The organism is Zobellella endophytica, from assembly GCF_003012775.1.
Classification (GTDB): Bacteria; Pseudomonadota; Gammaproteobacteria; order Enterobacterales; family Aeromonadaceae; genus Oceanimonas; species Oceanimonas endophytica.
This window is the reverse complement of record NZ_PXYG01000002.1, coordinates 55,528-170,169: the sequence shown is the minus strand read 5'-3', so window position 1 is coordinate 170,169 and position 114,642 is coordinate 55,528. Positions and strand designations below refer to the sequence as shown.

101 protein-coding genes, 3 tRNA genes, 1 other RNA gene and 1 pseudogene (1 of these 106 only partly in view) are annotated in these 114,642 nt (G+C 62.3%); 65 read left to right on the top strand and 41 right to left on the bottom strand.

Annotated elements, in window-relative coordinates; all coding sequences use genetic code 11:
* Positions 1-354: 354 nt before the first annotated feature.
* The 3 genes from dapD to treR all read right to left on the bottom strand — a co-directional run bounded on the left by dapD (position 355) and on the right by treR (position 5,208).
* A complete protein-coding gene (dapD, locus tag C7H85_RS05940; protein WP_106728801.1) occupies positions 355-1,386 on the bottom strand; it encodes a 2,3,4,5-tetrahydropyridine-2,6-dicarboxylate N-succinyltransferase in 1,032 nt (343 codons plus the stop codon).
* A 160-nt stretch (positions 1,387-1,546) separates the two neighbouring features.
* A complete protein-coding gene (gene glnD / locus C7H85_RS05935) occupies positions 1,547-4,177 on the bottom strand; it encodes a bifunctional uridylyltransferase/uridylyl-removing protein GlnD (protein ID WP_106728800.1) in 2,631 nt (876 codons plus the stop codon).
* Positions 4,178-4,248: 71 nt separating this feature from the next.
* A complete protein-coding gene (gene treR / locus C7H85_RS05930) occupies positions 4,249-5,208 on the bottom strand; it encodes a trehalose operon repressor TreR (protein WP_106729378.1) in 960 nt (319 codons plus the stop codon).
* 138 nt (positions 5,209-5,346) lie between these two features.
* Between treR and treB the strand changes: the two genes are divergently transcribed.
* Together treB and treC are read left to right on the top strand one after the other, a co-directional pair.
* Positions 5,347-6,762 (top strand): PTS trehalose transporter subunit IIBC, encoded by a 1,416-nt coding sequence (gene treB / locus C7H85_RS05925; RefSeq protein WP_106728799.1) that lies wholly within the window; start codon positions 5,347-5,349, stop codon positions 6,760-6,762.
* Between the two features lie 68 nt (positions 6,763-6,830).
* Positions 6,831-8,501, top strand: coding sequence for an alpha,alpha-phosphotrehalase (treC, locus tag C7H85_RS05920; RefSeq protein WP_106728798.1), 1,671 nt, complete (start codon positions 6,831-6,833; stop codon positions 8,499-8,501).
* Positions 8,502-8,503: 2 nt separating this feature from the next.
* Here the strand turns inward: treC and C7H85_RS05915 are convergent, their stop codons facing one another.
* From C7H85_RS05915 to cspD, 3 genes are all read right to left on the bottom strand, one after another.
* Positions 8,504-8,824, bottom strand: a complete 321-nt coding sequence (locus tag C7H85_RS05915) for a heavy metal-binding domain-containing protein (RefSeq protein WP_106728797.1) — start codon at positions 8,822-8,824, stop codon at positions 8,504-8,506.
* A gap of 8 nt (positions 8,825-8,832) precedes the next feature.
* On the bottom strand, positions 8,833-9,252 hold the full coding sequence (gene mscL / locus C7H85_RS05910) for a large-conductance mechanosensitive channel protein MscL (RefSeq protein WP_106728796.1): 420 nt from the start codon (positions 9,250-9,252) through the stop codon (positions 8,833-8,835).
* 174 nt (positions 9,253-9,426) lie between these two features.
* Entirely contained in the window at positions 9,427-9,642 is a 216-nt protein-coding gene (gene cspD / locus C7H85_RS05905) for a cold shock domain-containing protein CspD (protein WP_106728795.1), read from the bottom strand.
* A 383-nt stretch (positions 9,643-10,025) separates the two neighbouring features.
* On the opposite strand from cspD, the gene clpS reads away from it, so the two are divergent.
* Both clpS and clpA read left to right on the top strand, forming a co-directional pair.
* Positions 10,026-10,343 carry an ATP-dependent Clp protease adapter ClpS gene (gene clpS / locus C7H85_RS05900; RefSeq protein WP_106728794.1) on the top strand — a complete coding sequence of 106 codons (318 nt, stop codon included), beginning with the start codon at positions 10,026-10,028 and terminating at the stop codon, positions 10,341-10,343.
* Between the two features lie 49 nt (positions 10,344-10,392).
* The gene (clpA, locus tag C7H85_RS05895) at positions 10,393-12,648 is read left to right on the top strand and encodes an ATP-dependent Clp protease ATP-binding subunit ClpA (protein WP_106728793.1); all 2,256 of its coding nucleotides are present in this window, start codon (positions 10,393-10,395) and stop codon (positions 12,646-12,648) included.
* A 159-nt stretch (positions 12,649-12,807) separates the two neighbouring features.
* Here clpA and infA read toward each other — a convergent pair whose 3' ends face one another.
* From infA to C7H85_RS05875, 4 genes are all read right to left on the bottom strand, one after another.
* The gene (gene infA / locus C7H85_RS05890) at positions 12,808-13,026 is read right to left on the bottom strand and encodes a translation initiation factor IF-1 (RefSeq protein WP_037439960.1); all 219 of its coding nucleotides are present in this window, start codon (positions 13,024-13,026) and stop codon (positions 12,808-12,810) included.
* A gap of 76 nt (positions 13,027-13,102) precedes the next feature.
* Entirely contained in the window at positions 13,103-13,810 is a 708-nt protein-coding gene (locus C7H85_RS05885) for an arginyltransferase (protein WP_168388248.1), read from the bottom strand.
* Positions 13,804-14,505 carry a leucyl/phenylalanyl-tRNA--protein transferase gene (gene aat, locus C7H85_RS05880; RefSeq protein WP_106728791.1) on the bottom strand — a complete coding sequence of 234 codons (702 nt, stop codon included), beginning with the start codon at positions 14,503-14,505 and terminating at the stop codon, positions 13,804-13,806. The genes C7H85_RS05885 and aat overlap by 7 nt, the downstream gene beginning before the upstream one ends.
* Positions 14,506-14,526: 21 nt before the next feature.
* Complete coding sequence (locus C7H85_RS05875; protein ID WP_106728790.1) at positions 14,527-14,700, bottom strand: CopG family transcriptional regulator; 174 nt, start codon at positions 14,698-14,700, stop codon at positions 14,527-14,529.
* A 106-nt stretch (positions 14,701-14,806) separates the two neighbouring features.
* Here C7H85_RS05875 and dauA point away from each other — a divergent pair, with 106 nt between their 5' ends.
* Positions 14,807-16,591, top strand: coding sequence for a C4-dicarboxylic acid transporter DauA (gene dauA / locus C7H85_RS05870; RefSeq protein ID WP_106728789.1), 1,785 nt, complete (start codon positions 14,807-14,809; stop codon positions 16,589-16,591).
* 2 nt (positions 16,592-16,593) lie between these two features.
* On the opposite strand, the gene trxB is transcribed toward dauA, so the two are convergent.
* A complete protein-coding gene (gene trxB / locus C7H85_RS05865) occupies positions 16,594-17,550 on the bottom strand; it encodes a thioredoxin-disulfide reductase (RefSeq protein ID WP_106728788.1) in 957 nt (318 codons plus the stop codon).
* Positions 17,551-18,243: 693 nt separating this feature from the next.
* On the opposite strand from trxB, the gene lrp reads away from it, so the two are divergent.
* The 5 genes from lrp (at position 18,244) to serS (ending at position 24,909) form a co-directional block, all read left to right on the top strand.
* Positions 18,244-18,747, top strand: coding sequence for a leucine-responsive transcriptional regulator Lrp (lrp, locus tag C7H85_RS05860; RefSeq protein ID WP_094040810.1), 504 nt, complete (start codon positions 18,244-18,246; stop codon positions 18,745-18,747).
* Positions 18,748-18,917: 170 nt separating this feature from the next.
* Positions 18,918-21,500, top strand: coding sequence for a DNA translocase FtsK (locus C7H85_RS05855; protein ID WP_106728787.1), 2,583 nt, complete (start codon positions 18,918-18,920; stop codon positions 21,498-21,500).
* 3 nt (positions 21,501-21,503) lie between these two features.
* Entirely contained in the window at positions 21,504-22,112 is a 609-nt protein-coding gene (gene lolA, locus C7H85_RS05850; RefSeq protein WP_106728786.1) for an outer membrane lipoprotein periplasmic chaperone LolA, read from the top strand.
* 73 nt (positions 22,113-22,185) lie between these two features.
* Positions 22,186-23,511 (top strand): replication-associated recombination protein A, encoded by a 1,326-nt coding sequence (locus C7H85_RS05845; protein ID WP_106728785.1) that lies wholly within the window; start codon positions 22,186-22,188, stop codon positions 23,509-23,511.
* Between the two features lie 99 nt (positions 23,512-23,610).
* On the top strand, positions 23,611-24,909 hold the full coding sequence (gene serS, locus C7H85_RS05840) for a serine--tRNA ligase (RefSeq protein WP_106728784.1): 1,299 nt from the start codon (positions 23,611-23,613) through the stop codon (positions 24,907-24,909).
* A gap of 57 nt (positions 24,910-24,966) precedes the next feature.
* On the opposite strand, the gene C7H85_RS05835 is transcribed toward serS, so the two are convergent.
* Positions 24,967-25,194 carry a DUF2798 domain-containing protein gene (locus C7H85_RS05835; RefSeq protein WP_106728783.1) on the bottom strand — a complete coding sequence of 76 codons (228 nt, stop codon included), beginning with the start codon at positions 25,192-25,194 and terminating at the stop codon, positions 24,967-24,969.
* A 308-nt stretch (positions 25,195-25,502) separates the two neighbouring features.
* On the opposite strand from C7H85_RS05835, the gene C7H85_RS05830 reads away from it, so the two are divergent.
* Both C7H85_RS05830 and purF read left to right on the top strand, forming a co-directional pair.
* Positions 25,503-25,988, top strand: coding sequence for a CvpA family protein (locus C7H85_RS05830; protein WP_106729377.1), 486 nt, complete (start codon positions 25,503-25,505; stop codon positions 25,986-25,988).
* Between the two features lie 20 nt (positions 25,989-26,008).
* Complete coding sequence (purF, locus tag C7H85_RS05825) at positions 26,009-27,529, top strand: amidophosphoribosyltransferase (protein ID WP_106728782.1); 1,521 nt, start codon at positions 26,009-26,011, stop codon at positions 27,527-27,529.
* 67 nt (positions 27,530-27,596) lie between these two features.
* Here the strand turns inward: purF and C7H85_RS05820 are convergent, their stop codons facing one another.
* The 6 genes from C7H85_RS05820 to C7H85_RS05795 form a co-directional block, all read right to left on the bottom strand.
* Entirely contained in the window at positions 27,597-28,196 is a 600-nt protein-coding gene (locus tag C7H85_RS05820) for a Yip1 family protein (RefSeq protein WP_106728781.1), read from the bottom strand.
* Positions 28,197-28,423: 227 nt separating this feature from the next.
* The gene (locus tag C7H85_RS05815; protein WP_158260068.1) at positions 28,424-28,888 is read right to left on the bottom strand and encodes an MOSC domain-containing protein; all 465 of its coding nucleotides are present in this window, start codon (positions 28,886-28,888) and stop codon (positions 28,424-28,426) included.
* Entirely contained in the window at positions 28,881-29,528 is a 648-nt protein-coding gene (locus tag C7H85_RS05810) for a hypothetical protein (protein ID WP_106728779.1), read from the bottom strand. Before C7H85_RS05810 ends, C7H85_RS05815 begins: the two co-directional genes overlap by 8 nt.
* A gap of 61 nt (positions 29,529-29,589) precedes the next feature.
* Positions 29,590-30,369 carry an alpha/beta fold hydrolase gene (locus tag C7H85_RS05805; RefSeq protein WP_106728778.1) on the bottom strand — a complete coding sequence of 260 codons (780 nt, stop codon included), beginning with the start codon at positions 30,367-30,369 and terminating at the stop codon, positions 29,590-29,592.
* An 80-nt stretch (positions 30,370-30,449) separates the two neighbouring features.
* Entirely contained in the window at positions 30,450-31,112 is a 663-nt protein-coding gene (locus tag C7H85_RS20230; protein ID WP_106728777.1) for a zf-HC2 domain-containing protein, read from the bottom strand.
* A complete protein-coding gene (locus C7H85_RS05795; RefSeq protein ID WP_106728776.1) occupies positions 31,099-31,662 on the bottom strand; it encodes an RNA polymerase sigma factor in 564 nt (187 codons plus the stop codon). The genes C7H85_RS20230 and C7H85_RS05795 overlap by 14 nt, the downstream gene beginning before the upstream one ends.
* Before the next feature lie 249 nt (positions 31,663-31,911).
* Here C7H85_RS05795 and C7H85_RS05790 point away from each other — a divergent pair, with 249 nt between their 5' ends.
* Positions 31,912-33,342: a Hint domain-containing protein gene (locus C7H85_RS05790; protein WP_106728775.1), complete on the top strand. Its 1,431-nt coding sequence runs from the start codon at positions 31,912-31,914 to the stop codon at positions 33,340-33,342.
* Between the two features lie 17 nt (positions 33,343-33,359).
* The gene (locus tag C7H85_RS05785; RefSeq protein WP_158260067.1) at positions 33,360-33,728 is read left to right on the top strand and encodes an RT0821/Lpp0805 family surface protein; all 369 of its coding nucleotides are present in this window, start codon (positions 33,360-33,362) and stop codon (positions 33,726-33,728) included.
* Positions 33,729-33,774: 46 nt separating this feature from the next.
* Here the strand turns inward: C7H85_RS05785 and C7H85_RS05780 are convergent, their stop codons facing one another.
* The gene (locus C7H85_RS05780) at positions 33,775-34,809 is read right to left on the bottom strand and encodes a DUF2817 domain-containing protein (protein WP_106728773.1); all 1,035 of its coding nucleotides are present in this window, start codon (positions 34,807-34,809) and stop codon (positions 33,775-33,777) included.
* A 335-nt stretch (positions 34,810-35,144) separates the two neighbouring features.
* On the opposite strand from C7H85_RS05780, the gene C7H85_RS05775 reads away from it, so the two are divergent.
* Positions 35,145-37,787, top strand: a complete 2,643-nt coding sequence (locus tag C7H85_RS05775) for an EAL domain-containing protein (protein WP_106728772.1) — start codon at positions 35,145-35,147, stop codon at positions 37,785-37,787.
* Between the two features lie 24 nt (positions 37,788-37,811).
* Here C7H85_RS05775 and C7H85_RS05770 read toward each other — a convergent pair whose 3' ends face one another.
* From C7H85_RS05770 to smpB, 3 genes are all read right to left on the bottom strand, one after another.
* A complete protein-coding gene (locus C7H85_RS05770; protein ID WP_106728771.1) occupies positions 37,812-39,236 on the bottom strand; it encodes a multiheme c-type cytochrome in 1,425 nt (474 codons plus the stop codon).
* Positions 39,237-39,523: 287 nt separating this feature from the next.
* Positions 39,524-39,884, bottom strand: a transfer-messenger RNA (tmRNA) gene (ssrA, locus tag C7H85_RS05765).
* Positions 39,885-39,934: 50 nt separating this feature from the next.
* Complete coding sequence (smpB, locus tag C7H85_RS05760) at positions 39,935-40,420, bottom strand: SsrA-binding protein SmpB (protein ID WP_106728770.1); 486 nt, start codon at positions 40,418-40,420, stop codon at positions 39,935-39,937.
* A gap of 137 nt (positions 40,421-40,557) precedes the next feature.
* On the opposite strand from smpB, the gene C7H85_RS05755 reads away from it, so the two are divergent.
* Positions 40,558-41,007, top strand: a complete 450-nt coding sequence (locus C7H85_RS05755; protein ID WP_106728769.1) for an SRPBCC family protein — start codon at positions 40,558-40,560, stop codon at positions 41,005-41,007.
* Positions 40,988-41,329 (top strand): RnfH family protein, encoded by a 342-nt coding sequence (locus C7H85_RS05750; RefSeq protein WP_245879585.1) that lies wholly within the window; start codon positions 40,988-40,990, stop codon positions 41,327-41,329. The genes C7H85_RS05755 and C7H85_RS05750 overlap by 20 nt, the downstream gene beginning before the upstream one ends.
* A gap of 56 nt (positions 41,330-41,385) precedes the next feature.
* On the opposite strand, the gene C7H85_RS05745 is transcribed toward C7H85_RS05750, so the two are convergent.
* Positions 41,386-41,724: an outer membrane protein assembly factor BamE gene (locus C7H85_RS05745; protein ID WP_106728767.1), complete on the bottom strand. Its 339-nt coding sequence runs from the start codon at positions 41,722-41,724 to the stop codon at positions 41,386-41,388.
* A 168-nt stretch (positions 41,725-41,892) separates the two neighbouring features.
* Here C7H85_RS05745 and udp point away from each other — a divergent pair, with 168 nt between their 5' ends.
* The gene (gene udp / locus C7H85_RS05740) at positions 41,893-42,651 is read left to right on the top strand and encodes a uridine phosphorylase (protein WP_106728766.1); all 759 of its coding nucleotides are present in this window, start codon (positions 41,893-41,895) and stop codon (positions 42,649-42,651) included.
* A gap of 66 nt (positions 42,652-42,717) precedes the next feature.
* Here udp and recN read toward each other — a convergent pair whose 3' ends face one another.
* Both recN and nadK read right to left on the bottom strand, forming a co-directional pair.
* Positions 42,718-44,391 carry a DNA repair protein RecN gene (gene recN, locus C7H85_RS05735; RefSeq protein WP_106728765.1) on the bottom strand — a complete coding sequence of 558 codons (1,674 nt, stop codon included), beginning with the start codon at positions 44,389-44,391 and terminating at the stop codon, positions 42,718-42,720.
* Positions 44,392-44,481: 90 nt separating this feature from the next.
* On the bottom strand, positions 44,482-45,366 hold the full coding sequence (nadK, locus tag C7H85_RS05730) for an NAD(+) kinase (RefSeq protein ID WP_106728764.1): 885 nt from the start codon (positions 45,364-45,366) through the stop codon (positions 44,482-44,484).
* A 188-nt stretch (positions 45,367-45,554) separates the two neighbouring features.
* Here nadK and grpE point away from each other — a divergent pair, with 188 nt between their 5' ends.
* From grpE to greA, 4 genes are all read left to right on the top strand, one after another.
* Positions 45,555-46,160: a nucleotide exchange factor GrpE gene (gene grpE, locus C7H85_RS05725; RefSeq protein WP_106728763.1), complete on the top strand. Its 606-nt coding sequence runs from the start codon at positions 45,555-45,557 to the stop codon at positions 46,158-46,160.
* Positions 46,161-46,286: 126 nt separating this feature from the next.
* Positions 46,287-48,209 carry a molecular chaperone DnaK gene (dnaK, locus tag C7H85_RS05720; protein WP_106728762.1) on the top strand — a complete coding sequence of 641 codons (1,923 nt, stop codon included), beginning with the start codon at positions 46,287-46,289 and terminating at the stop codon, positions 48,207-48,209.
* Positions 48,210-48,300: 91 nt separating this feature from the next.
* A complete protein-coding gene (dnaJ, locus tag C7H85_RS05715) occupies positions 48,301-49,437 on the top strand; it encodes a molecular chaperone DnaJ (RefSeq protein WP_106728761.1) in 1,137 nt (378 codons plus the stop codon).
* A gap of 135 nt (positions 49,438-49,572) precedes the next feature.
* Positions 49,573-50,049, top strand: a complete 477-nt coding sequence (gene greA / locus C7H85_RS05710) for a transcription elongation factor GreA (protein WP_106728760.1) — start codon at positions 49,573-49,575, stop codon at positions 50,047-50,049.
* Between the two features lie 48 nt (positions 50,050-50,097).
* Here the strand turns inward: greA and C7H85_RS05705 are convergent, their stop codons facing one another.
* Both C7H85_RS05705 and yhbY read right to left on the bottom strand, forming a co-directional pair.
* A complete protein-coding gene (locus C7H85_RS05705) occupies positions 50,098-50,658 on the bottom strand; it encodes a PilZ domain-containing protein (protein ID WP_158260066.1) in 561 nt (186 codons plus the stop codon).
* Between the two features lie 167 nt (positions 50,659-50,825).
* Positions 50,826-51,122, bottom strand: coding sequence for a ribosome assembly RNA-binding protein YhbY (yhbY, locus tag C7H85_RS05700; protein WP_106728758.1), 297 nt, complete (start codon positions 51,120-51,122; stop codon positions 50,826-50,828).
* 85 nt (positions 51,123-51,207) lie between these two features.
* On the opposite strand from yhbY, the gene rlmE reads away from it, so the two are divergent.
* The 15 genes from rlmE to pnp all read left to right on the top strand — a co-directional run bounded on the left by rlmE (position 51,208) and on the right by pnp (position 66,803).
* Positions 51,208-51,837 carry a 23S rRNA (uridine(2552)-2'-O)-methyltransferase RlmE gene (rlmE, locus tag C7H85_RS05695; protein ID WP_106728757.1) on the top strand — a complete coding sequence of 210 codons (630 nt, stop codon included), beginning with the start codon at positions 51,208-51,210 and terminating at the stop codon, positions 51,835-51,837.
* Between the two features lie 44 nt (positions 51,838-51,881).
* The gene (gene ftsH / locus C7H85_RS05690) at positions 51,882-53,831 is read left to right on the top strand and encodes an ATP-dependent zinc metalloprotease FtsH (protein WP_106728756.1); all 1,950 of its coding nucleotides are present in this window, start codon (positions 51,882-51,884) and stop codon (positions 53,829-53,831) included.
* 69 nt (positions 53,832-53,900) lie between these two features.
* On the top strand, positions 53,901-54,734 hold the full coding sequence (gene folP, locus C7H85_RS05685; protein WP_106728755.1) for a dihydropteroate synthase: 834 nt from the start codon (positions 53,901-53,903) through the stop codon (positions 54,732-54,734).
* Positions 54,735-54,739: 5 nt separating this feature from the next.
* The gene (glmM, locus tag C7H85_RS05680; protein WP_106728754.1) at positions 54,740-56,062 is read left to right on the top strand and encodes a phosphoglucosamine mutase; all 1,323 of its coding nucleotides are present in this window, start codon (positions 54,740-54,742) and stop codon (positions 56,060-56,062) included.
* Positions 56,063-56,265: 203 nt separating this feature from the next.
* A complete protein-coding gene (gene secG / locus C7H85_RS05675; protein ID WP_106728753.1) occupies positions 56,266-56,601 on the top strand; it encodes a preprotein translocase subunit SecG in 336 nt (111 codons plus the stop codon).
* A gap of 10 nt (positions 56,602-56,611) precedes the next feature.
* Positions 56,612-56,698: transfer RNA gene (locus C7H85_RS05670), tRNA-Leu, on the top strand.
* A gap of 58 nt (positions 56,699-56,756) precedes the next feature.
* Positions 56,757-56,833, top strand: a tRNA-Met gene (locus C7H85_RS05665).
* Between the two features lie 177 nt (positions 56,834-57,010).
* A complete protein-coding gene (rimP, locus tag C7H85_RS05660) occupies positions 57,011-57,469 on the top strand; it encodes a ribosome maturation factor RimP (protein ID WP_106728752.1) in 459 nt (152 codons plus the stop codon).
* Between the two features lie 14 nt (positions 57,470-57,483).
* Positions 57,484-58,986: a transcription termination factor NusA gene (gene nusA / locus C7H85_RS05655; protein WP_106728751.1), complete on the top strand. Its 1,503-nt coding sequence runs from the start codon at positions 57,484-57,486 to the stop codon at positions 58,984-58,986.
* 19 nt (positions 58,987-59,005) lie between these two features.
* Complete coding sequence (gene infB, locus C7H85_RS05650; protein WP_106728750.1) at positions 59,006-61,723, top strand: translation initiation factor IF-2; 2,718 nt, start codon at positions 59,006-59,008, stop codon at positions 61,721-61,723.
* Positions 61,724-61,803: 80 nt separating this feature from the next.
* The gene (rbfA, locus tag C7H85_RS05645; protein WP_106728749.1) at positions 61,804-62,211 is read left to right on the top strand and encodes a 30S ribosome-binding factor RbfA; all 408 of its coding nucleotides are present in this window, start codon (positions 61,804-61,806) and stop codon (positions 62,209-62,211) included.
* A 1-nt stretch (position 62,212) separates the two neighbouring features.
* A complete protein-coding gene (truB, locus tag C7H85_RS05640; RefSeq protein WP_106728748.1) occupies positions 62,213-63,148 on the top strand; it encodes a tRNA pseudouridine(55) synthase TruB in 936 nt (311 codons plus the stop codon).
* A gap of 116 nt (positions 63,149-63,264) precedes the next feature.
* Complete coding sequence (gene rpsO / locus C7H85_RS05635; RefSeq protein ID WP_106728747.1) at positions 63,265-63,534, top strand: 30S ribosomal protein S15; 270 nt, start codon at positions 63,265-63,267, stop codon at positions 63,532-63,534.
* A 203-nt stretch (positions 63,535-63,737) separates the two neighbouring features.
* Entirely contained in the window at positions 63,738-64,514 is a 777-nt protein-coding gene (locus C7H85_RS05630; RefSeq protein WP_106728746.1) for a dioxygenase family protein, read from the top strand.
* 138 nt (positions 64,515-64,652) lie between these two features.
* On the top strand, positions 64,653-66,803 hold the full coding sequence (gene pnp / locus C7H85_RS05625; protein WP_106728745.1) for a polyribonucleotide nucleotidyltransferase: 2,151 nt from the start codon (positions 64,653-64,655) through the stop codon (positions 66,801-66,803).
* Between the two features lie 85 nt (positions 66,804-66,888).
* Here the strand turns inward: pnp and C7H85_RS05620 are convergent, their stop codons facing one another.
* Complete coding sequence (locus tag C7H85_RS05620) at positions 66,889-67,860, bottom strand: zinc transporter ZntB (protein WP_106728744.1); 972 nt, start codon at positions 67,858-67,860, stop codon at positions 66,889-66,891.
* A 124-nt stretch (positions 67,861-67,984) separates the two neighbouring features.
* Between C7H85_RS05620 and pdxH the strand changes: the two genes are divergently transcribed.
* Together pdxH and C7H85_RS05610 are read left to right on the top strand one after the other, a co-directional pair.
* Entirely contained in the window at positions 67,985-68,620 is a 636-nt protein-coding gene (pdxH, locus tag C7H85_RS05615) for a pyridoxamine 5'-phosphate oxidase (protein ID WP_106728743.1), read from the top strand.
* A gap of 14 nt (positions 68,621-68,634) precedes the next feature.
* The gene (locus tag C7H85_RS05610) at positions 68,635-69,123 is read left to right on the top strand and encodes a GNAT family N-acetyltransferase (RefSeq protein WP_168388247.1); all 489 of its coding nucleotides are present in this window, start codon (positions 68,635-68,637) and stop codon (positions 69,121-69,123) included.
* A 56-nt stretch (positions 69,124-69,179) separates the two neighbouring features.
* Here C7H85_RS05610 and C7H85_RS05605 read toward each other — a convergent pair whose 3' ends face one another.
* The 6 genes and pseudogenes from C7H85_RS05605 to C7H85_RS05580 form a co-directional block, all read right to left on the bottom strand.
* Positions 69,180-70,322 (bottom strand): ribosomal protein uL16 3-hydroxylase, encoded by a 1,143-nt coding sequence (locus C7H85_RS05605; protein WP_106728741.1) that lies wholly within the window; start codon positions 70,320-70,322, stop codon positions 69,180-69,182.
* Positions 70,323-70,586: 264 nt separating this feature from the next.
* Positions 70,587-71,957, bottom strand: coding sequence for an adenylosuccinate lyase (gene purB / locus C7H85_RS05600; RefSeq protein WP_106728740.1), 1,371 nt, complete (start codon positions 71,955-71,957; stop codon positions 70,587-70,589).
* Positions 71,958-72,002: 45 nt separating this feature from the next.
* Positions 72,003-72,626 (bottom strand): high frequency lysogenization protein HflD, encoded by a 624-nt coding sequence (gene hflD, locus C7H85_RS05595; RefSeq protein WP_106728739.1) that lies wholly within the window; start codon positions 72,624-72,626, stop codon positions 72,003-72,005.
* Positions 72,623-73,729 carry a tRNA 2-thiouridine(34) synthase MnmA gene (gene mnmA, locus C7H85_RS05590; protein WP_106728738.1) on the bottom strand — a complete coding sequence of 369 codons (1,107 nt, stop codon included), beginning with the start codon at positions 73,727-73,729 and terminating at the stop codon, positions 72,623-72,625. Before mnmA ends, hflD begins: the two co-directional genes overlap by 4 nt.
* Before the next feature lie 39 nt (positions 73,730-73,768).
* Positions 73,769-74,242: an NUDIX hydrolase gene (locus C7H85_RS05585; RefSeq protein ID WP_106728737.1), complete on the bottom strand. Its 474-nt coding sequence runs from the start codon at positions 74,240-74,242 to the stop codon at positions 73,769-73,771.
* Positions 74,242-74,832: pseudogene (locus C7H85_RS05580) on the bottom strand (pseudouridine synthase); the annotation flags it as partial. The gene C7H85_RS05585 and the pseudogene C7H85_RS05580, both read right to left, overlap by 1 nt.
* Positions 74,833-75,122: 290 nt before the next feature.
* Between C7H85_RS05580 and icd the strand changes: the two are divergent.
* Positions 75,123-76,376: an NADP-dependent isocitrate dehydrogenase gene (gene icd / locus C7H85_RS05575; RefSeq protein ID WP_106728735.1), complete on the top strand. Its 1,254-nt coding sequence runs from the start codon at positions 75,123-75,125 to the stop codon at positions 76,374-76,376.
* A 211-nt stretch (positions 76,377-76,587) separates the two neighbouring features.
* Here the strand turns inward: icd and map are convergent, their stop codons facing one another.
* A complete protein-coding gene (gene map / locus C7H85_RS05570) occupies positions 76,588-77,436 on the bottom strand; it encodes a type I methionyl aminopeptidase (protein WP_281257601.1) in 849 nt (282 codons plus the stop codon).
* Positions 77,437-77,706: 270 nt separating this feature from the next.
* On the opposite strand from map, the gene rpsB reads away from it, so the two are divergent.
* The 19 genes from rpsB to tilS all read left to right on the top strand — a co-directional run bounded on the left by rpsB (position 77,707) and on the right by tilS (position 101,034).
* Positions 77,707-78,432, top strand: coding sequence for a 30S ribosomal protein S2 (rpsB, locus tag C7H85_RS05565; protein ID WP_106728733.1), 726 nt, complete (start codon positions 77,707-77,709; stop codon positions 78,430-78,432).
* A 108-nt stretch (positions 78,433-78,540) separates the two neighbouring features.
* Positions 78,541-79,419 (top strand): translation elongation factor Ts, encoded by an 879-nt coding sequence (tsf, locus tag C7H85_RS05560; RefSeq protein ID WP_106728732.1) that lies wholly within the window; start codon positions 78,541-78,543, stop codon positions 79,417-79,419.
* A gap of 70 nt (positions 79,420-79,489) precedes the next feature.
* Positions 79,490-80,218 carry a UMP kinase gene (pyrH, locus tag C7H85_RS05555; protein WP_106728731.1) on the top strand — a complete coding sequence of 243 codons (729 nt, stop codon included), beginning with the start codon at positions 79,490-79,492 and terminating at the stop codon, positions 80,216-80,218.
* Positions 80,219-80,263: 45 nt separating this feature from the next.
* The gene (gene frr, locus C7H85_RS05550) at positions 80,264-80,821 is read left to right on the top strand and encodes a ribosome recycling factor (protein WP_106728730.1); all 558 of its coding nucleotides are present in this window, start codon (positions 80,264-80,266) and stop codon (positions 80,819-80,821) included.
* A gap of 74 nt (positions 80,822-80,895) precedes the next feature.
* A complete protein-coding gene (uppS, locus tag C7H85_RS05545) occupies positions 80,896-81,663 on the top strand; it encodes a polyprenyl diphosphate synthase (protein ID WP_106728729.1) in 768 nt (255 codons plus the stop codon).
* A 16-nt stretch (positions 81,664-81,679) separates the two neighbouring features.
* Positions 81,680-82,528 (top strand): phosphatidate cytidylyltransferase, encoded by an 849-nt coding sequence (locus C7H85_RS05540; protein WP_106728728.1) that lies wholly within the window; start codon positions 81,680-81,682, stop codon positions 82,526-82,528.
* A gap of 8 nt (positions 82,529-82,536) precedes the next feature.
* The gene (gene ispC / locus C7H85_RS05535; protein ID WP_106728727.1) at positions 82,537-83,730 is read left to right on the top strand and encodes a 1-deoxy-D-xylulose-5-phosphate reductoisomerase; all 1,194 of its coding nucleotides are present in this window, start codon (positions 82,537-82,539) and stop codon (positions 83,728-83,730) included.
* Entirely contained in the window at positions 83,727-85,079 is a 1,353-nt protein-coding gene (gene rseP, locus C7H85_RS05530) for a sigma E protease regulator RseP (RefSeq protein ID WP_106728726.1), read from the top strand. Before ispC ends, rseP begins: the two co-directional genes overlap by 4 nt.
* Positions 85,080-85,110: 31 nt before the next feature.
* Entirely contained in the window at positions 85,111-87,525 is a 2,415-nt protein-coding gene (gene bamA, locus C7H85_RS05525; RefSeq protein WP_106728725.1) for an outer membrane protein assembly factor BamA, read from the top strand.
* A 123-nt stretch (positions 87,526-87,648) separates the two neighbouring features.
* A complete protein-coding gene (locus tag C7H85_RS05520) occupies positions 87,649-88,152 on the top strand; it encodes an OmpH/Skp family outer membrane protein (RefSeq protein ID WP_106728724.1) in 504 nt (167 codons plus the stop codon).
* 11 nt (positions 88,153-88,163) lie between these two features.
* Positions 88,164-89,186 (top strand): UDP-3-O-(3-hydroxymyristoyl)glucosamine N-acyltransferase, encoded by a 1,023-nt coding sequence (gene lpxD, locus C7H85_RS05515; protein ID WP_106728723.1) that lies wholly within the window; start codon positions 88,164-88,166, stop codon positions 89,184-89,186.
* 20 nt (positions 89,187-89,206) lie between these two features.
* Positions 89,207-89,674 (top strand): 3-hydroxyacyl-ACP dehydratase FabZ, encoded by a 468-nt coding sequence (gene fabZ / locus C7H85_RS05510; protein ID WP_106728722.1) that lies wholly within the window; start codon positions 89,207-89,209, stop codon positions 89,672-89,674.
* 20 nt (positions 89,675-89,694) lie between these two features.
* The gene (gene lpxA / locus C7H85_RS05505; RefSeq protein ID WP_106728721.1) at positions 89,695-90,468 is read left to right on the top strand and encodes an acyl-ACP--UDP-N-acetylglucosamine O-acyltransferase; all 774 of its coding nucleotides are present in this window, start codon (positions 89,695-89,697) and stop codon (positions 90,466-90,468) included.
* Positions 90,461-91,606, top strand: a complete 1,146-nt coding sequence (gene lpxB, locus C7H85_RS05500; protein WP_106728720.1) for a lipid-A-disaccharide synthase — start codon at positions 90,461-90,463, stop codon at positions 91,604-91,606. The genes lpxA and lpxB overlap by 8 nt, the downstream gene beginning before the upstream one ends.
* Positions 91,603-92,199, top strand: a complete 597-nt coding sequence (gene rnhB, locus C7H85_RS05495) for a ribonuclease HII (RefSeq protein ID WP_106728719.1) — start codon at positions 91,603-91,605, stop codon at positions 92,197-92,199. The genes lpxB and rnhB overlap by 4 nt, the downstream gene beginning before the upstream one ends.
* Positions 92,196-95,672 carry a DNA polymerase III subunit alpha gene (gene dnaE, locus C7H85_RS05490; protein ID WP_106728718.1) on the top strand — a complete coding sequence of 1,159 codons (3,477 nt, stop codon included), beginning with the start codon at positions 92,196-92,198 and terminating at the stop codon, positions 95,670-95,672. Before rnhB ends, dnaE begins: the two co-directional genes overlap by 4 nt.
* A 9-nt stretch (positions 95,673-95,681) precedes the next feature.
* The gene (gene accA / locus C7H85_RS05485; RefSeq protein WP_106728717.1) at positions 95,682-96,638 is read left to right on the top strand and encodes an acetyl-CoA carboxylase carboxyl transferase subunit alpha; all 957 of its coding nucleotides are present in this window, start codon (positions 95,682-95,684) and stop codon (positions 96,636-96,638) included.
* Between the two features lie 200 nt (positions 96,639-96,838).
* Entirely contained in the window at positions 96,839-99,730 is a 2,892-nt protein-coding gene (locus tag C7H85_RS05480) for a ligand-binding sensor domain-containing diguanylate cyclase (RefSeq protein WP_106728716.1), read from the top strand.
* Positions 99,727-101,034 carry a tRNA lysidine(34) synthetase TilS gene (gene tilS, locus C7H85_RS05475; protein WP_245879584.1) on the top strand — a complete coding sequence of 436 codons (1,308 nt, stop codon included), beginning with the start codon at positions 99,727-99,729 and terminating at the stop codon, positions 101,032-101,034. Before C7H85_RS05480 ends, tilS begins: the two co-directional genes overlap by 4 nt.
* A gap of 1 nt (position 101,035) precedes the next feature.
* Here the strand turns inward: tilS and C7H85_RS05470 are convergent, their stop codons facing one another.
* The 4 genes from C7H85_RS05470 to rcsF form a co-directional block, all read right to left on the bottom strand.
* The gene (locus C7H85_RS05470) at positions 101,036-102,187 is read right to left on the bottom strand and encodes a patatin-like phospholipase family protein (RefSeq protein ID WP_106728714.1); all 1,152 of its coding nucleotides are present in this window, start codon (positions 102,185-102,187) and stop codon (positions 101,036-101,038) included.
* A 220-nt stretch (positions 102,188-102,407) separates the two neighbouring features.
* Complete coding sequence (locus C7H85_RS05465; protein ID WP_106728713.1) at positions 102,408-104,126, bottom strand: proline--tRNA ligase; 1,719 nt, start codon at positions 104,124-104,126, stop codon at positions 102,408-102,410.
* A gap of 61 nt (positions 104,127-104,187) precedes the next feature.
* Positions 104,188-104,910, bottom strand: coding sequence for a tRNA (N6-threonylcarbamoyladenosine(37)-N6)-methyltransferase TrmO (gene tsaA, locus C7H85_RS05460; RefSeq protein ID WP_106728712.1), 723 nt, complete (start codon positions 104,908-104,910; stop codon positions 104,188-104,190).
* Positions 104,910-105,278 carry an Rcs stress response system protein RcsF gene (rcsF, locus tag C7H85_RS05455; protein ID WP_106728711.1) on the bottom strand — a complete coding sequence of 123 codons (369 nt, stop codon included), beginning with the start codon at positions 105,276-105,278 and terminating at the stop codon, positions 104,910-104,912. The genes tsaA and rcsF overlap by 1 nt, the downstream gene beginning before the upstream one ends.
* 199 nt (positions 105,279-105,477) lie before the next feature.
* Here rcsF and C7H85_RS05450 point away from each other — a divergent pair.
* The 4 genes from C7H85_RS05450 (at position 105,478) to C7H85_RS05435 (ending at position 110,346) form a co-directional block, all read left to right on the top strand.
* Positions 105,478-105,551, top strand: a tRNA-Gly gene (locus tag C7H85_RS05450).
* Between the two features lie 174 nt (positions 105,552-105,725).
* Positions 105,726-107,096, top strand: a complete 1,371-nt coding sequence (locus C7H85_RS05445) for an MBL fold metallo-hydrolase (RefSeq protein ID WP_106728710.1) — start codon at positions 105,726-105,728, stop codon at positions 107,094-107,096.
* Positions 107,093-109,504: a bifunctional diguanylate cyclase/phosphodiesterase gene (locus tag C7H85_RS05440; protein ID WP_146140427.1), complete on the top strand. Its 2,412-nt coding sequence runs from the start codon at positions 107,093-107,095 to the stop codon at positions 109,502-109,504. The genes C7H85_RS05445 and C7H85_RS05440 overlap by 4 nt, the downstream gene beginning before the upstream one ends.
* Positions 109,492-110,346, top strand: coding sequence for a substrate-binding periplasmic protein (locus C7H85_RS05435; protein WP_106728708.1), 855 nt, complete (start codon positions 109,492-109,494; stop codon positions 110,344-110,346). The genes C7H85_RS05440 and C7H85_RS05435 overlap by 13 nt, the downstream gene beginning before the upstream one ends.
* Positions 110,347-110,540: 194 nt before the next feature.
* Here the strand turns inward: C7H85_RS05435 and arcA are convergent, their stop codons facing one another.
* Positions 110,541-111,257, bottom strand: coding sequence for a two-component system response regulator ArcA (gene arcA, locus C7H85_RS05430; RefSeq protein WP_106728707.1), 717 nt, complete (start codon positions 111,255-111,257; stop codon positions 110,541-110,543).
* Positions 111,258-111,710: 453 nt separating this feature from the next.
* Here arcA and C7H85_RS05425 point away from each other — a divergent pair, with 453 nt between their 5' ends.
* Positions 111,711-112,202 (top strand): putative 4-hydroxy-4-methyl-2-oxoglutarate aldolase, encoded by a 492-nt coding sequence (locus C7H85_RS05425; protein ID WP_106728706.1) that lies wholly within the window; start codon positions 111,711-111,713, stop codon positions 112,200-112,202.
* A 22-nt stretch (positions 112,203-112,224) separates the two neighbouring features.
* Here C7H85_RS05425 and aceK read toward each other — a convergent pair whose 3' ends face one another.
* The gene (gene aceK, locus C7H85_RS05420; protein WP_106728705.1) at positions 112,225-113,988 is read right to left on the bottom strand and encodes a bifunctional isocitrate dehydrogenase kinase/phosphatase; all 1,764 of its coding nucleotides are present in this window, start codon (positions 113,986-113,988) and stop codon (positions 112,225-112,227) included.
* 178 nt (positions 113,989-114,166) lie between these two features.
* Between aceK and C7H85_RS05415 the strand changes: the two genes are divergently transcribed.
* Positions 114,167-114,642 carry the 5' portion of a tRNA/rRNA methyltransferase gene (locus C7H85_RS05415; RefSeq protein WP_106728704.1) on the top strand. 217 nt of this gene lie beyond the right edge of the window, so the window shows 476 of its 693 coding nt (coding positions 1-476); it begins with the start codon at positions 114,167-114,169; its stop codon lies beyond the right edge, outside the window.

The following is a 114,642-nucleotide window of genomic DNA, read 5'->3' as shown; positions in this document are numbered from 1 at the left end:
ACACGCAACACCCATGCCAAAACAGGCGGACAAAGGGAACGGCTCCACCGACCGTCACATGCCATGGGGCGTGAAGCGCCTTGCACCGCCGCCAGCATCGCGAAGCTATGATACGGCGGTTTCCGCGAAATCCGGTATGTGCGAGCGTACATGGGGCGAGCTTGTCTCGCCGTGACGAGTCGTTTCAGCCTGACCGAACATCCGGTGAATGTTCGCAGCAGGCTGAAAAGGCGAGTGTCAGCTTTTGAAGCGGGTCGGCGAAGTCGGCCTTTTGGCCGACTCCTGCCCGTGAAACAGACGGTGTCGTCATCAAACCGAGGGGGCGGCAGGGCCGCCCCCGGGCTAGCGGCTTAATTAGTTGTGCTTGTGCAGCTCGGCGTTCAGTTCGATCGCGGACTTGTTGGTTTTCACCTCGATGCGGCCGTTCTGGGAATTACGACGGAATAGCAGGTCGTTTTTGCCGGCCAGCCCGGCGGCTTTAATGGTCTGTACGTCGTGGTTCTGATCATCCAGCACGGTGACTTTCGAGCCGGCAGTGATGTAGAGACCAGACTCGATGGTGCAACGATCGCCCAGGGGGATGCCCAGGCCGGCGTTGGCGCCCAGCAGGCAGCCTTCACCCACGGAGATAACGATGTTGCCGCCACCGGACAGGGTACCCATGGTAGAGCAGCCGCCGCCCAGATCCGAGCCGTTGCCCACCACCACGCCCGCGGAGATGCGGCCTTCAACCATGCTCACGCCCAGGGTGCCAGCGTTGAAGTTGATGAAACCTTCATGCATGACGGTAGTGCCTTCGCCCACGTGCGCCCCGAGACGGATACGGGAGGCATCACCGATGCGCACACCGGCCGGGACCACGTAATCGGTCATTTTCGGGAACTTGTCGACCGAGTTGACGCTGATGGTGCGGCCCTGGGCACGGGCGGCCAGTTGGCGGCTGGCCAGTTCATCTACCGCGATGGCGCCCTCGGAGGTCCAGGCCACGTTGGGCAGCAGGCCGAACATGCCGGACAGATCCAGACCGTGCGGTTTCACCAGGCGGTGGGAAAGCAGCGCCAGCTTCAGGTAAACCTCGGCGGTGTTGGCAGGGGCGGCGTCGGTTTCCAGTATGGTCACCACCAGTGGCTGGCGGGTGCCGGCCAGCACCTCTACGATCTCGGCCTGGGCCTGAGCCTTCACCGACAGGAAGGCCGCTCCCAGGTCTTTCAGCTGTGCCGCGCCGATTTCGATGGCCGCGTTGCCGCCCTGGTAACCTACTGTTGCCGCCACTGCCTTGATCAGCGCGTCATCGGCGTTCAGCAGCGGCAGGTTGTAGTAAACCTCCAGCCATTCACCCTTGGCGGACTTGGTGCCCACACCCAGACCGAAAGCAAAGTTTGCCATCCTGTTCACTCCGTTAATTTGTTTGAATTCCCGATCGGCTGACGCTCAGCGACCAGCCGGGTGTAAATCTGTTGCAGGCCGAGCCTTGCGGTTTGCCGAACGGTTCGGCGCAGTGCTCAGCCGGCCCGTTGCTGAATATTCAAAACTGGGGCATCTTTTATCATATTTTGCCGTCCTGGTTGAGCTCGCCGACCAACTTTTCTCGCAATTGCACCTGCTCTTGCTCATTTAATGGCCGATCCTCGCTGTTGGTGAGGCTGAAGAAATCCTCCACCCGCTCGCCGATGGTGGTGATCTTGGCCGCGTGCAGATTGAGCCCCTGCTGACTGAACACGGCACCGATACGGGCCAGCAGGCCGGGGGTGTCGAGCGCCACCAGCTCCATCAGGGTGCGTTTGGTCAGTCGCTGGGGCTGCAGAAAGTTGACCTGGGTGCGCACGTCGAACTCCCGGTGCCGGCGCGATGGCGGCCGCAGGCGAATGGCCGGCGGCGTGGTACTGACCAGCACCGCGCTCAGGCTGTCGCACAGATCGGCGAGCCGGTCGCCGCTCACCGGCTGGCCGTCCGGTTCGAGCACGATGAAGGTATCCAGGGCGTAGCCATCCTTGGAGGTCATGATCTGGGCGTCGTGGATGTTGAGGTTCTTCTGATCCAGCGCCGCCGCTACCCGGCCGAACAGGTTGGGCGAGTCCGGGCTGTAGATGAACAGCTCGCTGCCGCCCCGGCCTGGCTGCTGGCTGATCTGCACCAGCGGGCGGTTGTCGTCGTCGTGGGCCAGGATATGGCGGCTGTGCCAGGCGATTTGCTCCGGGGTGTGGCGCAGGAAATAATCGGCGGTAAAGCGCGCCCACAGCGGCTTGACCCGCTCATAAGGGGTATCCAGGTGGGCCAGCAGCTGGCGCGCCTGGCGCTGGTTTTCACGGATGCGTAGGCGCAGGTCCGGCGGGTTTTCCAGGCCCCGGCGCAGCGCCTTCTGGGTGGCGAAGTAGAGCTCGCGCAGCAGGCTGCCCTTCCAGTCGTTCCACAGGTGATCGTTGGTGGCGCAGATGTCGGCCACCGTCAGGCAGTAGAGGTAGTCCAGGCGCAACTCGTCCCGCACAAGGGTGGCGAATTCGCTGATCACGTCCGGGTCGTAGATGTCCCGGCGCTGGGCGGTGACCGACATCAGCAGGTGCTGGCGCACCAGCCAGGACACCAGGCGGGCGTCCGACTTGTCGAGATCGTGCTGCAGGCAGAAGGCGAGGGCGTCCTCGGCGCCGAGCTCCGAATGGTCGCCGCCCCGGCCCTTGGCGATGTCGTGGAACAGGGCGGCCAGGTACAACAGCTCCGGCTTGCGCAGCCGGCCGGTGATTTCATGGCACAGGGGGTGGCTGCGCCTGCCGCCCGGCTCGCGGAACAGATAGATGTTTTTCAGCAGCCGGTGGGTGTGCTCGTCCACCGGATAGGCGTGGAACATGTCGAACTGCATCTGGCCCACTATCTTGCTCCACTGGGGGAAGTAGGCGGCGAGGATGCCGTAGCGGTGCATCAGGGTCAGCGCCAGCTCGCTGCCCCGGGGATGGCGCATCAGCATCATGAACAGCCGGCGACAGTCGGCCCGTTCGCACAGGAAGCCGGGCAGCCGGCGGCGGGCGTCGCGCAGCTGGCGCAGGGTGGTGGAATAGATGCCGGTGATCTGCGGGTTGGCCGCGATCTGGTAGAACAGCCGCAGGATGGCGGCGGGCTCTTCCTTGAACAGGCGGGGGCTGACCACGTCGATCAGCCGGCCGCGCAGGCGGAACTCGGGGGTGAGCATGCGCACGTCCATGGCGATATGGCCGAGGATGGCCTCGTCGAACAGCTGCAGCAGCATCTCGTTGAGCTCGGCGACCCGCCGTACCGTCTGGTAGAAACGTTTCATCATCTGCTCGATGGGCTCGTTGCCCTCGCCGGCAAAGCCGAGGGCGGTGGCCACGGCCCGCTGGCGATCGAACAGCAGCCGGTTGTCGGAGCGGTGAATGGCCATGTGCAGGGCGAAGCGCAGCTTCCACAGGAAGTTCTGGCAGTCGAGCAGTTCCCGGTATTCGGCCCGGCTGAGAAAGCCGTGGCTGACCATTTCGTTCAGGGTGGCGGCGCCGAAGTGGCGGCGGGCCACCCAGCTGATGGTCTGGATGTCGCGCAGGCCCCCGGGGCTGCTCTTGATGTCCGGCTCCAGCTTGTAGCTGGTGTCCTGGTACTGGCGGTGGCGGGCTTCCTGCTCCTCCCGCTTGGCCTCGAAGAAGGCCTGGCTGGGCCAGAAATGATCCGGCGCCGTGGCCCGGGTGAGGGCGGCGAAGGTGTCGTAGCAGCCGGTGATGAGCCGGGCCTCGATCAGGTTGGTGGCGACGGTGATGTCCTTTTCGCCTTCCTGCACGCATTCGGCCACCGAGCGGACGCTGTGGCCCACCTCCAGGCGCAGATCCCACAACAGGGTGATAAAGCTGCCGATGCGCTCGCCCAGCTCTTCCTCGGCCGGATCGTCGCTCAGGATCAGCAGGTCGATATCCGAATAGGGGTGCAGTTCGCCGCGGCCGTAACCCCCCACCGCCACCAGCGCTAGCCCGGCGTCCTGATCCAGGCCGTGCCGCTGCCACAGGCCGGTGAGCAGTTGATCCATGTGCTGGGAGCGGGTGACCACCAGCTCCATGATGTCGTCGCCGGCATTGAAGCGCTGCTCCAGCCAGTCCTGCAGGCGGGCGAGAATTTCCTTGCATTTGCTCAGGGTAAGCTGGTCGGGGCTAAGCAGGGCCGGGGCGAGCAGGCTGGCATCCATAGGGTGATGAGCTCCTTGTCTTCAGGGGGGGGGGATTAAGTTAACAAAGTCGGCTACTTGGGGGAAGGACATCAGTCCGCCGAGACCAGGCGGCAGGGCATGGCCAGCTCGGCGATGCCCTGCCGTTGTTCAATCTGGGCCAGCAACTGGCGGGCGGCAGCGATGCCTGCTTGCTGGTAGCCGAGATCGACACTGGCTACGTTCGGAAATAAAAAGCGTAGCAACTCGTTATTGCCGATCCCGGTAAGAGTCAACGTTTTTCCGCTCTGCTGCAGATGCTTGGCGGCACCCAGGGCCAGGGTGTCGCTGGCACACACCAGCGCATCGGTATCCACTTGTTCCGTCAGCAGAAGATGAGCCGCTTCCATCCCAGCCTGGTGCGACAAGCCGCCCAACCTGTAGTGGGGAGAAATCCCCCGTTCCCGGCAAAAGGCGAGATAGGCTTCCAGGCGCTGCTGGCCAGTGGTGCTGTCCCGCAGCTCCACGCCGACATAGGCCGGTCGGTGCACCCCTTGCCGCCACAGGTGCTCCAGCATCAGCGCGATGGCGCCCTTGTCGTCGTAGCAGACCGACGAAAAGCCCGGGTAGCGGCGGGCCATGACCACCAGCTTGTCTTGCCAGTCGGCCTGCCCATCCAACTCCAGGCCGGTAAAGGCAAACAGGATGGCGCCGTCGGCCTGGCGCAGGCGCAGCCAGTTAAGGTGCTCCGCCACCTTGTTGCTGCTGAAACCGGATTCCATCAGCAGCACTTCATAGCCGCCCTGCTCCAGTAGCTGCAGTATGCCGCGCACCGCCTGGTGCTCCGAAGCAGAATCCAGGCGCGAGACGATGACCCCGACTACCTGCTGGCGCTGGGTGCGCATGGCGCGGGCCGAGGGGGAGGGGGCATAGCCGGCCTCGACGATGATCTGCTCGATCTTGTGGCGCGTTTCCGGCTTGACTTTGGGATCCTGGTTCAGCACCCGGGAGACGGTGGTGGTGCCCACCCCAGCCAGCCGGGCAATATCGGAAATCGTCAGGCGTTTCTTCATCATGGTAGTCAACTTGCTCGAGGTAGCGGGATTGTGCCCTAAGTGTGAGCGCTTGCACAAAATGGTATCGATACCATTTTGTTTTTGTGGAATATGGCTACACTGCGCGGTATCGATTCCATTGTTAAGGAAAACCCCATGAGCCAGAGCAAAAGCCAGGAAATGGCAACCTTGATTGAACATATCGGCGGCAAGGGCAACATAGCAGCGGTCAGCCACTGCCTGACCCGGCTGCGATTCGTGCTGAACAACCCGGGGCAGGCCGATCTGAAGAAAATAGAGGCCCTGTCGGCGGTCAAGGGCTGCTTCACTAATGCCGGCCAGTTCCAGGTGGTGATCGGCACCAGTGTGGACAGCTATTATCAGGCGCTGAACGTCCTGCTCGGCCAGGAGGGGCAGGGCAAGGAGCAGGCCAAGCAGGCGGCCCGGCAGAACATGAGTGTCTGGGAGCGGGCCATCTCCCACCTGGCGGAGATTTTCGTGCCGCTGCTGCCGGCCATCATCACCGGCGGCCTGATCCTGGGCTTTCGCAACCTGATCGGCGACATCGCCCTGTTCGACGGCCAGACCCTGATTCATGTCAGCCCCTTCTGGGCCGAGGTGCACTCCTTCCTCTGGCTGATCGGCGAGGCGATCTTCTTCTTCCTGCCGGTGGGGGTGTGCTGGTCCACGGTGCAGAAGATGGGGGGCACGCCCATCCTCGGCATCGTGCTGGGGGTGACCCTGGTCTCGCCCCAGTTGATGAATGCCTACCTGATCGGCCAACAACTGCCGGAGGTCTGGGATCTGGGGTTCTTCGTGATCGAGAAGGTCGGCTATCAGGCCCAGGTGATCCCCGCCATGCTGGCCGGGGTGGTGCTGGCGATGATCGAGCTCCGGCTGAAGAAATGGGTGCCGGACTACCTCTACCTGGTGATAGTGCCCTTTGTCTCCCTGCTGGTGGCGGTCACCCTGGCCCACACCCTGATCGGCCCCTTCGGCCGCCTGCTGGGGGACGGCGTGGCCTTGGTCGCCAGGGCGGCGATGACCGGCAACTTCGCTCCCATCGGGGCGGCCCTGTTCGGCTTCTTCTACGCGCCCCTGGTGATCACCGGCATCCACCACACCACCAATGCGGTGGATCTGCAACTGATGCAGAGCATGGGCGGTACCCCCATCTGGCCGCTGATCGCCTTGTCCAATATCGCCCAGGCCTCCGCCGTGGTGGGCATCATCTGGGTCAGCAAGAAGGCCAACGAACGGGAGATATCGGTGCCGGCGGCCATTTCCGCCTATCTGGGGGTGACGGAGCCGGCCATGTACGGCATCAACCTCAGGTACAAGTTTCCCATGCTCTGCGCCATGGCCGGCTCCGCCCTGGCGGCCCTGCTGTGCGGCCTGTCCGGGGTGCTGGCCAACGGCATCGGGGTGGGTGGCCTGCCGGGCATCCTCTCCATCCAGCCTCGCTACTGGCTGATTTACCTGTTGGCCATGGCCATCGCCGTGGTGGTGCCCATGCTGCTGACGGTGCTGCTGTACCAGCGCCGGCAACGGGCCGGGGCGGCCCTGGGCTGAGGCTATCGCAGGCCCGGCGCGGCTTGTGCCCGGGCCCTTTCTACCAAGATTGAACGAAGAGCACGCATATGAACAAAGAGCAGTACGGACAATGGTGGCATTGGGGGGTCATCTACCAGATCTACCCCAAATCCTTCTACGATTCAGGGGCCAGCGGCACCGGTGATTTGCGCGGAGTGATCGAAAAACTCGACTACCTTGCCGGCCTGGGGGTCGACGCCCTCTGGCTGACGCCGGTGTACGCCTCCCCCCAGATAGACAACGGCTACGACATCGCCGACTACTACCGGATCGATCCGGCCTACGGCACCATGGCCGATTTCGAGCAACTGCTGGCCGAGGCCCATCGGCACGGTATCCGCGTGATCATGGATCTGGTGGTCAACCACACCTCCACCGCCCATCCCTGGTTCCAGGCCGCCATCCGGGATCCGGCCGGCCCTTACCGGGACTTCTACATCTGGCGCGACGGTCGCGACGGCGGTCCCCCCAACAACTGGCAGTCCAAGTTCGGCGGCAGCGCCTGGCAACGGGATGCCGTCTCGGGCCAATATTACCTGCACCTGTTCGCGGTGGAGCAGGCGGATCTGAACTGGGAAAACCCCGGGGTGCGGGAGGAGGTGAACAACATCGTCCGGTTCTGGGCCGGGAAGGGCGTCGATGGGCTGCGCCTGGACGTGATCAACCTGATCTCCAAGGACCAGGCCTTTCCCGATGATGAGCAGGGCGACGGGCGGCGCTTCTATACCGATGGTCCCCGAATCCACGAATTCCTGCACGAACTCAATCGGACGGTGTTCACCCCCTGCAATATGATGACGGTGGGAGAGATGTCCTCCACCAGCCTGGCCCACTGCCAGCGCTACTCGAGCCCGGACAGCGAAGAGTTATCTATGGTGTTCAACTTCCACCACCTCAAGGTGGATTACCCGGGAGGCAACAAGTGGCGGCTGGCGCCGCCGGATTTCGTCGAACTCAAGCGGCTGTTCGGCGAGTGGCAGCGGGGCCTGCACAGGCGCGGCTGGAATGCCTTGTTCTGGTGCAACCACGATCAGCCGCGCATCCTTTCCCGCTTCGGCGACGAGGGCGAGTACCGGGAGCGCTCCGCCAAGATGCTGGCGGCGGTGCTTCACCTGATGCAGGGCACGCCCTATATCTACCAGGGGGAGGAGATCGGCATGCCCAACCCGGGCTATGACCGTATCGGGCAGTATGCCGACGTGGAAAGCCGTAACATGCACCGGATCCTGCTCGAACAGGGACTGGGGGAGGAAGAGGTGATGGCGATATTGGCGGTCCGCTCCCGGGACAATGCCCGCAGCCCCATGCAGTGGGACGATGGTGAACAAGCCGGTTTTACCCGCGGCACGCCCTGGCTGGCACCGGGGGCGAGCAAGGACAGGGTGAACGTGGCGGCGGCGCTGGCGGATCCGGCGTCGGTGTTTTACCACTACCGGCGGCTGATCCTGCTGCGCAAGCGGCACCCGGTGATAGTGCGGGGCGACTACCGAGACCTGCTGCCCGCGCATTCCCGCATCTGGTGCTATCTGCGCGATGACGGGGAGCAACGGATACTGGTGGTGGCCAACCTGGGACGGGAGCCGCAGGCGTTCGAGCCACCGGCGTTGGCGCCCTGGCGCCGGGCCGAGTTGCTGGTCGACAACATCGGCTCGGCCCCGGCCGCCCCCTGCGCCCTGCGGCTGGCGCCCTACCAGTGCCAGGCTTGGTTGCTGGAGTAGCGTTATTCGACGATAACGGCGGTGCCGCTGGCGGAGACCATCAGCATGCCGTTGTTCTGGCCCATGACTTCATAATCCAGGTCGATGCCGACCACCGCGTTGGCACCCAGTGTCAGGGCTTTCTGCTCCAGTTCCTGCAAGGCGATGTCCCGGGCCCGCTGCAGCTCCCGTTCATAGGTCCCCGAGCGGCCGCCGACCAGGTCGCGGATGCCGGCGAACATGTCCTTGAACAGGTTGGCGCCGAGAATGGCCTCGCCGGCGACTACGCCGCAGTACTTGCGGATGCGCCGGCCTTCGATAGAGGGGGTGGTGGTCAGATCCATGGAGGCTCCTAGAGATTGCTTTTTTGTTTGAGTAAGTCACGGATTTCGCTCAGCAGCTGCTCTTCCTTGCTGGGGGCCGGCGGTGCCGCCGGCTCTTCGGCCTTGGCTTCCTCCTTGCGTTTGAGCCGGTTGATCACCTTGATCATCATGAAGATGGCGAAGGCGACGATGGTGAAGTCGAGTATGGTCTGGATGAACTTGCCGTAGGACAGGGTGACCGCCGGTATTTCTCCTGCCGCCTCCTGCAATACGATCGCCAGGTCGGAAAAGTCGACGCCGCCGATCAACACCCCGATGGGGGGCATGACGACATCGTTAACCAGGGAACTGACGATTTTGCCGAAAGCGGCACCGATGATGATGCCGACCGCCATGTCGACCACATTGCCTTTTACCGCGAACTCTTTGAATTCTTTTATGATGCTCATGATGATCCACTGCCCTGAAAGGAGAAAAGGAGTGGTTTGAATTTTAGTCGGTGTTGACGGAATAGGAGAGGTCAAAATTGAGTCTGGTGGTGGTTTTTCACCGGCGGCCCGGGCGGGCACAGGAAAGGCGCCTCAGCGCCTTGGGTTAAGAGATACTGTGTATCCCGTGCTTTATTATACTTGTTGGCCGTGAGGCACTATGCTGGTCGCATGGTTGCCCTTGGGTCCTTCCTGTATTTCGTATCGGACGACCTGGCCCGCTTTCAGGGTTCTGTATCCTTCCATCTGAATGGTGGAAAAGTGTGCGAACACGTCTTCGCCGCCTTCTTCCGGACAGATAAACCCAAATCCCTTTGCGTTGTTAAACCACTTCACCGTACCGGTTGCCATACTTCTGCATCCTTTTTGCTCAAACATCCTAAACAACATTGAGTAATCGGCAGCTGCCAATTATAACTACAGGCGATTTCCCGCCGGATGCGGCAACCATGACCAAGCACCAGATGGTGACCAGTGTCGATGGTTACCAATCGACCACTCTAGTCTAACTTTGGGGGTAGTCAAGCATTTGTTTATCATCGGAAACATCGCCGATCAAGGCTATTGACAGCGGCGGCTTAAGCGGTAGTGTGAAGGAAAGGCTAGATGACCGTTCCTGCGCCAGCAACGAGGTTAACCGGTACGGAAGCGGCAGCGGCCGGGGCATGATATCGGGCCACCGGGCGGAGTCGTCTTCTGTAGCACGATTCGGAACAGTGATTTAGAGTAACTATATGAGCAGGAGAATACAGCAGGCCGTCGGTGACCGGGTAAAAGAGGTGGAAGAAACTGCGCTGCAGCCCCCTCCTATGTACAAGGTCATCTTGAATAACGACGATTATACCCCCATGGACTTTGTGGTGGAGGTGCTGCAGAAGTTCTTTGCAATGGATGTGGACAAGGCCACGCAGGTGATGTTGGCGGTACATTATCAGGGGAAAGGCATCTGCGGTCTGTTTACCGCCGAGATCGCAGAGACCAAGGTAGCGCAAGTGAACAAGTTTGCCCGTACGCACGAACATCCGCTGTTGTGTACCATGGAGCAGGCATGAGTAAGTACCCGCCGCAACGGGACACCGCAGTTTTTTAGGGGAGGTGCCTATGTTGAACAAAGACCTTGAAAGCACGCTGAACGAAGCTTTCAACGAAGCCCGTCGCGCTCGCCACGAGTTTATGACGGTGGAGCACCTGCTACTCGCCCTGTTGGACAACCCGGCCGCCAAGGAGGCCCTGGCGGCCTGTGGTGCCGATGTCGAGCAGCTGCGCCGTGAAACCCACTCCTTTATCGAACAGACCACGCCGCTGATCCCGGTGGGCGACGATGAAATCGAAACCCAGCCGACCCTCGGCTTCCAGCGGGTACTGCAACGGGCCGTGTTCCACGTGCAGTCTTCCGGCAATGCCGAAGTGACCGGTGCCAATGTGCTGGTCGCCATCTTCAGCGAACAGGAATCCCAGGCCGCCTACCTGCTGAAAAAGGCCCAGGTGAGCCGGCTGGACGTGGTCAACTTCCTGTCTCACGGTATCCGTAAGGACGGTCAGCCGGACGAGGCACCCTCCTCCCATCAGGAAGAGAATCCCGAAGAGGCGGCCAACAACCAGACCGAAGGCTTCGTTATCAACCTCAACCAGTGGGTGAAGGAAGGACGCATCGATCCGCTGATCGGCCGGGATCAGGAACTCAACCGTACCATCCAGGTATTGTGCCGCCGGCGCAAGAACAACCCGTTGCTGGTGGGCGAGGCCGGGGTGGGCAAGACCGCCATCGCCGAAGGACTGGCCTACCGCATCGTGCATCATGATGTGCCGGAGATCATCGCCGGCAGTACTATCTATTCCCTCGACATGGGCTCCCTGCTGGCGGGCACCAAGTACCGGGGGGATTTCGAGAAGCGTTTCAAAGCGCTGCTCAAGCAGTTCGAAAAGCAGAAGGGGGCCATCCTGTTCATCGATGAAATCCATACCATCATCGGGGCGGGGGCCGCCTCGGGCGGCCAGCTGGACGCGGCCAACCTGCTGAAACCCTTGCTGTCCAGCGGTCAGATCCGCTGCGTGGGCTCCACCACCTACCAGGAATACAGCCAAATCTTCGAAAAGGATCGGGCCCTGGCGCGGCGCTTCCAGAAAATCGATATCCTGGAGCCGTCGGTGGACGACACCACCAAGATCCTGCTGGGGCTGAAGAGCCGCTACGAGTCGCACCACGACGTGCGCTATACCAGCAAGGCCATCCGGGCGGCGGCCGAACTGTCTGCCAAGTACATCAACGACCGTCATCTGCCCGACAAGGCGATCGACGTTATCGACGAGGCCGGCGCCCAAATCCGCATGATGCCGCCGTCGAAGCGCAAGAAAACCATCGGTGTGGGCGATATCGAGGCCATCGTGGCCAAGATTGCCCGCATCCCGGAAAAGTCGGTGTCCAGCTCCGACAAGGAAGCGCTGAAGAACCTCGAGCCCAACCTCAAGATGGTGGTATTCGGCCAGGACAAGGCGATAGAAGTGCTTACCGACGCCATTCGCCTGAGCCGCTCCGGCCTCGGCAATGAAAGGCGCCCCATCGGCTCCTTCCTGTTTGCCGGCCCGACCGGGGTGGGCAAGACCGAGGTCACCCAACAACTGGCACGCATCCTCGGCATCGAGCTCATTCGTTTCGACATGTCCGAGTACATGGAGTCCCATACCGTATCCCGGTTGATCGGGGCGCCTCCCGGTTATGTGGGCTTCGATCAGGGTGGCCTGCTCACCGATGCGGTGATCAAGCATCCTCATGCGGTGGTGCTGCTCGACGAGATTGAAAAAGCGCACCAGGACGTGTTCAACCTGCTGCTGCAGGTGATGGACAACGGTACCCTCACCGACAACAACGGCCGCAAGGCGGATTTCCGCAATGTGATACTGGTGATGACCACCAACGCCGGGGTACAGGAAACGGTACGCAAGTCCATCGGCTTCCAGCAACAGGATCACAGCCACGACGCCATGACCGAAATCAACCGCACCTTCGCGCCCGAGTTCCGCAACCGGCTCGACCATATCATCTGGTTCAATCACCTGGACATGGACATTATCCACCGGGTGGTCGACAAGTTTATCGTCGAGCTGCAGGCCCAGCTGGATGCCAAGGGGGTGTCGATGGAGGTCAGCGAGCAGGCCCGCCACTGGCTGGCCGAGAAAGGCTACGACAGGTCGATGGGGGCCCGGCCGATGGGGCGGGTGATCCAGGAGCAGCTGAAAAAACCGCTGGCCAACGAGTTGCTGTTCGGCGAACTGGTCGGTGGCGGCACGGTGAAAGTCACCCTCGAGGACGACAAGCTGCATTTCGACTATCAGTCGGAAGCGTCGCTGGCGCACTGAGGTGGCGGATCGGCACCGACATGCCCGGAGCCACAGGCTCCGGGCATTTTTTATCCAAGAGGTGAATGCCTGACGGAGTGAGGGGCGAAGCGAGTCGCCCAAAGACACAGCTGGCGGATACGGCAGCCGTCTTGCAAAGTCGGAACAGGGGCGAGCGGATTAACGGGCGCGGAAGACGATGCGTCCCTTTGACAGGTCGTAGGGAGTCAGCTGGACAGTGACCTTGTCGCCGGTCAGGATACGGATGTAGTTTTTGCGCATCTTGCCGGAGATGTGAGCGGTGACCACATGGCCATTTTCCAGCTCAACGCGAAACATGGTGTTGGGCAAGGTTTCCAGGATGGTCCCCTGCATTTCAATACTGTCTTCTTTAGCCATTGAGTCCTCTTGTTAACGCAGGCAATAAAAACGGCATGGATCATGCCGGATTTCGCTCTGGGTGTAAAGTTTCCGCTCAGTCTTTCATCGCCAGCCACTGGCCGGCCACCAGTCGCTGGTGAGGGCGGAAGTGCTGTTTATAGCTCATTTTCTTGCAATCATCCACCTGATAGCCCAGGTACAGCCATTCCTTGTTCAGCTCGGCCGCCAGCCGCAGTTGGCTCAGGATGGCGAAGGTACCGAGGGAGCGGTGTTCCAGGTCGGGGTCGTAAAAGGTATACATGGCGCTGAGCGCGTTGCCAAGCAGGTCGGTGACCGCTATCGCTACCAGCCGCTGCTCCAGCCAGAACTCCACGAACACCGGTGGCAGCCAGTGGCACAGCAGGAAACCGTCGTACTGCTGGCGGCTGGCCGGGTACATGGCCCCGTCCCGGTGCCGCTCGTTGATATAGAGCTGATACAGCCGGAAGTACTCGGGCTTGTCCTGCTCGTTCACCCGCACCCGGATATCCCGGTTGAGCCGGGTGATCCGCTTCTGGCCGCGGCTGGGGGCAAAACGGGCGACGTCAATCCGCAGCGATTCGCAGGCGTGGCAGGACTGGCAGTGCGGACGGTAGATATCCGATCCGCTGCGGCGAAAACCCGCACTGAGCAGGCGTTCGTACCCCAGCGGACACAACAGCTCCTTGTCGAGCAGCACCAGCAGCTGCTCCTGCCGTCCGGGCAGGTAGCTGCACTGATGCCTGGGGGTCAGGCCTACCTTGAGATTCACTTCCCTCATAATACCAGTTCACCCGGTTGCCAGCATGGATCCGCCACAGGCTGTTGCTGCAGCTCTTTGAGTTTATGTAAGAAACGGGCCCGGGGCCAGGTGGTGACCCCCAGACTGGTCAAATGCGGGTTCGGCAGCTGGCAGTCGATCAGGGCGCCGTCGTGCCGGGAGAAATGCCGGCACAGCCCGAGCATCGCCAGTTTCGAGCCGTTGTTGACGGTGTTAAACATCGATTCCCCGCAAAACAGGCGGCCCAGGCTGATGCCATAAAGGCCGGCCACCAGCCGCTGCTGTTGCCAGACCTCGATCGAATGGGCCTGTCCCTGCCGGTGCAGCCGGCAGTAGGCCTGCTCGATTTCGGCGGTGATCCAGGTGCCCTGATGGTGTTCGCGCAGTGCCCGGCATTGATGTATCACCCGTTCGAAGGCGGTGTTGATGGTGAGGTGGTAGTGTTGCCGACGCGCCAGCTTGGCCAGGCTGCGGCTGACATGAAGCCGGTCCGGCTCCAATACCGCCCGGGGGTCGGGCGACCACCATAACAGCGGCTGACTGCGGTCGAACCAGGGGAAGATGCCCATGCGGTAGGCCAGCAGCAGCCGGGCCGGGCGCAGGTCGCCGCCGATGGCGAGCAGGCCGTTGGGATCCTCCAGCGCCAGCGCCGGATCGGGAAACCACAGGCTGTCGTCCAGCTGCATCAGTATGGTCATGTCGGCTCCCGTGCCGGTGTGTTATTCCTGCCCGGCATCCTGCCAGTCCTTGCCGGTTTTTTCCTCGATATACTCGCGGATGAATTGCCGGACCTTCTGGGAAGGAGTCACGTCTTCCCGGGCGCACAGCTGTTCGAACAGGGCCTTTTTCCTGGGATCGATGAGCAAGGTCAGGCGTGCCGTCCTCTGTTCCATGGTACCTCCGGCTTTTCAACATGTTAATCATATTAACATTGTGTGATTCATTGATGAGAATATAATCATCATACCATTCCCGTGCAAGCCGCCGCTGGAGAACGCCATGCCTCATCGTGCCCATCTGTTTTCACTGCGTATAGGTCACGCGCTGCGTGAAAGTTGCGGGCAGGAGGCTTACGGCGGGCGTCGGCTGCTGAAGGATGTGCTGGCCGGTATCACCGTCGGCATCATCGCGATTCCGCTGGCCATGGCGCTGGCCATCGCCAGCGGAGTGGCGCCCCAGTACGGACTCTATACCGCCATTATCGCCGGCTTTGTGATCGCGCTGACCGGCGGCTCCCGGCTCAGTATTTCCGGCCCCACCGCCGCCTTCGTGGTGATCCTCTACCCCATCTCCCAGAAGTATGGGCTAGGTGGCCTGCTGCTGGCGACCGCCATGTCCGGAGTCTTGCTGATCGGCATGGCGCTGGTGCGGCTCGGCCGCCTGATCGAATATATCCCCGAGCCGGTGACCTTGGGGTTTACCGGCGGTATCGCGGTGGTGATCGCGACCCTGCAAATAAAGGACTTCTTCGGACTCGGCCTGGACGCCCTGCCCGAACACTACCTGGGCAAGCTGGCGGTGCTGGCGGATAGCCTGCCCGCCCTGCACTGGCCCAGCCTGGCGGTGGCCCTGCTGACCCTCGCCATCATGCTGCTCTGGCCCCGGCTGAAAACCGGCATACCGGCCCACCTGCCGGCGGTGATCCTGGCCAGTTTGGCCGCCGGCTGGCTGAACCAGCAGGGCTGGGCCATCGACACCATCAGCAGCCGCTTCAGCTACCTGCTGCCCGACGGCAGCCATGGCCAGGGCATACCACCGGTGTTGCCGGACTTTATCTGGCCCTGGCTGCAGCCGGGACCGGACGGCGTGCCGCTGACGTTCAGCTGGTCGTTGCTGCGCGACCTGTTGCCGGCCGCCTTTGCCATCGCCATGCTGGGAGCGATCGAATCCTTGCTGTGTGCCGTGGTGCTCGATGGCATGACCGGCAAGCGGCACAGCGCCAACAGCGAACTGCTGGGGCAGGGGATCGGCAACCTGATCACGCCTTTTTTCGGGGGCATTACCGCCACCGCCGCCATTGCCCGCTCGGCCGCCAACGTCCGGGCCGGGGCCGAGTCTCCGGTGGCGGCCATGGTGCATGCGCTGGTGGTGCTGGCAGGACTGGTGTTGCTGGCGTCCTGGCTGGCCTGGCTGCCGATGCCGGCGATGGCGGCGCTGCTGGTGGTGGTGGCCTGGAACATGAGCGAGGCCCACAAGGCGGTGCATCTGGTGAAAACGGCCCCGCTCGGCGATATCCTGGTGTTCCTGACCTGTTTCTCCCTGACCATACTGTTCGACATGGTGCTGGCGATCACGGCCGGCATTCTGGTGGCGGCGGTGCTGTTCATGAAGGAGATCGCCGACATGACCCGGGTCAGCGATATTTCCCGGCATAAGCGGCTGGTGGAGGGCGGCCTGCCCGAAGGATGGTCGGTGTTCAAGATCAACGGTCCGCTGTTCTTCGCCGCCGCGGATCGGGTGTTCGGAGAGCTGGCCGGGCTGTGTACAGGGCGCAGGGGAGTCGTGCTCTATATGGACGGGGTGTCCATCCTGGATGCGGGCGGGCTGGCCGCGCTCAACAAGTTTATCGATCGGTGTCGCCAGCAAGGGAGCAGGGTACTGGTGGCGGATCTGCAATACCAGCCGCTCAAGACCCTGGCCAGGGCCAGGCTGCGGCCGATTCCCGGCCTGCTGGCCTTTTATCCGACCCTGAAGGAGGCGCTGGAGTCACTGGAGGCGCTGGAAGAGGAGGAAGCCGCGGCGGCATCGCCGCGGCCGGAGCGAGTCAGGGAAGTGCTGCCCTGACCTTACTGGTTCAGGGCGTCGAGGTAACGTTCGGCGTCGAGGGCGGCCATGCAGCCGGTGCCGGCCGAGGTGATGGCTTGGCGGTAGACGTGATCCATCACGTCGCCGGCGGCGAACACGCCGGGGATACTGGTCTGGGTGGCGTTGCCATGCAGACCGGACTGCACCTTGAGGTAGCCGTTCTCCATCGCCAGCTGGCCTTCGAAAATCTGGGTGTTGGGCTGGTGGCCGATGGCGATGAAGACGCCGGCGACGTCCAGCTGTTCGGTGGCATCGGACCGGGTGTCTTTCAGGCGGATGCCGGTGACGCCCATGTCGTCGCCCAGCACTTCGTCCAGGGTACGGTTGGTATGCAGCACTATGTTGCCGTTGTTGACCTTGTCCATCAGCCGGTCGATCAGGATCTTCTCGGAGCGGAACTGTTCCCGGCGATGCACCAGATGCACTTCCGAGGCGATGTTGGCCAGGTACAGGGCTTCTTCCACCGCGGTATTACCGCCGCCCACCACCGCCACTTTCTGCTTGCGGTAGAAAAATCCGTCACAGGTGGCGCAGGCGGACACGCCCCGGCCCTGGAAGGCGTCTTCGGAAGGCAGGCCCAGATACTTGGCGGAGGCACCGGTGGCGATGATCAGCGCGTCACAGGTGTATTCACCGCTGTCGCCCTTGAGCCGGAACGGGCGCTGGGTGAGCTCGACTTCGTTGATATGATCGAACAGGATCTCGGTCTCGAAGCGCTCGGCATGCTCTTTCATGCGTTCCATCAAGGCCGGACCGGTCAACCCTTCCGCATCGCCCGGCCAGTTTTCCACGTCGGTGGTGGTGGTCAGCTGGCCACCCTGCTGGATGCCGGTAACCAGCACCGGGTTCAGGTTTGCCCGGGCCGCATAAACGGCGGCGGTATAGCCGGCGGGGCCTGAACCCAGAATAAGCAACTTGGCGTGTTTGGCTTGGCTCATGTGTTTCTCCAACCTTGTAGAATAGGCGTATAGACTGGCCCGATTGTAGGGGATAGCCCCAGTGGAATAAAGCGCAAGAAAACGATTGTGGCAATCGACCGGGAGCCTGAAACGCCGGGCCCGGGCCGGGGCGCTGCTGTCCGGTGGATGACGGCGGGGCACACCGGCACGGTGACGGGCGGATCACGATCGGGTTATAACGAATAGTTATGCAATATAACCACTTTGTCGCCGCATGCCGCCAGCAGCGCCGGCATGCCGGATAAAAAACCGTGAAGTCGCCGGTATCCGGCTGTCGGCAGGAGAAGCGGTCGGTGCTGCCGGTGCCTGATGGTGGCTTTGGCTGTTATGCGGAAAAGTTCTTCAAGTAAGTATTTTAGAAGGGATAATCCCCATCTGCCGGTAAAAAAATTCATTTTTGACGTATTTAAGACGCCAGCGGCAAACAAATGTGCTACCCGTTTACACATCGCCGTGTTAAGCTGTGATGTGCCTGATTCATATATATAATCGTTTTTTGTGGTTTTTTATTTATTTTTAGCAGCCCGATAGGCCACGGGATCCTGCCGAACAGCAGCACTGCGACCGGGCGAAAAGTCCCGGATCCGCCGAAAGGCGTGTTGCGCTAAAGCATGGTTTTGTGCCATATAAGTTTAATGTTCATAGTGGAATGTATCGAAAATGAGTCAAAGGATGGATGAAGTGTTGGATGCGAACAATCGTCCGGTCAAAGAGCTTGATCGGATTGACCGCAACATACTCAATGAACTTCAGCAAGATGGTCGAATCTCCAATGTCGAGTTGTCCAAGCGGGTGGGCCTGAGCCCGACGCCCTGTCTCGAACGGGTGCGCCGCCTGGAGCGCCAGGGGTATATCGAAGGTTATACCGCCATTCTCAACCCCCAATTCCTGGATGCGTCTCTGCTGGTGTTTGTGGAAATCACCCTTAACCGCGGCACACCGGACGTGTTCGACGAATTCAACGACGCGGTGCAGAAGCTGGAAGAGATCCAGGAATGCCACCTGGTCTCCGGTGATTTCGATTACCTGTTGAAAACCCGGGTGGCGGACATGTCCGCCTACCGCAAGCTGCTCGGAGAGACCCTGTTGCGGCTGCCCGGCGTGAATGACACCCGCACCTATGTGGTGATGGAGGAAGTCAAGCAGAGCAACCGGTTGGTGATAAATACCCGATAAGCTGTGCTAACGCGCCCGGCTCTGGTATTTTTATGCCGGGTGGGGATGTCACATCGAACCATTACCAACGAGCGGCCCCGGCCGCTCGTTTGTCGTTTCCCTTCCAGCGACCTTCCCTGTCGCAGAATTTCGATAGCATGACACAACAATAACAAGCGAGGAGCGGGCGTTTGGCGGAGAAAAAGCTGTTTACTCCCATGTCTGGTTTACAGCGTCTGTTTGAGGCCGGATTGATCATCATTATTTTGCTGGCGATTTTCATGATGTTGTCGCTGGCGTCTTATCATCCCTCGGATCCGGGATGGTCGCAGACGGCGTGGGGCGGTGACATTCGCAATGCGGCGGGGCCGGCCGGTGCCTGGCTGGCCGATATCATGCTGTTTGTGTTCGGCTTTTCTGCCTATCTGGTGCCTCCCTTCATGATTTTTGTCGGCTGGGTGTCCCTGTGGCGCCCGAAGCGACTGACCGAGATCTGCTACCTGACCCTGAGCCTAAGGATCATCGGCTTCCTGATGCTGTTGCTCAGCATGCTGGCGCTGGCCAGCATGAACCTGGGCAATATCTACTATTTCTCTTCCGGCGGCTTGATCGGCGACATGCTGGCCGGCGCCATGAATCCGGTGTTCGGCTCCCTGGGCACCACCCTGATGCTGCTGTGCGGCTTCGCCACCGGTGTCACTTTTTTCACCGGCTGGTCCTGGTTGCTGATCGTGGAACGCCTCGGTGCGGCGGTGATGGAGGCCCCCGACTGGTTGGGCAAGGCTCCGGTCAGGCTGGGCGACTGGCTGGAACAACGCCGGGGGCGGCACCCGGTCGAATGGCAGAGCGAGCCGGCCATGGTGAGCCGGCAAGCGCCCCCGGAGCCGGCCAGTCCGGCCGAGCCGTCGGGCTCGAGCTGGCGCCGGCTGAAGGAGCGTATCGGCAGCCGGGCGCCGGTGAAGGAAGAAGAGGAATCCTGGCACGACGAGCAGGACGATCCGCTGCTGGCCCCGGCGCCGGCCCGGGCAGAACAAGGTCCGGCGCCGGCGAAGAAAAAACCGCCGGTGCGCAAGGAGCCGGTCTTCGGTGGACGCGACGCCGACACCGAGGAAGACTCCATCGCGACCATCGCCGAGGCCAACGGCTGGACCCTGGACGACGACGAGGAGGAGCTTGAGCTGCCCTGGCTGAGTGAAGACGACGCGGCACCGGCGACCGAGCCGGTGCGCTCCGCCGCGCCCGCCCCGGTGGCGCCGCCGGCACGGCGCAAGGCGGATCTGACGCCCTTGCCGCCGATCGAGCTGCTGGACAAGCCCAAACCGAAACAGCATGCGGTGAGCGAAAACGAACTGGAGCGCATCGCCCGGCTGGTAGAAGCCAAGCTGGCCGACTACAACGTGCAGGCCAATGTGGTGGGGGTCTATCCGGGGCCGGTGATCACCCGCTTCGAGCTGGATCTGGCGCCCGGGGTCAAGGTCAGCAAGATCACCAACCTGGCCCGGGATCTGGCCCGCTCCCTGTCCGCCATCAGCGTGCGGGTGGTGGAGGTGATCCCCGGCAAGCCCTATGTGGGGCTGGAGCTGCCCAACACCCGGCGGGAAACCGTCTATCTGCGCGAGGTGCTGGACAGCGATCCCTTCCGCCGCAGCGAACACCCGCTCACCCTGGTGCTGGGCCAGGACATCGCCGGCGAGCCGGTGGTGGTCAACCTGGCCAAGATGCCCCACGTGCTGGTGGCGGGCACCACCGGCTCGGGCAAGTCGGTGGGGGTCAACGTCATGATCCTCTCGATGCTGTACAAGGCCACGCCGGAAGAGGTGCGCTTTATCATGATCGATCCCAAGATGCTGGAGCTGTCGGTGTACGAGGGCATTCCCCACCTGCTGACCGAAGTGGTCACCGACATGAAGGAAGCGGCCAACGCCCTGCGCTGGTGCGTGGGCGAGATGGAGCGCCGCTACAAGCTGATGTCGGCGATGGGCGTGCGCAATCTCAAGGGCTTCAACACCAAGGTGCAGGAGGCCATCGACGCCGGCGAGCCACTGCGCGATCCCCTGTGGCAGCCGACCCAGTCGATGGACACCTATCCGCCGGCGCTGGAGAAGCTGCCCCACATCGTGGTGGTGATCGACGAGTTCGCTGACATGATGATGATCGTCGGCAAGAAGGTGGAGGAGCTGATCGCCCGTATCGCCCAGAAGGCGCGGGCGGCGGGCATCCACCTGATACTGGCGACCCAGCGGCCCTCGGTGGACGTGATCACCGGGCTTATCAAGGCCAACATCCCCACCCGGATGTCGTTCCAGGTGTCGAGCAAGATAGACTCGCGCACCATCCTCGATCAGCAGGGCGCCGAGTCGCTGCTGGGCATGGGCGACATGCTCTACCTGCCGGCCGGCGACAGCAACCCGACCCGGGTACACGGCGCCTTCGTCGACGACCATGAGGTGCACCGGGTGGTGGCCGCCTGGAAGGAGCGGGGCGAGCCGGATTACATCGAGGATATCCTGAGCGGCGAGGTGGGCAGCGACGGCCTGCTGCCCGGGGAGGCGCCGGAAGGCGGCGACGAAGAGCTGGATCCCCTGTTCGACGAAGCGGTGGCTTTTGTCGTAGAGAGCCGTCGCGGCTCTACCTCCAGCGTACAGCGCAAGTTCAAAATAGGCTACAACAGGGCCGCCCGCATCATCGAGCAGATGGAACACCAAGGCATCGTCAGTCCGGCGGGCGGCAACGGTCAACGAGAAGTGCTGGCGCCACCGCCGGCCAGGGAGTAATGAATGAGAAAATTGGCAACCCTAGGGGTCTTGCTGTGGTCGGTCAGTGCCGTGGCGCTGGCGGATGCCCGTGCCGAGTTGCAGCAGAAGCTGGCGGCGTTCGAACGCTTCTCTGCCGACTTCAACCAGCAGGTGTTCGATGAGCAGGGCGAGCCGATGCAGCGCGCCGACGGCACCATGCAACTGGCCCGGCCGGACCGTTTCCGCTGGCACACGGTCTCGCCCGACGAGAGCCTGATCGTCTCCAACGGCACCGATGTGTGGATGTACGATCCCTTCGTGGAGCAGGTCAGCATAGTACCGCTGGAAGAAGCGGTGCTGAATACCCCCTTCCTGTTGATCTCCGGCAGTGACGGTCAGCGCTGGCAGCAGTACGGGGTGGCAAAAAACGGCGCCGACTACGTGGTAACGAGCAAGAACCCGGCCGAGCTTATCAAGGAGTTCAGCCTGCGTTTCGATAGCGCCAGCCGCATCGAGCGCTTCACCGTGATCGAGTCCGGCGGCCAGCGCAGCGAGTTTACCCTGAGCAATATCAATACCGCGCCGGCCACCGGGGCCGACAGCTTCCAGTTCACCCCGCCCGCCGGGGTGATGATCGACGATCAGCGTTAAGAAAAGTCAGCAGAGGTAGTGATAAGCGGTAAGCTGTCGGCTTATCGCTTTGTTTTACGGGGGATATGGTGAAATGACGACCCTGAGCCTGGATTTCGAGCAGGACGACTTCCGTCCGCTGGCGGCGCGGATGCGTCCCGCCCGGCTGGAGCAGTACCTGGGCCAGTCACATATTCTGGGGCCGGGCAAGCCGTTGCGCCGGGCGCTGGAGGCGGGGCACTGCCATTCGATGATCCTCTGGGGCCCGCCGGGCACCGGCAAGACCACCCTGGCCGAGCTGGTGGCCAGCTACTGTGACGCCCAGGTGGAACGGGTGTCGGCGGTCACTTCCGGAGTCAAGGAGATCCGCGCCGCCATCGAACGGGCACGGGAGCACAAGCTGGCCGGGCGGCGTACCATCCTCTTTGTGGACGAGGTGCATCGTTTCAACAAGTCCCAGCAGGACGCCTTCCTGCCGCACATAGAGGATGGCACCGTCACCTTTATCGGCGCCACCACCGAAAATCCTTCCTTCGAGCTCAACAACGCCCTGCTGTCCCGGGCCCGGGTCTATCTGCTCAAGCGGCTGGAGACAGTGGACGTGGAGGCGATGATCGAACAGGCGCTGGCCGACGAGCGGGGCCTGGGCGGTCAGTCCATCGAACTGGCGAACGGGGTGCGGCGGGCCCTGGCCGAGCTGGTGGACGGCGATGGCCGCAAGGCACTCAATTATCTCGAGCTGCTGGCGGACATGGCCGAGGAGCGGAACGAAGTACGCCGGATAGACAAGGCGCTGCTGGCAGAGGTGACCGGTGAGCGGCTGGCCCGCTTCGATAACCAGGGGGATCTCTATTACGACTTGATCTCGGCGGTGCACAAGTCGATCCGCGGCTCCAACCCGGATGCCAGCCTGTACTGGTACGCGCGCATGATCAGCGCCGGTTGCGATCCGCTCTATATCGCCCGTCGGCTGCTGGCCATCGCCTCGGAAGACGTGGGCCTGGCCGACCCAAAAGCCATGGACGTGGCCCTGGCCGCCTGGGATTGCTTTACCCGGGTCGGGCCGGCAGAAGGGGAGCGGGCCATCGCCCAGGCCATCGTTTATCTCGCCTGCGCGCCCAAGAGCAACGCCCTCTATACCGCCTGGAAGGCGGCGCTGCAGGATGCAAAAGAGCAGCCGGACTTCGAGGTGCCCATCCACCTGCGCAACGCCCCCACCAAACTGATGAAGGAGCTGGGTCACGGCGCCGAGTACCGCTATGCCCATAACGAGCCCGGGGCCTATGCCGCCGGCGAGACCTACCTGCCCGATGCATTGCGGGAGCGGCGCTACTACCAGCCCAATGAACGGGGTTTCGAGCAGAAGATCAAGGCCAAGCTCGACTACCTGAAAACCCTGGACGAGCAGGCCGGCGGCTAGCGCCGGCCTTGGCCCGCCGGCCGGTATGCTGATAAACTGCTGCCGATGAACTGACTTCCGACCCTGCGTGCAAACGCATTACAAGAATTAAGGTAACTCATGCTGGATCCCAAATACCTGCGCAGCGATATCGCCGACACGGCCGCGCGGCTGGCAAGCCGTGGTTTCACCCTGGATACCGAGTTGTTTAACCGGCTCGAGGAGAAGCGGAAGTCCCTGCAGTCCCGTACCCAGGAGCTGCAGGCCGAGCGCAATGCCCGCTCCAAGGCCATCGGCGCCGCGGCGCGCAGCGGCGAGGACATCGCTCCGCTGAAGGCGGCGGTGTCGCAAATCAACGAAGAACTGGATGGGTGCAAGGTCGAGCTGGATGCCCTGCTGACCGACATCGAAGCCTTCTGCGCCGCCATCCCCAACCTGCCTCACGAGTCGGTGCCGGTCGGCCGGGACGAGCACGACAACCAGTTGGCGCGCAGTTGGGGCCAGCCCACCGAGCTCGACTTTGAGCCCAGGGATCACGTGGCCCTGGGCGAGGCCCTGGCCGGGCTCGACTTCAAGGGCGCGGTGAAGATTTCCGGCTCCCGCTTCGTGATCATGCAGGGCCAGATCGCCCGGCTGCACCGGGCCCTGGCCCAGTTCATGCTGGATCTGCATACCACCGAGCACGGCTACACCGAGTGCTATGTGCCCTATCTGGTGAACAGTGACAGCCTTTACGGTACCGGCCAGTTGCCCAAGTTTTCTGCCGATCTATTCCATACCGCCATCGAGGGCGAGGGGGAGGAAGAAGGCAAGGTGCGCCGTTTCTCGCTGATCCCCACCTCCGAAGTGCCCTTGACCAACATCGGCCGGGACGAGATCTTCGAGCCGGCCCAACTGCCGCTCAAGTTCACCGCACATACCCCCTGCTTTCGCTCCGAGGCCGGTTCCTATGGCCGGGATACCCGGGGCCTCATCCGCATGCACCAGTTCGACAAGGTGGAAATGGTGCAACTGGTGCACCCGGAAAAATCCTGGGAGGCGCTGGAAGAGATGGTGGGGCACGCCGAGAAGGTGTTACAGAGCCTGTGCCTGCCCTACCGGGTGATGGCCCTGTGCACCGGCGACATGGGCTTCGGCGCCGCCAAGACCTACGATCTGGAAGTCTGGCTGCCAGCCCAGAACACCTACCGGGAGATCTCCTCCGTGTCCAACTGCGGCGATTTCCAGGCCCGCCGCATGCAGGCCCGGGTGCGCGGTGCCGATGGTAAGCCTCAGTTGCTGCACACCCTGAACGGCTCCGGCCTGGCGGTGGGCCGCACCCTGGTGGCGGTGCTGGAAAACTACCAGCAGGCCGACGGCCGCATCACGGTGCCCGAGGTGCTGCAGCCCTACATGGGCGGACTCAAGTTTATCGGCTGAATCCGTCGCTGAGCCAGTAAAGTCGGCCGGGGCCTGATGCCCCGGCTTTTTGTGCGTTCAGTGGCGGAGCAGGTGCCCCGCCAGCTGTTGCAAGCGGGGCGCGCCCACCAGGATCAGCAGGAAGGCGATGGGCCAGGCAATGCAGAAGGCATGGCCCCAGCGGGCCAGAAAGTCGCCGTCGATACCGGTATTGACCCAGGTGATGACCCCGGTCATCACGCTCACCATATAGACTGACATCAAGACCGGAAACACCAGCCTGGCGTAGCGGCGGGGGAAAATCATGATTTATCCTCGAGTGCATTGTTATTGCCGGGCGCCCAGTTTAGCCTCCGGCGCGGCGCGCAGCCAGATCACAACGCAAACGTTTCTACCTGTGGATGTTCGTGTTCGGCCTGCCGGTTGGGCCGGGAGCGGCGAACTGCTATAACGACTTGTAACCCATCGGGAACGGGGGCGGGCAACGGCTCCGTTTCCCGGTTTATCGGAGGGGATAGTTTGATGTTGAATGAAATTTATCCGCTTTTTCTTCGCCTTTTACCGGTCTCCTTTGGTAGAATGCGCGGCAATTAAGAGGTCCCCGGCAATAAATGATGGTTTGGATAGACTACGCAATTCTCGGTATTATCGGCCTGTCGGCGCTCATCAGCCTGGTGAGGGGCTTCGTGAAGGAAGCTATGTCGCTGGCCACCTGGGTTGCCGCCTTCTTTATCGCCAGCCGCTTTTATGCCGATCTGGCTGTTCACCTCGATATTTCCGACCTTTTGTTCCGCAATGGCGCCGCCATTGCCATTCTCTTTGTATTAGCCCTGATCCTGGGGGCCCTGATCAATTATATCGTCGGTGAGCTGGTCACCAAAACCGGCCTGTCCGGCACCGACCGGGTACTCGGCGTCTGTTTTGGCGCCGTACGCGGCGTGTTCATCGTCGCCGCCATGCTGCTGTTCATCGATACCATGACCGCCTTCCCACAGAGTCTGTGGTGGCGGGAGTCCCGGCTTATTCCGGAATTCGGCGTCGTGATCCAGTGGTTTTTCAGCCTGGTGCAGAATTCATCCAGCTTTTTACCCAAGCCATAGCGAGTTGAGGAAATTAGGACATGTGTGGGATTGTCGGTATTCAAGGTTCGACCCCGGTAAACCAGGCGCTGTATGACGCCCTGACGGTACTTCAGCACCGAGGGCAGGATGCGGCCGGCATTGTTACCATTTCGGGCAACACCTTCCGTCAGCGCAAAGCCAACGGCCTGGTGCGGGACGTATTTGAAGAACGCCACATGGAGCGGCTGATCGGCAACGTGGGCATCGGTCATGTGCGTTATCCCACCGCCGGCAGCAGCAGCGTGGCCCAGGCCCAGCCGTTCTACGTGAACTCTCCCTTCGGTATCGCCCTGGCCCACAACGGCAACCTGACCAACGCCAAGGAGCTGAAAGAAGAGCAGTTCCGGGTGGCCCGCCGTCATATCAACACCACTTCCGATTCCGAAGTGCTGATCAACGTGCTGGCCCATGAACTGGACCAGCAGACCCAGAAACTGCACCTGGAACCGGCCCATGTATTCGCCGCCGTCAGCCGGGTGCACGAAAAGGTGCGCGGTGCCTATGCCACGGTGGCGGTGATCATCGGCCATGGCATGCTGGCGTTCCGGGATCCCGACGGCATCCGCCCGCTGGTGCTGGGCAAGCGCGAGTCCGAAGACGGCGGTATCGAATACATGGTGGCCTCCGAAAGCGTGGCGCTGGACGCGGTCGGCTTTACCCTGGTACGTGATATCGCACCGGGCGAAGCGGTGTACGTTACCGAGCAGGGCGAGCTGTTCACCCAGCAGTGTGCCGCCGAGCCGCAGCATCACTCCTGTATCTTCGAGTATGTCTACTTCGCCCGCCCGGATTCCTTTATCGACAAGGTGTCCGTCTACGGTGCCCGAGTGCGCATGGGCCAGAAGCTGGGGGCCAAGATTGCGCGGGAGTGGGAAGAGCTGGACATCGACGTGGTGATCCCCATCCCCGAGACCTCCTGCGATATCGCTCTGGAGATCGCCCAGAATCTTAACCTGCCCTATCGCCAGGGGTTCGTGAAGAACCGTTATATCGGCCGTACCTTCATCATGCCTGGCCAGCAGCAGCGCAAGCAGTCGGTGCGTCGCAAGCTGAATGCGATTCCCTCGGAATTTGCCGGCAAGAATGTGCTGCTGGTGGACGATTCCATCGTGCGGGGTACCACCTCCGAGCAGATCATCCAGATGGCCCGGGAAGCCGGCGCCAAGAAGGTGTATTTCGCCTCCGCCGCCCCGGAAATCCGTTTCCCCAACGTCTATGGTATCGACATGCCATCCGCCAACGAACTGATCGCCTACGGGCGGGAAGTGGATGAAATCTGCCAGCTGATCGGGGCCGACGGCTTGATTTTCCAGGATCTGGAGGATCTGGAGGACGCGGTGCGCCACTTCAACCCGGAGCTGCGCCGCTTCGAGACCTCGGTGTTCACCGGCGAATACATCACCCAGGACGTCAACCAGGAATATCTGGACGACCTCAACGCTCAGCGCAACGATGGTGCCAAGCAGAAGGACAGCATCGACAACAGCCACCTCGAGATCTACAACGAAGGGCAGTCGTAAGGGACAAACGTATCAAAAAGGGGTCTGACGACCCCTTTTTTGTGCCTGCAGCCGAGGCCCCGCTACCCTACTGGGTGTAGACGGGGCCCAGCCCCCAACTCCAGACGATGACCGAGCCGACCATGATGCACACCAGCAGCACCAGGCCGCAGGTCACCACCGAGCTGGCGTAGATGAAGCCACGCTCCTCGGGGATGTGCATGATGATGGGCACCCCCGAATAGAGCAGGTAGACGGAGTAGGCCAGGCCAGCCAGGCCCACCATCATCAGGAACACGGGTTCAGGATACAGCACCGCCAGCCCGGTCATGAACAGCGGGGTGGCGGTATAGGCCGCCAGCTCCATGCTTTGGGTAAAGCTCGGGCTGGCCCCGAAGGTCTTGGCCATCCAGAAGGTCAGGTAGGCGAGGGCGAACACGCCGCCGATCAGGGTGAAATACATGCCCACCGACATCATCAGTGCACTCTGGGTGGTGAGCATGATGGTGTTGTCGGTGCCGAAGCTCCAGCCGATGACGGTGGCGGATACGAAGGTACACACCGCCGGTATCAGCGCAATGAATGCCAGATGCACCAGGCTGTAATTCAGACTTTCGTGATGGTGGTCTATGGTGTGCCACTCTTCTTTAGGGTGCGCGTATAGTCCCCAGATATGGTTCAGAATCATAGAATTATCCCCTTAAATAGCTCTATCGCCAAGCGACTGGCCCCGGGTGAAAAACCGTATCGTGCCGTTTTTTCACCTCTAACAAGTTATTGGCCAGAGTCCGATGAGCGTCAAGCTCCGCTACGTATAAACCACAAAAGTGTAATCTGGCTCAAATACATTGGGTTTCGTATGACACCTTTTTGATCGCCGCTGTCGCGGGGCTGTGCCGCCTGCCGTTTGCCGGTTTACTCCAGGCGCAGCGGATCCCCCGGATACAGGGTGCCGGAGTTGAGAATGGCGGCCCGAATGCCGCCCAGTCCCTTGAGCCCGTCCATCATGTCGGCCCCGGTGAGGCGGCTGAGCAGGCGGCAGGGGTGACAATGGCGCAGCCCCCGCAGGCGGATGTCCCCGATACGGAAGGTGCGGCCGAGCAGCAGGGGCACATCCAGGTCCGTGATCACCAGGTTGCGGCGAAACTCCTCGGCGGGCAGTGCCAGCCCCAGCCGGCGGTTGCATTCAGCGATGGCGTCCAGGCTGATCAGGCTCAACTGCCGGCCGTGGGTGAAACACTCGGCCCGGTTGAAACTGCCGGTGGCGAGAAAGTAGCGATCACCCCGCAGGCCCCGGCCGGCGATGGCCTCGACCGAGAGCGCCGGCTGCAGGGACGCCTTGGCCCGGGGCGCGATCAGGATGCGGTGCAGCTCAGCCATGGTCGGCGGGCGCCAGCACCCGGAAATGACGGAGGGAAAAGTCCGGGCCGGAGCGCAGCAGCGCCTGATCATCGGCCCGGTACCAGTGATGCAGCATCAGCCCGGCATCGCGCTCCAGGCCGAGATCGGCGCTGCCGGGATGAATGGCCACGCCAAAGGGGACGGCGGGAGTTTGTTCGTCGAAGAAATCCTGACATGCCTCGTCGCCGGCGAACAGCAGGGAAACGGGGCGTGGTTCCGTGCTGAGCAACAGTTGCAGCCTGGCCTTCTGATCGCCGTCCCGGGTACGGCGATTGGCCAGCAGCACTCCGAAGTGCGCGTAGAGGTAATCGGCGAAGGCGAGCGGAGCAATCCGGTGTTTGGCCAGCCAGGCGGCGATGGCCCAACCCCGTTGCGGGCCGCCGGCCAGCAGACTCAGGATCACCTCCATGCCTGTCTCCATCCGGGCCCAGTCCGCCACCAGCATGGCCACGTTATCGGTTTCCCGGTAGTAGGGGGTGGTGGCGCCCTGGCCGGACACGGCGAGCGGCCGTGTGCCGAGGCGGTGCGCATAGGGTGCCCGCGCGACCACCAGCCGCAGCCGCGAGCTATCGGGCCTGAGCCGGAAGTGCCATATAAAATCCTGCTGCCAGTGTGGCATGAGTCATCCTGCCGAGAGTCGTTCCCCGAATTCTAACCCATCCGGCGGCGATGGGGGCGGCTTATCCGGCCGGAGGCACGGCCGCTGGGAGGGAGGCCGACCAGTCCGCTATCTGCGCGCAGACCCAGGCGGGCGCATCCAGGGTCAGATCGTGGCCGGCATCGGCCCGGCGGCGCAGGGGCAGTTGCCAGGCGTCCGCCAGGGCCTGGCTGCAACGGGGGCTGACCAGCCGATCCGCCAGGCCGCTCAATAGCAGCATCGGCGCGGGCGGGCGATGTGCGGGCGGCCGGTAGCGCAGGGCGGCCAGCAGCTGGCGCAGGGTGTTGAGCCGGCTGGCGGGATGCTCCCGGGCAAACTGCGCCCAGCGGGCGATAATGTTGTTGTCCGTCGCGTGCAGCCGGCTGGTCAGGTGCAGGATGGCGGTTTCCTGCCGGATCGGGTCCCGCTCCCACAACAGCCATTTCGCCAGCGGCCAGTATACCCGGGGATGCAACCGATGATAGAAGGGGCTGAGCCCCGCCAGGCTGGTGTTCATCAGCACCAGGGCGTCGATGTCTGTCGGGTAGCGGCTGGCCCAGTCGATGGCGACCATTCCCCCCAGGGACAGGGCCAGCAGGCGTACCGGCCCTTCGCTCAGCGCCTCACGCCAGTGCCAGCGCAGCCAGTCGGTGATCGGCGCCATGGCGGCGGGACTTTGCTGATGGTCGGCCGCACCGAAGCCGGGCAGATCGGCCAGCAGCAGTCGGTGTCCGGGCAAGCACTGCCGGAGCTGATCGGGAAAGTCTTCCCAGTGACGCCCTTCGCGCATCAGTCCACGCAGCAAAATCCAGGTAGTGCTCATTTGGGGTTGCCCTGATTTTTTATCGTATTCTAGCCGCCACGACGACAATAGCGAGTCCGGTGCCGGGGGCGGCACCGTGACTAGAATACCTGGCTTCGCTGCTGGCGCAGCTGCCAGCCGGTGTCGGTACGGCAGGCGATGCCTTGCAGACTGATGCGTTCGGTGGCGGTCAGGCGTTCCTCCACGAACTCGCGGCAATAGATGCCCCCTTCGGTCTGGTAGGTGCGCACCGGCATGACCTGGCCGCGCAGGCCGAGCTCGGGTCGCTCCCAGGAGAGGTGTTGCCCGCTGAGCCCGGTTTCCAGCGCCCGGCTCAACTCCCGGTGGGGGCGGGACAATGGAGGCGGGGGCAGCCCATTGGCCTCTGCCTGCAACCGGCCCGCTTGCCCCAGGCCCTGTTCATGGCCGACGAGACCGCCCAGGGTGCCGGCCACGGCGAGCATCACCAGCAGCGGCAGCCACTGGGCCGGGCGCAGCCAGGGACGGAACCAGGATGCCCAGGCCCGGCGCCAGCCCGGCCGGGAGCCGGCTCCCGCCGCGTGCAAGGCCCTGAGCGGCGGCATGGGCGTGGTCAGGGCTTCGTTCAACATTGCCCCTACCAGAGCATCCTGTTCCTGCAGGCAGTCCAGCCGTTGCCGTGCCGCCGGATCGGCGGCCAGGGCCCGGCGTATCCGAGCGTGCTCCGCGGCGTCCAGCTCACCATCGAGGTAGGCCATCAGGGTCAGGTCATCAATCTCGTTCATCATCGCCTCCCTTGTTACCGCGTTCGCGCCTGCCGTCACCGCACAGGCCGGGCCGGCCATTGAGTATGTCGCTCAATGCCTTACGCGCCCGTCCCAAGCGGCTGGTGAGGGTACCGACCGGCAGCTCCATCACCGTGGCCGCATCCTTGTAGGACAGCCCCTCCACCACCACCAGCATAAGGGCCAGGCGCTGGTCGCCGGGCAGGCGTTGCAGGCCCTGCCGCATCCGGCGCAACAGCAGGCTGGTTTCCCAACTGGCCTCTTCCAGCTCACCGCCCAGCACCTCCGGATCGACGTTTTCCGCTGGGCGGCGTACCCGGTTGGCCCTGAGCTGGTTGAGCCACAGATTCTGAATGATGCGAAACATCCAGCTGTCCAGCCGACTGCCCTGCTGCCATTGATCCAGGTGGCTCAGTGCACGCTCGTAGGCACATTGCACCAGCTCATCCGCCTCGTCCAGGGAGCCTGTCAGGCCCAGGGCGAAACGCCGCAGGCGCGGCTGCAAACCGACCAGTTGCGTCCTGATATCGGACTCTATCTCCGGTTGCATGATCTCGTTCCGCTCTCAGCCATCGGCTTCTCCCTGCTGTCATGCGGCCACCGTCATCTGCCGCGCGTGGTGCGCTTTCGAATAACAACACCTGGGCCGGCTTATCCATCCCTGTGGTTACGATTTATTCAGTGTGGTAGCCCGGACAAAAAAAGAGAATCCGGCCGGGATGAAATCGGCCGCTGGGCTGTTGTTACCATAGAGCGCCCGGTCGGGTGGCTGAGCGCCGGGTTAACAGGGGTGAATATCATGCTGAAGAAAAAATTTATTCCCGGCAGGGCACCGGTGATGCACGTGGCCGCCTGCAGTGCGCTTGCCCTCCTGCTGATGGCGGGGCCGCCGTCCTACGACGAGCAGAGCGGAACCTTAAACTATCCCGCCGCGGCCTACGCCAAGTCCTGCTTTATCGCGGGTACCCTGGTCCTGATGGCGGATGGCAGTACACTGCCGATAGAGCGGATCCGGGTAGGCCAGCGGGTGTGGGGAGAGCACGGCCGGATCAACAGGGTCATCGGCGTCGAGCGGGTGCCGCTGGCCGGACGTCGGCTGTACTCCCTCAACGGCAGTACCCACTTCGTGACCGCCGAGCATCCCTTCCGTACCCCGCAAGGCTGGAAGTCCCTGGATCCAAGGATGACGGCGCAGGAAAACGCACGACTGTCGGTGGAGCCCTTGGGGATCGGCGATCGGCTGGTACGGGGTCAGCCGCGCCCTATGCCGCAGAGCCAGGGCAACCTGGCCTTGGCACCCGAGCTCGAACTGGTATTCGAGACCCAGTTACTGGAGGTGATCGAGTCGATCGCCGGGAAGCCGGGGCTGACCGTCTACAACCTGCTGCTGGATGGCAACCACACCTATATCGCGGATGGCTTCCTGGTCCACAATAAAGGAGGAGATGGTGGCAGCAGTGGCAGTGGTGGTGAGGGTGGCGGCAGTGGTTCCAGTGGCGGAAGCAGCCGGGGCAGTGATGACGGCGGTGGCGATGACAACGGTGGCCGGGGCCGGGGTAGCGACGACGGCGGTGGCGACGACAACAGTGGCCGAGGCAGTGATGACGGCGATGGTGACGACAACAGTGGCCGGGGCCGCGGGCGCGGCGAGCATGCCCAGGAAGTGGACCGGATGCGTAGCGATGTCCGCACCGGGGTGGAAGGAACGCCGGAGTTTCGGCGGGAACGGATCGAGCAGCGCTTCGACGAGGCCGGTAACCTGATTCGTGAACGGACCGATATCCGCGAGGGGGTGGAAGGGACTGCCGACTTCAGCCGTGAGCGCAGCGATCTGCGTTTTAATGACGACGGCAGCCTGCTGCGGGAACGTACCGAGAGCCGCTCCGGGGTGGAGGGCACGGCGGATTTCAGTCGGGAGCGGCTGGATCGGCGTTTCGATGAAGACGGCAACCTGCTGCGCGAACGCACCGAGGTGCGGCTTGGCGAGGAGGATGCCCCGGATTTCAGCCGTGAACGCAGCGACCTGCGCTTCGATGCCGAGGGCAACCTGCTGCGCGAGCGGGTCCGGATGCAGCTCGGGCCCGATGACGATGATGGCATGGATGACCAGGGACGGCGGCGTGGTGGCCACGGCGCGGACGATTTCTCTCCGTCCGGCCCGGCCCTGACGCCGGAACAGGAGATGGAGCTGATCCAGCGCAACTGGCGCGATGACAACAGCGGCTCCTGAGCATGACGAGGCAGGGTATGAGGAAAACGAGAGGGGGGTTTGGCCTGCTGCTGCCGGTCCTGGTGGCCGGTTGCGGCGCCACCGGTATGGGGTCGGGAACACCGCTGTACCTGGCGATGACCGACGGCGACGTGGCACAGGCGGATCGGGCGGTGCAGCGGGCGCTGGAAACGGCACCCAGCGAAACCCCGATCGGCTGGTACAACCAGGACAGCGGCAACAGCGGCAGCATTACCCCGCTTGACACCTACGTCAGCCGCTCCGGGCATTATTGCCGGCACTATCGGGAGCGGCTGGTGCTGGGGGAACACAGCGAAAGCTACCTAGATACCGCCTGCCGCAACGGCGACGGTATCTGGATCCCGGTACCGACGCCGGCGCCCTGAATGTTAAGGCGGGCGCCGGGCGGCGCCCGTTTTTTATTGGCCCCGCTCAGTCCGGCCCCGGGGAACCGTTGCCGAACCACAGTGCCATCGCCTGGCGGTACAGGGGCCCGGCCGCGTCGGCATCCGGCAGCCAGAGCCGATAGCCTTCCACCGCCCGCACCAGAAAGTCGATCAGGATCAGGTGCCGGCGCAAGACCCGTTGATGACGATGGGGCTTCACCGGGTTGAACAGGCCGGTAAAATGCAGCAGCTGCAGCGGGTTTTTGCGTACCCACAGCCAGGAACCCATCTCCAGGGTAAAGGAAAGAAAGACGCCGGGCCGGTGCCGGTGCTGCAAGGTGAGGTGATCCCACAGATCCCCATGGGCCATGTAGTGCAGCCACTGGGGCTCGATATCGTAATAGTTGTGATTGGGGTAGGCGGCCAGGAACAGCTCCCGCAGGGCCAGGATCTCCGGCAGCCGGGGAGGCGGTTGCCGGCTGCCGGCGAAGGGGAACCAGAGGCGATCGCGCCGGCCGTAGCCGGAATGGCAGTCCAGCGCCAGGCTGAAGGGGCGCCCGACCAGGTATCGGGCGACCGCCGAGCACAGCGCCTCGGACTCGGGCTCCAGCCCCTGTCCGCGATACCAGGGCAGATGCCGGCTCAGGCGCTGCCCGCCCAGGGGCCAGCCGACCGGCTCGCGGGCATCGAGCGGGCCGTTGCGCATGAGATCCACCCCGTTGCCGTTGCAGCGGCTGGCCCGGGCCAGCCCGACCGGATTGACCACCGGCATGAAGATCAGGCTGACCTGCTCCAGCAGGCGATGGGTCAGGCCTGACCAGCCCAGGCTGGCCACCAGGGAATGCAGGTAGGACAGCACCACTTCGGTGCCGATGCGCTCCACGCCATGGACACCGCCGAACAACCCCAGCGCCGGTGCGGCGGGATCCCGCGAGCCCAGATGCAGCAACTGGACCGGCAGCTCATGCCGGGCGTTACCGACCCGTGCCAGCGTTTCCAGCCGGGCGTGGGCGCCGGCCCGGGCGGCCAGCTCGGCCAGCCGGTCGAGCTCTGGCAGGGAAGATGGCGGGGCTGCGGGCATCGGGTTCTCCTTTTATCTGGCGGCGGCCGGCTAGCCACCCGGAACCGATATTCAGTCTATGCAAAAAGCGGCGATAGTGGCGAAAAGGGTATGCTGATGAGGTCATTCCAGTCGGCGGCCTCGTTTTCCTGTATCGGGGAAATACGGTGGCGGTTCGCCATAAAAACCGTGTCCGGCCCGGCCTGAGACCGGCGGTTTATCCCCCTGTTTTGTGTGGGGATCCCGGCGTGGTTCTGTTACACTGCCGCCGCTTTATTCGCGCCTGTTAACACAAAGAAAGGTCTGCCTGGCTCCAGGCGAACCGTATCGACTCACTCTGCTGCGGCCCCGACCCCATGCTGCTATCCGTTATTGAACAAGCCTTTCTGCTCCTTGCCCTTGGCTGGCTGCTGACGGTCAACATCCGCAGGGGACAGGACTATCCGCGGCTGCTGGTGATGACGTCCGGACTCTGGTTCGGACTGGCGGCCATCACCTGCATGCTGCTGCCCTTTTCCGTGTCGCCGGGAGTGTTGCTGGACGCCCGTAATGCGGTCCTGTTCGTGGCCGGGCTGTTCGGCGGGCCAGTTGCCGGAACGATGGCGGCCTTGCTTGCCGGCGGCTTTCGCTGGTGGCTCGGCGGTGAGGGCGCCAGCCTGGGGATGCTTAATATGGCGCTGGCGCTGGCCATGGGGCTGGGGGTGCGCCACGCGGTGGCTCATGGCCGGGCCCGGCTCGACACGGTGGCGCTGTTGCCTGTAGTGCTGGTGCTGCACCTGACGACCCTGGGACTTCTCATGCCGCTGATGGACGCGGACGAACGGGTCCTGCTGCTGTCGGTGAGCTGGCCCTTTTTGCTGGGCATGGTGCCGCTGACCCTGATGTTGATCCTTATTCTGCAAGACGCCGAGCAGCGCCACCGGGAGCAGAAGGCGCTGCGCGCGAGTGAATCGCGGCTCAAGGCCATCACCGGCGCCCTGCCGGACCTGATGTTCGTCATGGACGAAGAGGGTCGTTACCTGGAGGTGATGGCCTCCAATCCGGCGCTGTTGCCCGACACCGGTGAGAAGCTGGTCGGGCTCGGGCTGCCGGATGTATTTGCCTCCGGCCAGGCGGAGCAGTTGCTGGCGTTCATCCGGCAAACCCTGCGTCGACAAGGCGTTAACACCCTGGTGTATGAACTGGAGACCTGTGGTGGCCGGCGCACCGTTGAAAGCACGGCCCAGGCGCTGGAAGGGCACTTCGGCGGCCGCCAGGCGGTGGTGGTATTGACCCGGGATATCAGCGCCAGGGTCAAGCACGAAACCGAGTTGCGTATTGCCGCCGTGGCCTTCGAGAGCTTTCAGGGCATGCTGGTTACCGATGCCGAGAGCCGGATCCTGCGGGTCAACCGGGCCTTTACCGACATTACCGGCTACGCGTCGGAGGAAGTGGTGGGTCAGACGCCCAGGCTGTTCAGCTCGGGCCGGCACTCGCCCGAGTTCTACCGGCAGATGTGGCAGACGATCCGGGACAAGGGCCATTGGCAGGGGGAAATTTACAACAAGCGCAAGTCTGGCCACATCTATCCCCAGTGGCTATCGATCAGCGCGGTCAGGGACGGGAGGGAGCGCATCAGCCATTACGTTGCCGCCATCAGCGACATTTCCCAGCGCAAGGAAGATGAGGCAAAAATCAACCACCTGGCATTCTATGACGCCCTGACCGGACTGCCCAACCGGCGCTTGCTGGCCGAGCGGCTGAAGCAGGCCCAGGCGGTGAGTGCACGCAGCGCCAGGCAAGGGGCGCTGATTTTCATCGATCTGGATAACTTCAAGGATATCAACGATCTCTGGGGGCACCAGGTTGGCGATCAACTGTTGCAACAGGCCGCCCAGCGACTGAATCAGGTGGTGCGCGAGACCGATACCGTGGCCCGGCTGGGTGGCGACGAATTTGCGGTGTTGCTCGGGGAGCTGTCGGAGCAACCGGCCCAGAGCGCCGCTCGCCTGGAGCACATCGGGCACAAGCTGCTGGAAGTACTGGAGCGCCCCTATGTGCATGAGATACATAGTCTGCGCGGCAGCGCCAGCCTGGGGCTGGTGATGTTCGATGATCACGGTCAGACGGCGGATGATCTGCTGCAGCAGGCCGAACTGGCCATGTATGAAGCCAAGTCGGCGGGCAAGGGTAAGCTGCGTTTTTTCGACCCCGTGATGCAGGAAGTCATCACCCGGCGTCTGCAGCTGGAAGAGGACATACTGCGGGGATTGTCCGAGCGGGAATTCTGCCTCTATTTCCAACCCCAGGTCGATGTCCGGGGCCGGATGGTCGGGGCCGAGGCACTGGTACGCTGGCGCCACCCCCGGCGCGGCGTGCTGGCACCGGGAGCCTTTATCGACGTGGCCGAGGCGGCCGGCCTGATGACCCGCATCGATCGTATCATGTTGCGGCGTGCCTGCGAGCAACTGGCGCACTGGGCCCGGCTGCCGGCCTTCGATGATTTTTCCCTGTCGGTCAATATTAGCGCCGCCCAGTTGTATCAGCCCGGCTTCGTGGATGATGTGCTGGCGCTGCTGAGCGAGACCGGGGCGGATCCGGGGCGCTTGAAACTGGAACTGACCGAGTCGATGCTGCTCGATGACATGCCCAAGGCCATCGAACGCATGCGGGCGCTGAAAAAATACGGTATCCGCTTCGCCATCGATGATTTCGGGACCGGCTACTCTTCCCTGCACTACCTGCAGCAGTTGCCCCTGGATCAGTTGAAAGTCGATCAGTCCTTTGTGCGGGTGCTGCCCGCAGACCAGAACAGCCTCAACATCATCCGGGCCATTATCGCCATGGCCGGCAGCCTGCAACTGGAAGTGATCGCGGAGGGGGTTGAAACCCCGGCCCAGCGCGCGCTGCTGCAGGACAACGGCTGCCTGCTTTACCAGGGATATCTGTTCTCCCACCCCGAGCCTGCCGTTGTCATCGAGCGGATACGGTTGGCGCCTCTTCCTGCCTTCGGCCGGTGAGCCGATGGTGCCCGCCACCGGGCATCATCGGTGGCGGCCGCTGTCGCCGGTCATTCCGTCAGGGGATGGCCGCCAGGGGGGGGCTTGACCCAGCGGGATCTGCTGCTCCAGCCGGGTGATGTTTTCCACCAGTACTTCTATCTTGTCCTCCCCGAGCAGGGCGTCCGCAAAGGCCTGGGAGAAAGGCCAGTAGTTGAGATCCACCACCAGGCTGAGCGGCCCCTCGGCGTCGGCGGGAACGGCAAATTCATAGTCCACCACCTCATAGCCCTTGGGCAGGATGCGGTTGTCGGAGATGATATGATTCACGTTCCAGACCTCCACCAGTACCTCCTTGCCGTCCTTGTCGCCCAGGTGCACCTTGAAATTGCGGGTGCCAGGCTCGGTTTCGCCGTTGACTACCCGACCCAGGCGGTACAGCTCGTTGCCCCCGGCATCCAGTACCCTGAAGTCCAGCCACACCTCGCGCCCCTCGGGAAAACCGGTAGGAAGCTTGTGGCCAGCGCCGGTATTGCTGACCTTGACCGACATCTTGGCCCGTGCGCCGGGCCGCAACTCGGCGGGCGGTTCGAGCAGGGCCAGCTCGGCGCTGCTCTGCAGCAGTTTGCGGGCATTTTCCGCGTTCCGGGTTCGGCCGAAGTACTCCAACACCGTGGTGTTGCCGCCGGCAAACCAGTGGCTTGCTCTGTCCTGGCGCAGGGGGCCCATGACTGCGGCCTTACTGCTGATCTTGGCCATATGGCAGTCCTGGCAGCCAATGCCGGCCTGGCGGTAGGGGCTTTCGTACCACTCGTCGTAGGTCCGCTCTATGGGCGTGCCGTTGAGCGGATGGCTGACATTGTGGCAGGTGCCGCAGATCTCCGAGCTGGTATGCAGCGAAGAGTACTGGGTCTGATGGTAAGGCGACGAGGCATCCGCGCGCGGTCCCAGCTTCAGCGATTCGCCCCGGGCCATGGCCTGGAGGATGTAGGCGCCGTTGTCCAGCCCGCTGATCCCGCTCATGTTGTGGCAGGCCTCGCAGTCGACCCCTGGGAGCTGCTCGTCCGGGTGCTCCAGCTCCGGCGGCAGCCGGTTGCCGGCGGTGGTGATCCGCCCAGTGGTCAGCCCCACCGGGGAATGGCAGCCGGTGCAGAAGTTGTCGAGCTCGCCGCCGGTGGCGACGCTCGCCTTGTTCAGCAGGGCCCGGTAGATGGGATCGTTCCAGGCATGGGACATGATGGATTCCCGCCATTCGTCATAAATTTCGGTATGGCAGCCGCTGCATACCCGGGCGTCTTCAAATTGATGCAGGCCGATGGGTTTTCCCGAGCTGGTGGTCGCCCTGTGAGGGGAGAACAGGGGAGTGAGACGTTGATTATCCAGGCGTTTTTCCACTGCGCTGACGGCCTGAGCCTGACCACAGAGCAGCAAGGAAAAAACGAACAGCAGTAAGCGGTTGAGCGTGATCATCCTTGATTCACCGGAACTGAACTCCGGCCCTCCTTTTGCGTTATTGTCATCCGCGCCGTCGGATCACCTTGGGGACAAAATCCGTTGTTCCCAGGCACCCCTGGTGAGCGGAGCCTTGGTTATCGAGGTTATATTCCGTGCCGTAAGGCTATTTTAGCCCCGGCCCGGGAGCAGTGCGTCGCCGGGAAAACCGGTGGTAGATTCGATTGAATATTTTCAGGCAAGAAAAAGCCCACAAGTCATTGACTATGTGGGCTTAATAAATTGAATTGCTTTGCAAAGAAATTTGGTGGAGCTGGCGGGAGTTGAACCCGCGTCCGAAAAACCTACGTCGTCGGTACTACATGCTTAGTCAGTCATTAATTTCGCCAGCTGCTGCGGACTGACACGCCACAGACAGACTATCCTGAATTGGATTTAACGCTTCAACCGTCAGGCACGGCATCCACGCGATCCTGTGAAGGATGACCTTCCGATTCCCTAAGTCACAGGCAAGCTAGGGCAGAAGGGCTCTATGCAGGTTATTAAGCTGCTAGTGCGTAGTTTTCGTCGTTTGCGACTATTTTTTTGCGACTGTTTAACGAGGCCTATCGCACCTCGGCATGCACCTAGGAGTTCGAGAATCTCGTCGAATCCTGAATCAGCCCCAAGTAACAGTTGGATCTTATTGCAAACGCAGCAGGAACACAAGCCCTTACTCAACGCCCCTTGTGCTTCATCATGCGGTCCTTTTCGCGCTGCCAGTCCCGTTCTTTCATGTCCTGCCGCTTGTCGTGGGCCTTCTTGCCTTTTACCAGGCCGATTTCTGCCTTGACCCAGGATTTGGACCAGTACAATGAGAGAGGCACCAGGGTGTAGCCTTCCCGTTCAATCAGGCCGGTGAGCCGGTCCAGCTGGCGCTTGTGCAGCAGCAGTTTGCGGGTTCGCAACGGATCACAGACCACATGGGTGGAAGCCATGTTAAGTGGAGTGATGGTGGCGGCAAACAAAAACGCCTCACCGTTTCGCATGAACACGTAAGCCTCGCCAATGTTGGCTTTGCCGGCCCGCAGCGCTTTGACTTCCCATCCTTGCAACTCGACACCGGCTTCGAATTTTTCCTCAATGGAATATTCGTGCCGTGCCTTGCGGTTAACGGCGATGGTGTTGGAGCTGGATTTCTTTTTGGTGTTGTTTTTTGCCATAGTGCGCGCAGTATACGGCGTCCTTGGGGACTTGGGAATTGGTGAACAGACAACCGGCGGCTTTTTGAGCAACTGCGAAGGGTGAGCCTGGGTCCCATAAGTGTTAAAATCGGCCGGTCAGAATGCCAGGAGAGGTTATGCCGAGTATTACCCGAAGCGCGCTGGTGATGTTCAGTGCCAAGCAGATGTACGAGTTGGTAAACGACGTGGATGCGTACCCTCGGTTTTTACCGGGTTGCGTGGCCAGTAGGATAGTGTCGGAGTCGGAAAATACCATAACGGCGGCGCTGGACGTGGCCAAGGCGGGGATTCGCAAGACCTTTACTACCCGTAACCGGCTGGAGCAGGATCATAAGATACATATGGAGCTGGTAGATGGCCCCTTCAAGTCTCTGAATGGCGGCTGGACCTTTACGCCGCTGGATGAAGACGCCTGCAAGGTGGAGCTGAAACTGCATTTCGAGTTTACTTCCCGCCTGGTAGAAATCGCCTTTGGTGGTGTGTTCAAAGAGTTGACCAATGCCATGGTGCACGCCTTCAGCGAACGGGCGAGGGAGGTTTACGGCAGTGAATCTTATTCGGGTTGAAGTCGTTTATGCCCTGCCACAGCAGCAAACCGTGCTGTCATTGCGAGTCACGCCGGAGCAGACGGTCCGGCAAATCATCGAGCAGTCGGGCGTGTTGCAGCAATATCCGGAGATCGATCTCGACAGCAATATGGTGGGGGTGTTCGGCCGTCAGGTGAAGTTGGAGCAGTCCGTGCATGACGGCGACCGTATCGAGATTTACCGGCCCTTGCTGGCTGACCCCAAGGAGATCCGCCGGCGACGGGCAGAGCAGGCCAAGGAAGAAGGCCGGGCCGACAAGGTGACCGGAGGGCGGCCGGATCCCAAGAGAACCAGGAAATAGCTTACCGGCCAAGGCACCCGGGGGGATTTCATTCCCGCCGCAGGGCGGCCCTCCGGTCAGAGCCCCTGGTGGAACGCCTCGGGCACCGGGAAATCACCGCTGAGTGCGGCCAGGGCATCGTTGCTGAAATCCAGGGTCAGCTGCTTCTGCTCCACGTCGCCGCGACCGGGTTTGAAGTAATAGAGGTATACCCATTTATCATCGTTAAATCCATCCAGGCTCATGGGGTTGCCCAGCAGGAAGCGAACCTGATCCTTGGTCATGCCCTGGCGCAGCTGTGCGACCTGTTTCTCTTCTATATAGTTGCCCTGGGGAATGTCCACCTTGTAAACCAGGCCGCAGCCGGTCAGGGGAAGGGCTAAAAATAAAGGTAAAATCAACGTTTTGAGTTGCATAGGTGCGTAATATCCTGTGTGACTTGGGGGCATCATAGCCGCTGGCTATTCAGTTGTAAAAGCTAGACCCACAAACAACAGTTTGGTTCAGTGAGCTGGGTCATGGTCATTTTGTCCCGGCTGGCTTAATATCTTCATGTCTAATAATATCTTTAGGGAGCAGCGTCGATGACAAAACATGTATTCCATTTGGGTATTACGGATGAGGATCTGCGCGGGGCCCGGCTGGCCATCATTCCGGGGGATCCCGAGCGGGTCAAACGCATTGCCAGCCAACTGAGCAACCCGCATCATCTGGCCAGCAAACGGGAATTCACCTCCTGGCTGGGCGAGCTGGATGGCAAGCCGGTGGTAGTATGCTCCACCGGCATCGGCGGCCCTTCCACCTCCATTGCAGTGGAGGAACTGGCACAGCTGGGGGTCGGTACCTTCTTGCGTATCGGTACCACCGGCGCCATTCAGCCGAACATCCGGGTCGGCGACATGATAGTGACCATGGGCTCGGTGAGGCTGGACGGGGCCAGCAGTCACTTTGCCCCCATGGAGTTCCCGGCGGTCGCCGACTTTGACTGCACCTGCGCCCTGGTGGATGCGGCCAGGGACATGGGCATCAGCCCGTATGTAGGTGTGACGGCGTCTTCCGATACCTTCTATCCCGGTCAGGAGCGCTACGACACCCACTCCGCCCGGGTACTGCGCAAGTTTCAGGGCAGCATGAAGGAGTGGCAGGCGATGGGCGTGCTGAATTACGAAATGGAGTCCGCTACCCTGTTTACCATGTGTGCCAGCCAGGGGCTGAAGGCCGGCTGTGTGGCGGGGGTGATCGTCAACCGCACCCAGCAGGAAATTCCTGACGAAACCACCATGCAAAAGGCCGAGCAGCAGGCCATCGACATTGTCATCGGTGCGGCCCGCCGTCTGGTTTAGAACAAGCTGTTGCCCGGTGAAAGCCGGGCTTATCCTTGATACGCCTCACGCCTCACGCCTCACGCCTCACGCCTCACCGCAGACCAGCAATTCCCTGGCGTTGGCGAGGGTATTGGCGGTGATCTTGTTGCCGCCCAGCAGCCGGGCCAGCTCCTGTAGCCGGCTGTGTTCATCCAGCTCCTGCATCCGGGTCTGGGTCTCGTTGCTGCCACTGCTCTTGCTGACGAAAAAGTGCTGGTGGCCGTTTCCGGCTACCTGGGGCAGGTGTGTGATGACCAGCACCTGGGTGGAATCGCCCAACTGGCGCAACAGCTTGCCGACCACCGCCGCGGTAGGACCGCTGACCCCCACATCGACCTCGTCGAAAATCAGGGTCGGCGTTTCCACTTTCTGTGCGGTAATCACCTGGATGGCGAGGCTGATGCGAGACAGCTCGCCACCGGATGCCACCCGGGCCAGCGGGCTCATCGGCTGGCCTGGGTTGGTGCTGACCAGAAATTCGACCTTGTCGATGCCGAGTGGTGAAAAACCGGCGTCTTTACCTCCGGTGACCCGGATCTCGAAGCGGCCGTGCTTCATACTGAGCTGATGCAGGCTGTGGGTGATCTGCTTGTTGAGCGACTCGGCGTGGCGCTGGCGGCTCTGGCTCAGGCGTTCGGCCGCCTGCAAAAAATGCCGGCCGGCCTGCTCCACTTCGTCATCCAGCGACTCCAGACGGGTGTCATTTTGGGCCATCTCCGCGAGTTGGGTTTTGATCTGCCGATGATAGTCGGTCAGCTCGGCGGGTGGGACATGATGCTTGCGGGCCAACTCCATCACCTTGCTCAGGCGGGCTTCCACCTCGTACAGTCGCTCGGGATCAAGCTCCAGCCGATCCAGGTAGCGGCTCAGCTCGCTATGACCCTCCTCCAGCTGGATCAGGCTGCTTTCTATCATTTCCTGCACCGGTACCAGCCGTTCGTCCATCCGGGTGAGTTCGGCCAGGGTCTTCAGTCCCTGGCGCAACAGCTGAAGGGCATTGTTCTCTTCGCCCTCAGCCAGCACGTTGAGGGTGAACTGGCAGTCGTTGAGCAGCTCGGCGCCGTTGGCCAGGCGCTTGTGCTCGGCTTCGAGACCGGGAAATTCGTCCGTGGCCAGGGCCAGTTCATCCAGCTCGGCGACCTGGTATTCCAGCAACTGGCGTTGGGCCTGCCACTGGGCCTGCTCGCTCTGCAGCCGCTTGCGCTCGTTGCTGAGCTGGCGCCATTGCTGGTAGCTGTGGCTGACCTGCTGCAGCAACTGGTGATGTCCCGCGTAAGCATCGAGCAGGTTGCGCTGATAATCGGGTTTCTGCAGTTCCTGATGGGCGTGCTGGCCGTGAATGTTGATCAGCAGGGCGCCCAGCGCCTTGAGCTGGGACAGCGGGACCGGGGTGCCGTTGATGTAGCCGCGGGAGCGGCCTTCCCTGCTCAGGGTTCGGCGCAGTATGCATTCGTCCTGCTCATCCAGCTCCTGCTCGCACAGCCAGGCCTTGACCCGGGGCAGCTTGTCGATACGGAAGCGGGCACTGATATCGGCCTTGTCCGCACCGGGGCGGACCGAATCGGCCTCGGCCCGTTCCCCCAGGGCCAGGGCCAGGGCATCGATGGCGATGGACTTGCCGGCCCCGGTCTCGCCGGTGATGCTGGTCATGCCCGGGCGCAGGTCAAGCTCCAGGAAAGAGACGATGGCAAAATTGCTGATGGTGAGCTGAAGCAACATGATGACCCCCTGCACAAAACGATGCTGTATTTAGATACAGTATACTGGTGTTTTGTACAGTATCAAGTGGGTTCAAGCCGACTCGCCATATCAAAACAGTCTGCTGCCCCAGCCGAGCTTGCTGCGCAGTACCTCGAAGTAGTTGTGGCCGCGGGGATGCAGCAGTTTCAGCCGGTAGGGGCTCTTGTTGATATGGATCTCGTCGCCGGGCTGGACCGCCAGCGACACATGGCCGTCGCAGCTGATCAGCATCTGCTCGGTCTTGTTGGTGGGGGCGACCACCAGTTTTACTTGGGCATCGGCGTCGATCACGATGGGACGACAGCTCAGGGTATGGGGAAACATGGGCACCAGGGTGATGGCATTGAGGTTGGGAGTAAGGATGGGGCCGCCGGCAGACAGCGAATAGGCGGTGGAGCCGGTGGGCGTGGCGACAATCATGCCATCGGCGCGCTGGCTGTACATGAAGTGGCCGTTGATATAGACCTCGAATTCGATCATGTGCGCTATCTTGCCGGGATGCAGCACCGCTTCGTTCATGGCGGTGTTGCTGGCCTTGAGCTGGCCGTGGCGGTGCACCTGGGCTTCCAGCAGGAAGCGGTGTTCGGTCTGGTAATCCCCGGCCAGCAGGCGCTCGAGCGGCTGTTCGAAGCTGTCCGGCGACAGATCGGTGAGGAAGCCGAGGTTGCCCCGGTTGACCCCGACCACGGCCACGTCAAAGCGGGCCAGGACCCGGGCTGCCCCCAGCATGTTGCCGTCGCCGCCCACTACGATGGCCAGATCGGCCCGTTCGCCCAGTTCGACCATCTCCAGCAACTCGGCCTGCTCCAGCCCCAACTGCTCGCCGACGCGGCGCTCAATCACAATATTCAGCCCGAGCTGTTGCAGGTAGTGATACAGCGCCACCAGTGTCTGGTTGGCGCCCTTGTGATCCGGTTTGCCGATCAAGGCAATGGTATTGAAGTCGGTTTCCATCGATGTTGCTGCCCGGCTGAGGAGTAATGCGGCTGCGCATTCCCTGGCGTAAGTGAATAGGGTCATTCTAAATAACGCATCGTTATAGCGCCATAAGGGGGAGTGGCGGATAACGAAGAATCTGCCCTTGAAATGGCGGACAGCGTCCCCATATAGGCTCAAGTTGGTTAACACAGACGGGAGACGACATGAGCAGCAAACAACACCAGGTTGAGACCGAGCAGGCCGCCGAGCAGGAGCCGCTGACCGTAGAGACCGACACTGCGGCGGCGGACGAGGGCGTTGCACAACCGGATGCGGCTTATGTAGCCGAGCTGGAACAAAAGCTGGCAGACGCCGAAGCCACTGTCCAGACCGAAAAAGAAAATGCCCTGCGCGCCTTGGCCGAGATGGAGAATATCCGGCGCCGGGCCGCGCAGGATGTGGAAAAGGCGCAGAAGTTCGCATTGGAAAAATTTGCCAGCGAGCTGCTGCCGGTGATCGACAGCCTGGAACGGGCGCTGGAGCATACCGACAAGGAGCAGGAAGCCTTCAAGGCGGTGTGCGAAGGGGTCGAGCTGACCCTGAAATCCCTGCTCGGCACGGTGGAGAAGTTCGGCGTGGTGGCCATCGATCCAAAAGGCCAGCCGTTCGACCCCAACAAGCACCAGGCCATGAGCATGGTCGAAAGCACCGAGGTCGCGCCGAATTCGGTGCTGGCCGTGATGATGAAAGGCTATGAGCTGAACGGACGGGTGCTGCGCCCGGCCATGGTGATGGTGGCCAAGGGGCCGGCCATCGACACTCAGGCCTGAACATATTCCGCTTTGCCTAAAAAAATGTGACCGTCGTCTTGAAAGTATCGGGCGCTAACCACATATAGGCACTAAAGCAAAACTGTAACCGCTTATTACCGAATTCAGAAATTCAGAGAGGATTTTATGGGTAGAATCATCGGCATCGATCTGGGTACCACCAATTCTTGCGTTGCCATCCTGGACGGGGATACCCCGCGGGTCATTGAAAACGCCGAGGGTGCTCGTACTACTCCTTCCATCATCGCCTACACCGACGACGGCGAGACCCTGGTCGGTCAGCCGGCCAAGCGCCAGGCGGTGACCAATCCGAGAAACACCCTGTTCGCCATCAAGCGCCTGATCGGTCGCCGCTTCGAGGACGAAGAAGTCCAGCGCGACATCAAGATCATGCCGTTTGGCATCATCAAGGCCGACAACGGTGACGCCTGGGTGGAAGTCAAAGACAAGAAGATGGCACCGCCGCAGATCTCCGCCGAAGTGCTGAAAAAGATGAAGAAAACCGCCGAGGACTACCTCGGCGAGCCGGTGACCGAAGCGGTTATCACCGTACCGGCCTACTTCAACGATGCCCAGCGTCAGGCCACCAAGGACGCCGGCCGCATCGCCGGCCTGGACGTCAAGCGGATCATCAACGAACCGACCGCAGCGGCCTTCGCCTACGGCGTCAACAAGTCCAAGGGCGATCGCAAGGTGGCGGTATACGATCTGGGCGGCGGTACCTTCGATATCTCCATCATCGAGATCGACGACATGGATGGTGAGAAGACCTTCGAAGTGCTGGCGACCAACGGTGACACCCACCTAGGGGGGGAAGACTTCGACAACCGCCTGATCACCTATCTGGTGGAAGAGTTCAAGCGCGAGCAGGGCTTCGATCTGCGCAACGACATGCTGGCACTGCAGCGGCTGAAAGAAGCGGCGGAAAAGGCCAAGTGTGAGCTGTCTTCCGCCCAGCAGACTGAAGTGAATCTGCCCTACATCACCGCCGACGCCAGCGGGCCCAAGCACCTGAACATCAAGGTGACCCGGGCCAAGCTGGAGTCGCTGGTGGAAGACATGGTCAAGAAGTCCCTGGATCCGGTGCGTATCGCGCTCAAGGACGCCGGCCTGTCGGTATCCGACATCGACGACGTCATCCTGGTCGGTGGCCAGACCCGCATGCCGCTGGTGCAGAAAGCGGTGAGCGACTTCTTCGGCAAGGAGCCACGCAAGGACGTGAACCCGGATGAAGCCGTGGCCGTGGGTGCCGCCATCCAGGGCGCCGTGCTGTCCGGCGACAAGAAAGACGTGCTGCTGCTCGACGTGACCCCGCTGTCTCTGGGTATCGAAACCATGGGCGGTGTGATGACCGCGCTTATCGAGAAGAACACCACCATCCCGACCAAGAAGTCCCAGGTGTTCTCCACCGCCGACGACAATCAGTCCGCGGTCACCATCCATGTGCTGCAGGGTGAGCGCAAGCGTTCCGGCGACAACAAGTCGTTGGGTCAGTTCAATCTGGAAGGTATCCGCCCGGCACCGCGCGGCCTGCCGCAGATCGAAGTGACCTTCGATATCGACGCCGACGGCATTCTGCACGTGTCTGCCAAGGACAAGGATACCGGCAAAGAGCAGAAGATCACCATCCAGGCCTCTTCCGGCCTGAGCGAGGAAGAGATCGAAGCCATGGTGCGGGCGGCCGAGGCCAATGCGGCCGAAGACAAGAAGTTCGAAGAGCTGGTGCAGACCCGTAACCAGGCCGATGGTCTGGTGCATGCGACCCGCAAACAGCTGGAAGAAGCCGGTGATGCCCTGACCGCCGATGACAAGAGCGCCATCGAGTCCGCCCTGAGCGCGCTGGAGACGGCGGTGCGCGGCGAGGACAAGGCCGAGATCGAAGCCAAGCAGCAGGCGCTGCTGGAAGCGTCCCAGAAACTGATGGAAGCGGCCCAGGCCAAAGCCCAGGCTCAGGCGCACGATGCGGGTGCGGCCCCGGATGGTGCCGGCAAGGCCGACGACGATGTGGTCGACGCCGAGTTCGAAGAAGTGAAAGACGACAAGAAGTAATCGTCGACCCGGCGCAAACGCCGACAGTGCGGGCGTTGGGCTTCCAACGCCCGCCTTTGTGTAATTAAGACTCAGGTAAGCAAATAGCCTTATGTCAAAGCGAGATTATTATGAAGTGCTCGGGGTTGCCAAGGGCGCCGACGAGCGCGAAATAAAGAAAGCCTATAAACGGCTGGCGATGAAATACCATCCGGATCGCAATAAAGTCGATGCCGATGCGGGAGACAAGTTCAAGGAAGCAACCGAAGCCTACGAAGTCCTGACCGACGCCCAGAAGCGGGCAGCCTACGATCAGTTCGGCCACGCCGGTGTCGACGGCCAGCAGGGCGGCCACGGCTTTGGCGGCGGCGGCGGTGCCGACTTCAGTGATATTTTCGGTGATGTGTTCGGTGATATCTTCGGTGGCGGTCAGCGCCGTCAGCAGCGGGCGGCCCGTGGGGCGGATCTGCGCTACAACATGGAGCTGACGCTGGAAGAAGCGGTGCGGGGCGTCACCAAAGAGATCAAGGTACCGACCCTGGTCGGTTGCGAGGTCTGTGACGGCAGCGGCGCCAAGCCCGGCACCCAGGCCAAAACCTGCCCGACCTGCCACGGTCACGGCCAGGTGCAGATGCGTCAGGGCTTCTTTACCGTCCAGCAGGCCTGCCCCCACTGTCGCGGCAAGGGCAGGATCATCTCCGATCCTTGCCACCAGTGCCATGGCGAAGGCCGTTACCAGAAGACCAAGACCCTGTCGGTCAAGATCCCGGCGGGGGTGGATACCGGGGATCGCATTCGCCTGGCCGGTGAAGGTGAGGCGGGCGAGGCCGGCGCTCCGGCGGGGGATCTCTACGTACAGATGCATGTGCGCGAGCATGAGATCTTCGTGCGCGATGGCAACAACCTGTACTGCGAGGTGCCGATCAGCTTTACCTCCGCCGCCCTGGGGGGCGAGGTGGAAGTGCCTACCCTTGATGGCCGGGTCAAGCTGAAGATACCCGCCGAAACCCAGACCGGTCGCATGTTCCGGCTCAAGGGCAAGGGGGTGCGTTCGGCCCGTAACGGGGTCATGGGGGATCTGGTGTGCAAGGTGTACGTGGAGACGCCGGTCAGCCTGACCGAAGAGCAGAAAGAGCTGCTGCGCCAGCTGGAAGACTCCTGCGGCGGTCTGGCGGCCAAGAAGCACAGGCCCAAGTCGGAAGGTTTTTTCGAAGGGGTGAAACGCTTCTTCGACGATTTGACCCGCTAAGCCGGCTGTATTAGTCTGGGCCGTTCGCATAAAAGGCCTCAGGCCAGAGCCGGAATTTCATGATACGAGCCCTATGCCGGTATCCGGTAGGGCTCTTGTTGTTTTATTGTTTGATAAAGGAACCAGGTTTCCACTATGAAGCAAACACCGATGACCATCCGCGGTGCGCAGAGACTGCGTGAAGAACTGGACCACCTGAAGTCCGTGCGTCGCCCCCAAATAATCGAAGCCATTGCCGATGCCCGCGAGCACGGTGATCTGAAAGAAAATGCCGAGTACCATGCCGCGCGTGAACAGCAAGGCTTCTGCGAAGGACGTATCCAGGAGATTGAAGCCAAGCTGTCGAATGCCCAGATCATCGATATCACCAAGCTGCCCAATAACGGCAAGGTGATCTTCGGGGCCACTGTCACCCTGTTCAAGGTGGATGACGAGAAGGAAATTACCTATCGCATCGTCGGCGACGACGAGTCCGATATCAAGTCCAATCTGATTTCGGTGAACTCGCCCATCGCCCGCGCGCTCATCGGCAAGGAAGAAGACGACGTCGCCATCGTCAAAACCCCGGGCGGCGATGTGGAATACGAGATCATCAAGGTCGAGTACCTGTAATCGGGCACTCGTTCGGGCCCACCCTCCACTCCTGCCGGGCAGGCGGCATTACTCCGCCTGCTCCCTGTATATCGCCTCCAGAAATCCCCTGAACACATAATCCGACAGGGTCATCCGATCAGCGACGGGCAGTTCAAACTGCACCGCCGCCAGCCAGAAATGCCGGGCCCTGTGCTGGCGCACCAGTTTCAGTTTGAGCAGTATGTTGTGTTCCTGCCCCAGTTCGAGCCGGACCAGCTTGCTCTTGTGACGCCGGAACAGGCAGCGCCGGGAGAGCAGTCGCATGCCGTTGATCGACAGATCGCGGATTTCGGCGGCCAGGGGCTTGCCGTTGGGCTGGCTGAGCTGCAGCCCCTGCGGGCTGGGCAGACGCCAGGCCCGGGGATGGGCGCTGTTGGACAGGATTTCGGGGACGCTCAGCTCGGCCTGTTCCTGGGCCTCGGAAAGCGAGGTGAGGGCGACCGGGAAACTCAGGCGGATATCGCCCAGCTCGAGCTTGAGTTCAAGGTGTGAGGCCTGATCCAGCAGCGGCCTGATGTTGGCGTCCATCAGCATGGTCAGCGTGATGGTGGGCGGAGAGGCGTCGTGCCGGCAGAGTTCGTTCAGCATCTGCAACTCTTCGTCCGTTAAGTACCTGTTGGAGGCCATGGCGTCTCACACCTGTAGAGGTAGCTTTAATAGTAGTGTGATTCAGTGTGCCGATAAGGGGACGGGCTGACAATAAGGGGATGGTGGAGAAGGGAAGCGTCGGGGCCGGGCAGACCGGCCCCAAATGATCAGGCCTTGGGCAGGATGATCTTTTTCTGCTCGCTGGCGCGATACAGCGTCAGGATATGGCCTATGGTCTGTACCTTGACCGCGCCGGTTTCGCGGACGATGGCGTCCATGATCAGCGTTTTGACTTCCCTGTCTTCGGCGGCAACCTTGACCTTGATCAGTTCATGGAAATTCAGGGCCAGGTCGATCTCGGCCAGCACGCCTTCGGTCAGGCCATGCTGGCCAAGCAATACCACCGGCTTCAGGCTGTGGGCCAGTCCCTTGAGGTATTGTCTTTGCTTATTATTCAGGGTCATTGCAAAATGCTTCAGTTAAATAGGTTGAAAGGGGGCTATTGTACCCCCATCTAGGCTTCAATGGTAATAGCAGAGCGATAATTTAATGGGTAAGAAAAAACGCTCGGCCAGCTCAACGCGCTGGCTTAAAGAGCATTTTGACGATAAATATGTTCAACAGGCGCAAAAAAAAGGCCTGCGCTCGCGTGCCGTGTTTAAAATTGAGGAATTACAGGGTCGTGATCGCCTGCTGAAGCAGGGGATGACGGTCGTCGATTTGGGTGCCGCGCCCGGCGGCTGGAGCCAGTTTGCGGTCGAGCAGGTGGGGGCCGGGGGCAGGGTTATCGCCTGCGACATACTGCCGATGGATCCTATCGCCGGTGTGGACTTCCTGCAGGGCGATTTCCGTGAGGAAGCGGTGCTCGGCGCCCTGCTGAACCGGGTCGGCGAAGAAAAGGTGGATGTGCTGCTGTCGGACATGGCGCCGAACATGAGCGGTACGCCCGAGGTGGACCAACCCAGGGCCATGTACCTGGTGGAGCTGGCGCTGGACATGTGCAGGCAGGTATTGGCGCCACAGGGAAGTTTTGTCGTAAAAGTGTTTCAGGGGACCGGCTTTGATGAATTCCTCCTGGAGGTTCGCCGGTCTTTCAGTGTGGTCAAGGTCAGAAAGCCCGACTCGTCGCGGCCCCGCTCGCGGGAAGTCTACATTGTGGCTACAGGTTTTAAACTGTAGTACCCTGTTCAAGTCATAAACTGTCAGCCGGTGAGGTTAGTAATTTGAGTGACATGGCGAAAAATTTGATCCTGTGGTTGGTCATAGCCGTGGTGTTGATGTCGGTTTTCCAGAGCTTTAGCCCCAGCGAGCCGGCCGGACGCCAGACGGACTATTCCACCTTTGTACAGGAAGTTGCCCAAGGGCAGATCCGTGAAGTTCGCATGGATGGCCAGACCATCAACGGCGTCAAGCGCAGCGGTGACCGTTTTACCACCGTGATGCCTTCGGAGGATCCTCAACTGCTGAACGACCTGCTGAACAACAACGTGCGGGTGGTAGGTGAGAAACCGGAAGAGCCCAGCCTGCTGACTTCTATCTTTATCTCCTGGTTCCCCATGCTGCTGCTGATCGGCGTGTGGATCTTCTTTATGCGCCAGATGCAGGGTGGCGGCGGCAAGGGTGCCATGACCTTCGGCAAGAGCCGGGCCCGGCTGATGAGCGAAGATCAGGTGAAGACTACCTTCGCTGACGTGGCCGGTTGCGACGAAGCCAAGGAAGACGTAAAAGAACTGGTGGATTACCTGCGTGATCCCAGCCGTTTCCAGAAACTGGGTGGCCGCATTCCTACCGGGATCCTGCTGGTGGGCCCGCCCGGTACCGGCAAGACCCTGCTCGCCAAGGCCATCGCCGGCGAGGCCAAGGTGCCCTTCTTTACCATCTCTGGCTCCGACTTCGTGGAAATGTTCGTGGGTGTGGGTGCCTCACGGGTACGCGATATGTTCGAACAGGCCAAAAAATCGGCCCCCTGTATCGTCTTTATCGACGAAATCGACGCGGTTGGTCGCCAGCGTGGCGCCGGCTTGGGTGGCGGTCATGACGAGCGCGAGCAGACCCTGAACCAGATGCTGGTGGAAATGGACGGTTTCGAAGGCAACGAAGGCGTTATCGTGATCGCCGCCACTAACCGGCCCGACGTGCTGGATCCCGCCTTGCTGCGTCCCGGCCGTTTCGACCGCCAGGTGGTGGTGGGACTGCCGGACGTACGTGGTCGTGAGCAGATCCTCAAGGTGCATATGCGTCGGGTACCGCTTGCCGACGACGTCAACGCCAGCGTGATTGCTCGCGGGACGCCGGGATTCAGTGGTGCCGACCTGGCCAACCTGGTCAACGAGGCGGCGCTGTTTGCCGCTCGTTCCGCCCGTCGCCTGGTATCGATGGAAGAGTTCGAGAAGGCCAAGGACAAGATCATGATGGGCGCCGAGCGCCGCTCCATGGTGATGTCAGAGTCCGAGAAGGAGATGACCGCCTATCACGAAGCCGGTCATGCCATCGTCGGCCGCATGGTGCCCGAACACGATCCCGTGTACAAGGTCTCCATCATTCCCCGCGGCCGTGCCTTGGGGGTGACCATGTACCTGCCTGAGCAGGATCGCTTCAGCTACAGCAAGCAGCACCTGGAGTCGATGATTTCCAGCCTCTACGGCGGTCGTCTGGCGGAAGAAATCATCTACGGTTTCGACAAGGTGACCACGGGCGCGTCCAACGACATCGAGCGGGCCACCGAAATCGCCCACAAAATGGTGACCCAGTGGGGCCTGTCCGAGAAGCTGGGGCCCTTGCTGTACGCGGATGAAGAAGGTGAAGTCTTCCTCGGCCGTACCGCCGCCAAGGTCAAGCACATGTCCGACGAAACTGCCAAGGCCATCGATGCGGAAGTCAAACAGGTAATAGAGAGCAACTTCAATCGTGCCAAGCAGATCCTGATGGACAACGTAGATATCCTGCACAGCATGAAAGACGCGCTGATGAAGTACGAAACCATCGACGCCAAACAGATCGACGATCTGATGGCCCGTCGTGATGTCCGTCCGCCCGCAGACTGGAAAGACGAGACCGGCGACAAGCCCCAGGGGCCGACCGCCAGCTCGGACGACAAGAAAGAAGAGCGTGCCGACGACGGCAAGGCCGCTTCGCCGGACCTCAACAAGCCCGGTGATGCCACCAGCAATTAACTTTTTATGATAGATTAAGCCCCGGACCTTATGAGTCCGGGGCTTTTTATTTTTGGAAACAACCTGTCTATGCTGCTATCCACTTCATCCAAGACGCTTAATCTAACCTCTCCCCAGGTGATGGGCATACTGAACCTGACACCGGATTCCTTTTCCGACGGCGGTCGCTTTGTCGCCCGCGATGCGGCCCTGCGCCATGCCCTGCAGATGGTGCGGGACGGGGCCGGCATCATCGATGTGGGTGGTGAATCGACCCGGCCTGGTGCGGACGAGGTTGGCGAGCAGCAGGAGCTGGAGCGGGTGGTGCCGGTGATCGAGCTGCTGCGGGCCGAACTGGACTGCTGGATCTCCGTCGATACCAGCAAGGCGGTGGTGATGCGGGAAGCGGTGAGTGCCGGCGCGGATCTGATCAACGATATTCGCGCCCTGCGCGAGCCCGGCACCCTGGCGGTGGCGGCAGAAAGCGGCGCAGCCGTCTGCCTGATGCACATGCTGGGGCAGCCCAGAACCATGCAGCAGGCGCCGGGCTACAGCGACGTGACCGTCGAGGTGCTGGCGTTTCTGGAGGAGCGCCTGAGCAGCTGCGAGCAGGCTGGCATCGCCCGTGAGCGCATCTGCCTGGATCCCGGCTATGGCTTTGGCAAATCCCTGGAGCATAATTATGAACTGCTGGGCAAGCTCGGCCGGTTGCACGCCACCGGCCTGCCACTGCTGGTGGGCATGTCGCGCAAGTCGATGATCGGCCAGCTGCTGCAGCGGGACGTGACCGAACGCCTGGCGGGCACCCTGGCCGCGCACCTGTTTGCGCTGAGCCAGGGCGCGCATATTTTCCGGGTGCATGATGTAAAAGACATGTCCGATGCCATCCGGGTCTGGCAGCAGGCGGCACACTATCAGGGATAACAACGATGAGCAGAAAATATTTTGGCACCGACGGGGTGCGCGGCCGGGTAGGGGAAGCGCCCATTACACCAGAATTCGTGATGAAGCTGGGCTGGGCGGCGGGCAAAGTGCTGTCGGGCACCGGCACCAAAAAAGTACTGATCGGCAAGGATACCCGCATCTCCGGCTACATGCTGGAGTCGGCGCTGGAGGCGGGACTGTCCGCCGCCGGTTTGCAAGCGGCCCTGCTCGGCCCCATGCCGACCCCGGCCATCGCCTATCTGACCCGCACCTTCCGGGCCGAGGCGGGCATCGTGATCAGCGCCTCCCATAATCCGTATTACGATAACGGCATCAAGTTCTTTTCCCACGACGGCACCAAGCTGCCGGATGAGGTGGAGCTGGCGATAGAGGCCTTGCTGGAGCAGCCGATGGATTGTGTGCCGTCGGATCAACTGGGCAAGGCCAGCCGGATCAACGATGCCGCCGGCCGCTATATCGAGTTCTGCAAGAGCACCTTCCCCTCGGAGATGCATCTGGACGGGCTCACCATCGTGCTCGACTGTGCCCATGGCGCCACCTACCACATCGCCCCGGCGGTATTCGAGGAACTGGGGGCCAGGGTGATCCGTACCGGGGTGCAGCCCAATGGCCTCAATATCAATGACGAGGTCGGCTCCACCGCCCCACAGGCGCTGATCGAGGCGGTACTGGCGCACCAGGCGGATCTGGGCATCGCCTTCGACGGTGACGGCGACCGGCTGGCGATGGTGGATCACACCGGTGCCCTGGTGGACGGGGATCAAATCCTTTATGTGATGGCGCGCGATGCAGCCAGGCGGGGTACCCTGCACGGTGGCGTGGTCGGCACCCTGATGAGCAACATGGCGCTGGAGCTGGCGCTGGCCAAACGGGACATTCCCTTCGTGCGCGCCAGTGTCGGCGATCGCTACGTGATGGAAAAGCTGAAGGAGCACGGCTGGAAACTGGGCGGGGAAAACTCGGGACATATCATCAGCCTGGACCACAATACCACCGGCGACGGCATCGTCGCGGCGTTGCAGGTGCTGCGTGCCATGGTCGGAGAGGGCGTCAGCCTGCAGGCATTGTGTCGGGAACTGACCCTGTTCCCGCAGGTGCTGGTGAACGTGCGCTTCCAGCCCGGCAGCGATCCGTTGTCCAGTGGCGAAGTGCGGCGGCGGGTGGCGGCGGCCGAGCTGGCGCTGTCCGGCCAGGGGCGGGTGCTGCTGCGCAAATCGGGCACCGAGCCGCTGATCCGGGTGATGGTGGAGGGAGCGGATCGAGCCCTGGTGGAACAGCTGGCACGGCATATCGCCGAAGCGGTCTGATCCCGGGTGGGGAGTCTTTGTTGTTCTTTTGAGCATTTGGAACCAGTCGCTCCCGTCAGTTCGTGTTTTTGCCGACTTTTCGCGCGATCGAACCGCCTTTTCTAAAATTGCGCTTGTATCATCTCAAACGGATCGCTAGTATTAGCCCCGCTCCCGACAGCAGTCTGATGCGGGGCTCAGGCGCCAAGCAAAGGTAAGCTAAGATGTACGAAATTCTTTTAGTGGTGTATCTGCTTATCGCACTGGCTTTGATCGGTCTGGTGCTGATTCAGCAGGGGAAGGGTGCCGATATGGGCGCGTCTTTCGGAGCGGGTGCATCGAATACGGTTTTTGGTTCCAGCGGTTCGGGTAATTTCCTGACCAAGGCGACGACGCTGCTGGCAGCCGGTTTCTTTGTGGTTAGTCTGGTTCTGGGCAATCTGTCCAGCAACAGCACCCAGCAAGGAAGCGAGTGGGAGGACCTTTCCGTACCCGAAGTGGTGGAAAGTCCGGCCCAGGGTGATGTTCCTGTTGGCGACAGCAGCGATATTCCCGAATAAGCAAGTTTTTGCCGAGGTGGTGGAATTGGTAGACACGCTATCTTGAGGGGGTAGTGCCTGTATAGGCGTGCGGGTTCAAGTCCCGCTCTCGGCACCAAGACATAGTCAGGTTGAGATCATTTCCCGATTTGACTATAATCTCGCACGATTTCGGACGCGGGGTGGAGCAGCCTGGTAGCTCGTCGGGCTCATAACCCGAAGGTCGTCGGTTCAAATCCGGCCCCCGCAACCAATTTCACGTTCACTGCCTGCTCGCGGTGAATGGTCGTCGCGAGGCGACAATCAGGGTCCAGGTGAATAGCCCCGATTTGAAAATCGGGGCTTTTTGTTATCTGCACTTTGCCATCGGCGTGGCCGATGCGAATTCACTGGGCTGCGAGCCCTTTTTTTGTTTTCGGAGGGGGTAGCTTTGGCTACATTGGAACAACGATTGACCGAGATGCTTAACGAGCCGGTAGAGGCGTTGGGGTTCGAACTGCTGGGGCTCGAGTTCGTGCGTGCCGGCCGGCATTCGACGCTGCGTCTGTATATCGATCATGAAGATGGTATCGATGTAAATGATTGTGCCGAAGTCAGCCGGCAAGTCAGCGCCGTGCTGGATGTGGAAGATCCCATTTCCACCGAATATGATCTGGAAGTCTCATCCCCAGGGCTCGCCCGCCCCTTGTTCAAGCCGGCTCATTACCAGGCCATCATCGGCCAGGAAGCCGAATTAATGTTGCGCATGGCAGTGAACAACCGCCGCAAGCTGAAAGGCACCGTCGTGGCGGTGGAAGACACCATGATCCGGCTGGAGGTGGAAGGGAATGAATATCCCATCGCCTTCGCCAATATCCAAAGAGCAAATCTGGTTCCGAACTTTGACTAACGAGGCTATCGGACATGAATAAAGAAATATTGCTGGTTGTAGATGCCGTTTCTAACGAAAAGGCAGTGCCTCGTGAAAAAATCTTCGAGGCCCTGGAAACAGCCCTGGCCACGGCCACCAAGAAGAAATATGAAGGCGATATCGAAGTGCGGGTCGCCATCGATCGCAAGAGCGGCGATTTCGATACCTTCCGTCGCTGGCAGGTGGTGGAAAGTCAGGAAGCGCTGACCAATCCCTATCGCGAGATCACCCTGGAAGCGGCCCAGATCGACGAGCCGGAGATCCAGCTGGGTGACTATGTGGAAGATCAGGTAGACTCCATCACCTTCGATCGCATTACCACCCAGACTGCCAAGCAGGTCATCGTGCAGAAAGTCCGTGAAGCCGAGCGCATGCAGGTGGTGGAGCAATTCCAGGACCAGGAAGGCGAGATCATCACCGGCGTGGTCAAGAAGGCCACCCGTGACAATGTCATCCTGGATCTGGGCAACAACGCCGAAGCGGTGCTGTTCCGTGAAGACCTGCTGCCGCGGGAGTCGTTCCGCTCCGGCGATCGGGTCCGCGGCCTGCTGTACGCAGTACGTCCCGAAGCACGCGGTGCCCAGCTGTTCGTCAGCCGTACCAACCCGGACTTTCTGAAGGAACTGTTCCGCATCGAGGTGCCGGAAATCGGCGAAGAGCTGATCGAAATCATGGGTGCCGCCCGGGATCCGGGCAGCCGCGCCAAGATAGCGGTGAAGACCAACGATCGCCGTATCGATCCCATCGGTGCCTGTGTCGGCATGCGTGGTGCCCGGGTACAGGCGGTATCCGGTGAACTCGGGGGCGAGCGGGTCGATATCGTGCTGTGGGACGACAATCCCGCCCAGTTCGTGATCAATGCCATGGCGCCGGCCGACGTGGCCTCCATCATCGTCGACGAAGATGCCCACTCCATGGACATTGCCGTCGAGTCCGGCAACCTGGCCCAGGCCATCGGCCGCAACGGCCAGAACGTGCGTCTGGCGTCCCAGCTGACCGGCTGGGAACTGAACGTGATGACGGTGGAAGACCTGCAGCAGAAGCACCAGGTCGAAAGCGACAAGATCATGAATCTGTTTATCCAGCACCTGGATATCGATGAAGATTTTGCCGCCTTGCTGATGGAAGAAGGTTTCTCGACCCTGGAAGAAATCGCCTATGTGCCGGTCAGCGAATTGCTGAGTGTCGACGGCCTGGACGAAGACATGGTCGAGGAACTGCGCAACCGCGCCAAGGATGCCCTGACGACCCGGGCGCTGGCGCAAGAAGAATCTTTCGAAGGGGTGGAGCCGGCAGCCGAACTGCTCGCACTGCCCTCCATGACCCGGGAACTGGCCTATCAGCTTGCCGCCCGAGGTATTGCGGATCTGGAAGAGCTGGCAGAGCAAGGTATTGACGACCTTGAGGGCATTGAAGGTCTTAGTGAGTCCCTAGCGGGGGAACTCATCATGGCCGCCCGCAACATCTGCTGGTTCGGAGACCAGAACGAAGAATAAGATCAACGGAGGTAAATGAATGGCAGAAGTCTCATTAACGCAACTTGCCAGTGACATCGACACGCCGGTTGATCGTCTAGTCCAGCAGTTTCGGGAAGCCGGCATGGAGAAATCCACCGGCGACACGGTATCCGAAACCGAAAAGGCCGCCTTGCTTGCGTTTTTAAAGAAACAGCACGGCGCTAATGACGATAATGAACCCAAACGGATGACCCTGCAGCGCAAGACCATCAGCACTCTGAGTGTGCAGGGGGCCGGTGGCAAGAACAAGGCCGTACAGGTTGAAGTGCGCAAGAAACGCACTTACGTAAGGCGCGATTCGCTGGAAGAGCAGCAGCGTCAACAGGAAGCAGAAGAGCAGGCGCGTCTGGAGGCAGAAGCCCAGGCCCGCCGTGAGGCCGAAGAACTGGCCAGGCGCGAAGCAGCAGAAAAAGCCAAGCAGGAGGCCGACGCCAAGGCCAAGCGTGAAGCGGAAGAAAAAGCCCAGCGTGAAACGGAAGATAAGACCCGTCAGGCTCAGCTGCAAGCTCAGGACACCACAGAGCAAGGGGCCAAGAAACCCCAGAGCAAAGAGCAGAAAAAGGCGGATGATATGGCCAAGCGCGAAGCAGAAAACTTGAAACGTCAGCGTGAGGAAGAAGCCTTGCGTAAAGCCGAGCTGGAAGCCCAGCAGAAGGCGGAAGAAGTACGCAAACTGGCGGAAGAAAATGAAAAACGCTGGGCCGAGGAAGCCGCCAAGAAGCCGGAAGATGCTGACTATCACGTCACCACCAACCGTCATGCCCAGGAAGCGGAAGACGAAGCCGACCAGACCGAAGAGCAGAAGGCCCGTCGGACCGGTGGCAAGAAGCGCAAGGGTGGCAAGTCCAAGGAAGATCGTGAAGATCGCGAGAGCCGCAACGAACGCCAGAAGAAAGGCAAGCGCGCCAAGGTGATGACGCCCAAGTCGATGAAGCACGGCTTCCAGAAACCGGTGCAACCGGTCAACCGGGACGTGGAAATCGGCGAGACCATCACCGTGGCCGAACTGGCCAACAAGATGGCAGTCAAGGGTGCCGAAGTCATCAAGGCGATGATGAAAATGGGCGCCATGGTGACCATCAACCAGGTGATCGATCAGGAAACCGCCCAACTGGTGGCGGAAGAGATGGGTCACAAGGTCACCCTGCGTCGTGAAAACGAGCTAGAGCAGAAGGTGCTGTCCGATCGGGATACCGATGCCGAGCGGCAAACCCGGGCGCCGGTGGTGACCATCATGGGTCACGTCGACCACGGCAAGACCTCGACCCTGGATTATATCCGCCGGGCCAAGGTCGCGGCCGGCGAAGCCGGTGGCATCACCCAGCATATCGGTGCCTATCATGTCGAAACCGACAACGGCATGATCACCTTCCTGGACACCCCCGGTCACGCGGCCTTTACCGCCATGCGTGCCCGTGGTGCCAGCGCGACCGATATCGTCATCCTGGTAGTGGCGGCCGACGACGGCGTCATGCCGCAGACCGTCGAAGCCATCCAGCACGCCAAGGCGGCGGGGGTGCCGCTGATCGTGGCGGTGAACAAGATGGACAAGCCCGAAGCGGACATCGATCGGGTCAAGAGCGAACTGTCCCAGCACGGCGTCATGTCGGAAGACTGGGGCGGCGAGAACATGTTCGTCTATATCTCCGCCAAGACCGGCCAGGGTATCGATGAACTGCTCGAGGCCATACTGCTGCAGGCGGAAGTACTGGAGCTGACCGCGGTACACGACGGCATGGCGTCCGGCGTGGTGATCGAGTCTCGTCTCGACAAGGGCCGTGGTCCGGTGGCGACCGTGCTGGTACAGGAAGGTACCCTCAACCAGGGCGACATCGTGCTGTGCGGCCTGGAATACGGCCGGGTACGGGCGATGAAGGACGAGCTGGGTCGCGAGATCAAGTCGGCCGGTCCTTCCATTCCGGTGGAAATCCTGGGGCTCTCCGGCGTGCCGGCGGCGGGTGATGAAGCTACCGTCGTGCGCGACGAGAAAAAAGCCCGGGAAGTGGCCATGTACCGCCAGGGCAAATTCCGCGAGGTCAAGCTGGCTCGTCAGCAGAAAGCCAAGCTCGAGAACATGTTCGCCAACATGAGCGAAGGTGAAGTGGCGGAAGTGAACCTGGTACTGAAGGCCGATGTGCAGGGCTCCATCGAGGCGATTGCCGACTCCTTGCAGAAGCTGTCCACCGACGAGGTCAAGGTCAAGATCATCGGCTCCGGGGTCGGTGGTATCACCGAAACCGATGCCAGCCTGGCGGCGGCGTCCAACGCCATCATCCTGGGCTTCAACGTGCGTGCCGACGCGGCCGCGCGCAAGATGATCGAGGCGGAAGAGATCGATCTGCGCTACTACAGCGTGATCTATGAACTGCTGGACGAAGTGAAGCAGGCCATGACCGGCATGCTGGCGCCCGAGTTCAAGCAGGAGATCATCGGCCTGGCCCAGGTGCGCGACGTGTTCCGCTCGCCCAAGTTCGGCGCCATCGCCGGCTGTATGGTCACCGAGGGCGTGGTCAAGCGCAGCAGCCCGATCCGGGTACTGCGTGACAACGTGGTGATCTACGAAGGTGAGCTGGAGTCGCTGCGCCGCTTCAAGGACGACGTGTCCGAAGTGCGCAACGGCATGGAGTGCGGCATTGGCGTGAAAAACTATAATGACGTACGGGTCGGCGACCAGATCGAGGTGTATCAGGTTGTGGAAGTACAGCGCACCCTGTAAGGGCGCCGCTATCCACGCCTGAGCACAGAGAGTATTAATCAACGGGGGCCTTGGGCCCCCTTTGTCTTGGAAAGAGATTTATGGCCAGAGAATTCAGCCGTACCCGCCGGGTTGGGCAGGAACTGCAAAAAGAAATTGCGATGATCCTGCAGCGGGAAATCAAGGACGAACGCCTGGGGATGGTGACCGTGTCGGGGGTGGAAGTGTCCCGGGACCTTAACTATGCCAAGGTGTTCGTCACCTTCCTGGAGAACGATGCGGAGCGCATCGAAAAAGGCATGGCGGCGCTCAAGGATGCCAGCGGCTATATCCGCAGCCTGGTGGCCAAGGCGGTGCGGCTGCGGGTCACCCCCGAGCTGCGCTTCGTCTACGACCAGAGCCTGGTGGAAGGGATGCGTATCTCCACCCTGGTGTCCAGCACCATAGAGGAAGACAAGCGGCGCAGTGCCGGCCGGGATGATGAAGCGGAACAAGAGGACCAGAACTGAGATGGGGCGTCAGCGTCGTTTTCGTGGCCGTGAGGTAGACGGCATCCTGCTGCTGGACAAGCCGGCGGGCATTACTTCCAACGATGCCCTGCAACAGGTCAAGCGTATCTACGCCGCCGCCAAGGCCGGGCACACCGGTGCCCTGGATCCCCTGGCTACCGGCATGCTGCCGATCTGCCTGGGCGAGGCCACCAAGTTTTCCCAGTTTCTGCTGGAAGCGGACAAGCGCTATCGGGTCGTCGCCAAGCTGGGCGAACGTACCGACACCAGCGACGCGGACGGCGAGGTGGTGGAAACCCGACCGGTCGATGTGTCCACCGGCGATCTGATCGAGGCGCTGGACCATTTCCGCGGCGACATCGAGCAGATCCCCTCCATGTACTCGGCGCTCAAGTACCAGGGCAAGCCCCTGTACCAGTACGCCCGCGAGGGCATAGAGGTGCCGCGTGAAGCCCGGCCGATCACCGTGTTCGAGCTCAAGCTGCTGCGTTTCGAGGGCGACGAAGTCGAACTCGAGATCCACGCGAGCAAGGGCACCTATATCCGCACCATAGTGGACGATCTGGGGGAACGCCTGGGCTGTGGCGCCCACGTGATCCTGCTGCGCCGGCTGGCCGTGGCCGGCTATCCGGCGCAGCGCATGCTGACCCTGGAGCAGCTGCAGTGCATCCTCGACAACTGCAAGGCGCAGGAGATTTCGCCGCGGCTGGAGCTGGATCCGCTGCTGCTGCCGATGGATACCGCGGTGTCGACCCTGCCGGAAGTGAACCTGTCCGAGCTGGTGGCGGGTTATCTGCTGCAGGGCCAGGCGGTACAGGTCTCCGGCGCGCCGCTGAACGGCTTCGTGCGCATCACCGTCGGTCCCGACAGCCGCTTTATCGGCGTCGGCGAAATCGACGATGACGGCAAGGTGGCACCACGCCGGCTGGTCCGCTGAAATTCTCGCATTTTCCGGTTGCCAAGGCGGGCTTTACTGGTAGAATGCGCAGCTCTGTTTCCGGCTGAATTAGTGATCGGCTGGGGAAATCATTCATAGTTTTTGGAGTACACAAGATGTCACTAAGTGCTGAAACCAAAGCCCAGATCGTTGCTGACTTTGCCCGCGGCGAAGGCGACACCGGCTCCCCCGAAGTTCAGGTAGCCCTGCTGAGTGCCCAGATCAACCATCTGCAAGGCCACTTCAAGCAGCACATCCACGATCACCACAGCCGTCGCGGCCTGCTGCGCATGGTATCCCAGCGCCGCAGCCTGCTGGACTACCTGAAGCGCAAGGACGTCGAGCGCTATCGTGCACTGATCGAAAAACTGGGCCTGCGTCGTTAATCGACTCATCCGGTTCAAGAAAAAAGGAGCTTCGGCTCCTTTTTTCGTGGGCGCCGTCCCGCCGGTGTTTTTCATGAATAAACGGTGATTTTTGGCTTCACTGTTTCATCTCAGTAAATAATCCATTTCCCCCCTACCGGTTTATCCGGATCCTCGACGCCGGTAGAGTGAGCCCATCATCACCGTTTTCAGGAATTGCGGCTATGGCCCTCATGCCCGTACTGTTCGTTTCCCATGGCGCCCCCACTTTTGCCCTCGAGCCCGGGCTTGCCGGCCCCCTGCTGCGGCAAACCGGTGCGCGCCTGGCCAGGCCGGCGGCGGTGCTGGTGATTTCGCCTCACTGGATCACCCGCGAGCCAGAGGTGACCAGCGCCCGGTGGCCCGACACCATCCACGACTTCGGCGGTTTTCCCGATGTGCTCTACCGCTTGCAGTATCCGGCTCCGGGCCAGCCCGAGCTGGCCGGGCGGCTCGCGGCCCTGTTGCAGGCCCAGGGCTATCGGGTGTCGGCCGATCCGGCTAGGGGCCTGGATCATGGCGCCTGGGTGCCGCTGCGTTACCTGTATCCGGAGGCGGATGTGCCAGTGGTGCAGTTGTCGATGCCGGCCTGGCTCGACGGCGACGGCGCCTGGGCACTGGGCAAGGCGCTGCAGCCGTTGCGCGAACAGGGTGTACTGATAGTCGCGTCCGGCAGCCTGACCCATAACCTCTATGAATTCCGCATGGAGGCGGTCGAGGATGCCGGTTATGCCCGTGATTTTGTACGCTGGGCACGGCAGGCGGTCCGTGACCACGACCGGGCGGCGTTGACGAATTACCTGACTGTCGCCCCCCAGGGCCGGCGAGCTCATCCCACGCCGGATCACTATCTGCCCCTGCTGATCGCCGCGGGCGCGGCCACTGCCGGCGCCGGGGTGGAAGTACTGGAAGGGGGGCTCACCTACGGCACTCTGTCGATGGAATCCTATCTGTTTCATTGAAAAGACAGCCCCACGGGGCGCCGGCAGCGGGGAGTGGCTTATCGGTGCCGTATGCATCAATCACTGTGCGCTTTAAAAACGAATCAAGTATACTGTGCGGGCAAATTAAGAGACCAAACAGTTTAAGGAATCTACAACGTGAATCCTATCGTAAAAACCTTCCAGTACGGCCAGCATACCGTCACCCTGGAAACCGGGGTGATGGCCCGTCAGGCCACCGGCGCCGTTCTGGCCAGCATTGATGATACCGCCGTGCTGGTGACCGTGGTCGGCAGGCGCGAAGCCGATGAAAGCCGTGACTTCTTCCCGCTGACCGTGAATTACCAGGAGCGGACCTACGCCGCCGGCCGTATTCCCGGCAGCTTTTTCAAGCGCGAAGGCCGCCCGACGGAAGGCGAAACACTGACCGCCCGGTTGATTGACCGTCCCATTCGTCCGCTGTTTCCCGATGGATTCAAAAACGAAGTGCAGGTGATCGCGACCGTGGTCTCCGCCAACCCCGAGATCACCCCCGACATCATCTCCATGCTGGGCACCTCCGCCGCCCTGGCCATTTCCGGTATTCCCTTTGCCGGCCCCATCGGCGCCGCCCGCGTCGGTTACATGAACGGTGAATACGTGCTCAACCCCACCATCAGCGAGCTGAAGGAAAGCCAGCTAGATCTGGTGGTGGCCGGTACCGCCAACGCGGTGCTGATGGTGGAGTCCGAAGCCTCGGTGCTGCCGGAAGACGTGATGTTGGGCGCGGTGATGTACGGCCACGAGCAGATGGCTACCGCCATCAATGCCATCAACGAATTTGCCGCCGAAGTGGGCACTCAGCCTTGGGATTGGCAGCCGGCCGCGGAAAACGAAGCGCTGAAGGCCAAGGTGGCCGAGCTGGCCGCCGGCGAACTGGGTGAAGCCTACCGTATCATCGACAAGAGCGCCCGCCGCGATGCGATCAGCGACATCAAGGCCCGGGTACAGGCCGCTATCCTGGCAGAGGATCCAGAGCAGAACCTGAAGGAAGTGCAGGAGCAGCTGGGCAAGCTGGAAAAGCATATCGTCCGTGGCCGGGTGGTCCGTGGCGAACCGCGTATCGACGGCCGCGAGCCCGACATGATCCGTGCCCTGCACGTGGCGACCGGCCTGCTGCCCCGTACCCATGGCTCGGCCCTCTTTACCCGCGGCGAAACCCAGGCCCTGGTGGCCGCCACCCTCGGCACCGAGCGCGATGCCCAGCTGATCGACGAGCTGACCGGCGAGCGTGCCAACCGTTTCATGCTGCACTACAACTTCCCGCCCTACTGCGTGGGTGAGACCGGCATGGTCGGCAGCCCCAAGCGCCGGGAAATCGGCCACGGCCGCCTGGCCAAGCGTGGCGTCGCCGCCGTGATGCCGAGCCAGGAAGAATTCCCCTACACCGTGCGCGTGGTGTCCGAAATCACCGAATCCAACGGCTCTTCCTCCATGGCCTCGGTCTGCGGTACCTCGCTGGCGTTGATGGATGCCGGCGTGCCGATCAAGGCCTCGGTGGCCGGTATCGCCATGGGCCTGGTGAAGGAAGAGGAAGGCTTCGTGGTGCTGTCCGACATCCTGGGTGACGAAGATCACCTGGGCGACATGGATTTCAAGGTGGCCGGGACCAGCGAGGGTGTCACCGCCCTGCAGATGGACATCAAGATCGAAGGCATCACCAAGGAAATCATGGAAGTGGCGCTCAAGCAGGCGCGCAATGCCCGGCTGCACATCCTTAAGGTGATGGACGAAGCCCTCGAGACACCGCGTGCGGAAATTTCCAGCTTCGCGCCGCGCATCCACACCATCAAGATCAACCCCGAGAAGATCCGCGACGTGATCGGCAAGGGCGGCGCCACCATCCGCGCCCTGACCGAAGAAACCGGCACCACTATCGAGCTGGATGACGACGGTACCGTGAAAATCGCCGCCGTCGACGGCGAAGCGGCCAAGCTGGCCATCCGCCGTATCGAGCAGCTGACCGCGGAAGTGGAAAGCGGTACCATCTATGACGGCGAAGTGGTCCGCCTGGCCGACTTCGGTGCCTTCGTCAACATTCTGCCCGGCAAGGACGGTCTGGTACACATTTCCCAGATCACCGAAGAGCGGGTCAAGAATGTGTCCGATCACCTGAAAGTGGGTGACAAGGTGAAGGTCAAGGTGCTGGAAGTGGACCGTCAGGGTCGTATCCGCCTGTCGATCAAGGAAGCCAACAAGCCGGCCGAGCCCGAGGCGCCCGCCGCCGAGGACGCCAAGGCCGAAACCGTACCGGCCGACAACGCCGAGTAATTGGCGTCGAGCCAGAGTCTGTCAAGCCGGGGTCCTCCCCGGCTTTTTTGATCCCGGCCGGGGCCGAAAGGGCGGTTTGGGTGCTTCAGATCCACTTTCGCCGGCGGAAATACCAGATCTGGCCCATCACCAGCAGGGTCAGGGTCAGCACGAAGATACCGAAGGCCGCCGGGCTGTCCGCCAGTGGAATGCCGGCCAGATTGACCCCGAGCAGGCCGGTCATGAAGCTGAGCGGCAGGAACAGCGCGGTGATCACCGACAGCACGAACATCCGCTTGTTCAGCTGCTCCGACAGTTGGTTGGCCCTGGCGTCGTCCAGCGCCATGGCCCTTTCCCGCAAGGCCTCCATGTTCTCCAGGTAGCGATGCAGACTGTCCTGGGTTTCCCGCAGCGAGGTTTTCACCTCATGGCTGAGCCAGCCGTTGTCCTTGTCCGCCAGCAGCCGGGCGATGGCTTCCCGTTGCGGGCTGAGGTAGCGGCGAAACTGGATCAGCTGGCGGCGCTGGGTCAGCAGCTCGCCCCGGGCTTCGGCCAGGCTGTTGTCGAGAAAGCGGGTTTCCAGCTCGTCGATGGCGTCGTCCAGCTCGTCCACGATATCCGCCAGCGGACGTATCAGCTCGGCGACGAGATCGGCGAGCAGCGCATCGGTGTTGAGGGGACCTTTTTGTTGTGCCAGCCGCTGTTTCAGCATGTCTTCCGATGCCAGGGGGCGGTTGCGGGTGCTGACAATGCGATGGGGCTCGATCCAGATCCGCAGGGCGACCATGTCTTCCGGATCCGCCCCCGGGTTCTGGTTGACCTCGCGCAGGGCAATCAGCAGGCCGTGACCGTGGCTGGTGGCCCGGGGGCGGGTGGCTTCGCTCAGCAGGGCGGCGGTGGCGACCCGATCCAGGCCGCTGTGCCGTTGCAGCCAGTCCCGGCTGCGGTCGCTGCGATAGTCAAAATGCAGCCACAGGCAACCCTGCTCGGGCTGCCAGCGGGCGAGTTGTCCTGGGTCGAGCTCCCGGGCGCCGCCCCGGCCATCCAGCAGTAATGCGTGAATAAGTCCTTGATTCATTTTTGTTTTCTATTTGAAGGTGATAGCTCTATATATAGATAAAATGACCGGCGATGACAACTTGCCAACGGATGGCCGCCAACGCACAATAGCGGCTATCCCGGATACACGAGAGACATCATCTATGGAGCTGGCGGACTACCGGCGGGAATATCTTCAGGGCGGCTTACGGCGCAAGGATCTGCCGGATGAGCCGCTGGCGTTGTTTGAAAGCTGGATGCAGCAGGCCATCACCGCCGGGCTGGCCGATCCCACCGCCATGGTGGTGGCCACGGTCGACGAGCGGGGCCAGCCATACCAGCGCATCGTGCTGCTCAAGCATCTGGACGGCCAGGGCTTCGTGTTTTACACCAACATGGGCAGCCGCAAGGCCGGCCACCTGGCGGCCAATCCCCGCATCAGCCTGTTGTTTCCCTGGCATCCGCTGGAGCGCCAGGTGCATGTGACCGGCCGGGTCGAAAAACTGTCCACGGTGGAGGTGATGAAATACTTCAGCAGCCGGCCCAAGGACAGTCAGATCGGCGCCTGGGTGTCGAACCAGTCCTCCCGTATTTCCGCCCGCGGTCTGCTGGAGGCCAAGTTCCTGGAGATGAAACAGAAATTTGCCAGCGGCGAGGTGCCGCTGCCGAGCTTCTGGGGTGGTTTCCGGGTGCGCTTCGACTCGGTGGAGTTCTGGCAGGGTGGCGCCAACCGCCTGCATGACCGTTTCCTCTACCAGCGCAGTGATCACGGCTGGGCCATAGATCGCCTGGCCCCCTAGGAGCCCCCATGCTGATATTCAGAACCGAGCGCCCGGGTGACGGCGACGAGATAGATGAAGTGGTGTACGCCGCCTTCGACCGGCCGGCCGAAGCGGATCTGGTGCTGGCGCTGCGCGAGCAGGGCGCCATCAGCGTCAGTCAGGTGGCGGAATACGAAGGGGCGGTGATCGGCCACCTGACCATGAGCCCGGTGCTGATCGACGGCGAGGATCTGGGCTGGCTGGGGTTGGCGCCGGTCAGCGTCTGGCCCGATTGTCAGCGTCAGGGGGTGGGCTCCGGCATGATCAAGGAAGCGATCAACGCCGCCAACGAGCTGGACTGGGCCGGCATAGTGGTGTTGGGCGAGCCGGCCTTTTACCGGCGTTTCGGTTTCAGGCCGGCCCGGGAGCTGGGGCTGAACTGCCCCTATCTCGGGGTGGGCGATGCCTTTATGGCACTGGCGCTCAAGCAACCCGCCCCCCAGGGGCTGGTGACCTACCATCCGGCCTTTGACCAGCTGTAACAGGACCGGGGACCGGGGATGCTAACCCTCAAACTCGGGTCCCTAATCCCCCGCTTTTATTCGTCTTCCTCGAAATACCAGTAGCCCTGGTTGACCAGCGGCAGCAGCACTTCCAGCAGTACTTTGGGCTCCTTCAGGCAGGCCACTTCCGGGCCGCAGATGCGGGCCTGATCGCACAGCAGGGCGATGGCATCCGCGTCGGGCGCGGCCAGCCGGTAGCGGTCGCCGTCCAGGTAGAACTGCTGGTCGCTGCCTTCCAGGTAAAAACAGCGCACCCCACCCAGCCGATAGAGATGATCGCCGTGATCCAGGCGCAGCACCAGCTCTTCCAGGCTGTAGAGTGGCTCGGTCGGCTCCAGGTCGAGGTCGTGCTTGGCTTCCGACATCATTTCACCGAACCAGTCGGCCAGGCGCTCGGGATCGTCCAGCAGGTCGCCCATCAGCACCCTGATCTGGGTCAGCACGGCGGCATCGATACGGCCATGGGCCCGGGCCGGGGCCATGCCAGCATCGTCGAAGCGGGGGGTAATGGTCTCGTGGGCCAGGATATGATCGGCGAAGCTGGAGATCAGATCCTTGGCGTCCGGGGCGCGAAAGCCGACCGAATAATTCAGCGCCGGGGTGACCGCATAGCCTTCGTGAGGACAGCCGGGAGGGATGTAGAGGATATCGCCGGGTTCGAGTACCTCGTCGATCTCCGCCTCGAAGGCCTCGCAGTGGCGCAGGGCACCGTGGGCGGCGAACTCCTTGAGGCGTTGCTGGCGGCCCACCCGCCAGCGGCGGCGGCCTTCACCCTGGATGATGAAGACGCCGTACTGGTCGATATGGGGGCCGACGCCGCCACCGGAGGTGGAGAAGCTGACCATCACATCGTCGAACCGCCAGCCGGGGATAAAGCGGAACTGCTCGGCGATGTCCTGCACCGCCGGGTGCCACTGGTTGACCGCCTGCACCAGCAGGGTCCAGTCTTCCTCACCCAGGTGATCGTAGCTGTCGAAGGGGCCGGTTTCCGCCTGCCAGCGGCCGGCTTCCCGCCATACCCGGCGGGATTCGATGTGCGGCTCCAGCGCCAGCCCGGCCAACTCGTCCGGGCTGAGCGGATCCTCGAAGCCGGGCAGTCCGGCCTTGATCAGCCGCGGACGGCGTTGCCAGTCGTGAGCGAGAAAGTGTTCGATATCGAGTTTGAGTGCGCTGTGCATGAGGGCCTGTCGGGATGGGAAGAATGCTTAAAGAATAGCGGAGTATTATGCCAAGTCGCGACGGGGAAGGGAACCGGAGCGCGGCTCCTGTCCTTCGCATCCGAGGATGGGCACGGGACATTGGAGCGCGGGCGGCCCGCCCGCATGGGTGTTATGCCTGTGGCTTGGGGGTGGTGTGAGAAGCCGAAGGTTCCCGCTTGGCGGGAAAGCAGGCGAGCCGCCTGCGCTCCAGGGGAGCCCGGGCTCCCCTCACTTATTACGCTATTACTTCAGCTCGTCGGTGAGCTGGATGGCGCGGCCGATGTAGTTGGCCGGGGTCAGTTGCCTGAGCTCGGCCTTCACCGATTCCGGCAGTGCCAGGCCGTCGATAAAGGCGCGCATGCCCTCGGCATCCACCCGCTTGCCGCGGGTCAGCTCCTTGAGCTTCTCGTAGGGCTTCTCGATGCCGTAGCGGCGCATCACCGTCTGCACCGGCTCGGCCAGCACTTCCCAGTTTTGATCCAGATCGGCGGCCAGTGCCTGAGGGTTGGCTTCCAGCTTGCTGATGCCCTTGAGGGTGGCCTGGTAGGCGATCAGCGAATAGCCCACCGCCACACCCAGGTTGCGCAGCACTGTGCTGTCGGTCAGATCCCGCTGCCAGCGGGAGATCGGCAGCTTGGCGGCCAGGTGGTTGAAGATGGCGTTGGCCAGCCCCAGGTTGCCCTCGGAGTTTTCGAAGTCGATGGGGTTGACCTTGTGCGGCATGGTGCTGGAGCCGATTTCGCCGGCCACGGTGCGCTGCTTGAAGTAGCCCACCGAGATGTAGCCCCAGATATCCCGATCGAAGTCGATGAGGATGGTGTTGAAGCGGGCCAGGGCGTCGAACAGCTCGGCGATGTAGTCGTGGGGCTCGATCTGGGTGGTGTAGGGGTTCCAGGTCAGGCCCAGGCGGCCGATGAAGCGCTCGGCGAAGTTGTGCCAGTCCACTTCAGGATAGGCGGACATATGAGCGTTGTAGTTGCCCACGGCACCGTTGATCTTGGCCAGCAGCTCCACCGCCAGGATCTGCTTGAACTGGCGCTCCAGCCGGTAGGCCACATTGGCCATCTCCTTGCCCAGGGTGGTGGGGGAGGCGGGCTGGCCGTGGGTGCGGCTCAGCATGGGCACGTCCCGGTACTGGCGGGCCAGTTGCTTGACCGCGTCGATAAGCTCGCGGCAGTAGGGGGCGATCACCTCTTCCCGGGCGGCCTTCAGCATCAGCGCATGGGCGTTGTTGTTGATGTCCTCGCTGGTGCAGGCGAAGTGGATGAATTCGCTCACTGCCGCCAGCTCGGGCAGGGCCTCGACCTTTTCTTTCAGGAAGTACTCCACCGCCTTGACGTCGTGGTTGGTGGTGCGTTCGATGTCCTTGATGCGCTGGCCGTCGGCTTCGCAGAAGCCGGCGATCACCTGATCCAGATAGGCGTTGGCTTCGGCGGACAGGGCCGGCACTTCGGCGATCGCAGCATGTTCGGCCAGGGCCTGCAGCCAGCGGACTTCTACTTCAACGCGAAAGCGCAACAAGCCAAACTCGGAAAAGATGGCGCGCAGCTCCTGGGTTTTGGCGCCGTAACGGCCATCGACCGGAGAGATGGCCGTTAATGCTGACAATTCCATGAACGAGGACTCCTGAAAGTTGGGGGGTAACGATTAAAGATACGATTACATCCGCAAGGCGGCCTGGGCCTGGGCCACCAGCCGCTTGCGGGAGAACAGGATATGGCGGCGCTTGCCGCCCAGCTGGCGCCACAGCACGGCACTGCGGATGCCGGCCAGCAACAGGGCGCGGATCTGGTGCTGTACCAGCGGCTGCTGCAGGTAGCTGGGGTTGCCGGCGACCTGGATACGCGGCCCGATGGGGCTGACAATGTCGCTGTAGATGCCGGCCAGGTTGGCCAGCACTTGCTCGTCGAGCAGCTCGAAGTGGTGCAGCTGGCGCTTCACCTGGTTGATGCGCTCGCCCAGCATGGCCATCAGATCCCGACGCTTGGCCAGCTTGCGTTCCAGCGCCACCAGCCCCACCAGGTAGCGGGTCAGTTCGGCGTTCTTGCGGCTGCTGTCGGTATTGAGCTGTTCGATCAGGGTCTGATAGCCCAGGCGCAGCTGCTGGTGGCCGCCGTAGACGTCTTCCGGGCGGTCGGCATCGGTGACCAGAATGCTGTTGAGGGTGCGGTTCAGCACCGCTTTGTCGTCGATGGTGCCCTGGCGTGATACCTGTTGCACCAGGCTGACCGCCTGGCAGATGCCGGCAAAGGCCAGGGTTTGGTTTTCCAGACTGTGACTCACACTTGCTCCTGGCTGAATCGGGTTTCGATGATGCCGCCGCCCAGGCAGACGTCGCCCTGGTAGAACACGGCGGACTGGCCGGGCGTCACCGCGGCTTGCGGGGTGTCGAAGATCACCTTGATGGTCTCGGCATCCACCGGCTCCACCCGGCAGGGAATATCGGCCTGGCGGTAGCGGGTTTTCACAGTGCAGCGAAAGGCCTCGGCGACCGGCTGGCGGTCGACCCAGTGCAGCTGGCGGGCGAGCAGGCCATGAGAATAGAGGCGGGGATGATCACCCTGGGCCACCACCAGCACGTTGCGCTCCAGCTCCTTGTCGACCACATACCAGGGGTCGTCGGTGGCATTTTTCAGGCCGCCGATGCCGAGCCCCTTGCGTTGGCCCAGGGTGTGATACATCAGCCCCTGGTGCTCGCCAATCACCTCGCCGCCCACGGTTTCAATCCTGCCCGGCTGGGCCGGCAGGTAACGGGCGAGAAAGTCGCGGAACTTGCGTTCGCCGATGAAGCAGATGCCGGTGGAATCCTTCTTCTTGGCGGTGACCAGCTCCAGCTGTTCGGCGATGCGGCGCACCTCGGGCTTTTCCAGCTCGCCCACCGGGAACAGGCTCCTGGCCACCTGCCGGGAGCTCAGGGTATAGAGGAAGTAGCTCTGATCCTTGTTGCCGTCGAGGCCGCGCAGCAGCCTGGGCTGGTCGTCGGCGCTGCGGCGCACGTAATGGCCGGTGGCGATGTAGTCGGCGCCCAGATCCTCGGCGGCGAACTCCAGAAAGGCCTTGAACTTGATTTCCTTGTTGCACAGGATATCCGGATTGGGGGTGCGCCCGGCCCGGTACTCGGCCAGAAAGTGCTCGAACACATTGTCCCAGTATTCGGCGGCGAAGTTGATGGTATGTAGCTCGATGCCTAGCTTGTCGCACACCGCCTGGGCGTCGCACAGATCGTCGGCGGCGGAGCAGTATTCGTCGGTATCGTCTTCTTCCCAGTTCTTCATGAACAGGCCTTCGACCTGATAGCCCTGCTGTTGCAGCAGCCAGGCCGAAACGGAAGAATCCACGCCGCCGGACATACCGACAATCACTTTTAGCCGACTGTTATCGCTCATAACCTGCCATTATCTGTTTGCAAAACGGGCGGCATTTTATCAGACAATGGCGGCTTTGGCATCATCGCCGCCGACAACCTTCAACGCCGACAGCGGAAACCGCGCTCCCGCCAGGTAATCCCGGAACGAGGCGAGGATAAGCGGGCTGCGCAGCTGCTCGCCCAGGGCTTCGATCTCGGCCAGGGTCAGCCAGTGGCAGCGGATGATGTCGCCGTCGGGATCCTGCGGATGGGTCGCCAGCGGCGCGGGTATTTCCGCAGAGAAGGTAAAGCGCACGAAGTGCTTGCCGTTGTCCGGCGCCTGGTACTGGTATATGCCCACCGCCTGCCGGATGGCCAGGGCCAGGCCGGTTTCTTCCTGCAATTCGCGGCGGGCGCCGTCGAGCAGGCTCTCGCCCGGCTCCAGGTGGCCGGCGGGCTGGTTGAACATCACCCGTCCCTGCTGCCATTCCTCCACCATCAAAAAACGATCGCCGGCACGGACTATCACAGCCAGGGTTACCGCATGACTCATATTTTCCTCCATTGCCCGGGTTGTAAATCGCCCAGGGTCCAGTCGCCCATGGCGTAGCGGATCAGCCGCAGGGTGGGAAAACCGATATGGGCGGTCATCCGTCGCACCTGGCGGTTGCGCCCTTCCACTATCCTGATTTCCAGCCAGCGGGTGGGGATGGCCTGGCGCTCGCGGATGGGCGGGACGCGGGGCCACACCGCCGGCTCCGGCATCAGCCGCACCCGGGCCGGCAGGGTGGGGCCGTCGTTCAGATCCACCCCCTGGCGCAGACGGTCAAGATCCGTCTCGGTCGGCTCCCCTTCCACCTGGGCCCAATAGGTTTTTTCGGTCTTGCGCCCGGGCTGGGTCAGGCGGGCGTTGAGGGCGCCGTCGTTGGTGAGCACCAGGAGGCCTTCGCTGTCCCGGTCCAGCCGGCCGGCGGCATAGACGCCGGGCACATCCACGAAGTCGGCCAGGGTCTGGCGGCCTTCGGCGTCGGTAAACTGACACAGCACCATGTAGGGCTTGTTGAACAGCAGGGTGGTCGGCGGCCCGGCCGGCGGCTTGTCAGACTTTGGTCGGGGGGTGGGGCGGGGTCTTCTGGTTTTCATGGCAAAAAGGCTGAAGAAACAGGGGCTTCAGCATAGCAAACTCCGCCTTTGCCGGCTAACGTCAGGGCGGTGGAACTGTGACTGGGCCAATATTAATAGGTAATTCTTTAACCTATGATGCCAGTGCCGATGTGGACTGCGGTGCGCTGAATGGAGCGCGGGCGGCCCGCCCGCAGGGATGTTACGCCTTGGGTGTGGCCTGAGGGCCAGAAGGTTCCCGCTGCGCGGAAAGGCAGGCGAGCCGCCGGCGCTCCAGCAATAATTCAACATCAATAAGCCAGGAGAAAGCGATGACTTCAAAAGTGACGGTGCCAACGGAAGGACAAAAAATCACCCTGGATGCCGACGGCAAGCTGGTGGTTCCGAACGACCCCATCATTCCCTTTATCGAAGGGGACGGCATCGGGGTGGATGTCACCCCGGCGATGCAGACGGTGGTGGATGCGGCCGTGGCCAGGGCCTACGGCGGCACGCGCAAGATCAGCTGGATGGAGATCTACACCGGCGAAAAGTCTACCCGGATTTATGGCGAGAACACCTGGCTGCCGGAGGAAACCCTCGATTTTATCCGCGACTATCATGTGGCCATCAAGGGCCCGCTGACCACTCCGGTGGGCGGCGGTATCCGTTCGCTCAACGTGGCCCTGCGCCAGGAGCTGGATCTCTACGTCTGCCTGCGTCCGGTGCGCTATTACCAGGGCACCCCCAGCCCGCTGAAACAGCCCGAGCTCACCGACATGGTGATCTTTCGCGAGAACAGCGAAGACATCTACGCCGGCATCGAATGGAAGGCCGGCAGCGCCGAGGCCCAAAAGGTCATCGACTTCCTGCGGGAAGAGATGGGGGTGCAGAAGATCCGTTTCCCCGAGGATTGCGGCATCGGCATCAAGCCCACCTCCCGCGAGGGTACCCGCCGCCTGGTGCGGGCGGCGCTGCAGTATGCGGTGGACAACAACCGCGACTCGGTCACCCTGGTGCACAAGGGCAATATCATGAAGTTCACCGAAGGTGCCTTCAAGGACTGGGGCTACGAGCTGGCGCGGGAAGAATTCGGTGCCGAGCTTATCGACGGCGGCCCCTGGTGCGCCTTCAAGAACCCGAACAACGGCCGGGAGATCATCGTCAAGGACGTGATCGCCGATGCCTTCCTGCAACAGATTTTGTTGCGCCCGGCGGAGTACGACGTCATCGCCTGCATGAACCTCAACGGCGACTATATCTCCGATGCCCTGGCGGCCCAGGTGGGCGGCATCGGCATCGCCCCCGGCGCCAATATCGGCGATGGCGTGGCCCTGTTCGAAGCCACTCATGGCACCGCGCCCAAGTACGCGGGCCAGGACAAGGTCAACCCGGGATCGCTTATCCTCTCCGCCGAGATGATGCTGCGCCACCTGGGCTGGACCGAAGCGGCGGATCTGATCATCAAGGGCATGGAAGGGGCCATCGACAGCAAGACGGTGACCTACGACTTCGAGCGGCTGATGGAGGGCGCCACCCTGCGCAAGTGCTCCGAGTTCGCCGAGGACATTGTGGTGAATATGTGAAGAAGGGCGCGGCGTACACCGCCAAAGCCGAGGTGTTGCCCTGATTGGGGCGCGGATCTTGTCCCCGAATGGGGAGGGCCCGCATGGATACTATGCCGTGGCTTGGGTGTGGCATTTGGTCGACTGAAGTCGACCCTACGGTTTAGCGGTTCCCGCTGCGCGGGAAGGCAGGTGAGCCGCCTGCGCTCCCGGGGGCGCAGGCGGCGCTGCTTCACGCCTTGATAATACGCGGCAGGTGGTCGTCCGGGCGCAGAGTCAGCACTTCGCAGCCGTCCTCGGTCACCAGTATGGTGTGCTCGTACTGGGCGGAGAGACTGCGGTCCTTGGTCACCACTGTCCAGCCGTCGCCCAGCATCTTGCTGTGGCGCTTGCCCACGTTGATCATCGGCTCTATGGTCAGGCACATGCCGGCTTCCAGCATCTCGCCGGTGCCCGGCTTGCCGTAGTGCAGCACCTGGGGCTCCTCGTGGAACTCACTGCCGATGCCGTGACCGCAGTACTCCCGCACCACCGAATAGTTGTGAGCCTCCGCGTGCTGCTGGATGGCGGCGCCGATGTCCCCCAGGCGCACCCCGTGTTTCACCATTTTAATGCCGATTTCCATGCATTCCTGGGTCACCCGGCACAGCCGTTCGGCCATGATGCTGGGCTTGCCGACCAGGAACATTTTGGAAGTGTCGCCGTGGTAGCCGTCCTTGATCACCGTGATGTCGATATTGAGGATGTCACCGTCCTTCAGTTTCTTGTCGGACGGAATGCCGTGGCAAATCACATGGTTGACCGAGGTGCAGATGGACTTGGGGAAGCCGTGGTAGTTCAACGGTGCGGGAATAGCCCGCTGTTCGTTGACGATATAGTCATGGCAGATCCGGTTCAACTCGTCGGTGGTGATGCCGGCCTTCACGTGGGGCTCGATCATCTCCAGTACCTCGGCAGCCAGACGGCCGGCCACGCGCATTTTTTCTACTTCTTCCGCGGTTTTTATGACTATGCTCATACTCGTCTCTGTTTGTTGGCGCCCGAGTCTGTCTGCTCTGGCTTGATTCCGGGGGGCGGTTATCGGATAGCCCGATACAAAGGGGACGAAAGTTTAACGCCAAGCGAACAGAACTTCCAGTATGGCGGGGCCGGCCAAATTGGCGTCCCGGCTGGCGCATGGTGGGGATTTATGGTATAAAGCGCGCCGTGACAGCCATGCCTGCGGGTCTTGGTCGTCACATACATTCACTTTTTAACACACACACACATCGGCACATGCTCCAGGGTGCCCTCGGGTCGGAGCCATGGGATGTGTGGAGGCCTAACCCAATACACTTATTTAGAGGAAATCATGGCACAAGTATCTATGCGCGACATGCTGAAAGCGGGCGTTCACTTCGGTCACCAGACCCGTTTCTGGAACCCCAAGATGAAGCCCTTCATTTTCGGCGCCAGCAACCGGGTTCACATCATCAACCTGGAAAAAACAGTACCTATGTTCAACGACGCCCTGAACTATCTGGGCAGCGTTGCTTCCAAGAAAGGTAAAATCCTGTTTGTTGGTACCAAGCGCGCAGCCTCTGAAGCCGTTAAAGAAGCCGCTACCAACTGTGATCAGTACTATGTCAACCACCGCTGGTTGGGTGGCATGCTGACCAACTGGAAAACTGTACGTCAATCCATCAGCCGCCTGAAAGAGCTGGAAATCCAGTCTCAAGACGGTACCTTCGACAAGCTGACCAAGAAAGAGGCGCTGATGCGTACTCGCGAAATGGAAAAGCTGGAGAAATCCCTGGGCGGTATCAAGGACATGGGCGGTCTGCCCGACGTATTGTTCGTTATCGACGCCGATCACGAGCACATCGCCATCAAGGAAGCCAACAACCTGGGCATTCCTGTGGTTGCGGTAGTGGACACCAACTCTAACCCGGACGGCATCGACTACATCGTTCCCGGTAACGATGACGCCATCCGCGCCGTTCAGCTGTACCTGAACGCCGCTGCTAGCGCCGTGACCGCTGCCCGTGCGCAAGACTTGGCCGTGCAAGCCGAAGACAACTACGTCGTTGAAGAATAATAAAGTCTGAGCGTGACGCTTAAGCCTTTATTAACCATACGCAAGTAATGGGTTAACGGGGGCCTCGTGCCCCTGTTTTCTTGTAGACCAAGACCGAGGAAATGAGACATGGCAACTATTACCGCCGCCCTGGTAAAAGAACTGCGTGAGCGCACTGGCGCCGGCATGATGGATTGTAAAAAAGCCCTGACCGAAGCCAACGGCGACATCGAGCTGGCCATCGAAGACATGCGTAAGTCCGGCCAGGCCAAAGCCGCCAAGAAAGCCGGTCGTATCGCCGCCGAAGGCATCATCCTGATGCGTCAGGCCGGCAACACCGCCGTGATGATCGAGCTGAACAGCGAAACCGACTTCGTGGCCAAGGATGCCGGTTTCCGCGCCTTTGGCGACAAGATTGCCGATATCGCACTGGCAAACAAAATCAATGATCTGGGCGCGCTGAAAGCGGCCGAGTACGAAAACGGCGAAAGCGTTGAACTGACGCTGACCAACCTGATCGCCAAGATCGGTGAAAACATGAGCCTGCGCCGCATCGTGCTGGTGGAAGGCGACAACCTGACCACCTACCTGCACGGTACCCGCATCGGCGTTATCGCCAACCTGAAAGGCGGTGATGAAGAAGTGGCCAAAGACGTGGCCATGCACGTGGCTGCCTGCAACCCGCAGTTCGTCAAGCCCGAAGACGTGTCCGAGGACGTGGTGGCCAAAGAGCGTGAAATTCAGGTGGACATCGCCATCAACTCCGGCAAGCCGAAAGAGATCGCCGAGAAGATGGTGGAAGGCCGCATGAAGAAGTTCACCGGCGAAATCTCCCTGACCGGCCAGCCGTTCGTCAAGGATCCGTCCGTTTCCGTGGCCGACGTACTGAAGCAGAAGGGCGCCGATGCCCTGGGCTTCGTCCGCTTCGAAGTGGGTGAAGGTATCGAGCGTAAAGAAGAAGACTTCGCTGCTGAAGTTCAGGCGCAAATCGCTGCCGCCAAGGGTTAATCCCCGCTATTTTAATGCTATCCAGACCGCGACACCCGTCGCGGTCTTTCTATGACCAGGAATAGAAAGCATGAGTACCAATCCTAAACCCGCATACAGACGCATTCTTCTTAAACTGAGCGGCGAGGCGCTGCAAGGAGAAGAAGGCTTTGGTATCGACCCCGCCGTACTGGAGCGTATGGCTCAGGAAATCAAGGAACTGGTTGAACTGGGCGTACAGGTCGGTCTGGTGATCGGCGGTGGCAATCTGTTTCGTGGTGCGGGCCTGGCCAAGGCGGGAATGAACCGCGTGGTGGGCGACCACATGGGTATGTTGGCGACCGTGATGAACGGCCTGGCCATGCGCGATGCCCTGCACCGTGCTTATGTGAATGCTCGCCTGATGTCCGCCATTACCCTGGAAGGCATGTGCGACGCGTACAACTGGGCGGAAGCCATCAGCCTGCTGCGCAAGGGCCGGGTGGTGATTTTCTCCGCCGGCACCGGCAACCCCTTCTTTACTACCGACTCGGCCGCCTGTTTGCGTGGTATTGAAATTGAAGCCGACGTAGTATTGAAGGCCACCAAGGTGGACGGGGTGTTCAGCGAAGATCCGATGAAGAACCCGGACGCCGAACTCTACCATCATCTGGATTATGACGAAGTGCTGGATCGTGAGCTGAAAGTCATGGATCTGGCCGCCTTTACCCTGGCCCGGGATCACAACCTGCCGATCCGGGTGTTTAATATGAATAAGCCGGGCGCGCTGCGACGTGCCGTGATGGGGGAAACCGAAGGGACCCTTATCTGTCGTAAATAATTCGCGGGCGCTGCCTCTTCAAGCCATAGCCATAGGATAAAGACAGTGATTAACGAGATTAAGAACGACGCCAAAGTGCGTATGGAAAAAAGCGTGGAAGCGCTGAAAGGTCAGATGAACAAGGTGCGTACCGGCCGGGCCCACCCCAGCCTGCTCGATACCATCTACGTGGATTACTACGGGGCTTCCACCCCGCTCAAGCAGATGGGCAACGTTACCACCGAAGACTCCCGCACCCTGGCGGTAACGGTGTTCGACCGTTCCATGATCCAGGCGGTGGAAAAGGCCATCATGATGTCCGACCTGGGCCTGAACCCCTCCAGCGCCGGCACCACCATCCGTATTCCGCTGCCGGCGCTGACCGAAGAACGTCGCAAGGACCTGATCAAGGTGGTGCGCGGCGAGGCGGAGCAGGGCCGGGTGGCCATCCGCAACATCCGCCGCGATGCCAACAGCGATCTGAAGGCGCTGTTGAAAGACAAGGAAATTTCCGAGGACGACGACCGCCGCGCCCAGGACGACATCCAGAAACTGACCGATCTCTACATCAAGCAGGTGGACGAAGCGCTCGCCGCCAAAGAGAAAGAGTTAATGGAAATCTGATACTTACATCAGGTATAGTAGCCGACGCCGTGTAGCTGCCTGCACGGCGTTTGTCTTTGTGCAGGAGTGATTCAATGCCAGCAACGGCAGCATTCGACGGTCAATCCCAGTTACCCCGCCACGTCGCCATCATCATGGACGGCAACGGCCGCTGGGCCGAACAACGCGGCAAACTGCGGGTGTCCGGCCATAAGGCCGGCGTCAAGGCGGTACGCGAGGCGGTCACCTTCGCCTACAAACTCAAGCTCGATGCCCTGACCCTGTTCGCCTTCTCCAGTGAAAACTGGCGCCGGCCGGAGGACGAAGTCAGCGCCCTGATGAGCCTGTTTGCCGCGGTGCTGGGTTCGGAAGTGCGCAAGCTGCATCGCAACAATATCCGCCTGCGCATTATCGGCGACAGAACCGCCTTCAGCACGCAGCTGCAGCGCAAGATAGCCGATGCGGAGGCGCTGACCGCCGCCAATACCGGCCTGACCCTGAATATCGCTGCCAACTACGGCGGCCGCTGGGACATCACCCAGGCCTGCCGCCGCCTGGGTGAGCGGGTGGCCGCCGGCGAGCTGGCCCCCGGCGAGATTACCGAACAACACCTGGATGCGCTGATGGGCCTGGCCGATCTGGCGCCGGTCGACCTGCTGGTGCGCACCGGTGGCGAACAGCGCATCAGCAACTTTCTGCTTTGGCAACTAGCCTACGCCGAGCTGTATTTTACCCCCGTACTCTGGCCTGACTTTGGCGAGGACTCCTTCAGCGAGGCGGTGGCCGCCTTCGTCGGACGAGAACGCCGTTTCGGTTGTACCGGGGCACAAATCCGTGCCCTGGTGGCCGACAGCCAGCCATAACGAGAGAGGATATTTCTTGCTGAAGCTTCGTATTATCACGGCCCTGTGCCTGATCCCCCTGGTGCTGGCCGCCATCTTCCTGTTGCCGTTGCCGTTCTTTGCCCTGTTCGCCACCGGGGTGTTCCTGCTGGCCGGCCGCGAGTGGGGGCGTTTTATCGACAGTCGCAAGGCGAACGTGGTGATGGTGTCCCTGGCGCTGGTGCTGATCGCGCTGATGGCGATGGTGCCCATCGAGCAGATCTGGTCGCCGGATCTGCATGGCGTCGTGGCGCTGGTGCTCTATGGTGGCGCCGGCTGGTGGCTGCTGTCCCTGGTGCTGGTGCTGGGTTATCCCCGCAGCGCCGGGTTCTGGCGCGATCAGCTGTGGCTGAAGGCGGTATTTGCCCTGCTCAGCCTGATCCCCTTTTTCTGGGCGCTGCTGGTGCTGCGCAGTTATCAGTATGAGCAAAGCAGCTATTTCGGTGCCTGGTTGCTGTTGTTCGTGATGTCGCTGGTGTGGGTGGCGGACACCGGCGCCTATTTCGTCGGCAAGGCCATGGGCCGCCACAAGCTCTGCCCCAATGTCAGCCCGGGCAAGACCATCGAGGGCATGGTCGGCGGGGTGGCGGCGGCCAGCGTGCTGGCGCTGGTGGTGACCCGGGCCATGGCGTTGCCGATGAGCGAGAGCCTGGTGCTGCTGCTGGCCTCGGTGGTGGCGGTGTTCGCCTCGGTGCTCGGCGACCTGGTGGAAAGCATGTTCAAGCGGGAGGCCGGGATCAAGGATTCCGGCCATATACTGCCGGGGCACGGCGGGGTGATGGACAGGATCGACAGCCTCACCGCCGCCTTGCCGGTCTTTGTTGTTGTCGTCCGCTTGCTGAGCTAGGAGTATCGATGGAGTCTTTGACCATACTGGGGGCCACCGGCTCTATCGGCCAGAGCACCCTGGCGGTGGTACGCTGCCATCCCGGGCGGTTCCGGGTGTTTGCGCTGACCGCGAACCACCAGACCGGACAGATGCTGACCGACTGCCTCGAGTTTGCGCCGCGCTACGCGGTGATGGCCGACGAGGGGGCCGCCCGCATCCTGCGCGGCCTGCTGGCGGAGCAGGGCAGTGCCACCCGGGTACTGAGCGGCGCCCAGGCCCTGTGCGAGGTGGCGGCGGAGCCGGAGGTGACCACCGTCATGGCCGCCATCGTCGGCGCCGCCGGCCTGTTGCCGACCCTGGCGGCGGTGAAAACCGGCAAGCGGGTGTTGCTGGCCAACAAGGAAGCGCTGGTGATGAGCGGCGAGCTGTTTATCGAGGCGGTGCACCGTTACGGCGCCCGCCTGCTGCCGGTGGACAGCGAGCACAATGCCATCTTCCAGTGCCTGCCACCCGGGCTGCAGCAGACGCCGGGGCGGGGCAGCCTGCTCGATGCCGGTATCGGCAAGATACTGCTGACCGGCTCGGGCGGTCCCTTCCGTTATACCCCACTGGACGAGCTGGCGCGGGTCACACCGGCCCAGGCGGTGGCCCACCCCAACTGGTCGATGGGACCCAAGATCTCGGTGGACTCGGCCACCATGATGAACAAGGGGCTGGAATACATAGAGGCGCGCTGGCTGTTCAATGCCAGCGCGGCGCAGCTGGAGGTGGTGATCCATCCCCAGTCGGTGATCCACTCCATGGTGCAGTATTCAGACGGTTCCGTCTTGGCCCAGCTCGGCCAGCCGGATATGATGACCCCCATCGCCCATGCGCTGGCCTGGCCGGAACGCATCCATTCCGGGGTGGCCCCGCTGGATTTCTGCCGGCTGGGTGAACTGACCTTCATGGCGCCGGATCTGGCCCGCTATCCCTGCCTGGCCCTGGCCATGGCCGCCTGCGAGGCCGGGCAGGGGGCGACCACCACCCTCAACGCCGCCAACGAAGAGGCGGTCGCGGCCTTCCTGGCCGGCGGACTGGATTATGCGGCGATTGCCGTCGTTAACGAGACCATAGTGGAAAAACTGGGTCTAACCAGGGTAGGCAGCCTGGAAGAAATACTGGCGCTGGACCGGCAGGCACGCCGGCTGGCACGGGAAATTATCGGGAGACGATCATGACAGGCGTATTGTGGAACCTGGGCGCCTTTATCGTCGCGCTGGGGATATTGGTGGCGGTGCACGAATTCGGCCACTTCTGGGTGGCCCGGCGCAACGGGGTCAGGGTGGAGCGTTTTTCCATCGGCTTCGGCAAGCCCATCTGGCGACGGATGGGCAAGGACGGCACCGAATACGTGGTGGCGATGATACCGCTCGGCGGTTATGTCAAGATGCTCGACGGCCGGGTGGACGAGATCCCCCCCGAGCAGCGTCATCAGGCCTTCGACAGCAAATCGGTATGGGCGCGGATGGCGATAGTGGTGGCCGGGCCCATGGCCAATTTCCTGTTTGCCGTGTTCGCCTTCTGGCTGATGTTCATGATCGGTGTGCCGGCGGTGAAACCGGTGCTGAACGACGTAACGCCCGGCTCGCCCGCCGCCCAGGGCGGCTTGGCGCCGGGCATGGAGATCCTGGCCATCGACGGCCGCGAGGTGCGTACCTGGGAGGACGTCAACTTTGCCCTGATTGCCCGCCTGGGCGAGGAGCAGACCCGCTTCGAGGTGCGCGAGCCCGATACCGGCCGGGTGAGCGAGCAGCCGGTTCCGCTGGCGCTGTGGCAGTTCAACCCGGATGAAACCTCGCCGATCAGCGCCCTCGGGCTGGTGCCGGAAGGGGCGCGGGTGACGCTGACCATCGCGGATGTGGTAGCATCCGGCCCGGGCGACGCCGCCGGTCTGCAGCCCGAGGACACCCTGCGGACGGTCGATGGCGAACCCCTGACCGCCTGGGCCGATTTTGTCGACCGGGTACAATCCTCTCCCGAGCGTCCGATGGAACTAGTGGTGGACCGTGCGGGTCAGACCTTGAGTTTGACGCTGACTCCGGAGCGGCGGGATACCCGGGACAGGGTCATCGGTTATGCCGGCCTGGCGCCTCAGGTGCTGCCGGTGCCGGAGCAGTACCGCTTCGAACTCCGTTATGGCCCGCTGGAAGCCGTCTGGGCGGGCATGGAGCGGACCTGGGCGCTGACGGTGCTGACCTTTCAGATGATCGGCAAGCTGCTGACCGGCATCGTCTCGGTTGACAACCTGAGCGGCCCCATCTCCATCGCCAAGGGCGCGGGCGCCAGCGCCGACTTCGGGCTGGTGTATTTCCTCAGCTTCCTGGCCCTGGTCAGCGTGAATCTGGGCATTATCAATCTGTTGCCCTTGCCGGTACTCGACGGCGGCCACTTGTTGTTTTACCTGGTGGAAGCGGTCACCGGCCGCCCGGTACCGGAAAAAATACAGGAAATTGGCTTTAAAATTGGGGCGGCCCTGTTGCTGATGCTGATGGGGCTGGCGCTGTTCAATGATTTTGCTCGCCTCTAGGGCGAACGACACAAGGATTAAGTCAAACACCATGGCAGTTAAAAAAACGCTCGCCGCCTCCTGCCTGTTGGGCGCCAGCATGCTGGCCCAGGCGCAGAGCGGCATGACCCCCTTCGTGGTCCAGGATATTCAGGTCAACGGCTTGCAGCGGGTCACGCTGGGCGCCGCGCTGCTCAGTCTGCCGGTACGGGTCGGCGAGGAAATTGACGGCGCCCGGCTGGCCGAGGCGATCAAGAGCCTCTATGCCTCCGGCAACTTCGAGGACGTACAGCTGCTGCGTGACGGCGACGTGCTGGTGGTGCAGGTCACCGAACGGCCGACCATCGCCGGCATCAGCTTCAGCGGCAACGAGGAAATCAAGGAAGAGCAGCTGATGGAGAGCCTGGAAGGGGCCGGGGTCCGGGTCGGCGAGCCGCTGGATCGCACCACCCTGAGCTCGCTCGAGAAGGGGCTGGAAGACTTCTATTACGGCGTGGGCAAATATTCCGCCGACGTGCGGGCGGTGCTGACGCCCTTGCCCCGCAACCGGGTCGATCTGAAATTCGAATTCGTGGAAGGTCCGGCCGCCGAAATCAAGCAGATCAATATCGTCGGCAACAAGGCGTTCAGCGAAGCGCAGCTGCTGGCCCAGCTGGAGCTGTCCGACGACGTGCCCTGGTGGAACTTCATGGCCGACCAGCGCTACCAGAAGCAGACGCTGGCCGGCGATATCGAGACCCTGCGTTCCTATTATCGGGACAGGGGCTACCTCAAGGCCGAGGTCACCTCGACCCAGGTGTCCATGTCGCCGGACCGGGAAGGGGTCTACATCACCCTCAACGTGGAAGAAGGCGAGCAGTACACCGTGTCCGGCGTCAGCCTGCGCGGCGATCTGATCGACCGCGGCAGCGAGCTGGAAGCCCTGGTACCGGTACGGGAAGGCGATCTCTACTCCGCCGCCGACGTGACCCACATGGAGGAGGTGCTGTCCAAGTTCCTCGGCCGCTTTGGTTATGCCTATCCCAAGATCAACACCTTCCCGCAGATCGACGAAGACGGCAACACCATCGAGCTTATCGTCAACGTGGAGCCGGGCAGCCGGGTCTATGTGCGCCGCATCAACTTCAGCGGCAACGTCATCACCAAGGACGAAGTGCTGCGCCGGGAAATGCGCCAGATGGAAGGCACCTGGCTGTCGAGCGAAGAGGTCGAGCAGTCCCGCACCCGGCTCAATCGCCTGGGCTATTTCGAGAACGTGGAGGTGGAAACCCGCCGCATTCCCGGTGAAGACGACCTGGTCGACCTGGATGTGAGCGTGAAGGAACAGCCCGCCGGCTCCATCAACTTCGGGGTGGGCTTCGGCACCGATTCCGGCTTCAGCATCCAGGCCGGCCTGCAGCAGGAGAACTTCCTCGGTACCGGCAACCGCGTCGGCATCAACTCCCAGATGAACGACTACTCCAAGGACGTATCGCTGGAGTATACGGATCCCTACTTTACCGTCGACGGGGTCAGCCTGGGCGGCCGCCTGTACTACCGGGAGTTCGAGCCGGACGAAGCCAACCTGATCGACTACAACAGCACCACCTACGGCGCCCGCCTGCTCAGCGGCTTCCCGATCAACGAAACCAACAGCCTGAACTTCAGCCTGGGCTACGAACACAATACCCTGGGGCAGCCCGAGGATATTTATGTACAGCTGCAGAACTTCTGGGATCGGTACAACGACGGCAGCACCAGCGACGTCAGTTTCGACAACTTCGACATCAGCGCCGGCTGGACCCGCAACACCCTGAACCGGGGCTTCTTCCCCACCTCGGGCAACCGGCAGAGCCTGAGCACCAAGGTGACGGTGCCGGGCTCGGATCTGCAGTACTACAAGCTGAGCTTCGACAACGCCCATTATTTCCCGCTCGACCGGGAGCACAACTGGGTGCTGCACGGCAAGTTCCGCGCCGCCTACGGCAACGGCTACGGCGACGACAACAGCCTGCCGTTCTTCGAGAACTACTACGCCGGCGGCTTCAGCACCCTGCGCGGCTTCAAGAGCAATGCGGTGGGGCCGCGGGCGGTGTACACCCAGAGAAACGGCGTGGTCGGCATCCAGGGTTCGAACAGCTCGGTGGGCGGCAACGCGCTGCTGGCCGGCTCGGCGGAGCTGATTCTGCCCACCCCCTTCGCCGGCGAGGATCTGCAACGCTCGCTGCGCACCAGCCTGTTCGTCGACGTGGGCACGGTCTGGGATACCGAATACAATGCCGCCGATTTCGACGGTTGTAACCCTGGCAACAGCTGCGAGCTGATTTACGACTTCGGCGACCCGGCCAACTTCCGGGCCTCCGCCGGGGTCAGCATGCAGTGGCTGTCGCCGCTGGGACCGCTGGTGTTCTCGCTGGCCACCCCGATCAAGGAAGTGAAAGGGGACAAGACCGAAATCTTCAACTTTAATATCGGCCGGACCTTCTAATGGGGGCGCGGGCGGCCCGCCCGCACGGGGGTTGCGCCCGTGGTCGGGCATGGCGTTGTGGTTGGGGTGGTCGATTGACATCGACCCTACATTAAAATATGGCTTACAAGCAGGAGTGTTATCTTGAAACAGATGATGAAGATGTTGGGGGTGATGGCGCTGGTGCTGAGCGCCGGCCTGGCCCAGGCCCAGGGCAGCAAGATAGCGGTGGTGGATACCGCCGCGGTGTTCCAGAAGATGCCCCAGCGGGAGCAGGTGTCCAGCCAGCTCAAGCGCGAGTTCGAGGGCCGGGTCAAGGAAGTCCAGAAGCTGGAAGCCGACGGCCGCAGCTTCGTCGAGAAACAGCAGAAGGACATGGCCTTTATGAACGATCAGCAGAAGGCCGATGCCCAGAAGAAGCTGAACGAAATGCAGGCCGCCTATGTGCAGAAGCGCCGGGCGCTGGAAGAGGATCAGGGCCGGCGGGAGCACGAAGAGCGGCAGAAAATGCTGTCGCGCATCAAGGGGGCCATCGACGAGATCACCCAGGCCCAGGGCTTTGATCTGGTGATCGAACGTGGCGCCGCCATCTATGTGTCTCCTTCGCTCGATATCACCCAGCAGGTGATCAGCCGCGTCAGCAAGTAAGAGTTTTGGTTATGAAAGTAACACTGCAAGAGCTGGCCAGCCATCTGGACGCCGAGTTTGACGGCGATCCGGGACTGGAAATTACCCGGGTCAACACCCTGGATAAGGCCGGACCGGGCGAGGTGGCCTTTTTGTCGGACAGCAAATACCAGCATCTGCTGGCCGGTACCAGGGCCGGGGCGGTGATCCTGACGGCGGCGGACAAGGCCCGCTGCCCGGTGGCCAGCCTGGTGATGGCGGATCCCTATCTGGGCTTTGCCCTGGCGGCACAGCGGCTCGACACCACCCCGGCCCCGGCGGTGGATATTCATCCCAGCGCCGTGGTGGCGGCGGATGCGGTGCTGGGGAAAGGGGTGGCCATCGGCGCCAACACGGTGATCGAATCCGGTGTGGTGCTGGAGGACGACGTCGTCGTCGGCCCCGGCTGCTTTATCGGCAAGGAGACCCGGCTGGGCGCCCGCACCCGGCTGTGGGCCAACGTGACCCTGTATCACCGGGTGGTATTGGGCCGCGATTGCCTGGTGCAGGCGGGGACGGTGATCGGGGCCGACGGCTTCGGCTATGCCAACAACAAGGGCGAGTGGATCAAGATCCCCCAGCTCGGCGGCGTGGTGATCGGTAACCGGGTGGAAATCGGCGCCTGTACTACCATTGACCGGGGCGCGCTGGGGGATACCCGCATCGATGACAACGTCATCATCGATAACCAGTGCCAGATCGCCCACAACGTAGAGATCGGTTACGGCACCGCCATGGCCGGTGGTACCGTGATGGCCGGTAGTCTCAAAGTCGGTAAATATTGTATTATTGGCGGCGCTTCGGTGTTCAACGGCCATATGGAAATCTGTGACGGGGTGACCATCACCGGTATGTCCATGGTGATGCGGCCCATTACCGAACCCGGCGTCTATTCCTCCGGGATCCCCCTGCAGCCGAACAAAGAGTGGCGCAAAACGGCGGCGCGGGTGATGCGCATCGACGACATGCACAAGCGGCTGAGCCGGCTTGAAAAACAATCAGACAATAAAGACTAAGCGATTGGTAGGGTTACATTTTGAATAACGATAACGAACTGAATCAGTTGGATATCCAGGAGATCCTGGAACTGTTGCCGCACCGTTACCCCTTTCTGATGGTGGACCGGGTGGCGCATTATGAAATTAGCCCTGAACGCAAGACCTTGAGAGGCATCAAGAACGTGTCGTTCAACGAGCCGATGTTCACCGGCCACTTCCCGCAGAAACCGGTGTTTCCGGGGGTACTGATCCTGGAAGCCATGGCCCAGGCCACCGGCATCCTGGCGTTCAAGATGGTCGGCAAGCCCAAGCCCAACGAACTGTATTACTTCGCCTCCATCGACAACGCCCGCTTCAAGCGCCCCGTGGTGCCGGGAGACCAGCTGGTGCTGGACGTGGTGTATCTGAAGGAGCGTCGGGGTATCGCCAAATTTACCGGTGTGGCCACCGTCGACGGTGAAGTGGTCTGCACCGCCGAGCTGATGTGTGCCAAACGCGAGGGTTGAGTGTGACGGAGCAAAGTGCAGTGATCCATGAAACCGCCATCGTCCACCCGGACGCCAGGATCGGCAAAGGGGTGGAAATCGGCCCCTGGACCCTGATCGGGCCCGAGGTAGAGATCGGCGACGACTGCCGGATTGGCCCCCATGTGGTGATCAAGGGACCAACCCGTATCGGCAAACGCAACCGTATCTTCCAGTTCGCCTCCATCGGCGAGGACTGCCAGGACAAGAAATACGCCGGCGAGCGGACCTTCCTGGAGATCGGGGATGACAACGTGATCCGCGAGTCCTGCACTTTCCACCGGGGCACCGCCCAGGATGAAAACATCACCCGGGTCGGCAGCCGCAACCTGTTCATGGTGAACGTGCACGTGGCCCACGACTGCCGGGTCGGCGATGACTGCATCTTTGCCAACAACGCGACCCTGGCCGGCCATGTGCATATCGGCGATCACGTGATCTTCGGTGGCCATGCCGCCATCCACCAGTTCGGCCGGGTCGGCAGCCACGCCTTCATCGCCGGTTGCGCCGCCCTGAACAAGGATGTACCGCCCTATGTGATGGCCGCGGGACTCTATGCCAAGCCGTTCGGCATCAATTCCGAAGGGTTGCGCCGCCGGGGTTTTTCCCCCGAGGCCATCTCCGCCATCAAGCAGGCCTACAAGGAAATTTTCCGTAGCGGCAAGGCGGTGGCGGAAGTGATCCCCGTGCTCGAGGCGCTGAACGAGAAGCAGCCGGAAGTGGGCATCATGGCGGAATTCCTCAAGCAGAACGAGCGCGGTATCATTCGTGCCTGAACCCCGCCCGCTGCGCATTGGTATCGTCGCCGGGGAAGTCTCCGGCGATACGTTGGGGGCGGGCCTGATCCGGGAGATCCGGGCCCGCCATCCCGATGCGCTGATCGAAGGCATCGCCGGGCCGCAGATGGTGGCCGAAGGCTGCACTGCCCTGTTCGAGATGGACGAGCTGGCGGTGATGGGCATCGTCGAGGTGCTGGGCCGGCTGCCGCGCATCCTGCAAATCCGCCGGCAGATAGTGCGCCATTTTATCGACAATCCGCCGGATGTGTTCGTGGGCATCGACGCCCCCGATTTCAATATCGGTGTCGAGCTGCGGCTGAAGAAAGCCGGTATCAGCACCCTGCACTACGTCAGTCCTTCGGTCTGGGCCTGGCGACAGAACCGGATCCACAAGATCAAGGCGGCCACCGACCAGGTGCTTGCCTTTCTGCCGTTCGAGAAGGCCTTCTACGACCGCTTCGAGGCGCCCTGCCGCTTCATCGGCCATACCCTGGCGGACCGGATGCCACTCGTGCCCGACACCCAGGGCGCGCGACAGCGGCTGGGACTGAAACCCGGCGGTCGCTACCTGGCATTGCTGCCTGGCAGCCGGCATGCGGAAGTCACCCTGCTGAGCCCGGTCTATCTGGAAGCCTGCAAGCAACTCAAGGTGCGCCATCCGGAGCTGGAGTTCGTGGTGCCGCTGGTCAATTCCCGGCGGCGGGAGGAGTTCCTCGCCATCAAGGCGCAAGTGGCGCCCGAGCTCGAGGTCATACTGGTGGAGGGCCGGGGGCGGGAGGTGATGACCGCCAGCGACGTGATCCTGCTGGCCTCCGGCACCGCCACCCTGGAGGCGATGCTGGCCAAGAAGCCGATGGTGGTGGGCTACAAGTTCAAGCCCTTCAGCTACTGGCTGGCCGAGCGCCTGGTGAAAACCCCCTATGCCTCCCTGCCCAACCTGCTGGCCGGGCAGACGTTGGTGGCGGAACTGATCCAGCACGAGTGCACCCCCGGACACATCGTCGATGAAATCGGCAAGCTGCTCGAGCACGACAACGGCGAGCTGATCGCCCATTTTACCCGGCTGCACAAGCAGATCCGTTGCAATGCCGACGAGCAGGCCGCCCTGGCGGTGCTGGAGCTGGCCGGAACATGATGACCGACATACGCTACCCCGAAGGCGTGCTGGTCGCCGGCGTCGATGAGGTGGGGCGGGGCCCCCTGGTGGGCGACGTGGTCACCGCCGCGGTGATCCTCGACCCGGCCAACCCCATCCCCGGGCTGGCGGACTCCAAGACGCTCAGCGAGAAGAAACGCGAACAGCTGGCGCCCCTTATCCGCGAGCGGGCCCTGGCCTGGGCCATCGGCCGCTGCTCGCCTGGCGAGATCGATGAACTGAACATCCTTCAGGCCACCCTGCTGGCGATGACCCGGGCGGTGGCGGGGCTGCAGATCCAGCCCGGCTTCGTCTTTATCGACGGCAACCGCTGCCCGGTCCTGCCCATGGCCTGCCAGGCGGTGGTCAAGGGCGACAACCGGGTGGCGGAGATCAGCGCCGCCTCCATCCTGGCCAAGGTGGCCCGGGACCAGGAAATGCTGGCCCTCGATGCCCGCCATCCCCAGTACGGTTTCGCCCGCCACAAGGGCTACCCCACCAAAGACCACCTGGCGGCCCTGGTGCAGAACGGGGCCCTGCCCGAGCACCGGCGCAGCTTCAGGCCGGTGGCCTTGATACTGGCGGAGGCGTGATGGCACCCGATTTCATTCATCTGCGCATTCACTCCGACTTCTCCATGGTCGACGGGGTGGCCAAGATAGGCCCCATCACCCGGCGGGTGAAGGAGCTGGGCTATCCGGCGCTGGCACTGACCGACCAGATGAACCTGTGCGGCCTGGTACGTTTCTACGGCGATGCCCACGGCAAGGGGCTCAAGCCCATCGTCGGTACCGATATCTGGGTGCAGGGCGAGGAGCTGGGCGAGCAGTTATTCCGCCTGACCCTGCTGGCCATGGACAACACCGGCTACCAGAACATCACTCTGCTGATTTCCCGCGCCTATGAGCGCGGCCATGTGCAGCACCGACCCTTGGTCGACAAGGCCTGGCTGGCCGAGCACGGCGAGGGGATCATCATCCTCTCCGGCGCCCGGGAAGGCGATGTGGGCATCGGCCTGCTCAAGGGCAACGATGCCCTGGTGGACCGGTGCATCGCCTTTTACCGCCAGCACTTCGGCGACCGTTATTATCTGGAACTGCTGCGCACCGAACGGCCCGACGAAGAAAGCTACCTGCATATGGCGGTGGCACTGGCGGCCCGGGAAGGGCTGCCGGTGGTGGCCACCAACGAGGTGGTGTTCCTCGACAAGAGCGACTTCGAGGCTCACGAGATCCGGGTCGCCATCCATGACGGCTACACCCTGGAGGACAAGCGCCGGCCGCGCCGCTACAGCGCCGAGCAGTACCTGAAGAGCCCGGCGGAGATGGCCGAACTGTTCGCCGACATCCCCGAGGCGCTGGAGAACAGCGTGGAAATCGCCAAGCGCTGCAACGTGACGGTGCGCCTGGGCGAGTATTTCCTGCCGGATTTTCCCACCGGCGACATGAGCATCGAAGACTTTTTGGTCAAGTGTTCGCAGGAAGGGCTGGAAGACCGGCTGGCGTTCCTGTTTCCGGACCCGGCGGTGCGTGCCGAGAAGCGCGGCGAGTACGACGAGCGGCTGAAAATCGAGCTCGAAGTGATCAACCAGATGGGCTTCCCCGGCTACTTCCTGATCGTGATGGAGTTTATCCAGTGGTCCAAGGATAACGGCATTCCGGTGGGCCCGGGCCGGGGCTCGGGGGCGGGGTCGCTGGTGGCCTATGCGCTCAAGATCACCGACCTGGATCCGCTCGAGTTCGATCTGCTGTTCGAACGCTTCCTCAACCCGGAGCGGGTCTCCATGCCCGACTTCGACATCGACTTCTGCATGGACCGGCGCGACGAGGTGATCGACCACGTGGCCGAACTCTACGGCCGGGAGGCGGTGAGCCAGATCATCACCTTCGGCACCATGGCCGCCAAGGCGGTGGTGCGCGACGTGGGCCGGGTGCTGGGCCACCCCTACGGCTTCGTCGACCGGATCTCCAAGCTGATCCCGCCGGATCCGGGCATGACCCTGGCCAAGGCCTTCGAGGTCGAGCCCAAGCTGCCCGAACTCTACGATCAGGACGAAGAGGTCAAGGCGCTGATCGACATGGCGCGCGCGCTGGAGGGGGTGACCCGCAACGCCGGCAAGCACGCCGGTGGCGTGGTCATCGCCCCCACCAAAATCACCGACTTCTCGCCGCTCTACTGCGACGAGCACGGCCGCAACCCGGTGACCCAGTTCGACAAGAACGACGTGGAGTACGCCGGCCTGGTCAAGTTCGACTTCCTCGGCCTGCGCACCCTGACCATCATCGACTGGGCATTGGGCATGATCAATCCGCGGCTGGCGAAGGAAGGCAGGCCACCGGTGGACATCGCCGCCATTCCCATCGACGATCAGGCCTCGTTCAAGGTGCTCAAGCGCTTCGAGACCACGGCGGTGTTCCAGCTCGAATCCCGCGGCATGAAGGATCTGATAAAACGGCTGCAGCCGGACTGCTTCGAGGACATGATAGCCCTGGTGGCCCTGTTCCGGCCCGGCCCGCTGCAGTCGGGCATGGTGGACAACTTCATCGACCGCAAGCATGGGCGGGAGGCGATCTCCTACCCGGACGAGCAGTGGCAGCACGAGTCGCTCAAGCCGATCCTCGAGCCCACCTACGGCATCATCCTCTATCAGGAGCAGGTGATGCAGATAGCCCAGGTGCTGGCCGGCTACTCCCTGGGCGGCGCCGACCTGTTGCGCCGGGCCATGGGCAAGAAGAAGCCGGAGGAGATGGCCAAGCAGCGGGCCGGCTTCGAAGAGGGCGCGCGGGCCAACGGCATCGACGGCGAACTGGCGATCAAGATCTTCGACCTGGTGGAAAAATTCGCCGGTTACGGCTTCAACAAGTCGCACTCCGCCGCCTACGCCCTGGTGTCCTACCAAACCCTGTGGCTGAAGACCCACTACCCGGCCGAATTCATGGCGGCGGTGATGACCGCCGACATGGACAACACCGATAAGGTGGTGACCCTGGTGGACGAATGCCAGCGCATGGGGCTGACCCTGTTGCCGCCGGACGTCAATTCCGGTCGCTACCGGTTCACCGTCAACGAGGACGGCCATATCGTCTACGGCATCGGTGCCATCAAGGGGGTGGGCGAGGCGCCCATCGAGGCCATCCTCGAGGCGCGGGAGCAGGGCGGGCCCTTCCGGGATCTGTTCGACTTCTGCAACCGGGTCGACCTGAAGAAGCTCAACAAGCGGGTGATGGAGAAGCTGATCTTCTCCGGCGCCATGGACCGGCTGGGCCCGCACCGGGCCTCGCTGATGGCCACGCTGGAAGAGGCGATGAAGGCCGCCGATCAGCACGCCCGCGCCGAGGCCCTGGGCCAGGGCGACATGTTCGGGGTGCTGGTGGAAGAGGAGTATATCGAGCACGCCTTCGCCGACGTGCCGGCCTGGCCGGACAAGGTGTGGCTGGAAGGGGAGCGGGACACGCTCGGGCTCTATCTCACCGGTCATCCCATCAACCAGTATGCGAAAGAGCTGCGCCACTACACCGGTGGCCGGCTGAACGAGGTGCAGCCCACCGGGCGGGATCGCAGCACCACGGTGGCGGGGCTGGTGATCGCCGCCCGGGTGATGACCACCAAACGCGGCAACCGCATGGGGATCCTCACCCTGGACGACAGATCCGGCCGGCTGGACGTGACCCTGTTCTCGGATGCGCTGGAGCGCTATGAGTCTTTGCTGGAAAAAGATAAAATCCTGGTGATCAGCGGACAGGTCAGCTTTGATGACTTCTCCGGCGGCCTTAAAATGTCGGCACGGGAAGTGCTTGATATCAGTGATGCCCGCGAGCGCTTCGCCCGCGGATTACAGTTGAACATCGATAAAAGCCAGATTGATCAGGGCTTTTTTACCCATTTGCTGGACATACTGACGCCGGTACGGGCGGGGGTTTGTCCGGTTCGAGTGACCTATCACAGACCAGGAGCACGGGTGCAGCTGACTCTGGGCACCGAGTGGCGGGTAACCCCCACCGACCAGATGCTGGATGCCTTACAGCAGTTGCTGGGTCAGGATAAGGTCGAGCTGATTTTTGAATAGAGGGGACCTATGAGCCACCATTTTCTGGATTTTGAACAACCCATCGCAGAGCTGCAGGCCCAGATTGAAGAGCTCAGACACGTGAGTGAAGGGGACGCCCTGGATATTGATCTGGATGAGGAGGTCAAACGGCTTGAGGTGAAGCGCGACGAGCTGACCAGGAAGGTCTTCGGCAACCTGGGCCCCTGGCAGATCTCCCAACTGGCCCGTCATCCGCGCCGTCCCTATACCCTGGACTACATCGAGATGATGTTCGGTGAATTCGACGAACTGGCCGGTGACCGCGCCTACGCGGACGACAAGGCCATCGTCGGTGGCGTGGCCCGTTTCGAGGGCCGCCCGGTGATGGTGATCGGCCAGCAGAAGGGCCGGGAAACCAAGGAGAAGATCAGGCGCAACTTCGGCATGCCCCGCCCGGAGGGTTACCGCAAGGCGCTGCGGCTGATGGAAATGGCCGAGCGCTTCAAGATGCCGATCCTCACCTTTATCGACACCCCCGGTGCTTACCCGGGCGTGGGGGCGGAAGAGCGCGGCCAGTCCGAGGCCATCGCCCGCAACCTCAAGGTGATGGCCGGGCTCAAGACCCCCATCGTCTGCACCGTGATCGGCGAGGGCGGCTCCGGCGGTGCCCTGGCCATCGGGGTGGGTGACCGGGTCAACATGTTGCAGTATTCCACCTACTCGGTGATCTCGCCGGAAGGCTGCGCCTCCATCCTGTGGAAGAGCGCCGACAAGGCCTCGGTGGCGGCGGAAGCCATGGGTATTACCGCCGGCCGTATCCATGAACTGAAGCTGATCGACAACGTGGTGGAAGAGCCGATGGGCGGTGCCCACAGCAACCCCTGGCTGATGGCCGAGCGGCTCAAGGCCCGCCTGCTGGCGGATCTGGGCGAGCTGGACAGCCTCGACAGCGATACCCTGCTGGAGCAACGCTACCAGCGGCTGATGAAATACGGTTACTGCTGACAAAAACGGGCCGCCCGCGCTCCAGGGGGCACGAATTGGGGCGCGGGCGGCCCGCCCGCAAGGGGCGCACCCGGGCCGAGGTGTTGTGTTTGGGAACCGAGGTTCCCGCTATGCTGGAATGCAGGGGAGCTGCCTGCGCTCCAAGCGAAGTGCACCCAAGCGCCTCGAACTCATTCGACCAGAGATATGACGTTCTCTCCATGAAGCTCAAGATCCCGCTGCCTATCCTTCGTCGATTCAACCGGATCTTCGGCCTGCTACTGCTGGTATTGTCATCCTCCCTTGCCGCCGTCCAGGCGCCGCTTTCCCATTACTACCAGGATATCTGGACCACCCGCAACGGCTTGCCGCACAATTCCATCAACAGCATCGCCCAGACCGCCGAAGGCTATCTGTGGTTTGCCACCTGGGAAGGTGTGGCCCGCTACAACGGGCGGGAGTTTCGGGTATTCGAGCGGGGCGAGCCGACCGGCCTGCCCGACTCGGGCATGCGCAGCCTGACGGTGGACGGGGCCGGGTTGTTGGTGGCCGGCGCCCGCGGGGGTGTCAGCCGCTATGAAAGGCAGCGCTGGTCCCCCGAGCCTGACTTGCCCGCCATGGTCAACCATGTCCTGCGCGACAGCGCCGGCCGGTTATGGTTCGCCACCGAAGGGGACGGGGTCTACATGCGGGATGGCGACGGCGGGGAACACCATTACAGCGTGGCGGAGGGGTTGCCCGGTGCCGGTGTCTATCGTCTGGCCGAGGGCGCCGACGGGGGTATCTGGATCGGAACTTCCCTGGGGCTGGCGGAGATCCGGGAGGGACGGATCCGCATCGTGACCGATATTCCGGCGGTACCGGTACTGGCGCTGCTGCACGACTCGCAGGGCCGGCTGCTGGTGGGCTCCGAGCGGGGGGCCTACGTGGGCGAGCGCGATCGATACCGGCGGCTGTCACCGGCGCTGGCGGACGAGGCCATCAGCAGCCTGCTGGTGGACGAGGCGGGTGACATCTGGCTCGGTACCATCGCCAGCGGCCTGATCCGCGTCAGTCGGTTCGGTATCGAGCGGCTGGGGATGGCCGACGGCTTGCCCGACAACAGGGTGGTGTCCCTGTTCCAGGATTCCGAGCGCAGCATCTGGGTGGGCACCAACGGCGGCCTGCTGCGATTGCGCGACGCGCCCTTTACCAGCTACACCCAGGACAAGGGACTGAGCGGGGATTATGTGCGCACCGTGCTGGCCCACAGCGACGGCTCCGTCTGGGTAGGTACCAGCAATGGCCTTAATCATATCCCTGACGGCGAAGTCATCCCGTTGCGGATCCGCTTGCCCGACGGCGGTGTTCCTTCGGTGCTCAGCCTGGCCGAAGGCCGCGACGGCACCCTGTGGGTGGGGACCTATACCCACGGTCTGCTGCAGATCCGCCGGGGCGAGCTGGTGGACATCATCGATCGAGCCCGCGGACTCGGGGCCAACGAGATCCGGGCCGTGCTGCCGGCGACGGACGGCACCCTGTGGGTCGGCACCGCCAAGGGGCTGAGCCAGATGAAAGACGGCCGGATCCGTACCTATGTCCAGGCCGATGGCCTGCCCGGCGATTTTATCCTGAGCCTGTACGAGGCCAACAACGGGGATATCTGGGTCGGTACCGGGGTGGGGGTGGGCATCGTCCGTGGCGCGCGCATCGAGGCACTGTATCTGAATCGCCAGGACAATGCGGAGTATGCCTTCGGTTTTTATCAGGAGCCGGATGGCCGCCATATGTGGCTGGCCACGGATCGGGGGCTGCTGCGCTATCGCCAGGCGGACGGCAGCCTGGCGGCGGTCGGCAAGCGGCATGGACTGCCGATAGAAAAAATGTTTCAGCCGGTGGCGGACCGGCTGGGCGGCCTCTGGCTGACCACCAACAGGGGCATGCTGCGGCTGTCCCGGGAGCAGGCCCACCGGGTGGCGGATGGCGAGCTGGCTGCCATCGGCTTCGAGCATTTCGGGGAAGGCGACGGCATGGCCAGTGCACAGGCCAACGGGGGTTCCAGTCCGGCCGCGGCCCGGGCGGCCGATGGCAGCGTATGGATTGCCACCGCCAAGGGGGTGGCCCGGGTCCAGCCGGAGCGACTCGCCGAATTCGGGCAGGCGGATCTGCCGGTGGTGGTGGAAGCGGTCGAGGTCAACGGCCGAACGGTCGATGTCGAGGGCCCGCTGCAACTGCCCGCCGGCAGCGACCGGCTGTTGCTGCGCTATGCCGGCCTGGGCTATGTGATGCCGGAGCGTATTCAATACCGCACCATGCTGGAAGGGTTTGACCGGGACTGGGTGGCCAGATCCCGGCAAAACCAGGCCGAATACACCAATCTGCCGCCCGGTGATTACGTGTTCCGGGTGGCGGCCGCCTACCCCTACGGCGACTGGAGTGAGCAGGAAGGCAGGCTGGCGTTCAGTATCAGGCCGTTTTTCTGGCAGCGTCCGTTATTCTGGTGGGGAGGGGCCCTGCTTGGACTCGGCTCGCTGTGGCTGCTGATGCGTTTGCGGCTGCGCATGCTCAAGCGCAGCGCCGAACAGTTGAAACAGCAGGTGACGGAGAAAACCCGCGAGTTGCAGCTGCAGTCCCGGGCATTCGAGCGCCAGGCGCGGGAAGATCAGCTCACCGGGCTGGCCAATCGGCGGGCCTTTGACGAAGAGCTGACGGTGGCTTGGGCGAACCGGGGAGCGGCGCCGCTGTGCCTGGCGGTACTGGATATCGATCATTTCAAGAAAGTGAACGATCGCTGGTCCCATGCGGTGGGAGACGAGGCCATCCGGGCGGTGGCCTCGGTATTGCGGCGCGAGCTGCGCCAAGGGGATCTGGCGGCCCGCTGGGGCGGCGAAGAGTTCACCCTGTTGTTTCCGGGTACCGCCATCGAGGATGCCCGTCGTATCTGCGAGCGGGTGCGCCGGGCGATTGAGGGACAAGACTGTGGCGCCGTCGCTGCCGGCCTGCGCCTGACCGTCAGCCTGGGGCTGGCGGAGGCGGCTAGCCTGTCCGATGAAGACAAGCTGCTCTCTTGTGCCGACAAGGCCCTGTATCGGGCTAAGGAACATGGGCGGAATCGGGTGGAGCTATGGCCTTGAGCACACTTTATCAACATTTTAGCCGAAAAATGCAGCAGTTGGCGCCGAACGGCCGGCTGTTCGTCGCCTTCAGCGGCGGGCTCGACTCCACCGTGCTGCTGGCGCTGTGCGCCCGGCTCGCCCGCGAGCAGGGGCGGCAGCTGGTGGCGCTCCATGTACACCACGGCCTGCAGGCGGCGGCGGACGCCTGGCCCGAACATTGCGGCGCGGTTGCCGGGGCGCTGGGGGTGCCGTGCAGGATCATCAGGGTACGGGTAGCCGGGGGGCCGCGCATCAGCCTGGAGGCAGCGGCGCGGGAGGCGCGCTACCGGGCGCTGGCGGCGGAGCTGCGCCCGGGGGACGCGCTGCTGACCGGCCATCACCAGGACGATCAGGCCGAGACCCTGTTGCTGGCGCTCAAGCGCGGCGCCGGGGTGGCGGGGCTGGCGGCCATGCCGGCAACCAGGGCGCTCGGCGCCGGCCGCCAGGTGCGTCCGCTGCTGGGGCTGTCCCGCCGGGTGCTGGAGCGGTTCGCCCGGGAGCAGGGGTTGCGCTGGGTGGAGGATCCCAGCAACGCCGACACCCGTTTCGACCGCAATTTCCTGCGCAACGAGATCTTGCCGAGGCTGCTGGCCCAGTGGCCTTCCTTCAACGAAACCGCAAGCCGCAGCGCCGAGCTGTGCGCCGAGCAGCTGGCGCTGGCCGACGAGCTGGCCGGGCAGGATGTGCCCGCCCTGCTCAACGCCGCCGACGGCATCTCGATCTCCGGGCTGCAGGCGCTGGCTCCCGCCCGGCGGCACAACGCGCTGCGCCATTGGCTGCAGCGGCACGACATCCATTGCAGCCGCGCCCAGCTGACGGCCGTCTGGCAGGAACTGGCGCTGGCCCGGGCCGACGCCACGCCGTTGCTCCGGCTGGGAAGCAAGGAGATCCGGCGCTACCAGGGCTGCCTGTACGTGCCGGAGCAGGACGGCCAGCCGCGGCCCCTGGCGAACCTGGCCGCCGGTGACTGGCTCGAACTCGGGGTGGGGCGGTTGCGGTTGTATCATGCCGGGGCGGCCCAACTGAGCGGCCGGCTCGATCCGGCGGGCTTGCATATTGCCTTCGGGGTACCGGGGCTGCGCGCCCGGCCGGTGGGGCGGGCCGGCTCCCGGCCGCTGAAGAAGCTGTGGCAGGAGTACGCCGTTCCTCCCTGGCAACGGGAGCGGGTGCCGCTGCTGATGGAAGGGGAGCGGCTGGTGGCGGCGGTCGGGCTCTTTGTCGTGGCTGAATACGCCGCGCCACCCGGCCAGTCCGGCTGGTGCCTGGCGTGGCAGCCGGGCTAAATCAGCCGGTCTTGCGCAACGGCTGGCCGACCGCCAGGAAGTGGCAGACTTCCTCGAGGCGGGCGCGGGTATCCTGGTAACCCAGTTCGATCAGTTCACGGCAATAATCCTGCTCGAACAGCAGGAAGCTGGCCAGGCCGGTGGCATCACCGGCATTCACCCCGAACAGCCGCAGCATGGCGCGGATATTGAGCGGCAACTTGTGAAAGTGCCTGAGGGTCAGATCGTCCAGGTTCCTGCTCGGCTTGAGCACCAGGTTGTCGATGTGGCGCAGCGCCAGTTGCTCCCGTTTGCGCTCGGGCACCAGCCGAATGGTGCTGTTGATCCGCTGCAGTCGCTCGATGTCCGAGGTGAGCGCGTCGGTAAAGATGGTGTCCAGCAGATGGCCGGCGATATCCGAACTGCTGGGATCGCTGGGCAGCATGCCGGAGTCGGTGTCGTCGCTGGCCAGGCTGATGATCAATATCTTGTCGGCCCCCAGGTGAATGGCCGGGCTGAGTGGGTTGAGCTGGTGAATGGAGCCGTCGCCATAGTGGTGGTTCTGCAGCCGGCAGGGCTTGAACACGAAGGGCAGGGCGCTACTGGCCATCAGGTGCGGGGTGGCGATGATGGCGGCGCGTCCCGAGCGGCCGGCCCGGGCCCAGGGCTGGTGATGGGGGCGGCCCTGGAAAAAGGTGGTGGAGTCGCCGGTATCGTAGTTGGAGGCGGTAATGGCCAGCACCTCCAGGGCGCCGTAGAGCAGGTTATTGTCGATGCGCTGGAAGTCGATCAGCTTTTCCAGCAGCCGCTCCAGCGGGCTGTTGTCGAACAGCGACAGGCGGCCTTCCGTGGGCCTGCCGACAAGCCCCAGTGACATCCGCCTGGCCGAGTGCAGCAGCACCCGGCCGACCTGCAGCCGCAGGATGTGGCCGGTGTGCAGGTGGCGCCAGACGTATTCGAGCTTGCGTACCCCGAGATGGAAGCAGGAGGCGTAGCAGGCCAGGCCGGTGGCGTTGATGGCGCCGGCCGAGGTACCGCACAGTATGGGAAAGGGAATGGGCTGGCCGCGCGGATAACACTCGGAAATGGCCTTGATCACGCCCACCTGATACGCCGCCCGGGCGCCGCCGCCGGTCAGCACCAGGGCGCAGGCATTGCCCTCTTCTCGTTCCATGGCGTCCTCCCCTTTTTGCTCAGTATAAGTGCTTGTTAATGGAGCAGAAAGTGTCGATTAACCGGCATGTGAGCAAGCGCAGGTTGTCGGGGGGGCTGTAGGGTCGAATTCATTCGACCAAACCCCGGTGTCGTTGGTGGAATGGTCCATTGAAATGGACCCTACGACTCCGGAGTTCTGTGGCGTTGTTGCACCGGCTACAACGCCTCACATCTCACGCCTAACCGGCCAAGGCCTGGCGGACCTGGGTTACCACGTCGTCGATGGCCACTTCCACCTTGTTGCCGCCGCGGCGGCGCTTGTATTCCACCACGCCGTTATCCAGGCCGCGTTCGCCGATGACGATGCTGTGGGGAATACCGATCAGCTCCATGTCGGCGAACATGACGCCCGGGCGCTCCTTGCGATCGTCGAACAGCACCTCGATGCCGGCGGCGTTCAGCTCGGCATAGAGTTTTTCGGCGACGTCCTGCACCCGGTGGGATTTGTGCATGTTCATCGGGATGATGACCACCTGGAAGGGGGCGATGGCGTCCGGCCAGATAATGCCGCGCTCGTCATGGTTCTGCTCGATGGCGGCGGCCACGATACGGGATACCCCGATGCCGTAACAGCCCATCTCCAGCACCACCGCCTTGCCGTCTTCGTTGAGCACGGTGGCGTTCATCTTGGCGGAGTAGTTGTTGCCCAGCTGGAAGATATGGCCCACCTCGATGCCGCGCTTGATCTGCAGCACGCCCTGGCCGTCCGGGCTGGGATCCCCTTCTTTCACATTGCGCAGGTCGGCCACTTGCGGCAGCGGCAGATCCCGGCCCCAGTTAAGGCCGAAGTAGTGTTTGTCCTCGATGTTGGCGCCGGCGCCGAAGTCGCTCATCACCGCCACGGCGCGGTCGATGATCACCGGTACCGGCATGTTGAGCGGGCCCAGGGAGCCGGGGCCGGCACCGACCAGGGCGCGGATTTCCTCTTCGGTGGCGAAGGTCAGCGGGCTGGCCACCTGGGGCAGCTTCTCGGCCTTGATTTCGTTCAGCTCGTGATCGCCGCGTACCATCAGCGCGACCAGCGGGCAGTCTTCGCCCTCGGCGGCCTGCACCAGCAGGGTCTTGACGGTTTTGGTGATATCCAGCCCGAACTGCGCCACCAGATCGGCGATGGTCTTGGCGTTGGGGGTGTCCACCAGGGTCAGTTCCTGGGTGGGGGCATCGGCGTGCTCCTTGGGTGCCACCGCTTCCGCCATTTCGATATTGGCGGCGTAATCGGACCCGGTGGAGAAGGCGATGTCGTCCTCGCCGCTCTGGGCCAGCACGTGGAACTCGTGGGAGGCACTGCCGCCGATGGCGCCGGTATCGGCCAGCACCGCCCGGTAATCCAGGCCCATGCGCTCGAACACCCGGCTGTAGGCCTGGTACATGTCGTCGTAGGTCTGCTGCAGGCTTTGCTGGCTGGTGTGGAAGGAATAGGCATCCTTCATCAGGAATTCCCGGGCGCGCATCACCCCGAAGCGGGGGCGCACTTCATCGCGGAACTTGGTTTGCACCTGATACAGGTTGAGCGGCAGCTGCTTGTAGGAGGCCACCTCGTTGCGCACCATGGCGGTGATCACTTCCTCGTGGGTGGGGCCCAGCACAAAGGGACGCTCGTGGCGGTCCTGCATGCGCAGCAGCTCGGGGCCGAACTTGTCCCAGCGGCCGGTTTCCTGCCACAGGTCGGCGGGCTGGACCACTGGCATCAGCATCTCGATGGCGCCGGCCCGGTTCATTTCTTCCCGCACGATGGCGGCCACCTTGTTCAATACCCGCAGGCCACTGGGCAGCCAGGTGTAGAGGCCGGAGGCCAGCTTGCGGATCATGCCCGCGCGCAGCATCAGCTGGTGGCTGATCACTTCGGCATCGCTCGGGGTCTCTTTGAGGGTGGAAAGCAAGTATTGACTGGTACGCATGCGCTTGAACCTTGTTGAGCTTAGAATCCATTAAAGAAGGCGATTGTAGCAGGGGGGCCGGTCAGGCAGAAGTACCGCCGTCATGTTCCGGCTCGATGGCCAGCACCCGGGTCAGCTGGCCGAACACTTCGTAACGCACATTGTAGTGATGCAGCCGTACCCCGTACTGCTGCCAGCTCTGGCCGCCGCGCTTGTAGGCCGGGCGCGGATCCTGCACCAGCACCTCGCTGATGAACTCCTTCAGCTCGGGCACCGCCGAGCGCGCGCAGGCCAGCTCGGCGGCGGGGCTGAAGATCACCTCCATGCTGATGTCCGGCGGGGCCGGGGCGAAGCCGCCGTGGGCCTCGGGCACGGCATCGGCCCAGGGCAGGTAAGGCTTGATGTCCAGCACCGGGGTGCCGTCCACCAGATCCACGCCACCGAGCTCCAGCCACACCTTGTTGCCGTCCCGGCACATCTCATGCAGCTCCACCACCGACAATCCAATAGGGTTGGGCCTGAAGGTGGAGCGGGTGGCAAAGACGCCGATCCGCTCGTTACCGCCGAGGCGGGGCGGGCGTACCGTCGGGTTCCAGCCCTGCGCCCGGGTCTGGTGGAACACGAACACCAGCCACAGGTGGCTGAACTCGGCCAGACCGCGGAAGGCGCTGGGCTCGTTATAGGGCGGCAGCATCTCCAGCCGGGCGCGGGCGCGGGTTACCAGCCCCGGCTGGCGGGGCACCGCAAACTTTTCCTTGTAGGGCGAGCGGATGATTCCGATGGGATCGAGGGTGACCGGCTCCATTACTCGGCCACCTTCACCGCCTGGCCGCTGCACAGTACCTGCTCGATGCAGCCGGGCATGTCGTCGAAGCGGATGCAGCTGTCCAGTAGCAGGCCGTTGGCGCCCATGTCGGCGGCACGGCGGCGGATGCTCTGGCGGGCGTCCGCCTCCCTGGGCGGTGCCTCGTTGCTGGCCAACTGGCAGGCTTCGCCTTCCACCGAGCCGAGGGTGACGTAATTGATCCCCTCTAGTTCCGCCTTGGTGTAGAGCGCGACGCCATCGGCCTTGTAATAGTCCTTGACGCCGGCGGGGGACACATTGCTGTCGAACCCCCAGCCGGCGCAGCCGGAAAGGGTCAGGGCGGCGAGGGTGAGTCCGAGAAGACGCATGAAAAGTCCTTATTAAGAAGAAACAGAGAAGCCGTGTCTATTCTGCACCATGGCGGCAAGGCTGCCAATGGCCGCGGGCGTCAGGGGGGAGGCCTGAAGAGTGAGCAGTGGATCCCGGCCTACATTGCTCACTCCTTGCTCAATCAACCACTTGGGGGATTGCCGAACAGGCAAAACAGTTTATAGTGGTGACTCCTCGGCGGGCGTAGTTCAATGGTAGAACGGTAGCTTCCCAAGCTGCATACGTGGGTTCGATTCCCATCGCCCGCTCCAAGTATCTGAAGTCAAATCCTTTTGTTCTCTCGCTACTCGCTATCGATTCTGGCAGGTTCAGCGGCGTCGAGCCAAATGGCCGGCGGCGGCAGGCATGCGTGTCGGTCATCCCCGCGTCCTTCCTGGTTTTTGGTTTATAGTTAGTCTCAATTGATTCTTCCACCGGGAGACGCCATGGTCGAGGTACTGCACCACGGGGCAGTGAGGGGAGTGACCGGCTCCTGCCATGAACTGCGGGTGAACGATACCGGCATTCTCATCGACTGCGGCCTGTTTCAGAGGGCGGAAGCCGGCGCCGGCCCGGCCATCGACTTCGATATTGGCCATATCCGGGCGCTGGTGGTGACCCATGTGCATATCGACCATGTGGGGCGGCTGCCCTATTTGTTGGGGGCGGGGTTCGAGGGGCCTATTTACTGCTCTCAGCCCTCGGCCCTGTTGCTGCCGGCGATGCTGGAAGACGCCCTCAATATCGGTTTTACCCGCGACAAAGCGCTGGTTAGGCGGGTGCTGACTCTGTTGGCGTCCCGCCTGATGCCCCTGCCTTATGGTGAATGGCAGTCAATCTCCGGCAGCCCGCTGCGCATAAGGTTGCAGCGGGCCGGCCATATTCTGGGCTCGGCCTATGTGGAGTGCGAGGCGGAAAACCGGCGAGTGGTGTTCAGTGGCGACCTGGGTGCGCCTCATGCTCCCTTGCTGGTGGCGCCAACGCCGCCACCAGCCTGCGATCTGCTGGTGCTGGAAAGCACCTATGGCGACAGGAATCACGAAAGCCGGCAACACCGTCGGCTGCGACTGAAGGCGGCCATAGAACACGCCCTGGCCGACGGTGGCACCCTGCTGATCCCCGCCTTCAGCCTGGGCCGTACCCAGGATATCCTGTATGAGCTGGAAAGCCTTATCGCTGAATTCGGCAATGAGGCGGCGGCGCCCGAGCTGCCCTGGAACCAGTTGGAAGTGGTGGTGGACTCTCCCCTGGCGGCCAACTTCACCGCCCTTTACCGCCAGCTCAAGCCTTTCTGGAATGCCGAAGCCCAGGCCCTGCTGACCCATGGCCGGCACCCGCTTTCCTTCGAACAGCTCACCCTGGTGAATGGCCACCGGGATCACCTCAACGCCGTGGGCTATCTGGCACGCTCGCGCAAGCCCTGCGTGGTGCTGGCCGGCTCGGGCATGTGCGCCGGCGGTCGGGTGGTGAATTACCTCAAGGCGCTGTTGGGAGATGTCCGCAACGATGTCCTCTTTGTGGGTTATCAGGCCATGGGCACACCGGGGCGGGCCCTTCTGGATTATGGTCCTCGGGGGGGCTGGGTGGAACTGGACGGAGAACGTTACCACATCAGGGCCCGGGTGCATCAGGTCAGCGGCTATTCGGCCCACGCGGGCCAGCAGGATTTGCTCGACTTTGCCGTGGGCATAGTGCCGCCACCCGGGGAGATCCGCCTGATCCACGGGGATGAGGGGGCCAAGGCGGCGCTCAGGCAGAAGCTGGAAGTGCTGCTGCCCGCCACCCGGGTGGTGATTGGGCGCGGAGAGGAGGCGTGACGGTACCCGTACTGAGCCGCATGGTGACATTTTATCGGCGCAATCCATTGTCCTTTCGGCTGATGGCGGCGATTCTGGTCGTCAGCTCCCTCTTTACCACCCTGGCGGTGGGGGTTCAGCTTTATACCGATTACCGCCGCGATCTCGGCAACCTCGGCCTGCGGCTGTCGGATGTCGAGCAGGCCTTTGTGCCCGACCTGACCGACAGCCTCTGGCTGATGGACGAGCAACGTATCCGCCTGGGGCTCGACTCCATTGTTACCTTGCCCTATGTCTCTCATGCCAGACTACTCACTGCCGAAGGCCGACTCTACACCAGCGGCGAGGCTTCCAATAGGGGCCATGAGTCCCGTCATCTTTATGTGCTGGGCCACCAGGATGAAAAGGAGCGCGAGTGGGTGTTGGGCGAACTGACGCTGTTGGTGGACAAGGAAGAGATTTTTGTCAGCCTGCAGCAGAAATTGTGGGTGGTGCTGGCCAGCCAGGCCGCCAAGACCCTGGGCGTGACCCTGGTCATACTGCTGCTGCTGCACTTTGCCCTGTCGCGCCATCTTGCGGTGCTGGCGCGGGTGGCCGACCGGCTCAACCTGAACCACCTTGCCCAGGCTGTCCGGCTGGAGCGTCGCCGTCATGACCGTCCGGACGAGCTGGATCGCCTGGTGGATGCCATGAACAACATGCAGCGACGGCTCCGGCAGGAGGTGGCCGAGCTTGAGCGTGTCCACGCCCTCAACCGTCGTCTGTCGGCGGCGGTGTCTGCCAGCCCGGCCGCCATGATCATCATGAACGAGCAGGGGCAGGCGGAATACGTCAACCCCGCCCTTTGTCGCCTGCTGGAGCTGCCCGAGTCGCGCTGCCTGGCGCTGGACTGGCCCGGCCTGCTGGAGAGGAGGCTCTCCCGGGGGCAGCAGCCGGCCCGGCCTGTCGGCTGGCTGCTGGCCGAGGTGCGCCAGCAAGGCTGGCAGGGGGAACTGCTGTGGCGCACCGGGTCGGGCCGGCCCTGCTGGTTGCTGGCCAATCTTTCCCTTAGCCGGGCCACGCCGGACGACGCCGGCCACCTGCTGCTGGTGCTGGAGGACATTACCGGACTCAAGGAAGTTGAACATCAGTTGAGCCACCAGCGCCGTTACGATCATCTGACCAACCTGCCGAACCGGGCGATGGCCATGGAGCGTCTGGAGACGATGCTGCTGCAGGCGGCGCAGGAGAACGGCTATCTGGCGGTGATGGTGGTGGCGGTGCCCGCCTACAAGGAGGTGAGCGAGACCCTGGGCATCGTGTACGGAGATGCCCTGATCCAGGAATGCACCCAGTTGCTGAATGCCGGGCTGGATACGGGATGCTTCAAGGCGCGCACTCGTGACGATGAATTCTTGTTCGCTCTGCCTTTCGGCCATTCCGCGACGGCGGTGGAGGCCTGCTTGCAGCAGATCAAGGACGCGCTCTCCCGCTCCGTTTGTCTCGACAACCTGCCGATCACGCCGGGGGTTGCCGTGGGGGTGGCCATTTATCCCAACGACGGCAATCATCCCGATCGATTGTACAGCCGGGCCCTGTCCGCGCAGCAACGGGCGCGGAGCCAGAAGGAAGCCGTGCAGTTTTTCGAGCCGGAGATCCAGGCGGCGTCTTACCGCGCCCTGCATATCGCCACTGCCCTCAAGCGGGCCGTGGCCAAAGGGGAACTGCGGTTGTATTACCAGCCTATCGTCGATCCGCGCACCGGCGATTATGAGGGCGTCGAGGCGCTGGTGCGCTGGCAGAGCGCGGAGCTGGGCTGGGTATCGCCGCTGGATTTTATCGATATTGCCGAAAACACCGGGGATATTGTGGCCATTGGCCACCATATTCTGCGGGAGGCCTGTAACCAGGTGCGGCGGTGGCAACTGCAGGGCAGGGACATCCGGGTGTCGGTAAATGTGTCTCCGGTGCAGTTTGGTGCGCCGGACTTTGTGGCGTCGGTGGCCCATTGCCTGCAGGAAGCGGGGCTGGAGGCCGACCGGCTGAAGCTGGAAATTACCGAGAGGCTACTGCTTTCTTCCTCGGAAACGGTGCGGCACAAGTGTGAGCAGTTGGCAAAAATGGGCATTCGGCTGGCCATGGATGACTTTGGGACCGGTTACTCGTCACTCAGTTACCTGCGTGATCTGCCTTTTGATATCGTCAAGATAGATCAGGGCTTTGTGCGCCACATGACCCGCAACAGCAGGGACAAGGCCCTGGTTAGGGGCATTATCGATCTGGCTCATCAGCTGGGGATCACCGTGATTGCGGAAGGGGTGGAAGAGCATGCCCAGGTGGAGCTGTTAACCCGTTTCGGCTGCGATCTGATGCAGGGCTATTACTTCAGCAAGCCGGTGCCGGCGGATCAGCTGTTCAGTGAGAAGGAAAGTTCGTCGTGTTCCGATTAGTCGCCTGCCTGCTGCTGATGGCGGCCATGGAACTGCCGGCCATGGAGATCACCCACAGGCCGGCGGAAAGCCGACAGGATCAGCGGGTGAACTACTTTATTGCGCTGTTGGCGCTGGCCCTGGAAAAGACACAGGAAGATCATGGCCCGGCCCATAGCAAGCCCTATCACGAGCCCCTGTCCCAGGCCCGGGCCTTTGAGATGGTGGCTCGGGGAGAGCTGGATCTGGTGTGGAGCATGGCCAGCCAGGAACGCATGAACAAGGTGAGGGCGGTGCCCGTGCCCCTGCTCAGGGGGCTGCTGGGCTACAGGGTGTTGCTGACCCACCCGGACGGCGCGGCGCGGTTCGAGCGGATCCGCTCGCTGGAGGCGCTGTCGGCGCTGACCACCATTCAGGGGGCGGGCTGGCCGGATGTGGAGGTACTGCGTGGCAATGGGCTTGAAGTGGGGACCTCAACCGATTACGACGGCATGTTCCGGATGGTGATGGGGCAGCGGGTGGACTATTTTCCGCGCAGCGTGGCCGAGGTGTGGCCGGAGCTCAAGCGCCATTCCCCTCTGGATCTCACCGTGGTTCCCGGGCTGGCGCTCTATTACCCGGCGCCCATCTACTTTTTTGTGCATCCCGACAACACCGCGTTGGCGGAACGATTGGAGACGGGATTGATGCGGGCGGTGGCGGACGGTGCTTTCGAGCAACTGTTCAGGGCGCAGGAGGAGCACCGCCAGGCCCTGGACTTCATCAACCGTCCGGGGTTGCGGGTATTGCGCCTGGACAATCCGCTGATACCGGGCTTTGTTCCGCCGCGGGACCCGCGCCTGTGGTTACCGCAAGATCGGTAGGCCGGGTTTCTAAACCGTTTCCGATATCACCATGGTCTTGAAACCGATGTCGCTATCACTGAAGCCTTCGCGGTCATGCAGCAGCCGACCGATAGGGCCGGATCATCGGTATTCCATGCAGTTTGTGCTTTTCACTGGCGAATGTGGCGTATGGAAAAAACGAAAAAGCCCGGGATGGCCCGGGCTTTGCTGTATCAGTCTTCCAGCTCGCCGCAGAAGCGATAGCCTTCGCCATGGATGGTGGCGATGATCTCCGGGGTATCCGGCATGGATTCGAAATGTTTGCGGATACGGCGGATGGTCACGTCCACGGTGCGGTCGTGGGGCTTGAGCTCGCGGCCGGTCATCTTTTTCAGCAGTTCGCCCCGGCTCTGGATCTGGCCCGGGTTTTCACAGAAATGCACCATGGCGCGGAACTCGCTGCGCGGCAGCTTGAACATCTCGCCATTGGGGCTGACCAGGGCTCGGCTGTTGATGTCCAGGGTCCAGCCGTTGAAACGATAGGCTTCCACCTGCTTCTCTTCGTCCTGGGCGTCCGGCGACTGCATGGTGCGTCCCAGCAGGTTGCGGGCACGGATGGTGAGCTCGCGCGGGTTGAACGGCTTGGTAATGTAGTCGTCGGCGCCGATTTCCAGCCCCAGGATCTTGTCGACTTCATTGTCGCGGCCGGTCAGGAACATCAGTGCCAGGTTATGCTGTTCACGCAGTTCCCGGGCCAGCAGCAGGCCGTTTTTGCCGGGCAGGTTGATGTCCATGATCACCAGGTTGATCTTGTTTTCGGACAGCGCTTTGTACATCTCTTCGCCGTCGGTGGCTTCGAGCACCACATAGCCTTCGGCCTCGAAAATGCTCTTGAGGGTGTTGCGGGTGACCAGTTCGTCTTCGACGATAAGAATGTGAGGTGTCTGCATGAGCGTACCTGTTTTTAGATGTAAAGATAATTCGTTGCCAACAGCTGCCGGAGTCGATGCGAGCCAAAATGAGCAAAATAGTGTAACTAAATTACGCTATGTACCTCTAAATGGATAGCTTGAATCCGTCAAGGAGCCGTGTTTTTTAGCCGTTTTTCACTTGCATCCCATGCAGTTACTGCGTCATGTCCAGAAAATATCACCAAACGGGACGAACAGGGTCCATTACGTAAAGTTGTGTTATTTTAACAGTTAACAGGGGCATAACAACAGCCTGCGGCCGATATTGTTAAATAGTTTTATGGACTGGATTGATCCAGGTCAAGCCGGGATTTAACAAAACACGGCGAATGTTATACAACGTAAGATGGAAAATCGGGCAGGAGGGCGGCAAGTCCGACGCGGCAGCCCGGCTTTGCCGCCCGTCCCATTTACCGCAGCCAGGAGGTTAACATGTTGGATCTATTACCGGATTTATGCGACGAGCACGCCGACAAGGTGATGGTCATGAACCCCGTGTTCCAGGATTTTGGGGGCGAGAAGATATTCTGGGGCCAGGCGGTGACCGTCCGTTGCTTTGAGGACAATTCCAAGGTGCGGGAGCTGCTGGGCACGCCGGGAACCGGCAAGGTGCTGGTGGTGGACGGCGGCGGCATGGTACGCCGGGCGTTGCTGGGCGACATGCTGGCCGAACAAGGCGTGGAAAACGGCTGGGAGGGCATCGTTGTCAACGGGGCCATCCGGGATGCGGGGGCCATCGGCGGGATGGGCATCGGTGTCAAGGCCCTGGCCACCAGCCCGGTGAAAACCGAAAAGCGCGGCCTGGGCGATGTGGAGGTGCCCGTCAGTTTTGCCGGTTGCACCATCTACCCCGGCGACTATGTGTATGGGGATCTCAACGGCCTCATCGTCTCCCGCGAGCCCCTGAGCCACCCTCTCCTGTAACCCGGGGCGCCGTGCCTGCCGCTCAGGGAGGCGAGGCGCCGTCCCCGGGCTTGTCGTTCCCTTGCTGGTACAGAAATCGAAACCGCTGCCTGCGCCGGTAGGGGAACACGTCCACGAAGCAGCCGGCTTCGATGTTCTGCTGCAGCTGGCGCCAGTAGCCGGCGGTAAAGAGATCGTTGTGCTGCTGCTTGAAGGCCTCGCGGATGCGGGGGCTGCTGAGCAGGAAGGTGGCGAACTCCTCAGGGAAGATGTCGCTGGGGCCCACCGAATACCAGGGCTCGGCGCTGAGCTCGTCTTCCGGGTAACGGGCCTTGGGAATGTCGCGGAAGTGGCACTCGGTCATGTAGGCGATTTCGTCGTAGTCGTAGAAGATCACCCGTCCGTGGCGGGTCACCCCGAAATTCTTGAACAACATGTCGCCGGGAAAGATATTGGCCGCCGCCAGCTGCTTGATGGCGTTGGCGTATTCGTCGATGGCGTCCTGCACCGCCTCGTCGGTGGCGTGCTCCAGGTAGATATTGAGTGGCGTCATCCGCCGCTCGCTGTACAGGTGGCGGATCACCAGGGTGTCGCCCTTGATGCTGAGCAGGGAAGGGGCCACCTGCTGCAGTTCGGCCAGAAGCATAGGGCTGATGCGGTGCAGCGGTAGCTCGAAGTTGGTGAACTCCAGGGTATCGGCCATGCGGCCCACCCGGTCGTGCTGTTTCACCAGCCGGTATTTGGCCTTCACCGTCTCGTGGTTCACCTCCTTCGGCGGGGTGAACCTGTCCTTGATCACCTTGAACACCACATCAAAGGAGGGCAGGGTGAACACGCTCATCACCATGCCCTTGATGCCCGGTGCCAGCTCGAACTGGTCCCGTGACTGGTGCAGGTGGTTGAGAAAGTCGCGGTGGAACTCGGTCTTGCCGTGCTTCTGGCAGCCGATGGCGGTGTACAGCTCGTAATCCGCCTTGTTGGGCAGCAGGCTGCGCAAAAAGTGTACCAGCAGCGCCGGTACCGGGCACCACACCATGAAGTAGGCCCGGGCGAAGCCGAACAGGATGGAAGCATCGTCCTTTGAGAGGATCAGGGTGTCCAGGTTGAGGCCGCCCTGATCGTCGTGCAGTATGGGCAGGATAAAGGGCCACTGCAGGCCGCCCTGCTCCAGCCGGCCGATCAGGTAGGCGCCCTTGTTGCGGTAGAACAGGGTATTGACGAAAGTCAGACCGATTTCTCCCCCGCGGAGTTCGGCCGGGCCATGGTCTTGCAGGTAACGGTCCACGTAGCCCAGGTCACGGGTCAGGTCGCTGAACGGTACCGCCAGTTGCAGCCGTTCCAGCACCTGGCGCAGGCAGTCGCCGAGTGCCCCGGTGTTGGTCCGGTACTGCCAGCAGTAGGGGGTCAGATCCGGGTCCGTCGCCCGGCGGATAAAGCCGTGCACATAGAGATTTTCGGCGCGGATATTGTGATGGCGCAGGGAGCGCCGGTACACCGAGTTATAGAAGGACTCGGCAATTTCCGGGTTGGCATGCTCGGTGAGCCGGTCGTTGAACGCCTGCTTCAGCGCCTTGAGGCCCTCCTGGCCGAGGGGCGCGCCGCCCATATGATCACGCACCGCCTGCAGGGTTTCGTTCACGTGGTGATCATAGAGGCGGATGCGCTGGCGCCCGGCCAGTTGCACGCCCAGCCAGTCTTTGCTCTCGAACCTGACCTTGGCGCCCAGGGTGATATCGAGAAAGCGACGGTAGAAAGCATCGAACCTGTTCATGATGATGCCGGCCAATTCCCTGGCGTGGTTGCTCATGCCTGCTCCCTTATGGTGATGGCGCTGGGTCTGTCGGGATAGTAATGGATCCGGGCGTCATGTGGGAATTTATTGTGCGCTGAGACGGGTTGCCGCCTGCGCGCCATCCTCGCTCCTTACCCTTTACCTCCGCCCCCGGTTTACGGACAATATACGGCCTTACAGCAAGGGGAGTGGCATGGAGCTTTATTTCGTACTCAAATCACCGGCCCGGGCCGAAAACGTCGGCGCCGCCGCCCGCGCCATGAAAACCATGGGCTTCGCCCGCATGCGGCTGGTGGACAGCCGGGTGCACGAGCGGGAGCAGGCCCACTGGGTGGCCCACGGCGCCCAGGAGATACTGGAGCAGGCCGAGTTTTATCCGACCCTGGCCGAGGGACTGGCGGACATGGACCTGGTCATCGCCACCACGGCGCGCCGGCGCGGCCGCTACCTGCACTATCTCACCCCCAAGGAGGCCATCACCCAGGTCAACAACAAGCAGCTGCAAAAAGTGGCGTTGCTGTTTGGTTGCGAGGAGTCGGGGTTAAGTAACGACGATCTGGCACTGGCCGATATCATCAGCTACCTGCCGCTGAAAGTGACTTATCCTTCGCTTAATCTGGGCCAGGCCATCATGCTTTATGCCTGGGAGTTCAGCCAGGGGTTGGCGCC

Coding starts and splice junctions, on each gene's coding strand:
- pyrH (WP_106728731.1), top strand. CDS start 79,490: ATGAGTACCAATCCTAAACCCGCATACAGACGCATTCTTCTTAAACTG.
- smpB (WP_106728770.1), bottom strand. CDS start 40,420: ATGGCAAAAAACAACACCAAAAAGAAATCCAGCTCCAACACCATCGCC.
- C7H85_RS05835 (WP_106728783.1), bottom strand. CDS start 25,194: ATGATTTTCCCCCGCCGCTACGCCAGGCTGGTGTTTCCGGTCTTGATG.
- greA (WP_106728760.1), top strand. CDS start 49,573: ATGAAGCAAACACCGATGACCATCCGCGGTGCGCAGAGACTGCGTGAA.
- C7H85_RS05465 (WP_106728713.1), bottom strand. CDS start 104,126: ATGCGTACCAGTCAATACTTGCTTTCCACCCTCAAAGAGACCCCGAGC.
- C7H85_RS20230 (WP_106728777.1), bottom strand. CDS start 31,112: ATGAACGAGATTGATGACCTGACCCTGATGGCCTACCTCGATGGTGAG.
- C7H85_RS05845 (WP_106728785.1), top strand. CDS start 22,186: ATGACGACCCTGAGCCTGGATTTCGAGCAGGACGACTTCCGTCCGCTG.
- trxB (WP_106728788.1), bottom strand. CDS start 17,550: ATGAGCCAAGCCAAACACGCCAAGTTGCTTATTCTGGGTTCAGGCCCC.
- secG (WP_106728753.1), top strand. CDS start 56,266: ATGTACGAAATTCTTTTAGTGGTGTATCTGCTTATCGCACTGGCTTTG.
- C7H85_RS05815 (WP_158260068.1), bottom strand. CDS start 28,888: ATGGCTGAGCTGCACCGCATCCTGATCGCGCCCCGGGCCAAGGCGTCC.
- udp (WP_106728766.1), top strand. CDS start 41,893: ATGACAAAACATGTATTCCATTTGGGTATTACGGATGAGGATCTGCGC.
- icd (WP_106728735.1), top strand. CDS start 75,123: ATGACTTCAAAAGTGACGGTGCCAACGGAAGGACAAAAAATCACCCTG.
- dnaK (WP_106728762.1), top strand. CDS start 46,287: ATGGGTAGAATCATCGGCATCGATCTGGGTACCACCAATTCTTGCGTT.
- rpsB (WP_106728733.1), top strand. CDS start 77,707: ATGGCACAAGTATCTATGCGCGACATGCTGAAAGCGGGCGTTCACTTC.
- treB (WP_106728799.1), top strand. CDS start 5,347: ATGAGCCAGAGCAAAAGCCAGGAAATGGCAACCTTGATTGAACATATC.
- rlmE (WP_106728757.1), top strand. CDS start 51,208: ATGGGTAAGAAAAAACGCTCGGCCAGCTCAACGCGCTGGCTTAAAGAG.
- C7H85_RS05605 (WP_106728741.1), bottom strand. CDS start 70,322: ATGCACAGCGCACTCAAACTCGATATCGAACACTTTCTCGCTCACGAC.
- cspD (WP_106728795.1), bottom strand. CDS start 9,642: ATGGCAACCGGTACGGTGAAGTGGTTTAACAACGCAAAGGGATTTGGG.
- glnD (WP_106728800.1), bottom strand. CDS start 4,177: ATGGATGCCAGCCTGCTCGCCCCGGCCCTGCTTAGCCCCGACCAGCTT.
- tsaA (WP_106728712.1), bottom strand. CDS start 104,910: ATGGAGCCGGTCACCCTCGATCCCATCGGAATCATCCGCTCGCCCTAC.
- rbfA (WP_106728749.1), top strand. CDS start 61,804: ATGGCCAGAGAATTCAGCCGTACCCGCCGGGTTGGGCAGGAACTGCAA.
- C7H85_RS05445 (WP_106728710.1), top strand. CDS start 105,726: ATGGTCGAGGTACTGCACCACGGGGCAGTGAGGGGAGTGACCGGCTCC.
- C7H85_RS05770 (WP_106728771.1), bottom strand. CDS start 39,236: ATGATCACGCTCAACCGCTTACTGCTGTTCGTTTTTTCCTTGCTGCTC.
- lpxD (WP_106728723.1), top strand. CDS start 88,164: ATGAAAGTAACACTGCAAGAGCTGGCCAGCCATCTGGACGCCGAGTTT.
- purF (WP_106728782.1), top strand. CDS start 26,009: ATGTGTGGGATTGTCGGTATTCAAGGTTCGACCCCGGTAAACCAGGCG.
- aat (WP_106728791.1), bottom strand. CDS start 14,505: ATGACCATACTGATGCAGCTGGACGACAGCCTGTGGTTTCCCGATCCG.
- C7H85_RS05585 (WP_106728737.1), bottom strand. CDS start 74,242: ATGAGTCATGCGGTAACCCTGGCTGTGATAGTCCGTGCCGGCGATCGT.
- purB (WP_106728740.1), bottom strand. CDS start 71,957: ATGGAATTGTCAGCATTAACGGCCATCTCTCCGGTCGATGGCCGTTAC.
- truB (WP_106728748.1), top strand. CDS start 62,213: ATGGGGCGTCAGCGTCGTTTTCGTGGCCGTGAGGTAGACGGCATCCTG.
- yhbY (WP_106728758.1), bottom strand. CDS start 51,122: ATGACCCTGAATAATAAGCAAAGACAATACCTCAAGGGACTGGCCCAC.
- nadK (WP_106728764.1), bottom strand. CDS start 45,366: ATGGAAACCGACTTCAATACCATTGCCTTGATCGGCAAACCGGATCAC.
- uppS (WP_106728729.1), top strand. CDS start 80,896: ATGCCAGCAACGGCAGCATTCGACGGTCAATCCCAGTTACCCCGCCAC.
- C7H85_RS05790 (WP_106728775.1), top strand. CDS start 31,912: ATGCTGAAGAAAAAATTTATTCCCGGCAGGGCACCGGTGATGCACGTG.
- C7H85_RS05745 (WP_106728767.1), bottom strand. CDS start 41,724: ATGCAACTCAAAACGTTGATTTTACCTTTATTTTTAGCCCTTCCCCTG.
- rcsF (WP_106728711.1), bottom strand. CDS start 105,278: ATGCGTCTTCTCGGACTCACCCTCGCCGCCCTGACCCTTTCCGGCTGC.
- C7H85_RS05810 (WP_106728779.1), bottom strand. CDS start 29,528: ATGCCACACTGGCAGCAGGATTTTATATGGCACTTCCGGCTCAGGCCC.
- C7H85_RS05875 (WP_106728790.1), bottom strand. CDS start 14,700: ATGGAACAGAGGACGGCACGCCTGACCTTGCTCATCGATCCCAGGAAA.
- dauA (WP_106728789.1), top strand. CDS start 14,807: ATGCCTCATCGTGCCCATCTGTTTTCACTGCGTATAGGTCACGCGCTG.
- recN (WP_106728765.1), bottom strand. CDS start 44,391: ATGTTGCTTCAGCTCACCATCAGCAATTTTGCCATCGTCTCTTTCCTG.
- rpsO (WP_106728747.1), top strand. CDS start 63,265: ATGTCACTAAGTGCTGAAACCAAAGCCCAGATCGTTGCTGACTTTGCC.
- bamA (WP_106728725.1), top strand. CDS start 85,111: ATGGCAGTTAAAAAAACGCTCGCCGCCTCCTGCCTGTTGGGCGCCAGC.
- C7H85_RS05780 (WP_106728773.1), bottom strand. CDS start 34,809: ATGCCCGCAGCCCCGCCATCTTCCCTGCCAGAGCTCGACCGGCTGGCC.
- C7H85_RS05470 (WP_106728714.1), bottom strand. CDS start 102,187: ATGGAACGAGAAGAGGGCAATGCCTGCGCCCTGGTGCTGACCGGCGGC.
- dapD (WP_106728801.1), bottom strand. CDS start 1,386: ATGGCAAACTTTGCTTTCGGTCTGGGTGTGGGCACCAAGTCCGCCAAG.
- nusA (WP_106728751.1), top strand. CDS start 57,484: ATGAATAAAGAAATATTGCTGGTTGTAGATGCCGTTTCTAACGAAAAG.
- pdxH (WP_106728743.1), top strand. CDS start 67,985: ATGGAGCTGGCGGACTACCGGCGGGAATATCTTCAGGGCGGCTTACGG.
- rseP (WP_106728726.1), top strand. CDS start 83,727: ATGACAGGCGTATTGTGGAACCTGGGCGCCTTTATCGTCGCGCTGGGG.
- C7H85_RS05755 (WP_106728769.1), top strand. CDS start 40,558: ATGCCGAGTATTACCCGAAGCGCGCTGGTGATGTTCAGTGCCAAGCAG.
- clpA (WP_106728793.1), top strand. CDS start 10,393: ATGTTGAACAAAGACCTTGAAAGCACGCTGAACGAAGCTTTCAACGAA.
- serS (WP_106728784.1), top strand. CDS start 23,611: ATGCTGGATCCCAAATACCTGCGCAGCGATATCGCCGACACGGCCGCG.
- mnmA (WP_106728738.1), bottom strand. CDS start 73,729: ATGAGCGATAACAGTCGGCTAAAAGTGATTGTCGGTATGTCCGGCGGC.
- C7H85_RS05830 (WP_106729377.1), top strand. CDS start 25,503: ATGGTTTGGATAGACTACGCAATTCTCGGTATTATCGGCCTGTCGGCG.
- grpE (WP_106728763.1), top strand. CDS start 45,555: ATGAGCAGCAAACAACACCAGGTTGAGACCGAGCAGGCCGCCGAGCAG.
- folP (WP_106728755.1), top strand. CDS start 53,901: ATGCTGCTATCCACTTCATCCAAGACGCTTAATCTAACCTCTCCCCAG.
- lolA (WP_106728786.1), top strand. CDS start 21,504: ATGAGAAAATTGGCAACCCTAGGGGTCTTGCTGTGGTCGGTCAGTGCC.
- dnaJ (WP_106728761.1), top strand. CDS start 48,301: ATGTCAAAGCGAGATTATTATGAAGTGCTCGGGGTTGCCAAGGGCGCC.
- rnhB (WP_106728719.1), top strand. CDS start 91,603: ATGATGACCGACATACGCTACCCCGAAGGCGTGCTGGTCGCCGGCGTC.
- treR (WP_106729378.1), bottom strand. CDS start 5,208: ATGAAGAAACGCCTGACGATTTCCGATATTGCCCGGCTGGCTGGGGTG.
- C7H85_RS05805 (WP_106728778.1), bottom strand. CDS start 30,369: ATGAGCACTACCTGGATTTTGCTGCGTGGACTGATGCGCGAAGGGCGT.
- C7H85_RS05705 (WP_158260066.1), bottom strand. CDS start 50,658: ATGCTGAACGAACTCTGCCGGCACGACGCCTCTCCGCCCACCATCACG.
- aceK (WP_106728705.1), bottom strand. CDS start 113,988: ATGAGCAACCACGCCAGGGAATTGGCCGGCATCATCATGAACAGGTTC.
- C7H85_RS05425 (WP_106728706.1), top strand. CDS start 111,711: ATGTTGGATCTATTACCGGATTTATGCGACGAGCACGCCGACAAGGTG.
- C7H85_RS05630 (WP_106728746.1), top strand. CDS start 63,738: ATGGCCCTCATGCCCGTACTGTTCGTTTCCCATGGCGCCCCCACTTTT.
- infB (WP_106728750.1), top strand. CDS start 59,006: ATGGCAGAAGTCTCATTAACGCAACTTGCCAGTGACATCGACACGCCG.
- arcA (WP_106728707.1), bottom strand. CDS start 111,257: ATGCAGACACCTCACATTCTTATCGTCGAAGACGAACTGGTCACCCGC.
- C7H85_RS05795 (WP_106728776.1), bottom strand. CDS start 31,662: ATGCAACCGGAGATAGAGTCCGATATCAGGACGCAACTGGTCGGTTTG.
- C7H85_RS05620 (WP_106728744.1), bottom strand. CDS start 67,860: ATGAATCAAGGACTTATTCACGCATTACTGCTGGATGGCCGGGGCGGC.
- glmM (WP_106728754.1), top strand. CDS start 54,740: ATGAGCAGAAAATATTTTGGCACCGACGGGGTGCGCGGCCGGGTAGGG.
- accA (WP_106728717.1), top strand. CDS start 95,682: ATGAGCCACCATTTTCTGGATTTTGAACAACCCATCGCAGAGCTGCAG.
- ispC (WP_106728727.1), top strand. CDS start 82,537: ATGGAGTCTTTGACCATACTGGGGGCCACCGGCTCTATCGGCCAGAGC.
- C7H85_RS05820 (WP_106728781.1), bottom strand. CDS start 28,196: ATGATTCTGAACCATATCTGGGGACTATACGCGCACCCTAAAGAAGAG.
- lrp (WP_094040810.1), top strand. CDS start 18,244: ATGGATGAAGTGTTGGATGCGAACAATCGTCCGGTCAAAGAGCTTGAT.
- C7H85_RS05775 (WP_106728772.1), top strand. CDS start 35,145: ATGCTGCTATCCGTTATTGAACAAGCCTTTCTGCTCCTTGCCCTTGGC.
- C7H85_RS05480 (WP_106728716.1), top strand. CDS start 96,839: ATGAAGCTCAAGATCCCGCTGCCTATCCTTCGTCGATTCAACCGGATC.
- tsf (WP_106728732.1), top strand. CDS start 78,541: ATGGCAACTATTACCGCCGCCCTGGTAAAAGAACTGCGTGAGCGCACT.
- C7H85_RS05915 (WP_106728797.1), bottom strand. CDS start 8,824: ATGGATCTGACCACCACCCCCTCTATCGAAGGCCGGCGCATCCGCAAG.
- C7H85_RS05785 (WP_158260067.1), top strand. CDS start 33,360: ATGAGGAAAACGAGAGGGGGGTTTGGCCTGCTGCTGCCGGTCCTGGTG.
- infA (WP_037439960.1), bottom strand. CDS start 13,026: ATGGCTAAAGAAGACAGTATTGAAATGCAGGGGACCATCCTGGAAACC.
- treC (WP_106728798.1), top strand. CDS start 6,831: ATGAACAAAGAGCAGTACGGACAATGGTGGCATTGGGGGGTCATCTAC.
- mscL (WP_106728796.1), bottom strand. CDS start 9,252: ATGAGCATCATAAAAGAATTCAAAGAGTTCGCGGTAAAAGGCAATGTG.
- clpS (WP_106728794.1), top strand. CDS start 10,026: ATGAGCAGGAGAATACAGCAGGCCGTCGGTGACCGGGTAAAAGAGGTG.